Here is a 100,307-nt window from a genome sequence, read left to right on the forward strand (position 1 = left end):
CCCTCGGCGACACATCCACCCTCGCCGACCCCTCCGTCGTCGACACCCTCATCGAAAACCGCGCGAACAAGGGGTGAGGGACATGGACGGACAAACCATCACCACCGCGCCCGTGCTCATCCTTCTCGGCCCTCCGGGCGCCGGCAAGGGCACCCAGGCACGCATGCTCGAAGACCGCTTCGGCTTTGTCCAGCTGTCGACCGGAGACCTGCTGCGCGCCGCCGTCGCCAACGGCACCGCGGCGGGCAGGGAGGCCAAGGCCGTCATGGAGGCCGGCGGGCTGGTCAGCGACGACATCGTCATCGCCATCCTGCGCGACCGCCTGGCCGAGCCCGACACGGCGCGCGGCGTCATTCTCGACGGTTTCCCGCGCACCACGGTGCAGGCGCAGGCGCTGGATGCGCTGCTGGCCGAGACCGGCCAGCAGATCGACGCGGCCATCAGCCTCGACGTCGACGACGCGGCAATGGTGACGCGGATTTCCGGCCGCTTCACCTGCGGCGGCTGCGGCGAGGGCTATCACGACAGCTTCAAGCAGCCCGCCGAGGCCGGCGTCTGCGACAAATGCGGCGGCACGGAGATGAAGCGCCGGGCCGACGACACTGCCGAGACGGTGGCCTCCCGTCTGGACGCGTATCACGCCCAGACCGCCCCGCTCATCGACTACTACGAGAAGAAAGGCGCGCTCGCCCGCATCGACGCGATGGGCGCCATCGACGACATCGCCGCCGGGCTCGGCGCGATCGTGACCAAGGCGACGGCCTGAACCGTCAACCGCCCCCCGCATGGGGGGCGGCGCGTTTTTCAAGGAGAGGAGGGAGCCGCCATGGCGGACCATACAACGAACGCGGCACATGCCGCGGACAAGTCGGGCGAGGCCTACTGGAAGGCCAACATCCGGCTCATTCTCATCAGTCTTGTCATCTGGGCCCTGTGCTCGTTCGGATTCGGCATCCTGCTGCGCCCGGCCATTTCGGGCATCGCCGTCGGCGGCACCGATCTCGGGTTCTGGTTCGCCCAGCAGGGCAGCATCCTGGTCTTCCTGGCGCTGATCTTCTTCTACGCCTGGCGGATGAACCGGCTCGACAAAGAATTCGGCGTGGACGAGGAGTAAGACGCCATGGATCAGTTTACCATCAACCTGCTGTTCGTGGGCGCGTCCTTCGCGCTCTACATCGGCATCGCGATCTGGGCCCGCGCCGGTTCCACGTCGGAATTCTACGCCGCAGGCCGCGGCGTCCACCCGGTCACCAACGGCATGGCGACCGCCGCGGACTGGATGTCCGCTGCGTCCTTCCTGTCGATGGCGGGCCTCATCGCCTTCACCGGCTATGACAACTCGGCCTATCTCATGGGCTGGACCGGCGGCTACGTGCTGCTGGCGCTGCTGCTCGCGCCCTACCTGCGCAAGTTCGGCAAATACACCGTGTCCGAGTTCATCGGCGACCGCTTTTATTCGCCGACCGCGCGCCTCGTGGCGGTGATCTGCCTCATCATCGCGTCGACCACCTACGTGATCGGCCAGATGACCGGCGTCGGCGTGGCCTTCGGACGCTTCCTCGAAGTCGATGCCACCACCGGCCTGCTGATCGGTGCCGTCATCGTCTTTGCCTATGCCGTGTTCGGCGGCATGAAGGGCGTCACCTACACCCAGGTCGCGCAATACGTCGTGCTGATCCTGGCCTACACCATTCCGGCGATCTTCATCTCGCTGCAACTGACCGGCAACCCGATCCCCGGGCTGGGTCTGTTCGGCACCGACACCGCTTCGGGCGAGCCGCTTCTGGCCAAGCTCGACCAGATCGTGCGCGAACTGGGCTTCGGCGAATACACCGCCCATAACGGCGATACGCTGAACATGGTGCTGTTCACCCTGTCGCTGATGATCGGGACGGCCGGTCTGCCGCACGTCATCATGCGGTTCTTCACCGTCCCCAAGGTGGCCGATGCACGCTGGTCCGCCGGTTGGGCGCTGGTCTTCATCGCGCTGCTCTACCTCACGGCCCCTGCCGTGGGTGCCATGGCGCGCCTCAACATCACCCAGCAGTTCTGGCCGGAAGGCACCTCGGGCCAGGCAGTGTCGCTGGAGCAGATCGAAAGCGATCCCGCCTACGACTGGATGGCGACCTGGCAGCAGACCGGCCTTCTGGGCTGGGAGGACAAGAACGGCGACGGCCGCATCCAGTACTACAACGAAAAGTCCCCGGCGATGCAGGAAAAGGCCGCCGCGGAAGGCTGGACCGGCAACGAGCTGACCAACTTCAACAACGACATCCTGGTTCTCGCCAACCCGGAAATCGCCAACCTGCCCGGTTGGGTCATCGGCCTGGTGGCCGCCGGCGGTCTGGCCGCCGCGCTCTCCACCGCCGCCGGTCTGCTGCTGGCCATTTCCTCGGCCGTCAGCCATGACCTCATCAAGGGTCAGATCAACCCCGGCATCTCGGAAAAGGGCGAACTGCTCTCGGCACGGATCGCCATGGCGGTCGCCATCGCCGTCGCGACCTGGCTCGGCCTCAATCCCCCGGGATTTGCCGCGCAGACCGTGGCGCTGGCCTTCGGACTGGCCGCGGCCTCGATCTTCCCGGTCCTGATGATGGGCATCTTCACCAAGGTGAACAACAAGGGCGCCGTGGCGGGCATGATCTCGGGTCTGGTGGTGACGCTGGTCTACATCTTCCTGCACAAGGGCTGGATGTTCATTCCCGACACCAACTCCTTCACCGATGCCGACCCGCTGCTCGGAACGGTCAAGTCGACCTCCTTCGGGGCGGTCGGGGCGCTGGTCAACTTCGTGGTGGCCTTCACCGTCTCCGCGATGACCAAACCGATCCCGCGCGAGATCTCGGAGCTGGTCGAAAGCGTCCGCGTGCCCCGCGGCGCGAGTGCGGCGCAGGACCACTGAAACTTCGGGGCGGGCCATCCTCCCGGCCCGCCCCGCCCCCCCGATCCCGCCTCCGCACGTGCCGGGGCGGGATTTTCTTCGAGACACATGCCGGAGTCCGAGATGCCGACAGCGCCTGAAGATCTCCGCCGCTTTCTCACCTCCATGCACCCCTACGACGCGCTCGACGACGAGGCGCTGGACACGCTGGTTCCGCAGTTCGTCGTGCGCACCCTTCCCGCGGGCGCGGCGGTCTACGACATCGGCGCCCCGCTCGAAGGTCTGCATGTCGTGCAATCCGGACAGGTCGAGATCCGCGACGGCAACGGTGTCGTCGTCTCCCTGCTCGGTCCCCGCAACAGCTTCGGCGAACGCGGCCTGACGCGCGACGGTCTCGCGGCCACTTCCGCGCGCACGCTGGAAGAGACCGTCCTCCTCCTGCTGCCCGTCTATGCCTTCGACGCGCTGGTGCGCGATCACGCGGCGGCCGCGCGGTTCTTCGACCGCTCCCGAGCCGCCCGCCCGCAGCGGTCCGACCTGGCACGATCGCGGGTCGAAACCCTGATGACGACCCGCCTGCTGACCCTGAGCGCCGATGCAACCGTGCAGGAGGCCGCGCAGGTCATGGCCGCGCACCGCGTCTCCTCGGTCTGCATCACGGAGGGCGCGGCGCTAAAGGGCATCCTCACCCTGCGCGACGTGTCGGGCAAGGTGGTGGCCGACGGCCTGCCCTACGACACGCCGGTGTCGCGGGTGATGACGGCCGACCCGCTGTCCCTGCCGCCGTCGGCGATCGGATCGGATGTGCTGCACATGATGATGGAGCGCCACATCGGCCACGTTCCCGTCACCGAGGGCGGCAGGCTGGTCGGCATGGTCACGCAGACCGACCTCACCCGCTTCCAGGCCGTGAGCAGCGCGGGGCTCGTCGCGGAAATCGCCGGGGCGGCCACGCCGGCAGAGATGGCCCGCGTCACCGAGCGGATCCCGCAGCTTCTGGTCCAGCTCGTCGCGGGCGGCAACCGGCACGAGGTGGTGACCCGGCTCATCACCGATGTTGCCGACACCGTCACCCGCCGCCTGCTCGCGCTGGCCGAGGCCAGGTTCGGCCCCGCCCCGGTGCCGTGGCTCTGGCTGGCCTGCGGGTCCCAGGGACGGCAGGAACAGACCGGCGTGTCCGATCAGGACAACTGCCTGTTCATCGACAATGCCGCCACCGACGACGACCTCGCCTATTTCGCGCGGCTGGCGAAATACGTCTGTGACGGGCTCGACGAGGCGGGCTATTTCCACTGCCCCGGCGACATGATGGCGACCAATCCGCGCTGGTGCCAGCGCGTCGGCACCTGGCGTCAGTACTTTGCCCGCTGGATCACCCGCCCCGATCCCGAGGCGCAGATGCTCGCCTCGGTGATGTTCGACCTGCGTCCCATCGGCGGCACGGTCTCCCTGTTCGCGGACCTCCAGGCCGAGACGCTCGAGGCCGCCTCGAGGAATTCCATCTTCGTGTCCCACATGATCGCCAATTCGCTCAAGCACACGCCGCCGCTCGGGCTGCTGCGCGGTTTCGCGACGATCCGCACCGGCGAGCACAAGAACAGCCTCGATCTCAAGCACAACGGCGTGGTGCCGGTGGTGGATCTCGCGCGCATTCACGCCTTGCAGGGGCGGTTGCCCGCCGTCAACACGCGCGCGCGCCTCGATGCGGCCATCGCCGCGGGCAGCCTCTCCGGGCGCGGCGGTCAGGATCTGATCGACGCCTACGACCTGATCGCGGAAATCCGGCTCGAGCATCAGGCAAGGCTGGTCAAACGCGGCGACAAGCCCGACAATTATCTTGCCCCGGCCGATCTTTCGGACTTTGAACGAAGTCATCTGCGGGATGCCTTCGTGGTGATCAAGTCGATGCAATCGGCGATGGGCCACGGGCGCGGCATGCCGGGCTGACAGCAACCTTGGGAGGGGGGCACATGTTCTGGGAACTGATCGCGGTCATCGTCGCGGGGGTGGCGGGCGCGGGTGTCGTCATGCTGCTGGCCCGCGCAACCGGCGGGCGGGTGCCGAAATGGCTGATCCCCGTGGGGGCGGGGGCGGCGATGCTGGCGACGTCGATCTCCAACGAATACAGCTGGTACGACGCGACCAGCGGCAACCTGCCCGAAGGCGTGCTGGTGGCCGAAACCCACGAAAGCCGCGCACTGTGGCGGCCCTGGACCTACCTCGTGCCCATGGTGGACCGCTTCGTCGCCGCGGACCTGCCGAGCATGCAGCCCAATGCCGATACCGAGGGCCTCTGGCTGGTGCAGCTCCATTTCTTCCAGCGCTGGCATCCGACCCGGACCGTGCAGGTCATGGTCGATTGCCCCGGCGCGCGCCGCGCCGCGCCGTCCGGTGGTGACGGAGGAGAGCCGCGCTGGATCGACGTCACGGCGGAGGATTCCATCCTTGTCGCGGTCTGCGGGGGCGGTGCATGACACGGCTCGGGCTGCGTCCGAGGATCTTCCTGTTCTTCGCGCTGCTTGCCTGCGGCGGACCGGCCGCGACCTGGCTGGCGCTCTGGGCGGGCTACCGGCGCGCGCTCGACTCCGGCCTCGCGAACGGTTTCGTCCTCGCCGGGATCATCGCGAGCTTTGCCCTGGTGGCCCTTGCCGCCGGGATCTGGCTGCTGTTCGACGAGAACCTCGCGAAGCCGATCGAGGGCCTCGCGTCGGAGCTGCGCGTGCGCGCCCATACCGGGGCGGATCGCGGGGTCGACACCCACGGGGCGCGCTACCTCGGCGACCTGGCCGAGGCCGCCGGTGCGGTGTCGGCGCTGCTCGGCGACAGCACCATGGCCACGGCGCAGCGGGTCGCCGCCGAGACCGAGCGGCTGGCGGCGGATCGCGCCCGGCTGACCGCGCTGCTCACCGAGATTCCGGTGGCGATGATCCTGGTGGGTTCGCGCGGGCAGATCGTCCTCTACGACGGGCAGGCCGCCGAGATCCTGGCGCGGTTGCACCACCCCCGCCTCAACGCCCCGATCGGCGACTATTTCAGCGCCGCGAGCCTCGATCCGGCGGTGGCCAGGATGCACCGTACCGGGCGCGAGGTCGCCTTCACCGCCGATGGCATCGACGGCGCCCGGCGCCATGCCGCGCGGATCCGGCCGATGGACGGCGGCGGCTACCTGATGACCATCGACGCGGGCGAGATTTCCCTGTCGCCCGAGGCCGAGCGCCCGCTGATCTACGATTTCGACCTGCTGCGGAGCGCGCCTCCCGCCTCGGTCGCGGAAACGCCGCTGTCCGAGCTGACCTTCTGCGTCTTCGACACGGAAACCACCGGCCTCCTGCCGCACAAGGACGAGATCGTGCAGATCGGCGCGGTCCGCGTGGTCAACGGTCGCATCGTACCGGGCGAAGTCCTGGACCAACTGGTCGATCCGGGCATCCCTATTCCGCCCGCCTCCACCCGCGTTCACAAGGTTTCGGACCGCATGGTGCGCGGACAGCCCGACATCGCCGAGGCCGGGCGCCGCTTTCACCGCTTCGCCTCGGGCTCGGTCATCGTGGCGCACAATGCGCCCTTCGACATGGCCTTCCTGCGGCGGCAGTCTGCCCGGATGGGCGTGCGCTGGGATCATCCGATCCTCGACACGGTCCTTCTCTCCGCGGTGCTCTTCGGGGCCGGGCGGACCCATACGCTTGATGCGCTCTGCGCGCGGCTCGATGTCACGATACCGCCGGCCCTGCGCCATACCGCACGCGGCGATGCGCAGGCGACGGCCGAGGTGCTGGTCCGTATGCTGCCCATGCTGCAGGCGCGGGGAATGGTCTGCCTCGGTCAGGTTCTCGACGAGACGCGAAAGCACGGCCGCCTTCTGGAAGACCTGAACTGAGATCGTCGAGCGCCGCCTGAAGGGCGTCGCGCGACAGCCGTGCCAGCGGCAGCGCGGACAGGGCCGTCATCCGCGCCTCGAGCGCGCGACAGGCCCCGTGCAGGGCCGCGGCACGGGGAATCACCCGCGTGTCCCCCGGGGGCGCTTCGGGCATCGGCCAGTAGATGCAGACCGGCAGGGGATCGGCAAAGACCGGCAGCGCCTCTGCCGCCGAGGGCGAGAGGGCGATGACCACCTCGGCCCCCGCATGTGCCGAGGTCCCCTCCGGCACCAATGACACCGTGTCGTGATCGCGCGCGCGCAGCATCTCCATCACGAGCGGATCGGCCGTGGATGCCGGGCGCAGCCCCGCCGACGCCACCATGAAACGCCCGCGCGCGACCCGTCGCCCCACCGCCTCGGCCAGAAGCGACAGCCCCGCGTTGTCATCGTCGAGGAACAGCAGGCGCGGCTTGCCGACCGCCCCGCCGGGAATCCCCCCTGCCCGCCCGAGCGCGAGGTCGCGCAGCAGCGCGTCCGCCGCAGATTCGAGCGCGCCGGGAATCGCCGTATACAGCCGGGCAGGCCCGTCCCGACGCAGGGCCAGCAACCCCGCCGAGGTCAGGGCCGACAGATGCGCCGACAGGGTCGACGGCGCCACCTGCAACGCCTCTGCAAGCTCGCCGGCGCCCAGCGGGCGCGGCAGGTTCCGCATCAGCAGACGAAGCACCCCCGCCCGAAGCGGGTGGCCGAGTAGGGAGAGAGAGGGCAGCCCGGGCGCGTCCATACCGCTCCAATAGCGCAGGCTCCGCCAAGACAGGGTTAACGCCAGCCACGGGCGAAAAATCTTTTCCGAAAGATTTTGCGGCCCCGCCGTTGTACGCCCGTCCCGCCGTCGCGCCGCCGTCAGCGGCCCGCCTGGATGGATTCGAGATACTCCAGCAGCGCCACCAGCTTCCGCGGTGTCGGGGTCATCCGACCGTCACCGGTGTCGAGCGGGACAAGATCGCCCTCCAGAAGCTCGCCGAATTCGGGCATTCCCGGTCCCGCCGAGTCCGACCGCGCGTAGCCGTCGATGGTCGACAGGATCTCGGCCCGCGGAAAGCGGTTGCCGTGCCGGACCGAGATCAGCGTGAGGTTCTTCGGCGCTGTCTCCAAGGAGCGCGCCAGCGGCCCGTTGCCCTCGGCAGTCGCGCCGTGACATTCCGCGCAATAGGACAGGAACAGCGCCCGCCCGTCGCGCTGCCCCGGCATCTCCGCCGGCATGCACCCCGACAGGGCCATGGCCGCAAGCCCCCATCCCGCGATCATCCGTTTCCGCATTCCGCCCGCTCCCGTCGTTCATCTGCCCCGCCTGCCGCGCCTGACGCGCCTCCGGGCGATGGGGGGCTCCGCATCACCTGCGGCAGGATCGCCCGGCCGCGCCCTCTCCGCCTTGATCCGGATCAAAGGGGGGATGACATCGCCCGGCGCCGCGGCCATTGTCTGCCCGACGCCACGGAGAGACCGACATGCCCGCACAAGCCCTGATCATGCTCGCCGCCGGTTTCGGGATCCCGATACTCGCCGCCCTGAACGCGCGCCTCGGGGCCTGGATCGGCTCCCCGGCAGCGGCGGCAGCCATCCTGTTCTGCGTCGCGCTCGGCGCCTCGGTGCTCGTGCTCTTCGCGCTCGACCCGCGCCCCGTCGCGCGCGCGGTGACGGCGCCGAAACACCTGTTCCTCGGCGGGCTCTTCGTCGCCTTCTACGTGCTGTCGATCACCTATGTCGCACCGAGCTTCGGCATCGGAAACGCGGTGTTCTTCGTGCTGCTCGGACAACTCGGCAGCGCCGCGCTGATCGACCATTTCGGCCTGTTCGGCGCGCGCGTGAACCCGTTCTCGCTGACCCGCGCGGGAGGCATCGGCCTCATGGCGCTCGGCGTCTGGGTCACCCAGCGCGCCTGACCCTCAGAGCGGCACCAGGCCGCCGTCCCGCATCTCCACCCGGCGGTCCATGCGCGCGGCCAGGTCCAGGTTGTGCGTGGCGATCAGCGCCGAAAGCCCGGTCTCCCGCACCAGCGCCATGAGCGCCCCGAACACCGTGTCCGAGGTGGCGGGATCGAGGTTCCCCGTCGGCTCGTCCGCCAGCAGCAGCTTCGGCCGGTTCGCCATGGCACGGCAGAAGGCGACCCGCTGCTGCTCGCCCCCCGAGAGGGCCGCGGGACGATGCGACGCGCGGTCCCCGAGACCGACGCTCTCCAGCAGGCCCTGTGCCCGCGCGGTGGCTTCGGCCCGCGCCGCGCCGTCGGCGCGTTGCGGAAGCGAGACGTTCTCGATCGCGGTGAATTCGGGCAGCAGATGGTGGAACTGGTAGACGAAGCCGACCTCCTGCCGCCGGATGATGGTGCGGCGCCGGTCCGACTGCCGGCTCATCACCTCGCCCGCGATCGCCACCTCGCCCGCGTCCGGCGTGTCGAGAAGCCCGGCGATGTGCAGCAGCGTCGACTTCCCCGCACCCGAGGGCGCCACCAGCGCCACGACCTCGCCGCGTGCCACCTCCAGATCGGCGCCGCGCAGCACGACCACCTCGTTCGGCTTGCCGGGGTTGTAGGCCTTGCGGATGCCCGACAGGCGCAGGACCGGTTCATTCATAGCGCAGCGCCTCCACGGGGTTCATCCGGGCCGCCCGGCGCGCCGGGAAGATGGTGATGACAAAGGACAGCCCCAGCGACAGCGCCATGGCGCTCAGCACGTCGCCCGCCTGCAGCTTGGCGGGCAGCGCGTAGATGCCGCGCACCGCCGGGTCCCAGACCCCGCCCCCCGAAACGTAATTCACCAGGGAAAAGATCGGGTCGATGTAGATGGCAAAGAGGCAGCCGAGGATCACCCCCATCAGCGTCCCCAGCACGCCGGTGAAGGCACCGCAGATGAAGAAGACGCGCAGCACCGCGCCCTCGGTCAGCCCCATGGTGCGCAGGATGCCGATGTCGCGGCCCTTGTTCTTGACCAGCATGATGAGCCCCGAGACGATGTTCATCGTCGCGATCAGCACCAGGACCGAGAGGATCACGAACATCACGTTGTCCTCGACCTCCAGCGCCCGCAGGAAGGCGCCCGAGGAATCCTGCCAGGTCCAGACCAGCGCGCCTTCTCCGGCTGCCTGCTGGATGGGCACGGCCAGCGCCTCGATCGCCTCGGGATCCTCCACCATCACCTCGAGCTCGTCCGCCTGTCCCTCGCGGTTGAAATAAAGCTGCGCCTCGTCGAAAGGCATGTAGATGCGGGTCCGGTCGATGTCGTAGCGCCCGGCGGTAAAGATCCAGACGACCTCGTAGACCTTCACCCGGGGCGAGACCCCGAAGGCGGTCCTGACCCCGTCGGGCGAGATCAGCTTCACCTCGTCGCCCTCCCCGACGCCCAGTTCGCGTGCCACGCCCGACCCGATGGCGATGCCTTCGCCGAACCGTGCGAGGTCGCCCCGCCCGGTCTCGGGGTCGACGATGCGCGGAATGCCGGCCAGGTCCTCGGGCGCGATGCCGAAGACCTCGATCCCGGCATTGCGCCCGTTGGCGGTGCCCATGACCTGGCCCTTGACCAGCGGCGCCGCGCGCACGACGCCCGGAACCGCGGCCACCCGCGCGGCGCGGTCGCGGAAATCCTCGAAGGTGCGCACGACCCGGCCGAACTCGTCCTCGCGCGAGGCGGCATAGACCGTCGCATGGGCGTTCGATCCCAGGATGGTGTCCACGAACTCTGCCCGGAACCCGGAACGCACCGCCAGTGTGGCGATCAGGGCAAAGACGGCAAGGGTGATGCCGACCAGGCTGATCCAGGTCATCACGCTCACGCCGCCCTCGGCCCGCCGCGCGCGCAGGTAGCGCCAGGCGATGGTCCATTCGAAACCGGCAAAGGGGGTCGGGGTGCTGGCCATTCTCCGGGCGCCTTCCTGCATCTGCTCGCGCGGGACCCTGACCGCTGCGCCCGGCGGGGTCAAGCGCCGCCGCCACGGCAGCCCCGGCGCGAGCGTCTTTCTTCTGGCCGCAAATATCCCGGGGAGTCCCGAAGGGACGGGGCAGCGCCCCCGCGAGGCCGACACGCAGCGCGGCTTGACCGGAGGACCGCCCCCGGCGTAAGGGGCGGACATGACCGGACCCCGCTACCCCCGCCTGATCGAAAGCCTTCCCGCCACCGTGCCCTTCGTCGGCCCGGAAGTGCAGGAGCGCGCCATGGGGCATGCCTTCCGCGCCCGGCTCGGCGCGAACGAGAACGTCTTCGGCCCCTCCCCGAAGGTGCTCGAAGCGATGGCGGCGCAGGGTCAGGAAATCTGGAAATACGCCGATCCGAGCCACCACGACCTGAAGGCCGCGCTTTGCGCAGAACTTGGCTGCACCGCCGACAACATCGTCTTCGGCGAGGGGATCGACGGCTGCCTCGGCTATCTCGTCCGCCTGCTCGTCGCGCCGGGCGATGCGGTGGTGACCTCGGACGGGGCCTATCCGACCTTCAACTACCACGTCGCGGGCTTCGGCGGGACGCTGCACAAGGTGTCCTATCGCGACGACCGCGAGGACCTGCCCGCGCTTCTGGCCAGGGCGGCCGAGGTCGATGCAAAGATCGTCTACCTCGCCAACCCCGACAACCCGATGGGCACCTGGCATGACGGCGCCTCGATCGAGGCGGCGCTGAACGACATTCCCGACGGCACGGTCCTCGCCCTGGACGAGGCCTATGCCGAATTCGCACCCGAAAGCGCCGTGCCCCGGATCGACCCGGAAGATCCCCGCGTCATCCGCTTCCGCACCTTTTCCAAGGCCTACGGCATGGCCGGCGCGCGCGTCGGGCTCGCCCTCGGGGCGACGCCGCTGATCCGCGCCTTCGACAAGATCCGCAATCACTTCGCCATGAACCGCCCCGGTCAGGCGGGCGCGCTGGCCGCGCTCGGGGACCGGGACTGGCTGGCCCATGTGCGCAGCGAAGTCGACAGCGCGCGCCTCCGCATCGCCGCCATCGCGCGGGCGAACGGCCTCGACCCGATCCCTTCGGCAACCAATTTCGTCGCGGTGGACTGCGGCGGCGACGGCGCCCTCGCCCGCGCGGTGCTGCAGGCCCTCGCGGCGCGCGGCGTCTTCGTGAGGATGCCCTTCGTCGCCCCTCAGGACCGCTGCATCCGCATCAGCGCGGGCACGCCCTCCGATCTCGACATCCTCGAACAGGAGCTTCCGGCGGCCCTTCAAGAGGCGCGCGCCGCGCTCTGACGCCGGTCGGGGCGCGGTTCGGCACAGTTCTGCGGAACCACAACGAAATCGAAAGGGTTTCCATCGCAGTGTCGACCACGGCCTGCACCGGGACGGTCCCGGTCAAGGCCCGGTCAAGGATGGAGCCCCGGATGGAGCAGAGAAGCCGCACTCACGCGCCGGATCACACCACGGCAAATCTCGTGCTGATCTTCGTCAACATGATCTGGATATTCCTCGTGGTCTGGGGGGCGTTCGGATTGGGCGCCGTGGCGATCCTCGGCGCCTTCCTCAATCACCTCATCACTCGGCTGGAATTCCGCCTGCGGCAGCACGGTTGAGCAGCACCGGCGTACCGCCGCCGATGATCTCTGCCGCCGCCGCGACCCCGCCCCGCCCGTGCGGCACGTCGAGCGCCTGAAGCCCCGCCTCGACCACGCCCAGCAGGCCGAGGATCATGTGCGCATTGACGTGCCCCATGTGCCCGAAGCGGAAAAAGCCGGTGCCCGAGGGATCGTCGGGTTCCGACATGCCGAGCCCGATGCCCAGCGTCACCCCGGCGGAATTGGCCGTCCATTCCCGCAGCCGCGCCCCGTGCGGCGCGCCGAGCCGCAGCGCCGTCACCGCATGACTGCGGACGGCGGGATCGGCGATGTTCAGCGTCAGCGGTCCGGCCGAGCCCCAGACATCCGCCGCCGCCCAGATCGCGCGGGCAAGGCGGGCATGACGCGACCAGATGGCGTCGAGCCCTTCCTCCCGGATCAAGTCGAGCGCGGCGCGCAGACCGTAGAGGTGATGGGTCGGCGCGGTTCCGCCGAAGAACTGGTAGAAGAATTCCGGCTCGGAGCGCGGCACCCAGTCCCAGTAGCGGCTGACCCGTTTCATCTCGGCCCGCCGCGCCGCCGCGCGGTCGTTGAAAAAAACGAAGCCCAGCCCCGGCGGAACCATCAGCCCCTTCTGCGAACCGGTGACCATCACGTCGACGCCCCAGGCGTCCATGCGGAATTCCTCGCATCCGAGCGAGGCGACGCAATCGGCCATCAGCAGCGCCGGGTGCCCGGTCTCGTCCATCGCCCTGCGCAGCGCGGCGAGGTCGTTGCGCAGCGAGGTGGCGGTATCGACATGGGTCGCCAGGACCGCCTTGATCCGCCGGTCCGTATCGGCCCGCAGAGCCTCGGCCACGCGGTCCGGGTCGAGCGGTGTCTTCAGGCCGAAGTCGATGATCTGCGTCTCGACACCGAGCCCGTTCGCCATGTCGGCCCAGCCGAAGCCGAACCGCCCGGTGGCCGGCACCAGCACGGTGTCACCCTCGCCCACCACATTGGCCAGGGCCGCTTCCCAGGCGCCGTGGCCGTTGCAGATGTAGATCGCCACGCGGCCCTCGGTCTGCGCCACGTACTTCAGGTCCGGCACCATGCCGCGCACCATGTCGACCAGCGCCCCCTCGTAGATATTGGGCGAGGAGCGGTGCATCGCGCGCAGCACCTCCTCGGGCATGACTGAGGGACCGGGAATGGCCAGGTAGGGGCGGCCTTGGGCAAGCGACATGTCGGGAACTCCGGGATCACCCCTTGAAATGGCAGGGGCAACCCCAACCTAACCGCCATGGCGACGAGGTCAACGCCCCGCCGCCGCTTGCCAACGGGGCCCCTGCCCCGTAGACACCGCCCGAGGGCGCGGAATGGACGGAATGCTCAGCACACTCTGGGAACGGATCGAGAAGGCCGAAAGGCGCATCCGCCGCTCGTTCGGCAAGGATATCTCGACTCCGGGCGCGCGGGCGCTGTCGCAGGTCCATTACAACCTGTTCGACCATGCCTGGCTGCGGACCTTCTGGACCAATTTCTGGCAGATCGCGCCGGGGGTCTGGCGGTCGAACCACCCGACCCACCGCCGGTTCGAAAAATACGCCGCCATGGGCATCCGCACCGTCATCACCCTGCGCGGCGAGGAAAAGTATTCGCACTACCTGTTCGAGAAGGAAAGCTGCGAGACCCTCGGCCTGACGCTGGAACACGCCAAGCTCTGGGCCCGCATGGCGCCCGGACGCGAACGCATCCTGCATCTGATCGACACCATGCGCGCCGCCGAAAGGCCGATGATGTTCCATTGCAAGTCCGGCGCCGACCGCGCGGGCTTTGCCGCGGCCGTCTACCTCATGGTGTTCGAGGGCGTCCCCGTCGAACGGGCCCGCAAGCAGCTCGGCCTCAAGTACATCCACCTGGAATTCACCAAGACCGGCATCCAGGGCTACATCCTCGACACCTATGCCGCGCGCAACCGCCGCGCGCCCATCGGGTTCGAGGACTGGATCCGCACCGAATACGACGACAAGGCGCTGCAGGCCGGGTTCGACGCCCGCCGCCCGCCGGAAGATCTGGCATGAGCGAACCCGCCTATACCTCGCGCGGTCTGATAACCTGGCTCTGGTGGACCTACCTCTGGCCCTATCGCGGGCGGCTGGTCCTCGCCGTGTTCTTCATGATGATCGAAGGGTCGATGTTCGGCTTTCTCAGCTACATGATGAAGCCGATGTTCGACCGGGTCTTCGTCGGCGGCGACGGCTCGGCGCTGATCTGGGTCGGGCTGGCGATCTTCGGGATCTTCATGATCCGCGCCGTGTCATCGGTGGTGCAGAAGGTGCTCCTGACCCAGGTGTCGCAGCTGAGCGTGGGCGACATCCGCACCGACATGCTGGCGCACCTCGTGACGCTCGACGGCAGCTATCACCAGGTCAACGGTCCGGGCTACCTCATGCAGCGGGTCGAAGGCGACGTGGAAAGCGTCAACAAGGTCTGGCGCATCATCATCACCGGCGCCGGGCGCGACGTCATCGCGCTGGTGTCGCTTTTCGCCGTCGCGCTGTCGACCGACTGGCAATGGACGCTGGTCGCGCTGATCGGCGCGCCGCTTCTGGTGGCCCCGTCGATCTTCGTGCAGCGCTACGTGCGCGGCAACGCCCGCAAGGCGCGCGACATCGCGGCGCATCTGTCGACCCGGCTCAACGAGGTGTTCCACGGCATCGTGCCGGTCAAGCTGAACCGCCTCGAGGACTACCAGACCGACCGCTACCGCAAGCTGACCCGCCGCCGCGTCAGGACCGAGGTCCGCTCCTCCATGGGGCAGGCCGGGATTCCGGCGCTGATCGACATCATGTCCGGGCTCGGCTTTCTCGGGGTGCTGTTCTACGGCGGGGGCGAGATCCTGACCGGCGAAAAGACCGTGGGCGAGTTCATGGCCTTCTTCACCGCGCTGGGGCTGGCCTTCGAACCGCTGCGCCGCCTCGGGGCGGTCAGCGGGACCTGGCAGATCGCCGCCGCCTCGCTCGAGAGGATCAAGGAAATCCTCGATCACCAGCCGGATCTGCGCGACCCGCCCGATCCCGTCGCCGCGCCGCAGGGCACGCCGCGGATCGTGCTGGAGGACGTGAAACTCGACTACGGCGAAGCCCCGGTGCTGCGCGGCGTGAGCTTCGTCGCCGAAGCGGGCAGGACCACGGCCCTCGTCGGGGCGTCCGGGGCCGGCAAGTCGACGATCTTCAACGTGCTCACGCGGCTGGTCGATCCCGCCTCGGGCAGCGTGACCATCGGCGGCGTGCCCGTCACCGGCATGCGGCTCGGCGATCTGCGGGGCATGTTCTCGGTCGTCAGCCAGGAGGCGCTGCTGTTCGACGAGACCCTGCGCGAGAACATCCTGCTCGGACGCACCGACGTCTCGGACGCGCAGCTCGCCGAGGTGCTGGAGGCCGCGCATGTGGCCGATTTCCTGCCCCGCCTCGAGAACGGGCTCGACAGCCGAGTCGGGCCACGCGGATCGAACCTGTCAGGCGGGCAGCGCCAGCGGGTCGCCATCGCCCGCGCCATCCTGCGCGACACCCCGGTCCTGCTGCTGGACGAGGCGACCTCGGCGCTCGACGTCGCCTCCGAGGCGGTGGTGCAGCAGGCGCTCGACCGGCTGGCCGAGGGGCGCACCACGCTGGTCATCGCGCATCGCCTCTCGACCGTGCGCAACGCCGACAAGATCGTGGTGATGGACCAGGGCCGCGTTGCCGAAGAGGGCACGCACGAAGAGCTGATGGCCCGCAACGGCGCCTATGCCGCGCTGCACACGCTGCAATTCTCCAAGGGCTGAGGGCATCGCCGGACCCGCGGTCGGGCGCCCCCCCTGTCCCTCGCCCGCTGCACGGCCTATATCTGCCCCGAACGCGAAGGGAGATTCCCATGACCGAAGACCGCAGGGTTCTGCGAGTGAGCGGCCCGGACACGCTGCACTTTCTGCAGGGGCTGGTCACCAACGACGTCACCCGCCTGTCGCAAGGCATCCTCTATTCCGCGCTGCTGACCGCACAGGGCAAATACCGCGCCGATTTCTTCCTTGTCCCCGATGGCGAGGATGTGCTGATCGACGTCGCGGCGCCGCTGGCCGACGATCTGCTGCGGGCGCTGACCATGTACAAGCTCCGCTCCAAGGTCGATGTCGCCGACTCGGGTCGCACCGTCTCGCGCGGGCCGGGCAAGGCGGAGCCGGGCGCATTCGACGATCCGCGCGATCCGCGCATGGGCTGGCGCGCCTATGACGGCCGCCCCTCGACAGAGGCCGACTGGGAGGCGCTGCGCGTCGCCGCCTGCGTGCCGGAAAGCGGCGTCGAACTCGGCCCCGAGAGCTATATCCTGGAGATGGGGTTCGAGCGTCTGAACGGCGTCGATTTCCGCAAGGGCTGCTATGTCGGGCAGGAAGTCACCGCGCGGATGAAGCACAAGACCGAGCTGCGCAAGGGCCTCGCCTCGGTCGAGGTGGACGGTGCGGCGCCGGTCGGCACCGACATCCTCGCCGGAGACAAGGTCGCCGGCACCCTGTTCACGCAGTCCGGCGGACAGGCGCTGGCCTACCTGCGCTTCGACCGCGCCGACGGGGACATGCGGGCGGGCGAGGCGACCCTGCGCTACATCCCGTGACGCCCGAGACCGTCTCGAAGGCGATCGGGGCGCCGGTCCGCGGGCTGACGCGCCTGCAGGGCGGCGACCTGTCCGAGGTCTTTCGCGTCGACATGGCCGATGGCCGGAGGATGGCGCTGAAGCACGGGGCCCACGTGGCGACCGAGGCGCGCATGCTGAATGCCATGACATTGGCAGGCGCCCCGGTGCCCGAGGTGCTCCACCAGACCGGGCGGATGCTGTTCCTCGAATGGCTCGACGAGGCGCCCGCCTCGGACGCGGGGTGGCGCGCGCTCGGCGAGGGGTTGCGCCTGCTGCATGACACGACCGGCCCGGACTACGGCTGGCCCGAGGCCCATGCCTTCGGGCCGCTCCCCCTGCGCAACGACCCGGCCGACCGCTGGCCCGAATTCTGGGCCGGGGCGCGGCTGCGCCCCTTCGTGCCGTTGTTGTCCGGTGCCCTGCCCTCGCGGATCGAGGCGCTGGCCGCCGCCCTGCCGGAGCGTCTGCCGACGCATCCCGCCCCTGCCCTCCTGCACGGCGATCTCTGGAGCGGCAACGCCCTGTTCGGTGCGCTGCGGACCTGGATGATCGACCCCGCCTGCTACCACGGCGATGCCGAGGTCGACCTTGCCATGCTGGAACTCTTCACCGCGCCCCCCGCCGCCTTCCGGCAAGGCTACGGCGCCACCGCCCCCGACCGCATCTCGCGGCGGGCGATCTACCAGCTGTTTCCCGCGCTGGTGCATCTGCATCTCTTCGGCGGCGGCTACGCCGGGCTGGTCGACCGGCTGCTGACCGAGACCGGGCACTGACGCCCGGCTCAGAACCGGCGCACGGCCATGACCACCGCCGGATCTGCCCCCGCCCCGCGCATCAGTGCCTCGGAAGCCGCGTTGAAGACGTGCCAGGTGACGACCCACTCGCGCGCGCCCTCGGCCCGCGCCATGGTCTCGAACCGCGCCACCAGCCGCCGGGCGATGCCGCGCCTGCGCCAGGTCGGGGCGACAAAGACATGTTCCAGCACGCCGAGGCTGCGCCGGTGTTCGAGCGCGGAGGCCGGGACATCCCGCATCCGCCACAGCAGGTAGCCACGCAGCACCCCGCCAGCGCGGTATCCCAGCACGCGGGCGCCCCGCTCCAGCTCGGCCCCGAGATGGGCACGCAGCGCCTCGTCTCCGGCCTCTGCGTGGAACCGGGTCGGGACATGCGCCGCATGCAACGCATTCAGCCCGCGCAGCAGCGGGGCGAGTTGCGGCAGGTCCCGGGATGTGCAGGTGTCGATCATGAAAAAGGCCTCCTGGCATGTGCCGGAGGCCTTTTCGATCCAATGATGTCGCACCCCCGGTTGGTTACGGGGTATGTGCGCGCGGGCCCCGAGGTCAGGCGCGCTCGGAATATTCCATGGTCTCGGTGTTGACGATGATATCCTCGTCCTGCCCGACGAAGGGCGGCACCATGACCTTGATACCATTGTCGAGAACGGCGGGCTTGAAGCTGTTCGCGGCGGTCTGGCCTTTGACGACCGGCTCGGTCTCGACGATCTTGCAGGTGACCTTTTGCGGCAGCGTGGCGTTCAGCGCCTCGCTCTCGTGGAATTCCACGACGATGGTCATGCCGTCCTGAAGGAAGGGGCGGCGCTCGCCGAAGAGGTCGGCGGGCAGTTCGACCTGGTCGTAGGTCTCGGTGTCCATGAAGGTCAGCATGCCGTCGGTCTCGAACAGGAACTGCATGTCCTTCTGTTCCAGGCGGACGCGCTCGACCTTGTCGGCGGAGCGGAAGCGTTCGTTGAGCTTCGAGCCGTTGCGAAGGTTCTTGAGTTCGACCTGCGCAAAGGCGCCGCCCTTGCCGGGCTTCACATGGTCGACTTTCACGGCGGCCCACAGGCCACCATTGTGTTCCAGAACGGCGCCGGGGCGGATCTCGTTCCCGTTGATCTTGGGCATTTGGCAAAACCTTGGCATAAGGTTGACTGAATTCTGGCGCCCCCTATATCTCGCGTAGCCGCCCCGCGCAAGACAACGGATGTCGTGCTGCTCGTGCAGCAAGCTATGCTTACAATGCAACTTAGCTATGCGTGAATGAGGTATCCGAATCGGATGGAATAGTCCATAACGCCCCTCACGCCGAGAAAGACAAGAGCAAAAAACAAAGGTCGAAACATGAAAGATTTCGTGGACAGCACAGCCTTCAATGCCGAACAAGGCAACCGCGCGCGCAAGCTCTTTGCCGCCGTGGTTCTGGCTGCGCTCGACGACGCCATCGCCGACGACAAGAAATACGGCAATGGTCCTGAGCAGATCGCCCGGTGGGCGCGTTCGCGTGACGGTCGCGAGGTGCTTTCCTGCGCCGGCATCGACCCGAATGAACGTGTCGTCTCCGGTCTGATGGAGTTCGTCTCCAAAGGCGTGCGTACCTCTGTCGCGCTGTCGCGTGAAGAGAGCGAGCGCCGCAATGCTGCGGCAGCCGATCAGGCCGAAGCCGCCTGATCCAGATACCCTGACATCGCTGCCAAGACTCGCGAAGGCGCGCTCCCTGCTCGGAGCGCGCCTTCGGGTTTTACGGGATGAACTTGCACGGCAATCGAGACAAAGGCCGCGGGCCTACTCGAATTCCTGGCTCATCAGGATGCGGTGAATCTCGCGACGGACCAGCTTGCGGACGTTGCGGGTGATGCGTTCGCCCAGCGCGCCCTGAAGCTCCTGACGGACGATTTCCGCAACGAGGTCGCGCAGCATGTCCTCGTCGATGAGGGGCGATTCCTCGGCAAGGGTGGCGATGGCATCCGCCTCGTCCTCGTATTCATCCGCATGGTGCATCGCGGGGCGCGGTATCCGGCGCGGGACCGGCGCGGGCTCCTCGCGGGGGGCAGGCTTTGCGGGGGACCGGACAAATGCCGCAGGCTCCTCGTCCGCGTCTTCCACGGGGGCGTTGCGCGAAATGAGCGTCTCCAGCGCGGCGATCTTGCGTTCGAGCGCGGTGTCGCCGGACGGCGCGGGCTGTTCGACGGGTTCGGGCGCGGCGACGGCTTCGACCGGCGCCTCGAGGATATGGATCACACCCTCCTCGGGTTCCCCGGCCTCGTCGGCAACATCCTGATCTTGTTCGTCATCTCCGGAAACCTCGGCCTCCGGCACCGCCTGCTCCGCGACCTCGGCCTCTTCCGGATCGGTCGCGTCATCATCGTCACCGAATTCGGAGTCGAGAACGCGCGCCACCTCTTCGCCGATGAGACGGCTCAGCACCGTGTCGCCGGATGCCGAACTGCCCTCTTCCGCGGCTTCTGCGTCAGGCGCGTCTTCGGCGCTGGCGCTCTCCGGCACGGCCGGGGTGGCGAGGATCAGGGGCGCGGGCGTGCTGTCCTCGGCGGCCTCCAACTCGTCATCGACGGCATCCTCCGGCACCCGTTGCGCGGGTGTCAGCACCAGCCGCTCCGGCGCGGCGCGCTTGGGCGGCACGGCCTTCGGCCGGCTGTCTTCGGAAACGAGACGCCTGATGGATGACAGGACATCCTCGATTTCCACATTGGTCACGGGATCAGACATTTCAATACCACTCCGGCCTCGGCCGGAAGTGTAGCCCGAGGCGCGATTCCAGACAACAGACGCGGAAAATCCTACTTTTTTCCGAGGGCGCGGAGGACACGGTCCAGATCCTCGCCCTGTTTCGACAGCGTCGGCGCCGATTTGACCAGGTTGTAATATTCCTCGGGGTCATAGCGCGGCACGTTCAGCGCAAGTGCATCCGCCGTGAGCTGACCGACCGAGGACAACACGCCATAGGCCGCGATCATCTCGTCGACCTCTGCCGAGATCAGCGCCGCCTGCGCGTCCAGAAGCTCCTGTTCGGCGTCGAGCACGTCCAGCGTGGTCCGGGCGCCGAGCGTGGCCTCCTCGCGGATACCGTTGAAGGCGACGCGCGCCGCGCGGACCTGCTGGCCGCTGGCGTCGCGCGAGGCCTGGAACACGCGAAGCTGGGCAAAGGACGAGGCGACGCCCTGCTCGACAGCACGCACCAACTCGTGAAGCTGGGCCCTGCCCTCGTCGCGGTTGGCCATCGCCTGCCGCACCAGCGACGACAATTCGCCGCCGCGGTAGATCGGGCCGCCGGCCTCGATGCTGATGGTGCCGCCGCGTGAGCCGGCCCTGCTGCCGAAGTTTTCGGTGACACCGTAGGTCGACCGCAGCGACACCGTCGGCTTCATCGTCGCTTCTGTGATCTTGATCGCCAGTTCCAGCGCGGCGACCAGATGCTGCACGCGCAGGATATCGGGATGCTGGCGCACGGCCTGGGCCTTGGCCGCCTCGACGCTGGCGGGCAGTCGCGGCAGGCCGGAGGGATTGGTCAGCGCGCCGGGATAGGCGCCGATGGCGGCCTTGTATTCCTCGCGGTTGATGGCGAGCTGGCCTTCGGCCGCGGCAAGCGCGCTGCGCGACGCCGCCAGTCGCGCCTCGGCGGCGGCGACGTCGGTGCGGGTCACTTCGCCGACCTCGAAGCGGTCGCGCGCGGCTCTCAGTTCCTCGCCGATGACGCGTACGTTGTTCCGGCGCAGGGCAACGGTTTCCGTCGCGCGGCGCACCTCCATGAAGGCCTCGACCCCGCGCAGCAGCACCTCCTGCTCGACCGAGATCAGCTCGAAACGGGCCGCGAGGATCGATTCGCGGGCGGCGTCGAGCTTCAGCAGCCTGCTGCCGCCGGTGTAGAGATCCATCTGACCGAGGATGCCGATGGTGGCGCTGTTGGAGGCCTCGCCGCTCCAGTCCGAAGTCACCGGGTTGCGGGCTTCCCCGAAATTGCGCGTGACGTCGCCGGACCAGGAAAAGACCGGCCGCAGCGCCGCGACGGCCTGGGCGAGATCCTCGTCCGCCGCCCGCAGCACCGCCCGGTTCTGATCGAGAAGACCGCTCGTCCGGTAGGCACCGACCAGCGCCCCCGCCAATGTCTCGGCGCCCGCGGGCGCCACCGATACCGCAGCCAGGGTGGCGCCTGCCAGCAGTCCGATCACCTTTTTCCGCAGCATTGCCTGCTCCCTCAGCCGTTTGTTTCTTGACGCCGGTTCATGCCCTAGAGGGCAAAGGCGCGTTTCTTCCCGAAGCCCGCAAGCACCGGGGCCGTCGCATTGAAGGCAAAGCGCCAGGTCAGCGCCCCGTCGATCTTCCAGCCGATGCGCACCACGCCCAGTTCGCCCTCCATGAAGAGGCAGGCGATGCGTCCGCCGTCCTTGAGCTGATCCGCGATGGCGGAGGGCAGTTCCTCGATCCCGCCTTCGATGATGATGGCGTCGTAGGGGCCATGCTCGGCCGCGCCCTCGGCCAGCGGGCCGGTGTGCAGCACCACATTGTCCACATGCTCGGCAAGCAGCGATGCCGCATCGGCGGCGCGCGCCTCGTCATCCTCGACCGCGACGACGGCCTCGGCGATCCGGGCGATCACCGCCGAGGAATAGCCGAGCCCCGCGCCGATATCGAGCACGAGATCGTCATGATCTATGTTGATCGCATCGAGCATCTTGGCAAAGGTCCGCGCCTCGAGAAGGACGCGGCCATCCCCGAAACGGATGTTGCGGCCGACATAAGCCGCCTCTTTTTTCTCCGTCGGAACAAAGACTTCGCGCGGGATGCGCAACATGGCTTCGATAATGGGAAACTTGGTCACGTCAGACGGCCGCACCTGAGTGTCTACCATCATGCGGCGGCGGGTCGCGAAGTCGGTCATCCGCTAAACTCTTCCGTTCAGATTGTCCTGAAACGGTTGTGCCACACTTGCCGCGCCGGGGCAATGTCCAGCCGGGCACAAATGGAAATACCCGGCGCCGAGAGGCGTCCGGGGTCGTTCCCGAGGCATCGGGGGCCGGTGTCAGGAATCCTTGCGCATCGCCTGGCCGGCGGCCCGACCGGCAAGAAAGGCCTCGATCAGCGAACCGGTCGAGGGGGCGGCGGCGGTGCGCGCGGGCAGCCGCGGCCGCACCGGAAGGTAGAGGAAGAGCAGCCCCACCACCAGATAGGCCCCGCCGATCATGGCGGCCGAAAGTGCCGCGCCGAACGCCGGTTCGAGCCCGATCCAGGCGGCGATGGTGAAGAAGGCGGCGGCGACGATCAGACAGATCGCGCCAAGAACATTGCGCGCGGCCCTGGTGAGACCCGCGCGCAGACGTGCTTCGAAAACAGTGAACACTGTCGATTATCTCCGGGAGCCAAGGTATCCGATCAGGAACCCCACTCCGGCAGCAATCCCGATGGATTGCAAGGGGTTTGCGCGGATGCTGTCGCGCGCCCCGGCTTCGAGTTCGGAGACCTTCGCACCGGCCTGGCGCAGGGCGTCCTCACCGGCGTTGCGGGCTTCCTGCACCTTTTCCTCGGCGCGGTCGCGCACCTCGCGGCCCTTGCGGGTGCCGATGTCGCCGATCAGCTCGGCAAGGTGCGACACGTCCGAGCGCAGCGTCGCGATCTGTTCGGACAGCGCATCGACGTCGCGGGTTTCGGTCTTGGGGGAAATATCGGTCGGGATCTTGGACGCGGCTTGTGCCATGGTCGCTCTCCTGGGTTGAACTGCTTGTCGATAGCCGAACGCGGGGCGCGCGGAAAAGGTTCCTGACCCCGTCGCCATTTCGCCCCATCCGCGCCGTGACGCGGCTCAGACCGGGGGCAGGACCTTGCCGGGATTGAACAGGTCCTGCGGATCGACAGCGCGTTTCAGAAGCCGCATCAGCGCCAGCGCGGGATCGCCGAATTCCTCTCGCATGAACTTTGCCTTGCCGTAGCCGACGCCGTGCTCGCCGGTACAGGTTCCGTCCAGCGCGATCGCCCGGCGGGCAATCTTTTCCGACAGCGCCTCGGCCAGTGCCAGTTCCTCCGCGCTTGCCGGGTCGATGAGGTAGGCGGTGTGGAAATTGCCGTCGCCCACGTGGCCGATGGCGGCGGTCGGGAACGGGACACCGGCGGCAATCTCCTCGGCGAAGAGAATGCAGTCGGTCAGCGCCGAGATCGGCACGCAGACATCGGTGCCCCAGATCCTGGCCCCCGGCCGCTGCGCCATCAGGGCGTAGTGGAATTCGTGCCGGGCGTGCCAGAGCCGGGTGCGCTCTTCGGGCGAGTCGGCCCAGCGGAAATCGGCGCCGCCGTTGGCCGCCGCGAGATCCCCCGTCAGGTCCGCCTGTTCGCGCACCGCCGCGGCGGAGCCGGTGAATTCGAAGAACAGCGTCGGGCTTTCGGCATGGTCGAACCCGCCGAAGGCATTGACCGCCGCCAGCGCCGAAGTGTTCACGAATTCCATCCGCGCCACCGCGATGCCGCACTGGATCACCTCGGACGCCGTGGTGACGGCAGAGCGCACGTCGGGAAAGGCGCAGACCGCGGCGAGGGTCGCTTCGGGAATGCCCTGCAGGCGCAGCGTCACCTCGGTGATGATCCCGAGCGTGCCCTCCGAGCCGACGAACATCCGGGTGAGATCGTAGCCCGCGGCGGATTTGCGCGCGCGGCTGGCCGTCCTGACGATGCTGCCGTCGGGCAGGACCACGGTCAGCGACAGGACGTTTTCCCGCATCGTCCCGTAGCGCACCGCGCTCGTGCCCGAGGCGCGGGTTGCGGCCATCCCGCCGAGGGTGGCATCGGCCCCCGGATCGACGGGAAAGAACAACCCGGTGTCGCGCAGGTGGGTGTTGAGCTGCTTGCGCGTGACCCCCGCTTCGACCGTGCAATCCATGTCTTCGGCGCGGACCGAGCGGATGCGGTCCATCCGCGACAGGTCGATGCACAGCCCGCCCCGGATCGCCGCCGTGTGCCCTTCGAGCGAGGTGCCCGCACCGAAGGCCACCACCGCGACCCCTGCCCCGGCGGCCAGCCTGACCAGGGCCGAGACCTCGGCCGTGGTGTCGGCGAAGGCGATCACGTCGGGCGGCATCGAGGGGTGCCAGTTCTCGCCCCGCCCGTGCTGGTCGAGATCGGCCGGTTTCAGCGAAAGCCTGTCGCCCATGAGGGCGCGCAGGTCGTCGAGGAAGCCCGCGGGGAGCGGAAGTCTGGTCCGGGTCGGGAGCGCCATGAATCAATCCAGTCCGAAGAGACGGGGCAGGAACAGCACCGTCTCCGGCACGTAGGTGATGAGCAGCAGGACGGCGATGGCGGCGGCCATGAACGGCCACATCGCCCGCACGATCTTTTCCAGCGGAACCCCGGTGACGATGGAGCCGGTGAACAGCGCCGCACCGTAGGGCGGCGTGATGAGGCCGATCACCAGGTTGAACACCACGACCACGCCGAAATGGATCGGATCGACGCCCAGCTTCACCATGGCGGGCATCAGCATCGGCACGATGATGAAGATCGCCGGAAGCATGTCCATCACCATGCCCCAGAGCAGCAGGAAGATGTTGATGATGAGCAGGATGACATATCTGTTGTCGGTGACGCTGAACAGCAGGCCGGCCACCATGTCGGGCACCCGTTCGGTCGCCAGCACCCAGCTGAACACCGCCGAGGAGCCCGAGAGCAGCAGCACCACGCCGGCAAGCGCGCCGCTGCGGGCCAGCACCCGGCCCAGTTCGCCCCATTTCACGTTGCGCCCCTGCCGCGCGAGCACCAGCAGGAAACCGTAGCCCACCGCCGCCGCCGAGGCTTCGGTCGGGGTGAAGACGCCGGACAGGATGCCGCCGAGGATGATGAAGGGCATCGCCAGGAACGGCAGGGAGCCGAGCGTGACCCGTGCCATCTCGCGCAGGCCCAGCCGGCCCTCGCGCTGCGGAGCCATGCCCCGCGAGGTCAGGAAGACCACGACCGACATGGCGATCGCGACCAGCACGCCGGGCACCGCGCCGCCGATCAGCATGCCGCCGATCGAGGTGCCGGTGATCGCACCGACCAGCACCATCGGGATCGACGGCGGAATGATCGCGCCCTTGATCGAAGAGGACACCGCCAGCGCCGTACCGAAGGCGCGGGGAAAGCCGCCCTTTTCCATCATGCGCACCTGCATCCGCCCGAGTCCCGCGATCTCCGAGATTGCCGAGCCCGAGCAGCCCCCGAACAGCATGGAGGACACCACCGTCACGTAGCCGACCCCGCCCCGGAACCGTCCGACGACGGCATTGGAGAACGTCAGCATCTTTTCGGCGGTGCCGGAAACGACCATCAGGTCTCCCGCCAGCATGAAGAAGGGGATGGCGAGCAGGGTGAAACTGTCGATGCCGATGTAGAACTGCTGCACCACGAGGTAGAGAGGCTGCCCCTCGTAGAGGAAATACAGCACGGTCGACGTCAGCATCGCGAAGGACAGCGGCAGACCGATGATCATGCCGAAGGCGAAGACCGCCAGGAGAAGGGTGAGCGCGCTCATTCGATGGCCTCGATGTCATCGCCGTCAAAGGCATGGGGATTGATGTTGCGGCCCACCATTTGCAGCAGCGCCAGTCCGGCGCCGAGCGGGTAGCCGAGATAGACCCAGAAATACGAGACGCGCAGCGACGGCGTCTTCATGATCGCCTCTTCCAGCGCCAGGTCGAGCCCCTGGAAGAACAGCACGCAGAGCGTCCCGAGGACGACCGCGTCGATGACGAATTCGAGACCCCGCGCCGCGCGCTGCGGCAGCGCCTGCAGCAGCATGGTGAGCCGCGGATGCTGGTTGCGGCGCAGCGCGACGGCCGAGCCGATCAGCACGAGGTAGAACATCATCAGGCGGGCCATTTCCTCGCCCCAGAAGATCGGCGCGTTGAAGCCGTAGCGCGCGATGACCAGCGTCACCACGAGCACCGACATTGCCAGCAGGACGACGCCGGTCAGAAAGGCGGTGAGCCGCGAGACGGCCAGGTCCGCGCGGATGCAGACCTCGTGAAATCGGGACATTTCGTTTCCTCGGACAAGGGGGACGTGGGGCGGTGCCGCGCGACCCGCCGGGCCGCGCGGCGACCCTGTCAGTCGGCCTCGTCGAGATGGGCGAAGAAGCCGTCGACGAAGTCCTTGCCGTATTCGCCTTCGGCCCATTCCCGGACCGGGGCGACCGTGGCGTCGCGGAAGGCGTCGAGCTCTTCGCCGCTCGGGGCGTAGATCTCCATCCCCTCCTCGCGCAGTTGGTCCAGCGCCAGCACATCCTGCACCGCGCCGATCCCGGCATAGGCGAGCGAGGCTTCCTCGTGCGCCGCGACCACGGCGGCGCGCAGATCCTCGGGCAGCTCGGCGAACCAGTCCTCGTTCACGAAGATCCCGGCGACCGTCATCAGGTGGCCCGACAGGGTCAGGTTCTTCTGCACCTGCGAGAACTTCTGCTGCTGGATCGTGGCAAGCGGGTTTTCCTCGCCGTCGACCACCCCGGTCTGAAGGGCCGAGTAGAGTTCCATGAACGGGATCGGCGTGGGCGAGGCGCCGAGCGCGACCATCATCTTCTGGTGCGGTACGATCTCCTGCGTGCGCATCTTGAGACCGGCCATGTCGGCCGGGCTGCGGATCGCGGTCGAGGCGGTGGTGAAATTGCGGAAACCGTAGGGTTCGAAACCCAGGATGCGCACGCCGGTCGCCTCGGCGATCTCGTCCAGCATGCCCGAGATATAGGGCGTCTTCGGGTCCAGCACCTTCACCATCTCGGCGCGGGTGGTGAACAGGAACGGCAGGTCGAAGATGCCGAGCTGCGGATAATAGGCCGAGGCGAAGACCCCGGAGGAAAAGCTCGCCACGTCGATCGTGCCGCGCCGGATCTGCTGGGCCATCGACTTGGCATCGCCGAGCTGACCGTTGGGATAGATCTCGACCTCCATGCGGCCGCCGGTCAGGCGCTCCAGCGTCGACTTGAACACATAGGCATGGGCGGCCGCCGCGTTGGTCGCGGGGGAATCGACATCCGCGAAACTGTACTTGAGCGTGTAGTCCTGCGCGGCAACGGCCCCGGCGAACAGGCCGGCCGCGGCCAGCACCGCCCCGGCGGTGAGATGTTTGAACATGGTAGTCCTCCCTGTGAAATGGTCGCCGGAATGGCGGGTCGAATGGGGTCGGGCGATGTCTGGCGGCCCGCTTCCTCCGGCGGGCGGCAGACCTCAGCCGGGCGTGGCCGCAAGCGCGGTCATCCAGATCGCGACGGCGGCGGCCCCGCCGTCCGGAGCGCCGACGGCGCGCGCGCCGAGATAGCTGGCCCGGCCGAGCTTCGGCGTCATCTGCGCCGTGGCCTCCGCCCCGGCCGTGGCCGCGGTCGCGGCGGCGGCAAGCGCCTCGGCGGGTGTCGCGCCGGTGTCGCGGGCCTGCTGCCAGGCGTCGAGCGCGGGCACGAGCGCGTCGACCATGGTGCGGTCGTCGGGCTTTGCCCCGCCGATGTCGCCCACCGCGCGGACCCCGGCGGCAAAGGCGCGATCCCAGGCTTCGGGCGCGGGTGCGGCGGAACCGTCGAGTTCATGCGCGGCCCGCAGCAGGGCCGTGGCATAGAACGGACCCGAGCTACCGGCGATGGCGCGGCGCAGGCTGTCGCCCATCTGCGTCATCAGCGTTGCGGGGTCGTTGTATGCGGCCTCCGGCAGGGCGCGCAGCGCCTCGGCGGCGCGGAACATGCTGGCCCCGAGGTCGCCGTCCCCGGCCCGGCTGTCGAGATCGGTGAGATGCGGCTCGGCCTCGGCAAGCGCCCTCGCGACCCGCTCGGTGCCTGCGCGCAGGGCGTCGGTCAGCGGCCCCGCCGCGACGGTCGGGACGGTGTCCGGCCTTGCGGGCAGGTGCACGACCCGTGCCCCGCCGATCCGCGCGGAGCACGGCCAGGCCCGGACCGCGCACGGCGCTTCGAGCAGCGCGCGCCGTTCGGGGTCGAGCGGCAGCAGGCTGATCGAACAGCCCGGCATTTCGAGCGCCGTCATGAAATTGCCGACCCAGATCAGATCGACCTCCGCCCCGCGCGCCTTCAGCGCCGCCAGCGCATCGCCCGCGACGATGGAGAGTTCCAGCGGCGGCGTCGCCCCGAGCCCGTTCACCATCAGCCCGAGCGGCCCCCGCAACCGGTCGCCCAGCTCGGCCTCGAGCGTGTCGAGGATGCGCGCGACGATCTCGGCCGAAGGCGCCATCGGGCCCCGCTCAACGCCCTTCTCGCCATGAATTCCGAGACCGAATTCCACCTCGTCGGCGCCGAGTTCGAACCCCGGTTCCCCGGCGGTCGGGACGATGCAGGCACCAAGGCCGACCCCCATGGTGACCACGGCCTCGGCCGCCTCGCGGGCGACGCGCGCGACCTCTGCCAGCGGACGGCCCTCGGCCGCCGCCGCACCGGCGAGCTTGTGAACCAGCACCGTACCCGCCAGTCCGCGCCGCCGGTCGCGGGCGACCATGTCGCGCAGCGCCGCGTCATCGGCGACAAAGACGATTTCGCAGGGGATGCCCTCGGCCCGCGCCAGTTCCGCCGCGAGCGAAAAGTTCAGGCGGTCGCCGGTGTAGTTCTTGACGATCAGCAACGCCCCGGCGGGACCGGCGCTGGCCTCGATCGCGGCGCGCACCGCATCGACGCTGGGCGAGGTGAAGACATCGCCTGCGACGGCCGCGCTCAGCATTCCGGGGCCGACATAGCCCGCGTGGGCCGGTTCGTGCCCGCTGCCCCCGCCCGAGATCAGCGCGACGGGGCGCTCTGCCGCAGAGGCGGGAATGTCGCTGCGCAGGACGACGGCCTCGCCCTCCAGCAGGGCAAGCGACGGATCCGCCGCGACCATGGCCGTCAGGAGCTCGCGGACCACGATCCGCGGGTTGTTGATCAGTTTCTTCAAGGCTTCCTCCACTCTCTTATTCCGAATATCGGATCAAGAGGTAATTTTGTTGATCTTGTTTCACATAAAATTACTAAGCGTCAACAGATTTCCCGACATCGCTCAAATTTCTCTGCCGAAGAGGTTCGGCAGCGATTGATCTGTATTGTGGAAAATGGGAGGTAGGGTGAGACAGAAGACGGGTGACCAATGACCGATCACGTGCCGAGTGCGGTAGAAGACGAGGATTTCGGCGACGCGGGCGCGAAGTCGTTTTACAAGATGGCCCGCGTGCTGGACTGCTTCAGCCGCACCAACGGCAGCCTCTCGCTGACCCAGCTTGTCGAAGGCACCGGCCTGCCCCGCACGACGATTCACCGGATCGTCGCATCGCTGCGCGAAATCGGCATGATCGACCAGGACGGGCGGCGCGGCGATTATCGGCTCGGCCTGCGCATGTTCTACTACGGCAGCGTCGTGCTCGCCAATCTGGACCTCAACCGGCATGCCCACCCGCATGTGGTCTCTCTCCACCAGGTTACCGGAGAAATCGTTCACCTTCATATGTTTGACGGCAGCCAGATGGTCTGCATCGAGCGCGAGGAGATGGGCGACGCCCGCAACACCACCCTCACCACGATAGAGGCGGCGCCGATCCACTGCACCAGCGTCGGCAAGGCGTTCCTCGCCTTTCAGGACGAACGGCTGGTGCGCAAGATCGTCGAGGAGGAAGGCCTGGAGGCGAGGACCGTGAACACGCTCGCCAGCTTCGACGCCCTGTCCGAGAACCTCGCGCTGATCCGCGAGCGCGGCTACGCCACCGACGAGGAAGAGAACGAGATCGGCATACAATGCGTCGGCGCGCCGCTCAGGGATTCGCGCGGGCGGGTCTTTGCCTCGATCAGCGTATCCGGCCCCACGGCGAGGATGCCGCTGGCGCGGCTGTCGGGCCTGTCCCATGCGGTGATCCAGACCGCCAACGCCATTTCCACGGAACTCGGCTGGGACCCTTCCAAAAAACGGCGCTAGGCTTTCACGAAGCCTCCATTTTCCGAATACCGGATTGACGGACGCATGATGTCTTCGTAAACCCACATAGGGGAGGAGACTGACATGCACGATCTGATGACGGCCGCTTTCGGCGCGGCTTTGCTCGGGGGATGCCCCGGATGAAGATCCACGACGCCCTGCTCGGCCTGATCTTCGTAGCGCTCGGCGCGACGGTGATCGCCTTTTCCTATTCCTTTCCGACACCGCGGCACCTGTCCTACGGACCGGGGCTGTTCCCGCGCCTGACCGGCGGCGGGCTGGCGCTGAGCGGTGCGGCGCTGATCCTGATGAGCCTGCGGCACCGCGCGGCGCTGGTCGAATGGCCGGCCTGGCTGTCGGACAGGCGGCTGACGCGCAACGTCCTGCTGATACCCGGCGCCTGCCTGTTCTACTTCCTCGTCGCAGACACGCTGGGCTTCCAGATCACCGCCACGCTGCTGCTGCTCGCGCTGCTTCTGTCGGGCGGCGTGGCGCCGCTGCGGGCGCTGCTGGTCTCGGCCGCGGTGATCGCGGTCACCACGCTGCTTTTCGTTTCCATCCTGCATGTGCCGCTGCCCTGGGGTGTGCTGGCGCCGATCTCGGGGCTGTTCATATGGTGATCGTCGACGTCTTCTCGCAGCTTGCGGACCCGGTCCTACTGCTGACCATCTTCATCGCGGCCTTTTACGGGCTGGTGATCGGCGCGATCCCCGGCCTGACCGCGCTGATGGCAACGGCGCTGCTGGTGCCCTTCGTCATCTTCATGGACCCGATCCCCGCCGTTGCCGCGATCGTCACCGCCTCGGCCATGGCGATCTTTGCCGGGGACATTCCCGGCGCCCTGCTGCGGATGCCCGGCACCCCGGCCTCGGCCGCCTATACCGACGACGCGCACGGGCTCGTGCTCAAGGGTCAGGCGGCGGTGTCACTCGGGGCGGGGGTCATCGCCTCGGCCTTCGGCGGCCTGTTCAGCGCGACGGTTCTGACGCTGGCGGCGCCCTCTCTCGCCAAGATCGCGCTGACCTTCAGTTCGGTGGAATACTTCTGGCTCGGCCTGATGGGGTTGAGCTGCGCAACCCTCGTGTCCAGCGAGTCGCTCCTCAAGGGGCTGCTGTCGCTGTTCCTCGGCCTGACCCTGGCCACCGTCGGCATGGACCCGGTCAGCGGCATTCCCCGATTCACCTTCGATTCCGTCAACCTGCTGAGCGGATTCGGCCTGATCCCGGTGCTGATCGGCTTCTTCGCCATGGGCGAACTGATGCGCAATGCCGGTGTTCCGGTCGAGGAACGCCCCAAGCTGCCGCCGGTCGGCCCGATGTTCGGGCCCAGCCTGCGCGGCCTTGCCACGCACAAGGCGGGCGCGGTGCGCGGCGGGCTGATCGGGACGGTGGTCGGCGCCCTGCCCGGCGCGGGATCGGACATCGCGGCCTGGATCTCCTACGCGATTTCCCGGCGCGGCACGCGGCGCGGTCGGGCACAAAGCGACGACGGCGCGGTCGAACGCATCACCGCCGCCAGCGCCGCCAACAACGCCAGCCTCGGCGGCGCCTACATCCCGGCGACGGTCTTCGGCATTCCCGGCGACGCGATCACCGCCATCGTCATTTCGGTGATGTTCATCAAGGGCATCAACCCCGGCCCGACGCTGTTCCTGAACCAGCCCGAGATGATCTACACCATCTTTGCGATCTTCTTCCTGGCCAACCTGCTGATGATCCCGCTGGGCATTGCCATGGTCCGCGCCTTCGGGGCCGTGTTGCGGCTGCCCCCGGTCTATATCTCTCCGGTCATCCTGCTGTTCTGCATCCTCGGGGCGTTCTCGGTCGAAAACACGATGTTCGCGGTCGGGCTGATCGTCGCCTTCGGGGTGCTGGGCTACATGCTGGAGGCCAACGGCATTCCGCTTGCTCCCGCCATCCTAGGGCTGATCCTCGGGCCGCTGATCGAGCAGAACTTCATGACCACCATGCTCAAGAGCCGCGGCGATCTCGGGATCTTCTTCGACCGCGAGATCGGCTCCTGGCTCGGCTATGCGACGATCGTGATCTGGGTGCTCGTCCTGGGCGCGCGACTGGTCACCTCGCTGCGGAGTCCGTCAGAAGTCGATGTTAATTCCGAAATATGGAATAACGACAAAAATCAGAGCACAAATACCATTTTATGATTGACGGCGCGTCGGTTTCGCTCAATTCTCCCATTCGGGATGAGATGCGGGGAAACCCATCTCAATTCCCGAATCAGGAATATCCGGGAGGAGAAAGACGATGAAAATGATCCGCTACAGTGGGGCGACGGCGCTTGCCCTGATCCTGGCCGGCTCCATGGCGACGGCAGCCCAGACCGATGCCTGGCCGACCAAGCCCACCACCCTCATCGTGATCGCCGGTGCCGGCGGCGGCAGCGACTACACCATGCGCCTGCTGGCGCGCGAACTCGAGGCGAATTCGGACCAGCCGATCAGCGTCGTGAACCAGGCACAGGGCGCGGGCGTGGTGGGCATGACCACCTACGTGAACGCCGCGCCGGACGGCACGACCGTCGGTCAGATGTCGCCCTTTGCCCAGTACCGGATGCTGGGACAGGCGGACTTCACCTCCGACAGCTTCACGCCCATCGCGATGATCAACATGGACCCGGCGAGCGTCTCCGTGGCCGCGGATTCCGAGTTGGGTTCGATCAACGACATCATCGCCGCGCTCAAGGAAGATCCCTCCAGCCTCAGCATCTCCTGCGGCGGCGGCTGCAATGCCAGCTGGGACATTCCCTTCGTGTCGCTGATGCTCGACGAGGGCATCGACGTGGCCAGGCTGAACCTGATCCCCGCCCAGGGCTCGGCGGCCGGTCTGCAGGAGCTGACCTCGGGCGGCATGGACATCGTGCTCTGCTCGCTGCCCGAAACCGACGCGCTGCGCGATGCGGGGCTGGTGAAGAACGTCGCCGTGTTCTCGGGCGAGCGGCTGGAGCGTTACCCCGAAGTGCCGACCGTGGAAGAGGAAACCGGCAAATCCGCGACCGGCGGCACCTGGCGCGGCATCGCGGGCGCGGCGGGCATGGACTCCGAACTCGTCGGCCAGATCGAGGCGTCCATCAAGGCGGCCTATGACAGCGACGGCTTTCAGACCGGCATGAAGGAACGCGGCTTCGGCACGGTCTGGATGGATGCCGAAGAGCTTGGCGCCTTCATGCGGGAGCATGAGGCACAGACCGAACGCGTCATCGACGCGCTCAACCCCTGATCCGGGGCGGGCGCCCGCAGCGGCGCCCGCGATCCGGACCACGATTCAAGACGACCGTTCAACAAGAAGGAAACGGCATGAAACACGACCTGAAAGGGATCATTCCCCCGCTGGTGACCCCGTTCACCGCGGACGAGACCATCGACGAAGCGGCGCTTCGCGCCAATGTGCGCTTCATGATGCGCAAGGGCGTCCACGGGATCTGCCTCGGCGGTTCGACCGGCGAAGGCCACACCCTGTCCACCGAAGAGCTGGCGCGCTCGATCGAGATCGCCTGCGAAGAGGTCGACGGCTCCATTCCCGTGGTGGCCGGCATCATCGCGAACTCCACCCGCAAGGCCATCGAGATGGCGACGGCGGTGTCGAAGTTCGACGTCGCGGCGCTTCAGGTGACGCCGGTGCATTACGTGTTCAAGCCCGATGACGATGCCACCTATGCGCATTTCAAGCGGATGACCGAAGCGGTCGACCTGCCCGTACTGATCTACAACGTCGTGCCGTGGAACTACCTGTCGCCCAAGCTGCTCGTGCGGCTGATGGAAGGGCTGCCGGGCATCATCGGCGTGAAACAGTCGGCGGGCGACCTCAAGCTGATGGCGGATCTGATGATCTCCATCCCCGAAGGCAAGCTGGTCTTCACCGCCGTCGACGCCCTGCTCTACGCTTCCTTCGCCATGGGCGCGCATGGCACCATCGCGGCCAACCCGGCGGCCGTCCCCGGTGTCTGCGTGACGCTCTGGAACGCCGTGCAGGCGGGCGATCACGCCAAGGCGCAGGAAATCCACCGTGCGCTGCTGCGGTTCTGGAACACGATCTTCGCCGACAACCTTCCGGCGAACGTGAAATACGTGCTGTCCAAGCAGGGCGTGCCCTCGGGTCTGCCCCGCATGCCCATGCCGGTCACCAGCGCCGAGCAGGCCGCCCGGATCGACGTGGAACTGGCCGCGGTTCTCAAGTACGACGAGACCGAAGCGACCCCGATGCAGAAAGCGGGCTGAGGCCCGACGCGGCGGCGCCAAGGGTGCCGCCGCACCCGCCCGGGGAGACGGGCGGACCAGAAGCGGGCGGTGCGCCGTCCGCGATGATCTCAGGGAGGAGATACCATGCTGAAATACATTGCTGCGGCGGTGTTCGCGGTCGCGGCCGGATCGGTCGCCGCGGAAGCCACCTTCGATCGCCCGTTGACCATCGTCGTGCCGGCCGGCGCGGGTGGCGGCGGCGACACCACCACACGGCTTCTGGCGCGGGAACTCGAAGGCGCGCTGGGACAGCCGATCACCATCGTGAACCAGGGTCAGGGCGGCGGCGTCGTCGGGTTGACCACCATGAAGAACGCCGCGCCGGACGGGCTGACCGTCGGCCTGCTGTTTCCCTATGCCGGCTACAAGATGACCGGACAGGCGGATTTCGAGGGCTCGGATTTCTCGCCCATCGCGGTGTTCAACGGCGACAGCTCGGCGCTTCTGGTCGGCGCCTCCTCGCCCTTCGAGGATCTGAAATCCGCGCTCGACGCGATCAAGGCCGACCCGGCCGCCTTTACCGTCCATTGCAGCGGCGGTTGCGGCAGCGTCTGGGACGTGCCGGTCGCGGGGATGATGCTCGACTACGGCATCGACGTCGCCAGCGTGGTCTGGGTGCCCGGCCAGGGCGCGGCCAGCGGCCTGACCGAACTCGCCTCGGGCGGGGTCGATTTCCAGACCGCCTCGCTGCCCGAAGCCTCGGCGCTGATTTCCGCCGGGGCTGTGCGCCCCCTCGCCGTGCTGAGCCCGGACCCCGTGCCCGGCTTCGAGGATGTTCCGCTCGCCGGAGACGTGATCGGCGCGCCGCTCGACGGTGGCACCTGGCGGGCGCTCGGAGGACCGGCGGGCATGTCGCCGGAGCACGTCGCCGCCTGGGAGGCCGCCGCAAAGGAGGCCTATGAGTCCGAGCGGTTCCAGACCTCGATGAAAGAGGCGGGCTTTGGTCTGCGCTGGCTGGATTCGGCAGGTCTGACCGACCTCATGGCCCGTCACGAGGCCGACACGCAGCGCATCATGCAGGCGCTCGGCTACGCCAAGACCAACTGACCCCGGACGGGGCCCGCTCCCGCCCCGCACCGATGGTCTACGGGACCGGCCCTCCCTCGGGGCCGGTCTTCTTGCGTCTGCCGACCGGATTTCGGCTTGAGGCGGCGACCTGACGAGAGCACCCACTGCTGTCCATTGGCGGCTCTGCTTGAGGATCGCCCCCCGGAGGGTTGTCGATGAAACCGACGCGGGCCAGCGAAGCATGGGGCAACGGCCCATTGACCGAAAGCCCCCGGGCACGGGGTTCATCGTGCAGTGTCGCCTCCGGCGCGGCTTGGTAAATTCTTGATTGCAAAATCGGCGTGGCAGACCCACGCGAGAATGAAAACCGGGCAACCCGTCGTGGGCAATGAGGGGTCGTGCAGGAAACCGCCCCGGGAAATGCCGGGCACTCGTCATGCTCCGCCCTTCGGCGAAACCGTCGTCACCTTTGTCGGGAACCGGGCAGGATCTCTCGAATCCGGGGCCCGACGCGGCCGAGATTACGCCGGTTCATCCGCCTGACAAGAGGGATTCCGACCCGCCCGCACGGGTGGCCGCGATGCCGGAACCGTCCCGCAGCCCCCGTACCGTCCGGTCATTCGAGGAAGTAGCGCGCGACGATCGGCTGATAGCCCGCACCCAGCGCGCAGGCCATCATGCCCAGTTGCCCGGCCTGGACGTCGGGCGGGTCGATGCCGCGGGTGTCGATCCCCTCCAGCGCCGCGCGCATCCGTTCGACCAGCCGCTCGCGGATCTCTGCGGGAAAGCTGCCGTCCACCACCACCGTCGGCAGGTCCAGCACCGCGACCATCGCCACGGCGGCCAGCGCCACGTGGCGCGCGGTCTTGTCGATCCAGGCATCGCGCAGATCGTCGAAGCCGCGCCAGTGCACGCTTTGCAGCAGCCGCTGGCCCGATCCGGGATAACGCGCGTCGACCTGCCGTTCGAGATCGTAGACCGACGCCAGTTCGAGCAGTTGCGCCGCCGTCCCGTCCCCGCGCGGCACCGGGATCGAGGCGATAGCCCCGGCATTGCCGCGCTGTCCGAGGTAGAGCCGGTTGCCCGTGACGATGCCGCCGCCGACAAAGGCGCCGATGTAGATGTAGGCGAAATCGCTGTGCCCCGCCGCAGCACCGAACAGGTGCTCTCCGTGACAGGCAAGCGAGCTGTCGTTGCCCAGGAACACCGGCAGTTCCGTCACCTTGCGGAAGGCCCGGTGCGGGGAAAAGCTGCGCCAGGCGTCCATTTCCTCGGCCGGGGCGCCGATGTTCTCCAGCCAGCTCCAGAGATCGAAGGGCATGCCGACGCCGATCCCCGCAAGCCGGCGGCGCTGTCCGGGGGTAAGGCCTTCGTGAAACTGTTCCAGCCCGGTTTCGAGGAAGCCGGTGATCTGGTCCGGCAACGGATAGGCATAGCGCAGCGAGACATGGCCGCGCACCTCGCCGGTGAGGTCGAGCAGCACGAGGTCCGAACTTCGCCGCCCGATCCGCAGCCCGACCGAGAACGCGCCGTTCGGGTCCAGCCGGATCGGCACCGAAGGCTTGCCGACCTTGCCCTTCACCGGGTTGCCGCGCAGCAGCAGCCCGTCCTTTTCCAGGTTGCGCGTGATGACCGAGGCGGATTGCGCCGAGAGCCCGGTCTGGCGGGCGATCTCGGCCGAGGGGGTCGGCCCGGCCAGCCGCAGCAGGTCGAGGATCGCACGTTCGTTCGCGCTGCGTCCCGCGACCGCCGCCGCGCCGCGCGGCACCACTCCCGAATCCATCACCGTCAACGTCATGGCGCAACTCCCCTGCCTCCATTACCCTCACAGCGCCTTTAATAAATCAAGTTTATTTATTTATTGACCCAATCGGAGAATCGGCTCAGACAAGGGGTGTCCGCAGAACGGCGGGCCGAAACATACCGGCGGCACGACGCCCCGGGCGCATGACTTTCTGGGAGGAGACGATCATGAAAAAGCTGATGGCCATTTCGGCACTCGCACTGGCAGCCGCATCCGGTGCCGCATCCGCGCAGGATGTGACCGCCTGCCTTATCACCAAGACCGACACCAACCCGTTCTTCGTCAAGATGCGCGAAGGCGCCTCCGCCAAGGCCGAAGAGCTCGGCATCAAGCTGATGACCTTCGCCGGCAAGTATGACGGCGACCACGAAACCCAGGCGCAGGCCATCGAATCCTGCATCGCCTCGGGCGCCAAGGGCATCCTTCTGACCGCCTCCGACACCTCGTCCATCGTGTCCTCGGTCAAGCAGGCGCAGGAGGCCGGTGCGCTGGTCATCGCGCTCGACACGCCGCTCGACCCGGCGGATGCGGCCGATGCGACCTTTGCCACCGACAATTTCAAGGCCGGCGTGCTGATCGGCGAATGGGCCAAGGGCAAGCTCGGCGATGCCGCGGCGGATGCCAAGATCGCCTTCCTGGATCTCAACGTCAGCCAGCCCACCGTCGGCGTTCTGCGCGACCAGGGCTTCATGCAGGGCTTCGGCATAGATATCGGCGACGCCTCGCGCTACGGCGACGAGACCGACGCCCGCATCGTCGGCCATGACGTCACCCAGGGCAACGAGGAAGGCGGCCGCACGGCCATGGAGAACCTTCTTGCCAAGGACCCGATGGTCAACGTGGTCTACACGATCAACGAACCCGCCGCCGCGGGCGCCTACGAGGCGCTGAAGTCGCTCGGCCGCGAAAAGGACGTGCTGATCGTCTCCGTCGACGGCGGCTGCCCCGGCGTGCAGAACGTCGCGGACGGCGTGATCGGCGCGACCTCGCAGCAGTACCCGCTGGACATGGCCGGTCTCGGGATCGAGGCCATCGCCCAGTTCGCCAAGGACGGCACCCGGCCCGTCGCCACCGAGGGCAAGGATTTCTACGACACCGGCGTGAAACTGGTCACCGACCAGCCCGTCGACGGCGTGGAGTCGATCTCGGTCGCCGAGGGCAAGGATCTCTGCTGGGGCTGAGCCCCCGCAAACGACGCAATCATGCTACCATGAGACGGGGCGGCCCCATGCCGCCCCGCATCCGAAGCCTTTCGGGAGGGGGCCCCGCGATGAGCCAGAGCGATTCCTTCGAAGATGTCGTGAAGGGCAAACGAGAAGACAAGTTTGCCGAATTCGAGGACAGCCGCAAAGGCCTCCTCCACAAGTTCCACCACGCGCTGCACGTCACGCCGGCCCTTGTGCCGCTGATCGTGCTGGTGATCTCGATCCTGGTGTTCGGCGCGCTGCTCGGGTCGAAATTCTTTTCGCCCTTCGCGCTGACGCTGATCCTTCAGCAGGTGCAGATCGTCGGCATCGTCGCGGCGGCGCAGTCGCTGATCATCCTCACGGCGGGCATCGACCTGTCGGTCGGGGCGATCACGGTGTTCTCGTCGGTGGTGATGGGTCAGATGGTGTTCCGCTACGGCGTGCCGCCCTTCATCGCGGTGATGGCCGGGCTGCTGTTCGGAACGCTCTGCGGCGCGCTGAACGGGCTGCTGGTCAGCCGGATGAAACTGCCGCCCTTCATCGTGACGCTGGGCACCTGGCAGGTGATCCTTGCCACCAACTACCTCTATTCCCGGAACGAGACGATCCGCGCGCAGGATATCGAGGCGCAGGCCCCCCTGCTCCAGTTCATGGGCAACAAGATCAACATCGGCGGGGCCGTGTTCACCTTCGGCGTGATCTTCATGATCCTGCTGGTGCTGGCGCTGGGATGGGTGCTGAAGAACACCGCCTGGGGCCGCCACGTCTATGCCGTGGGCGACGATCCCGAAGCGGCGCAACTGTCGGGCGTCAACGTCAAGGCGACGCTGATGTCGGTCTACATGCTGGGCGGGCTGATCTGCGCCTTCGCCGGCTGGGCGCTGATCGGGCGGCTCGGCTCGGTGTCGCCGACCTCGGCCTACGAGGCCAATATCGAAAGCATCACTGCCGTGGTGATCGGGGGCATCTCGCTCTTCGGCGGGAGGGGTTCGATCATCGGCTCGCTGTTCGGGGCACTCATCGTCGGGGTGTTCACGCTGGGGCTGCGCCTGCTCGGCGCGGATGCACAATGGACCTACTTCTTCATCGGTGTGCTGATCATCGCCGCCGTGGCTGTCGACCAGTGGATTAGAAAGGTGTCTGCCTGATGGAACCGATCCTGACCGGAAAGAACCTCGTGAAGCGCTACGGCCGGGTGACCGCGCTCGACCATTGCGACTTCGAACTCTACCCCGGAGAGATCCTCGCCGTGATCGGCGACAACGGGGCGGGCAAGTCGACCCTCATCAAGGCCCTGTCGGGCGCCGTCATCCCGGACGAGGGCGACGTCCACCTCGAAGGGCGCAAGGTCAACTTCTCCTCGCCCAACGATGCCCGCGGCGCCGGGATCGAGACGGTCTACCAGACGCTTGCCATGTCCCCCGCCCTGTCGATCACCGACAACATGTTCATGGGCCGCGAGATCCGCAAGACGGGGCCGATGGGGTCGATCTTCCGCCAGCTCGACCGCCGCGCGATGGAGGATTTCGCCCGCAAGAAGCTGGCCGAACTGGGGCTGATGACCATTCAGAACATCAACCAGACGGTCGAAACGCTGTCCGGCGGCCAGCGCCAGGGCGTCGCGGTGGCCCGCGCGGCGGCCTTCGGGTCCAAGGTCATCATCCTCGACGAACCGACCGCGGCGCTCGGCGTCAAGGAAAGCCGCAAGGTGCTGGAGCTGATCCAGGACGTGAAATCCCGCGGCATTCCGATCATCCTGATCTCGCACAACATGCCGCATGTCTTCGAACTGGCCGACCGCATCCACGTGCACCGGCTCGGCAAGCGCCTCTGCGTCATCAAGCCGGGCGACTACACCATGTCCGATGCGGTGGCCTTCATGACCGGCGCCAAGATGCCCGAGGCCGAAGCCGCCTGAACCAACGCGGCCCCCGCCCTAGGGCGCGGGGCCGCGAATGGCCTCGATGGTGGCGCGGACCATGGCCAGCGCCGCCTCCGGCGTTTCGACGAAGCGCTGCGCCACCAGGTCGCCATCCGCCGTCCCCGCCACGATCATCGACCCGCCGTCCGGCATCGCCGCCACGTCGAGCGCGTTGATCGTTTCGGAAAAGCCCGGCAGGTCGAGCAGCGGCTTGCCCCGCGCCACATCCCAGACAAAGACATGCTCGTCGAGCGACGCGGTGGCCAGGTGATCGCCCTCCGGCAGGAAGACGACATCGGTCAGGTTCGATCCGTGGCCGCGGAACTGGGGCACCTCCTCGGACGCAAAGGTCCAGTACCGCCCGGTCCAGTCGGCGGAGCCCGAGAACAGCGCCGTGCCGTCGGGCGAGAAATCGGCGGCGACGATGTTGCCCACGTGCTTGCGCATGATGCCGAGCGGCGCGCCGTCCCCCGCGACCGCGTAGCGGCGCAGGTTGCAATCGGTGCTGCCGATCGCCAGTTGCGTGCCGTCCGCCGACAGGGCGATCGACAACAGGCCCGGCGTGTTGTTGCATTGGGTGTCCCGCGTCCGCGGCACCTCGTTCACCGGGGCAAAGGGGATCAGCGCCACGTGCTCGCCCGGTCCGCTGCCGCAGACCTCGGCGTCGATCTCGCAGATAAGCACGGACATGGTGTCATCCGCGCCCAGCACGTTCACCGCGAGGCGGCTGCCGTCGGCCGAGACCGCGAGCTGGCGGCGGGTCAGCGGCTGCATCGCTGCCGCCCCCGTCAGCGGCAGGTCGCGGCGGGCCCACCCGCCCGCATCGGTGCGCGAAAAGATCATCAGCGCGGCATTGCTGCGCGCGGCGACGAAGAGGTCGCGGTTGCGCGGGGCGGCGAGGCCGGTCAGGAAGCCGAACGGCGCAACGATGTTGTCGGGCGGATAAAGCTGGCGCAGCGCCGCGCCCGGCTCCTTCAGCCAGACCGCGTCGCGGTTGCTGGCGACGATCCAGGCCGCTTCCGGCCCCACCGCGACCGAGGCGAGGTCGCGGCTGCTCACCGCAGCGGGGAGCCGGTCGCTGAGCGCGAGGTCGGCGGCGCGGGTGACGAAGGGCGTCCAGAGCCGCGCGGTGTGGTCGATTGAGGCGGTCAGCAGCGTCTGCCCCTCCGGGCCGAACCGCACGCTGCGCAGGGTGCGTCCGTGCCCGCGCAGCACCCGGCGGGGGCGCCAGCCCTCGGTGTCGTAGACATGGGTAGAGCCGTCCCAGATCGCCACGGCAAGGAACGCCCCGTCCGGGCTGAAGCTGGCATCCCACACGTCGTAGTCGTGCCACAGCATCGCCGGCGACAGGTCGAGCCGCAACTCTCCGTCCGCCCCCGCCGGGTCGACATCCCACAGACGGATGCGGTCGTCGTTGCCACCCGACACAAGCGTGCGGCCGTCGGGCGAAAAGCGTACGGTCTTGACCTCTTCGTCATGGCCGTCCGGATCGCAGCGCACGTCGTCCCCGGTCAGGCCGAACAGGCAGACGGTGCCGTTCTCGAGCCCGATGGCCACGCGCCGACCGTCCGGTGCGACGTCGACCGACCAGACGCTGAATTCGCGCCCCTCGTTGGCGACCTGCGTCACGAACTGCAGCGGCACCCCGGATTGCCGCGCCACGAGGTTGCGCGCCGACAGGATGCGGTCGTTCTGCCAGTCCCCCGCCGGGGACATGCGCCAGATATGCACGTGGTTCGACAGCGTCCCGGCGACCAGCACCGTGCCGTCCGCCGAAAACGACAGCCGCGAAACCGTGTCCCGCCCCCAGGGCTCCGGCCCCGGAAAGAGCGAGACGAACTCCGGCAGGCCCGCGCCGTCCGGCCCCAGCCCCGAGATCAGCAGGACCTCTCCGCGCTGGCTGCCGACCGCGATGGTGCCGTCCGGCGCCACGTCCATGCTGCGCCCCTTGCCCCCCAGGGTGTAGTCGCCGTGCACCAGCGCGTCGCTCAGCGGGATCACCCGCTCGGGCGTTTCGATGTCGTCGCGCCCCCAGATCGTGAGGGTCATCGCCTCGTTCAGAGTGACGATGCGGTCGCCCGAGGGCAGGTAGGCGGCGCTGAAGATCTGCTGATCGGCCCCCGTGCCGTGGTAGTAGCGGCGGTATTCGTAGACGAAGCCGATGGATTTCATCGCCTTGTCGTAGGCCAGCATCCGGCCGTCCTCATCCAGTTCGGCATTCAGCGCGCGTTCCAGCGCATCTGCCGCCGTCACCGCGATTTCCAGCGGTTCCTGCGCGCGGCCGCTGGGATTGACCGCGATGATGCCCTGCAGGACGCTGGCGCGGGCCAGTTCGCTGGCGGCCTTTTCCTCGGCCTCGAGCCGTTCCGCCTCGGTCTTGAGGAGGGAGGCCTCGGCCTCGGCGGCGCGCTTGTCCGAGCGGGCGGCAAGGACCATGGCAGTGATGTTGATCGCCGCAAAGGCCAGCACCAGCGCCAGCCCCGCCGCGATCATCAGGCGTTCGTACTTGGCAAAGCTGCGCGAGGCGCGAAAGAACCCCTCGACCCGGTGAAAGATCTGCGCCGCCGGCAATCTCCCCCGCGGGCCCGGCCACTCCATCCCGTCGAGAAACCGCGCCGCCCAGGCCGCGTTCGGCCTGCGCCGCGACCACCAGCCGGAATAGCGCCGCAGCGCCTGCCCGCCCAGAAGCCCCCGCCCCAGCAGCCGGTCGAGCCACCCCCCGCGCGAGGTTTCCTCGCGCTCGCGCGCGAGACGGGCGAGAAAGCGGATGTTCTCGGCCGAGGTCGTCTCGTCCGGGAGCCAGTTCTGCTGCAACGGCCGCCACAGGCGCAGCACGCATTCGTGGGTCACGTCCACCACGTCATCGGCATCGACGCCGTCGTGATCCCCGGCGATGCGCAGGTAGCTTTCCGACCCGTCCCGAAAGCGCGACACGACCCTGAGCAGGCTTTCCAACGGGCAGGCCAGCGTTTCGGCCGCAGCCCCGAGCCGGATCGGCCGGCGGATGTCCCGTCCGCGGCTGTCGATGGTTGTCAGAGCGCAGAACAGGCCGCGCGCGATGTCCTGGTCGCGCGGATCGAGACCGGCATAGATGGTTTCCAGCCGGTGCGAGAGCGAGGTCCGCAGCGCCCGGTGGCTTTCGGATTTCGCGTGACCGGGGAAATCCTCGATCCCGAAGACTTCGTAGAAATCCGGCAGGCGGATGGTGATGGGACCCTCGGGCTGCTTGCGGCGGGCATCTAGGTAAAGCAGCCGGAGCGCGTGCTGCATCAGCGGCAGCTTGTCCAGCTGTTCTTCCAGCCCGTTCAGCATCCAGACCGAAAGCTGCGGGTCGATGGTCCCGCCGAACAGGGTGATCGGCCCCTCGATCGCTTCCTGCATCTGGAAGCGGTCCAGCGTCGGGGTCAGGAACTGGCTGTGGTTGATGGCATTGGTCAGCCCGGCGTAGCGTGCGCATTTCTCCAGCTCGTCGGTGCGGATGGTGATGACCACGTAGATGTCGCCCCGAACCGCCGCCGTCTTGAGCAGCACGTCGACAAAGCGCGAGGCGGCATAGGGGTCGTCCTGCCCGTAGCGGAAGATCTCCTCGAACTGGTCGACGAGGATGACGATGGGGCGCCCCTCGACCGCCGTCACCCGCTCCACCGCCGGGGTGAGATCGCTGCCGCGCGCCTCGATGTGGTTCAGGAACAGGCCGTGCAGCTCGGTGATCTGGGCGAGCTGTTCCTCGTCCGGATCGGGCGAGCCGCGCCCGCTTTCGCCCAGCACGATGGCCTTGCCCAGCGCCGCGCAGAGCCGGTCCAGCGGGTCGGTTTCGGGGTAGAGGTCGCAAAAGATCCAGTCCGAGCCGCGCCCCTTGAGGAACCCGGCCTCGAGCGCGTTGAACAGCCCCGTGCGCGCCAGCGAGGATTTCCCGCAGCCCGAGGGGCCGGTGACGCAGAGGAACCGCTCCTCGGCCAGCTTGTCGAGCATGCTCGACACATGGTCGTCGCGTCCGAAGAAGATGTCGAACTCCGCCCGCAGAAACGAGCGCAGCCCCGGATAGGGCGTCTGGCTGAAGACGAATTCTCCGCTCGAGTCGCTCACGGGCGGGACTCTTCCGCCGCGACCATGCGCAGGGACTCGAGGAAGGCGGTCATCGACACCGGATCGACATCGTCATCGACCCGGATCACGTGGATGTCGGGGCCGCTCGGACAGGGCACGCCGCCGGCGGGAGAGGCGTCGCCGAAGGCGATCTCCATGCGCTGCTTCTGCTCGTCCCAGACGGTCCGGCGCAACCGGCGGAAATAGCGGAACCGCGCCTTGGCGCGTTTCTGCCCCTCGGGGCGCGCGCCGTAGACCAGCACGATGGCATCGTTGTCCTGTACCGCCTCGTGCAGCGTTTCCATTTCGGTCTCGTAGTGGATGCAGTCGACATAGACGTGCTTTTCCAGCGCATCCTTGATGCGGTCGCGCAGGTCGGCATCGACCTCGGCCGCGTCGATGGAAACCAGCGGCACGTCGCCGCCCGCGAAATTGCGCACCCGGCTGCGCCGGTCGCTGGCGTCGCGCAGGCTCTGGCGGTCCTTGACGAGGCGCAGGGTGTAGGTTTCGAAATCCTCGAAGCTGGTGCGGTGGGTCACGACACGCCCGAGGAAGGCGGCGTATTCCTCGCCGCATTCGGCCATGTCGAAATCCGCCGCGACCCAGGTCGAAACCTCGATCCCCGCATCGACGGCGATGTCATGCTGGGCGATGACCACGGGTCGGTCGCCCAGCGCCTCGGAGCGGCGGCCGGGAAAGGCGCCGAGCACCTGCACGAAGACATCGCCCAGCGCGATGCACCTTTTCGCGGCTTCGGGGTCGCGGTCGGCCTCCGTCCGGTCGAGGCGCAGCACCTTGACCCCGGCGGCCACGTAGGCCCTTTCGAGCCGGTCGGCCACGGCCTTCACGTCGCTGGTGGGCGCGGCCATGACGACGTTGACCGGCGCATCCGGCGCGCTGCCCGCCGGCTCGGGGCGCCCGGCCGCCTGCGCTTCGCGGCCGCGCGCGGCCTCGATCTCGCGGCGGGCATGGTAGAGCGCATCGACGATGCGCCGCTCCGCCTCGAGATATTCCGACATGAATTCCGAGTACTTCACATTGGGCAGCGGGTCGCCGTAGCGCCGCGACAGCCCGTCATGGGTGCCCCAGACCATCACCCGCAGATCCCCCGAGAGCCGGTCGCGCAGGGCGTCGTACTCGGGGTAGTCGGCGGTGGTCCAGGCTTCTTCCAGTTCCACCAGGATGACCCGCTTGCCCTTTTCCAGCAGGCGCTGCAGTTCGAAGCGGCAGTTCTCGGACCGGCAGTAGCCGCGCGACAGGAACACCAATCCGACATCCGCCGCGTCGATGGCGGCCGAGACCGTCGCGTCGATGTCGTCGCCCGCGGTCAGCGTGCCTTCGGCATCGCGCAGGATGCGGAACGGGCTGCGTCCGTCGTGGATGCCGAGATCATGCTTGATGTCGCTCATCAGCACGCCGAGGCGGCTCATGTCGACGATGGAGCGCGGACGGGTATCGGCGTGAGAATAACTCACGAAGACCGAGATCTTGTCCTGGGACTTGTCGGGCATGCCCCGCCTCCAAACGCGCACCGGAAGAATCGGGCTAATAGACTTGTCGTAAAACCACTTGGGGTTGCAGCGTAACGAATGGTTCCCGGTCGATCAACCATGCTGCTCCCACGGGCCCTCCATGCGAAAGGGCGCACCGAAGTGCGCCCTTTGCCCCGTCTTCTGCTCGAATACGGTTCCTCAGTCTGCGGTGGAGCCCTCTTCGTCCCGGCGGGCGTGCATCCGCGCGCGGACGACCTTGCCGAGGAAGATCGGCAGGATGAACCCGATGATCGCGATCGCCCAGAGGGTGAGCGACAGCGGGCTGTCGACCAGCGTCCACCAGTCTCCGTTGTCGATGGTGACGGCGCGGCGCAGGTTGTTCTCCATCGTGTTGCCGAGCAGCGTTCCGAGGATCACCGGCACCAGCGGCACGTCGAGTTTCCGAAGCACCCAGCCGCCGACGCCGAAGGCGATCATCACCAGCAGGTCGAAGCTCGACCCCGAGATGCCGTAGATGCCCACGAAGCTGACCATCGCCACCACCGGCATGAGGATGCGCGGCGGCACCATCAGCACGCGGGTGAAGATGCCGACCATCGGGATGTTCATGGCCAGCAGCATGAAGTTGGCGATGAACAGCGCCGCGATCAGGCCCCAGACCACATCGGGGTTGTTCTGGAACAGCAGCGGCCCCGGGGTGATGTTGAGGCTCAGCAGCACGGCCAGCAGCACGGCGGTCGTGCCCGATCCCGGCACGCCCAGCGCCAGCATCGGCACCAGCGCACCACCGGCGGCGGCGTTGTTGCCGGCCTCGGGGGCGGCCACGCCGCGCGGATCGCCGGTGCCGAAGGTGCCGTGCTTGTCGACCAGCTTCTTCTCCATCGAATAGGACAGGAAGGAGCCGAGCGACGCCCCTGCCCCCGGCAGAACCCCGGCGACAAAGCCCAGCACGGAGGACCGCAGCATGGTCGGCGTGCATTGCTTCAGCATCGACATCGGCGGGCTCAGGCGGCCGACCTCGATCTTCTTGCCCTCGGCATCCGCCGAACCGTGGCGGTGTTCGAGAAAGATGAACACTTCGGACAGGGCGAACAGGCCGACGATGGCGACGAGGAAGTCGAGGCCGTCGTAGAGATGCACCTCGCCGAAGGTCAGACGCGGCACGCCGGTCTGGGTGTCGACGCCGATCATGGCAAGGCCGAGGCCCAGCATCGCGGCAAAGGCGGACTTGGCCTGGTTGGTCGAGCTGACGCCGCCCAGCGTGGCGAAGGCCAGCGCGAAGAGGGCGAAATATTCCGCCGGTCCGAACAGCAGCGCCAGTTTCACGAGCTGCGGCGCGAGGAAGATCAACCCCCAGGTGGCAAAGAACGCCCCGACGAAGGACGCGATGCCCGAGAGCGACAGCGCCTCGCCGGCAAGGCCCTTCTGCGCCATGGGATAGCCGTCGAGGCAGGTCATCATGGCCGGTTCGTCACCGGGAATGTTGAGCAGGATCGAACTGATCCGTCCGCCGTACATCGCGCCGTAGTAGACCGAGGTCAGCAGGATCAGCGAGGCCGTCGGCCCCAGGCCCAGCGTGAAGGCGAGCGGGATCAGGATGGCGACGCCGTTCGACGGGCCGAGGCCCGGAAGCGCGCCCATGATGGTGCCGAGAAAGCAGCCAAGAAGCGCGAGGGCGATGTTCTGCCAGGTCAGCGCGATGGCGAACCCGTCCGCGAGAGAGGAAAGCGTGTCCATGGGGTCTCCTCAGAAGCCGAAGGGGCCGCGGGCGAGCGACAGCCCCAGCGCCAGGTGGAAGATCACGTAGATGCCGACCGAGGTCAGCACCCCGACGAGCAGCGATTGCAGCGGCTTGGTGCCCAGCCGCCAGGTCAGGTAGGCCGAGGCGACGGCGGTCGCGGTGACGAAGCCGGCTTCGGGCAGGAATTGCGCATAGAGGATCATCACCACCACGGCGGCGGCGATCTCGGCCAGGCGGGCGAGCGACGGCCAGACCGGCTCGGGATCGGGTTTCAGCGCGATGATGGCCGACGAGATCCCCAGGATGGTCGCGATGATCAGCGGAAAGGCCTTGGGACCGACCGCGTCGGAGAGGAAGCTCTCCTCGATCTGCAAGGTTGCCCAGGCGTAGAAAAGAGCAAGAAAAAGGCCGACGGCCCCGAAGATGCGGTCGCTCATGGAACTCCCCCCAAAACGATCCGGCGGCGAGGGCTGAAAAATGCCCCCGCCGCGCGGTTCCGTGAGTGATTACTTGATGATCCCGATCTCGCGCGAGATCGACTGGATCTGTGCCACCGAGTCGGCGACGAACTGCTGGAAATCTGCACCCTGCAGGTCGAGCGGGGCAAGACCGTTGGTCTCCATGATGGCTTTCCACTCGTCCGATGCGTAGAGATCGCCGATCTTGGACACCCAGCCCTCATAGGCCGCGTCCGACATGTTGCCGGGCGCATAGAAGCCGCGCCAGTTGGCGCCGATGGCATCCACGCCCTGCTCGCGGGCGGTCGGGAAGTCGGCGAATTCGCCGTCCAGACGCTCGGGCGAGAGAACCGCGATCACCTTGATGTCGCCCGATTCGACAAAGCCCTTGGCTTCGGAGAGATCGCCCGTGAAGGCCTGGACCGATCCGGCCAGAAGCTGGGTCACGGCCTCGCCGCCGCCGTCGAAGGCGATGTACTTGACCTTGCGCACGTCCTCGACGCCATAGGCGTTGGCCGCGATCAGGACCTTGAGGTGATCCCAGCCGCCCACCGCGGAGCCGCCGGCGACGGAAATCGAGGTCGGGTCGTTCTTGATCATGTCGAGCAGCGCGGGAAGGGTGTCGATCTCGCTGTCGGCGGCCACGGCGATCACGCCGTAGTCGGCCCCGATGGAGGCGACCCAGCGCACCTGGTCCATGGTGTTGCCGGGGAAGGCGCCCTGCGCCAGCCGGGTCGCGGTGGCCGAGGAGGCCGCGACGATGAGATCGTCGTCATCGGCTCGCTTGTTCACGACTTCCGCATAGGCCACGCCACCGCCGCCACCGGCGAGGTTGACGACCTGCATGGTCTTGGAGATCAGGCCTTCGTCCTGAAGGGTCTTGCCGACCTGGCGGCAGGTGAAGTCCCAGCCGCCGCCGGGGTTGGCGGGAGCGATGCATTCGGGGTTCTCGGGCATGAAGCCGTGGCTTTCGGCCATCGCGCCGGTTGCTGCAACGCTGAGTCCCGCCACGGCCAGTGCCGTGCGCATGAATTGAAGTGCCATCTTGTCTCCTCCGGTTGGTCTTTGCCGGGTCCGGGTGGCATCCGGTCCGGCTCGTGGGCGCGGTTATAGGGCTTGAACCTGTCACCAACCTGTCAGACCCTGCGGCCCTGCGAGAGGGGACCGGATGCGCGTATTGCTGGTGGAGGATGCCGAGGATCTGGCCGAGGCCACGCAGGGCCGGCTGGCCCGCGCCGGGATCGCCTGCGACCTGGCGATGACCCTGGCCGAGGCGCGCGCCTGCATCGACGTGCAGAAGTACGACGCGCTGGTGCTCGACATCAACCTGCCCGACGGATCCGGCACCGCGCTGCTGCGCGAGCTGCGCAATGCCGGCCGCCGCGAGCCGGTGCTGATGCTGACGGCGCAGTTCTCGGTCGATGACAAGCTGTCGGCGTTTTCGCTCGGGGCCGACGACTACCTCGTGAAACCCTTCGACCACCGCGAGCTCGAAGCGCGGCTGCACGCCATGTCCCGCCGCCGCGCGGGCGACGGCGGCGGCGAGGTGAGCATCGGCGCACTGGTCTACAATCCCATCGGGGCGACGGCCGTGGTGAACGGCGACAAGATCGACCTCACCCGCCGGGAATTCGCCCTGCTCGGAATGCTGATCCGCCAGAAGGGCCAGGTCCTGAGCAAGGAACGCCTGCTCGAAGGGCTCTATTCCTTCGATGACGCGGTCGTCGGGGTGAACGCCATCGAGCTTTACGTTGCCCGCCTGCGCAAGAAGCTGGCCGGGTCGGGCGTGGTGATCCGCACGCTGCGCGGCCTCGGCTACGCGCTGGACGAGGGCGATGGCTGACCGCCCCTTCGCCACGCTGTCGCTGACCGCGCGCATGGCGGCGGGACTGGTGGCGCTGCTGCTGGTCGCGGGGCTGGTGCTGGCGCTGGCCTCCTTCGCCTATGGCCGCGCGGCGGCGCAGGATGCCTTCGACCGGCTGCTGATCGGCGCGGCGAACGACATCGCCGCCTCGGTCTCGGTCATCGACGGCGCGCCGGTGGTGGATCTGCCGCTCTCGGCCTTCGAACTGCTCGCGCTCGCCCCCGAGGACCGGATCGCCTACCAGGTGCGCGGGGTGGACGGCGCGATCCTGACCGGCCATGCCGACCTGCCCGCCGCGCCGCGCCCGGCCCGCGGGGCCGACGACACGCTGTTCTTCGACGCGGATTTCACCGCCGAGCCGGCCCGCTTCATCCGCGTCACCCGCCGCTTTGCCGAACGCAGCCTCTCCGGCACGGTCGAGATCGTGGTCGGCCAGACCCTGCGCGCCCGCCGCGAGCTGGCCTATGACATCACCCGTCGCGCGCTGGTGGCGCTGGCCGGCGGCGGTGTCGCCCTGCTGGCGCTGACGGTGCTTGTGGTACGCTCGGCGCTGCGCCCGCTCGACCGGCTGGCCGAGGCGCTGGCGGCGCGCGATCCGCAGGACCTGACGCCCATCGCCACCGGCGCCCCGCGCGAGCTGGCGGTGATGGTCTCGGCGATGAACGGCTTCATGGACCGGCTGGAACGGCAGTTCGGGGCGATGCGGGGGCTGATCTCGGACACCGCGCACCAGTTGCGCACGCCGGTCGCGGCGCTGCGCGCGCAGGCCGATCTGGCCGCCAGCGAGCCCGACCCGGAACGGCGCGACCGGCTGGTCGCGCGCATCCACCGCCGCTCGGTCAGCCTCGGGAGGCTGCTCGACCAGATGCTGAGCCGGGCGCTGGTGGTGCACCGGCTGGATTCGGCCCGGCGCGAACGGCTGGACCTGCGCGACGTCACGCTCGACATCGTGGAAAGCGGAGATCACCAGCTGCTTGCCCCCGGCGTCGAGATACGGCTGGACATCGGCGACGAGCCGGTGATGGTGCGCGCCGATGCGCTGTCGCTCGGCGAGGCGGCGAAGAACCTGCTCGGCAACGCCCTGCTGCACGGGCGCGGTCCCGTCAGCGTCGGCGCCGAGATCCGCGATGACGGTGCCCGTCTCTTCGTGCAGGACGCGGGCCCCGGCCCCGCGCCAGAGCTGCGCGCCCGCCTCGGCGACCGCTTCGTGCACAGCGCGGCGGCCAGCGGCCAGAGCTCGGGCCTCGGGCTGTCCATCGCGCGGTCCGTTGCCGAGGCCTATGGCGGGCATCTGCGGATGGAAGACCGCCCGGACGGCTTCCGCATCTCCATCGTGCTCGACGCCGACCCGGGAGAGACGCCGTGACCCGCCTGCGCGCCCTGCTCTGCCTCCTCCTGACCTGTGCCGCCCTGCCCGGCGCCGCGCAGGAGGCGGTGCGCCGCTTCGGTCCCGAGGATGCGCCGACCCTGCTGGTCCTTCGCACCACCACGGACATCGCCAGCTTTGCCCCGACGGTCGAGGCCTTCCTCGCCACCCGACCGGACATCGCGCTGCGCTATGAACAATGGGGCTCCAACGACCTCTACGCCCTCACCGCCGCCGACTGCGCGGCGGATCGCCCCGGCGCCGACGTCGTCATCAGCTCGGGGGTGCATCAGATGGTGGACCTCGTGAACGACCACTGCGCCGCGCCGCGCATCTCGCCCGAGACCACCGCCCTGCCCGACCTCCTGCGCTGGCGCGACGAGATCTGGGGCATCTCGCGCGAACCGGCGGTCATGGTCTACAACCGCCGCCTCGTCCCCCCCGGCGACGTGCCGCGCACCCGGTTCGACCTGCTCGACCTGCTGCGCAACCGCGAAGACATCTACGGCGGCAAGGTCGCGACCTACGACATCGAGGAATCCGGCCTCGGGTTTCTGTTCGCCTTCATGGACAGCCAGGAGGCTTCGACCTTCGGCGCGCTGATGGAGGCCTTTGCCCGCTCCGGCGCGGTGGCGACCTGCTGCTCTGCCGAGATCATCGACGGCGTGGCGCGGGGCGACTACCTGATCGCCTACAACGTGCTCGGCTCCTACGCGCAGCAACAGGCCGACCGCAATTCCGACCTCGGCATCGCCGCGCCGGAGGATTACACGCTGGTGCTGTCGCGCGCCGCGATCCTGCCGGGGCGCGCGCCCTCGGCGGCGGCGGGCGCCTTTCTCGATTTCATCCTGTCGCCGCAGGGCCAGCTGGCGATGACCGCCAGTCATCTGAACATCTCGGCCTCGGCCCTGACGCGCAATGCCGAGACCGGCAGCGAGGACAGCCGAAGCCGCCTCATCCCGCTGAAACCGCCGCTGCTGGTCGCCATGGACCGGATGAAGGCCGCCCGCTTCGTGGCGCGCTGGCGCGATGCCTTCGGCAACTGAGGGCGCGCGCGCGTCGGCACTGGTCAACCCCCTGCGCTGCCTGTAATCCTCCTGCCTCGATGATACCGCCCGATCCCATACGTCCGCGCAAGCTTTCCGAAGATGTGCAGGACCGCCTGCTGGCCCTGATCCGTGACGACGGGCTCAAGCCCGGCGACACCTTGCCGTCGGAACGCGAGCTGATGGCGCAATACGGCGTCGGGCGCCCCGCCATCCGCGAGGCGATGCAGTCGCTCCAGCAGGCCGGCATCGTCGAGATCCGCCACGGCGGCCGCCCCCGCATCGCGGCGCCCTCGCTCGAACTGCTGATGGGGCAGACGGCGCTGGCGATGCAGCACCTGCTGACCCATTCCACCGCCACGCTGGCGCATCTCAAGGAGGCCCGCGCCACGCTGGAGGCCGAGCTGGCCCGCCTTGCCGCCGAACGGCGCACCGAGGACGACATCGTCGCGCTGCGCGCCATCCTCGACCGGCAGGCCGCCAGCCGCGACAACTCCGGCGCGTTTCTCGAACAGGACGGGCTGTTCCACAAGCGCATCGCCGCCATCTCGCGCAACCCGCTGTTCGAAACGGTCGGGCACGGGCTGTTCCAGTGGCTCAGCGTGTTCCACAAGGAATTCGTGCGCAGTCCCGGCCTCGAAGCGCTGACGCTGGCCGAGCACGAGGCGATCCTCGCGGCGATCGCCGGCGGTGACGGCCCCAGAGCCGCGCAGGCGATGCGCGATCACCTCGAACGCGCCAACACGCTCTACCACCAGGACCACCTGTCGCCCCCCCCTGCCGGCTGATCGCCGGCCCGCCGGTCGCGGGGGCCGCTCGACCCCGCCAACACGCGGAATTATCACGTCATTTTCGACCCTGCCATAGGCGCGCGCGACGGAGGTGATACCGCTTGCCATGCGCCGGGGCCAGGGTCCTGCGGCCAACCAAACAGGGGCCCGGGGCGCGGCAAGGCGCCGTGGACAACATGGGAATGCCTGAAAACCGGGCAGCCGCACTCAACCTTTGCGTGAAAATTCCATGAAAAGGTTAGGGGATTTTCGCAACCCGGGTCAGACTGGAGGCCACTTTTCCAACGGACCGAACCGGGAGGCTGCCATGGGCGCTGCACTGAGAGACGAAAGCGGAAAGCTGTCGCTGACCACGAAAATCATGTTGGGCATGGGGGGCGGGCTGGTGCTCGGCGTGATCCTAAACCTGATGCAGATCGAGTTCGTCAACACCCATGTCGTCGGCGGTTTCTTCGGCATGGTCGGACGGATGTTCGTGAACGCCCTGCAGATGCTGGTGGTGCCGCTGGTGTTCTTTTCCCTGATCTGCGGCGTTGCCGGAATCGGCGACATCCGCATCCTCGGCCGTGTCGGCGGCAAGAGCTTCGGCCTCTACCTCGCGACCACGGCCACCGCCATCGCCGTCGCCATCCTGATCGCGCTGCTGGTCGGGCCGGGTCAGGGCTTTGTCATGGACGGGGTCGACACCACGGGCGTCACCGGCAAGGAGGCGCCCTCGGTCTGGGACACCTTCGCCGCCATCGTGCCGCGCAACCCGGTCGCCGCCTTCTCGGGCGGCGAGATGCTGCAGATCATCTTCTACACCATCATCCTCGGCGTCGCGGCGCTGATGCTGGGCGAACGCTCCAAGCCCTTCGTGGAAGCCTGCGAGTTCATGAACGAACTGATGATGAAGGTCGTGCAGATCGTCATGGCCTTTGCCCCCATCGGGGTGTTCTGCCTGATCACCAAGACCTTCACCGAACAGGGGATCGGACTGTTCCTGCCGGTGATGACCTATGTCCTCGTCCTGGTCGGAGCGCTGTTCCTGCACCTCTTCGTGACGCTGATGATCTTTCTCAAGGTCTTTTCCGGCCTCGACCCCTTCGTGTTCATGAAGAAGATCCGCCCGGCGCAGATCTTTGCCTTCTCGACCGCCTCGTCGAACGCCACCATCCCCGTCACGCTGCGCTGCGTGACCGAACGGATGGGCGTGAGCAACGCGGTCGGCTCGTTCACCGTGCCCTTCGGCGCGACGATCAACATGGACGGCACGGCGATCATGCAGGGCGTGGCGACGGTGTTCCTCGCCAATGTCTACGGCATCGACCTCGGCATCGGCGGCTATGTCACGGTGATCGCCATGGCGGTGCTGGCCTCCATCGGGACGGCGGGCGTGCCGGGGGTCGGCCTCGTCATGCTGACCATGGTGCTGAACCAGGTCGGCCTGCCGATCGAGGGCATCGCGCTGATCCTCGGCGTCGACCGCCTGATGGACATGATCCGCACCGCCGTGAACATCACAGGCGACGCCGTGGTGACCACCATCGTCGCCAGGACCGAAGGCCAGATGGACATGGACACCTTTGCCGATCCGACCGCCGGAGAACTGATCGGGGACAACCTCGGCATCGACGAAAAGGCCGAAGGCGTGCTGGCCGGCGCAGCCCACGCCCGTCCGGCGGAATAACCGCCGCCGACGGACACCCGCGACGGGGCCCGGAGCACATGCTCCGGGCCCCTTTCGTTCGGCCAAGGCGCTCAGGGTTTGCGGAAAAGCCGCGTGAGTTCGAACAGCGAATCCAGCCGCTCGAACCGCTCGCGCGCATCGGGCCAGCGGTTCTCCTGCGCGGCGGCGATCAGCGCCTCCAGCAGCGATAGCGTGGCGATGTTGCTGTCCCAGGCCGAGGGGATCTCGACCCAGCAATTGAAGGTGATCTCGGCCACGCCGGCGACGGGGCTGGCCCACTGGTCGGTGATGAGGATCACCCGCACGCCGCGCTCCGCGGCGATGTCGGCCAGCCGCAGCAGGTTGTCCTCGTAGCGCCGCACGTCGAAGATCAGCAGCGTGTCGCCCGGCTTCATGTCGAGCACGTAATGCGGCCACGTCGCGGAGGAGGAGGTGAGGTGCGTCACCCCCTCGCGGATCGCCTGGAAATGGGTGAAGGCATATTCGGCCAGCGACCGGGTGATGCGCCCGCCCACCACGAACAGGCGCGATTCGCCCGCCAGAAGCCGGGCAGCGGCATCGAACTGGCCGGTGTCGACATTGGCAAAGGTCTGCCGGAGATTCTGCGTCACCGACTCGGCAAAGCGGTTGAGCAGATGCGATTCCGGCGCTTCGGACGCCCAGACCTCGCGCCGGGCCGTGGGGCCCGAGACCTTGGCCTGCAATTCCTGCAGCAGCGCCTGGTGGAATTGCGGATAGCCCTTGAACCCCAGCTTCTGCACCATGCGCGCCACCACCGGCGCCGAAACCCCCGCCCCCGCCGCCGCCACGGTGATCGAGGCGAGGCCCGCCCCCGGGTAATCCTCGACCAGGGCATTGGCGAACTTGCGTTCCGACAGCGTAAGCTGCGGGTAATGCTCGCGGATAAGCTGGCGCACGGTCGCGGTGGCGGAGGATCTGGAATCTGTCACGGGTCTGGGGGACCTCCCGGCTGCTTTTTTGGGCAGTCTCCCGCCCGATCCCCGACATTCGGTCTTCACGTCGCGGGATGTTGGAAAAATATTGACGCAAAATTTTGCGCGTGGAAAGGTTTTTCCAGAATGCGGGGGAACGGTGTGCAGGACACGAGCCGACAGGCCTATGAAGTGATCAATGCCGGGGGGCGCGGCCCCGCGGTCATCGTCTGCGAACATGCCTCGGCCCATATCCCCGAGCGTTATGCCGGGCTCGGGCTCGACGACGGGGCGCGGCAGAGCCATGCCGCCTGGGACCCCGGAGCCGAGGCGCTGGCCCGCCTGCTCTCCGAAGCGCTGGATGCGCCGCTGATCGCGGGTCGGGTGTCGCGGCTGGTCTATGACTGCAACCGTCCGCCGGACGCGCCGAGCGCCATGCCCGCGCAAAGCGAGACGGTGATGATTCCCGGCAATGCCGATCTGGACGAAGCCGCGCGCGAGACCCGCATCCGCGAGGTCTACGAACCCTTTTCGGAAGCGCTGACATCCCTGATCGCCGCCCGCCGGGAGTCGGGGGACGAGATCGCCCTCGTCACCGTGCACAGTTTCACGCCGACCTGGTTCGGCGTCCCCCGCGCGGTCGAGATCGGCATCGTGCATGACGAGGACCGCCGCCTCTCCGATGCCATGCTGATCGAGGCGCATCGCTTTCCGCATCGCCGCATCGCGCGCAACCTGCCCTACGGCCCTGCCGAGGGCGTGACCCACACCCTGCAACGGCACGGAGTGGCGGAGGGGCTGTTCAACGTGATGATCGAAGTGCGCAACGATCTTCTGACAACCCCGGATGACATCGAGGCCATCGCCGAAGAGCTGATGGGCCTGCTCGGCCCCGCGCTGAGCCATGTCGGGCTTTGGGAGGGATCGGATGCCTAGGACCGTCGTCGCCTATGTCCACGGGATCGACGCGATGAACCGCTTCATCGGCCGCGTCGCCATGTACGGGATCTTTGCACTGATCGGCGTTCTGCTGTGGTCGTCGGTTTCCAAGACCTTCTTCACGCCGACGCTCTGGACGCTCGAAACCGCGCAATTCGTGATGGTGGCCTATTACGTGCTGGGCGGACCCTATTCGATCCAGCTCGGTTCGAACGTGCGGATGGACCTGTTCTACAGCGAATGGTCCCCGAAGAAGAAGGCGGCGGTGGATGCCTTCACCATCTTCTTCCTGATCTTCTACCTCTGCGTCCTGTTCTACGGCGCGGTCAGTTCGACCGCCTATTCGCTGGGATACTTCGGGACCGAGCCGTTTTCCTTCTTCGGGCAGCTGTTCCTGGCCTTCGTCACCGGCGGCCCGAGCGGCGCGACCGAGGTCATGGGCCACCTTGAAACCAGCCCGAGCGCCTGGAGACCCCATGTCTGGCCGGTCAAGGTGATCCTCTGTTTCGGGGTCACGCTGATGCTGCTGCAATGCACCGCCGAATTCTGCCGCGATATCGCGCGGCTTCGTGGAGAGGAGCTCTGATGTCGCAGGACATGATCGCAATCGTCATGTTCTCCGGCATGATGGGGCTGCTGCTGACGGGCCAGCGCGTCTTCGGCGCCATCGGCTTTGTCGCGGTGCTGGCGGCGCTGTTTCTCTGGGGCGACCGGGGCGGGTTCGACCTGGGTTTCTCGGCGGCGATGAAGCTGATGAAATGGTATCCGCTGCTGACCCTGCCGATGTTCATCTTCATGGGCTACGTGCTGTCCGAAAGCCGCATCGCGGACGATCTCTACAAGATGTTCCACGTCTGGACCGGCGGCCTGCCCGGCGGGCTGGCGGTGGGCACCATCGGCCTGATGGTGCTGATTTCCGCCATGAACGGCCTCTCCGTCGCCGGCATGGCCATCGGCGCGACCATCGCCCTGCCCGAACTGCTGAAGCGGGGATACGACAAACGCATGGTCACGGGGGTGATCCAGGCGGGCTCCAGTCTGGGAATCCTCGTGCCGCCCTCGGTCGTGCTGGTGCTCTACGCGATGATCGCGCGCCAGCCGGTCGGACAGCTCTGGCTTGCCGGGGTGGTGCCGGGGCTGCTGATGGCCGCGGCCTTCATCGTCTACATCGTCATCCGCTGCCGCCTCAATCCCGACCTCGGCCCCGTCCTGCCCAAGGCGGACCGCGACATTCCCATGGCCGAAAAGCTCAAGCTGCTGAGCGCGGGCCTGCTGCCGCTGGGCATCTTCTTCGTGATGATGGTCCCCTTCGTGAACGGCTGGACCTCGCTGGTGGAAAGCTCGGCGATCGGGGCGATGGCGGCCTTTCTCGCCGCCGTGGTCAAGGGGCGCATGACCCGCGAGGTGTTCGAGAACTCGGTCCGCAACACGCTGGGCGTCTCCTGCATGTTCATGTGGATCATCCTCGCCGCCCTCGCCTTCGGCGCGGTGTTCGACGGGCTCGGCGCGGTCAACGCCATCGAGGCGCTGTTCACCGAGAAACTCGGCCTCGGGCCCTGGGCGATCCTGATCCTGATGCAGCTCAGCTTCATCCTCATGGGCACCTTTCTCGACGATACCGCGATGCTGGTGATCGTGGCGCCGCTCTACGTGCCGCTGGTCGGGCACCTGGGCTTCGACCTGGTGTGGTACGGCGTGCTCTACACCATCACCTGCCAGATCGCGTACATGACCCCGCCCTTCGGCTACAATCTCTTCCTGATGCGCGCCATGGCGCCGCCCCAGATCGGGATGCGCGACATCTACACCTCCATCGTGCCCTTCGTGCTGGTCATGGCGGTGGTGCTGGCGATCATCATGATCTTCCCCGGCATCGCGCTCTGGTTGCCGAACACGATCTACGGAAACTGAGACGACAAGACCCCCGCACAAGGGGGCGGACGACCCCGAAACCCAAGAACAGGAGAGACAGAAGATGACCCTTTCACGACGCAAGATCCTGGCCGGGGCGGCGCTTGCCGGACCCGCCGCGCTCGCGGCGCCCGGCATCGCCCGCGCGCAGGAACCGATCAAGTGGCGCTTCCAGACCTATGCCGGCGCGGCACTGGGCGAACATGTGACCAAGCCCATCGTCGACGCCATCAACGCCGCCGCGCAGGGCGAGCTCGAGATCGAGCTCTACTACGCCGACCAGATCGTCCCCACGGGCGAGCTGTTCCAGGCGCTCCAGCGCGGCACCATCGACGCCGTGCACTCGGACGACGATTCCATGGCCTCGCCCACGCCGCTGCGCCAGTTCGGCGGTTACTTTCCCTTCGCCACCAAGCACATCCTCGACGTGCCGGTGCTGTTCGAACAATACGGCCTCGCCGAGATCTGGAAGACGGAATACGAAAAGGTCGGCGTGACCTGGCTGTCCTCCGCCGGTCAGGACCCGTGCAACTTCAACACCAAGAAGGAAATCACCACCCTCGCCGATCTCGACGGGCTGAAGCTCTACACCTTCCCCACCGCCGGGCGCTTCCTCGCGCAGTTCGGCGTGGTGCCGGTGAACATCCCCTACGAGGATGCAGAGGTTGCCGTGCAGACCGGCGAGCTTGACGGCATGGCCTGGTCGGGCATCACCGAAGACTACACGGTGGGCTGGGCCAACGTCACCGACTACTTCCTGACCAACAACATCTCGGGCGCCTGGATCGGGTCGATCTTCGTCAACCAGCAGCGTTGGGCCGATCTGCCCGAGCACCTCAAGGCCATCGTCATGGCGGCGATCAAATCCGCCGACACCTACCGCAACCAGTGGTACTGGGGCGGCGAGGCCAAGCTGCGCGCCACCGGCGACAAGCTGGAACTGCGCTCGGTTCCGCCGGCCGAATGGGCCGAGGTCGAAAACGCCGCCAAGGCATTCTGGAAGGAGATCGCGCAGGAAGGCGAAGTGCACGCCAAGATCGTGTCGATCTTCGAAGAGTACAACGGCGTCATCAACCAGGCAGGACCGCCCTACACCTTCTGATCGCGCCATGCGATGACAGACCCGGCCCCCGCGCACCCCGCGCGGGGGCTGCCCCGTTGCCGGATTCCGCCCGAGACTGCCTGAAAGGACCCCAGACATGGCCGCCCTCACCCTCGATGACCTGAAAGCCAAGGCCGCAAGCGGCGAGATCGACACCGTGCTGGCCTGCGCGGTGGATATGCAGGGCCGTTTGATGGGCAAGCGCTTTCACGTTTCCAACTTTCTCGAGAGCGGATGGGAGGAAACCCACTGCTGCAATTATCTTCTTGCAACAGATCTCGAAATGCAGACGCCCGACGGCTATGCCACGACGAGCTGGGAAAAGGGCTATGGCGATTACGTCATGAAACCCGATCTCGCCACCATCCGCCTGGTGCCCTGGCTCGACGGCACGGCGATGGTGCTCTGCGATCACCTCGATCACCACGACCACCGGCCGGTGCCGCAATCGCCGCGCCAGATCCTCAAGGCGCAGATCGCCCGGGCCGAGGCCATGGGCTTTACCCCGATGATGGCGACCGAGCTCGAGTTCTTCCTCTTCGCCCGCAGCTTCGACGAGATCCGCGCCGGCGGCTATCGCGATCTCGAAACGCTGGTGAAGTACAACCAGGATTACTCGATCCAGTTCACCAGCCGCGACGAATACATCATGCGCCCGATCCGCAACGCGCTGTTCGCCATGGGCATCCCGGTCGAAAACACCAAGGGCGAAGCCGAGGTCGGCCAGCAGGAACTGAACATCCGCTACGGCGACGCGCTGATGGCCGCCGACCAGCACACCATCGCCAAACACGCGGTAAAGGAAATCGCCGAACAGAAGGGCCATGCCGCGACCTTCCTGTCGAAGTGGCGTGCCGACCGGGTGGGGAGCGCGGCGCATATCCACCAGTCGCTGTTCTCGGACAAGGGCAACGTGTTCCACGACGCCGAGGGTGCCCATTGCATGTCGAAAACCATGGGCCATTATGTTGCTGGGCTGCTGAAATACGCGCCCGACTGCATGCTTCTGATGGCGCCCTATATCAACAGCTACAAGCGTTTCGTGCCCGGCACCTTTGCCCCGACAAAATCGGCCTGGTCCGTCGACAACCGCACCGCCGCCTTCCGCCTCGTCGGCGAGAACACCAAGGGCGTGCGGATCGAATGCCGCATCCCCGGTTCGGACATGAACCCCTATCTCGCCTGCGCGGGACAGCTTGCGGCTGGCCTTGCCGGGATCGCGGAGGAACTGCCGCTTCCCCCCGCCGTGACCGGCGACCTCTACGCCCGCGACGGCATCCCCGAGGTGCCCTACACCCTCGCCGCCGCCACGCAGGTGTTCCGCAACTCGGCCATGCTGCGCGCCGCGCTCGGTGACGAGGTGGTCGACCACTACACCCGTGCCGCCGAGGTCGAACAGGAAGATTTCGACCGCGCCGTCACCGATTACGAAATCCAGCGCGGGTTCGAACGCGCCTGATCCCCGAGGACACCATGACCACCCTTCAATGCCTCTCGCCGATCGACGGATCGGTCTTTGCCACCCGCGAAACCCTGCCGCTGGACCAGGCCCGCGCCGCCGTCGCGGCCACCCGCGCCGCGCAGGCCGACTGGGCCGCGCGCCCGCTTCAGGAGCGTATCGACCTCGTGCTGGCCGGTGTCGCCGCCGTCGGTGACATGAATGACGAGATCGTGCCCGAACTCGCCCGCATGATGGGCCGCCCCACCCGCTACGGCGGCGAATTCGGCGGCTTCCGCGAACGCTCCGAATACATGGCCGGGATCGCCGCCGAAACGCTGGCGGATATCGAGGTGGCGGACGACGCGCAGTTTCGACGCTTCATCCGTCGCGTGCCGCATGGCGTGGTCTTTGTCGTCGCGCCCTGGAACTACCCCTACATGACGGCGATCAACACCATCGCCCCGGCCCTGATGGCGGGCAACACGGTGGTGCTGAAACACGCCACGCAGACCCTGCTGGTGGGCGAACGCATGGCGCGGGCCTTCCACGCGGCGGGCGTGCCCGAAGACGTGTTCCGCAATGTCTTTCTCGATCACGACACCACCTCGGCGCTGATCGCCGAGGGCGCGTTCGATTTCGTCAACTTCACCGGCTCCGTCGGCGGTGGCCGCGCGATGGAGCAGGCGGCGGCGGGCACCTTCACCGGGCTCGGCCTCGAACTCGGCGGCAAGGATCCGGGCTACGTGATGGAGGATGCGGATGTCGATGCGGCCGTCGCGACGCTGATGGACGCGGCGATGTTCAACTCCGGCCAGTGCTGCTGCGGGATCGAACGGATCTACGTCCATGAAAGCCTCTTCGACACCTTCGTCGAGAAATCCGTGGCGCTGGTAAGGGGCTATGTCCTCGGCAGCCCGCTGGACCCCGAAACCACCATCGGACCGATGGCCAACGTCCGCTTTGCCGACACCGTGCGCGCCCAGATCGCCGAGGCCGTCGACGCCGGGGCCGTGACCCACATCGACCCCATGCCCGCCGATGACGGCGCGGCCTATCTCACCCCGCAGATCCTGACGAACGTCAGCCACGACATGCGCGTGATGCGCGAGGAAAGCTTCGGCCCCGTGGTCGGCATCATGCCGGTCAGCGGCGATGACGAGGCGCTGGCCCTGATGAACGACAGCCCCTACGGGCTGACCGCCTCGCTCTGGACGCAGGACGCGGACCGCGCGGCGGCGCTGGGAGACAGGCTCGACTTCGGCACCATCTTCCTGAACCGCGCCGATTACCTCGACCCGGCGCTGTGCTGGACCGGTTGCAAGGAAACCGGGCGCGGCGGCGCGCTGTCGGTCATCGGCTTCCACAATCTCACCCGCCCGAAATCCTTTCATCTGAAGAAGGTGACGAAATGAGCCTCACCGCCAACTGGTCCTACCCCACCACCATCAAGTTCGGCGCGGGCCGCATCGCGGAACTGCCTGCCGCCTGCGCGCAGGCCGGGATCAAAAGGCCGCTTCTGGTCACCGACCGGGGCCTTGCCACCCTGCCGATCACCGCGCAGGCGCTGGACATCCTCAAGGCCGCCGGGCTCGAGGCCGATCTGTTCGCCGATGTCGACACCAACCCGAACGAGCGCAACCTCGGGCTCGGCGTGATGGCCTACAATCAGGGGCGTCACGACGGGGTCGTGGCCTTCGGCGGCGGCTCGGGCCTCGATCTGGGCAAGTGCATCGCCTTCATGGCGGGGCAGAAGCGCCCGGTCTGGGATTTCGAGGATGTCGGCGACTGGTGGACCCGCGCCGACGCCTCCGTGATTGCCCCCGTCGTGGCCGTGCCGACCACCGCAGGGACGGGCTCCGAAGTGGGCCGCGCCGGGGTGCTGACCAATTCCGAAACCCATGAGAAGAAGATCATCTTCCACCCCCGGATGCTGCCCGCCGTGGTGATCTGCGATCCGGAACTGACCGTGGGAATGCCGAAGGCGATCACCGCGGGCACCGGTCTCGATGCCTTTGCCCATTGTGTCGAGGCCTTTTCCTCGCCCTTCTATCACCCGATGAGCCAGGGCATCGCTCTGGAAGGCATGCGGCTGGTGATCGACTACCTGCCCCGCGCCTATGCCGACGGCACCGATATCGAGGCCCGCGCCCAGATGATGAGCGCGGCGGCGATGGGCGCGACGGCCTTCCAGAAGGGCCTCGGCGCGATCCATGCCATGTCGCATCCCGTCGGCGCCCATTTCGGCACGCATCACGGCACCACCAACGCCGTCTGCATGCCCGCCGTGCTGGCCTTCAACGCCCCCGCGATCAAGGACCGCTTCGACCGCGCGGCGGGCTACCTGGGGATCGACGGCGGCTTTGACGGCTTCCGCGCCTTCGTGGACCGCTTCAACGACAGCCTCGGCGTGCCGGTGGGGCTCAAGGCGCTCGGCGTGACCGAGGAAGCGATTCCCGAGTTGGTCAAGGGCGCCATCAAGGACCCGTCCTGCGGCGGCAACCCCATCGCGCTGACCGAGGAGAACCTCGAAGGCCTGTTCAGGGCGGCGCTGTAGGCGTCCGGCGCCGGGCGCAAGCCGCGCGATGGCCGGTCCGCGGGTTGGCGATCCGACACTCGGGCTGCGCGCTTTATGCCGGCCATATCCGGGCGACCTCGAAGCTCCGGGCAGGTGTCACCAGATCGCCAGCCCGGGGGGCGGGCCGGCGATCGCGCGGCGGCCTTCGGCCTTGATTCCGCGCGGGGCAGGCCGGTTCAGACCTTGCCGCGCGAGATCGCTCCGGCGAACCCGGCGACGAACTCCGCCAGCTTCTCCCGCGTCCGCGCGTCGGTCAGCGCGCCGTTGTCGTCAAAGACCTCGCGGGCGCGCGACACCATGAGCCGCCCCTCGAACCAGGGCGACATGCCCAGCGTCCGCAGGACCGGCAGCCAATTGGTCTGCGCCTGCGTGGTTCCGAACGGCCCCGGAGACGCGCCGATCAGCGCCACCGGCTTGCCCTTGAACAGCGCCGCCGCCGGGCCGGAACTCATCCAGTCGATGGCGTTCTTGAACACGCCCGGCATGCTGTTGTTGTATTCGGGCGTGACCAGCAGCAGGCCGTCCGCCGCTTCAAGCCCGTCGCGCAAGGCCGCCACCGCCTCGGGAATTCCCGCGCGCTCCACGTCCGCATCGTAGAGCGGGACGCCGTGAATGGTGCGGGCGTCGATCTCCACCCCCTCCGGTGCCAGCACGGCGGCGGCGTTGAGGAGGGATGTGTTGAAGGATTCCCGGCGCAGGCTGCCGGAAATACCCAGAATGCGTGTCATGCGGGTCTCCCGTTCGGTTTGCCCCATCATGACGCGATCGGGGGCGTCGGCAAGGGGTATCCCCCGCCGACGCCCGCCGCTTCAGCCCTGCTGGTTGCAGATATCCTCGACCGACTGCTTCACCGCATCGAGCGAAAAGATCTGGTCCAGCCAGTCATCCTTGAAGATCACCGACTTGGCCTTGTCGATGGCCAGCAGCGCGCCGTCCGAGAACTTGCCCTCCGGGAAGATTCCGAAGGCAATCGCCAGCTCGATCTTGAGATGGCCCAGCACGAAATCATGCGCGGCGGCTTCGGGCACGCCCATGGAGACCGCCCGGTCGGTTGCCTCGCGCAGCGCCAGCGATAGGGTCGCCGCCACGGTCTCGGACAGGGCGGGCTCCAGCACCGCGATGTTCTCCAGCGTGCAGCGGTGCGAGCGGATGACCGGCTGGTAGATCAGCTTGGCCACTTCCTCGCAGAGCGCGTAATGCTCCTCCGGGCCCTGGATCAGCGCGCAGACGATGCCCTGCGGCGCGGCGATCCCGCCGAAATAGTCGGCCTGCGCCTCCTTGGTGTCCTGCACTTCGAGGATGTGCGGATGGCAGGGGTGGGTGCAGAAATAGGTGACGTCGTCGCGCTCGGGCATCTCGCCCGCATAGGGGGCCGCCGCGTCCAGAACGATGACCGCCGCGCCGGGCTTCAGCTTGTCGATGAACCCGTGCGCGATCTTGCCGATCAGCCGGTCCGGGACCGCCATCAGCACCACGTCGGCCTCGGCCAGAGCGTTGTCGGCGGGCACGGCATCCACGCCGACCTCGTCCTTCAGGCGCTTGCGGCCCTCTTCGGACACCTCGACGTGATCCACCTCGAACCGTGATCCGGCGAGGTTCTTCGACAGGCGGACGCCCATTTTCCCGCCCGCGCCCAGCAATGCCACCTTGGTCATGATCTTCTCCCTTTCATGCGGCACCACCGCCGCGTTTGATCCATCCGAAATAATCCGCGCTGCCCATCTGGCCGCCCTTCAGCGCCAATTGCAGCCCGTCGAAAGCCTTGTCCTCGGAATGCGCCTGAAGGAGCGCCGCTCCGGGGATCGTGGGGGCCAGCGCCGTGAAGGCATAAAGCCCGAGTTGCCGCGAGGCGTGGCCGGAGGTGTCCCCCCCGGAGATCACCGCCCTGCGGATGCCCGTCTCGCGCAGCAGCCGGGCGAGCACCCGGCCCAGCGCCGCGCCGATCCGCGCGTTGGCTTCGTCCGGGACGACGCCGGCCGCCTGGACCGCCGCGCGCAGCCGCTCCACCGCCGGATCGTCCGGCCCCCGCGCCGTGTGGATCAGCGGGTCGCGCCCCTGCCCCAGAGCGGCCAGCGCCGCCGCGATCGCCGCGTCTTCGGCCCTGCCGTCCCCGCAGGCCACGGCGGCGGCATCGAGGTCGATGGGCGCAAAGCCGTTCGCCTCGGCCCAGTCGATCTGGCTGGCCGTGGTGGGCGATACGGAGCCCGAGACCGCCAGCATCCGCCGCACCGGGCCGACGCCCTCGGTCAGGTCCTCGGCCTCCAGCAATCCCGCCGCGCGCCAATGCGCGATCAGCGCGTATTCGACCCCCTGCGAACCGATGGCAAAGATGCGCTCGTCGCCGTTCCAGATCAGGCCGCCGTTGATCTCCATGTGCCGCGCGGTCATCGCGTCCAGCGTGACGATCCCGGCCCCCTCCCCGATCAGCGCGGCAAGCGCCGCCTGCGGGTCGCCCTCCAGCGCCTCGATATCGAGACAGGCGGTCCGCCGGTCCGTCTGCCTTGCCAGGTGCCGGGCGAGATCGGCCTCGTCCATCGGGGTCACCGGGTGGCGTGCCATCACCGGATGCCGGTCCAGCCGGAAGGTGCCCTGCGGCGCCCCGGCAAACAGATTGCCGAAAGCCTGGTAGCGCCGCATGTTCGGCGCGGCGACGAGGCAGGGAATCCAGTTGCCGCCGATCATCGGCGCGCCGATCTCCGCCGCCTTGCCGATGGAGCCCACATGCGGGGCGGAATCGAAGGTCGAGCAGACCTTGTAATGCACCACCTTCGCGCCGGTGCCGACAAGCCACTCGAAGGGCGCGGGCAGATGCTCCTCCATCCACTCCGGCCCGTGCGAGCGGGCGGTTGTGGCGATGCCGATGCCGCGCGCCTCGGGGAAATGCGCAAGCTGGCCGGGGGTCGGCACGTCGAGGAACAGCACCGCCGGAACACCGGCAAAGGCGAGCGCCTCCATCACCGCGGCGGAGCCGGTGAAATCGTCCCCCAGCCAGGCGACCAGCGGGCCGTCGGGCAAGGTCATTTCGCGTAGGCCCGAAGTGCCGCGCCAAGCGCCGGGTGATCCGCCGCATAGGTCTGCGCCGGGATGCCCGCGATGGCCGCGTCCCAGGCGTCGCGCAGCGACTGCACGCCCGCCGCGGGGCCGTCCGGATGCGCCATGATCCCGCCCCCGGCGGCGTAGATGCAATCGGCGCGGCCGAGTTGGCGATAGGTTTCGGGCGGCTGAACCGCGGACTGGCCCGAAGAAAACACCGGCATCGGGATGCAGGGCTTGTCGGCGAACATCGGTTCCAGCAGCGATCTGGCCGAGCGCATGACGCTTTCGTCAGACTCCGAGAACTTGTTGCCCAGTCCGTTCACATGCATGTGGTCGGCCCCGGCGAGGCGCCAGAATTTCGACCAGGCCGGGTAATCCCAGCCCAGCATCGCGGCGCGCGACAGGTAGCCCCAGCCGTTGCGATGGGCATGGATCGGCAATTCGGAATGCCGCGAAAGGCCGAGGAACCCGGACAGACCCACGGAGTTCAGCGAGACCATGACGCAGGTCCCCCCGAGATCGCGCACCAGATCGTGACGGCGGCGCATCTCGTCGACCTCTCCGGTCAGGTTGAAGGCGTACATCACCTTCTTGCCGGTCCGGTTGGCATGTTCGTCGAGGACCTTCATCACCGCGCGGGCGCGGTCGTCGAAGGGACAGTTGGGCCCGTTCGCCTGCAACTCGTCATCCTTGATGAAATCGATCCCAGCCGCCGCCAGATCCGCCGCAACGGCGGCCGTCTGGTCCGCGTCGAAGCCGATGGAGGGCTTGACGATGGTGCCGATGATCGGGCCCTCGGCCACCCCCGCCATGTCGCGGGTCCCGGAAATACCGAACTTCGGCCCCGGGTAGGCGGCGGAAAACGCCTGCGGCAGGCGGATGTCCTGCAGGCGCAGCCCCGCGACCTGCTTCAGTTCGAAGAGGTTGCCCGCCACCGTCGCCATCAGGTTCGGAAGATCCGGCCCGGTATTGCCCAGCGGCCAGGACAGGGTGATGCGGGCCTGCGTGCAGCGCGTGCCCGGCGCGTGGCGTCCGGGGAGCGAGGGCGTGTCGACCTCGCCGAGGGTTTCGACCCGCTCGACCCGCGCAGCGGAGCGTTCGCGCAATTCCGGCGTTTCGCCCGGAACGGCCACGAAGGTGCCCGAGGATTGCTCCCCCGCCATCGCCTCGGCCGTCGCTTCCGGCGCGCCCGGCGTTTCGAGCAGATAATCGGCCTCGATACGGTCTGACATGTCCCCCCCCCACGAATCTGGTAAACTCATCATACCAGTTGATAGACGAGAACGCCGCCCATGGCCAGCCCCAATCTCCGGCACGGGCGAGGCGTGGCCGAAAGCCGCCGGATCAGATCCCGCGCACCCCGCCGAGCGCAAAGTCGGTGACCAGCCGCGCATAGGTTTCGCGCGCGCCCGCGCCCGCGTTCGGCTTCCACATGGCGTACCAGTTCAGCATCCCGAAGACCGACATGGTCACCGCCCGCAGCTTGGCCCGGTCGGTGCCGAGTGATTCGGGCGCGAGGTCGCGCAGGACGGCCGACACCTGGTCCACCACCTCGCGCTGCAACTGGCGCAGGGCCTTCTGTTCCTCGGCCCCGATCAGGGCGAGGCCGGTCAGCAGGATCTTGTGCTCGTCCTCTCCGCCCTGCTGGGCCAGCAGGATCTCCCTCAGGATCAGGTGCAGCCGTTCCTCCGGTTCGAGACCGGCCAGCGGCACCGCCGCGACGCGGTCGCGCAGGGCGGTGAGATGGCCCTGCAACAGGTCGAGCAGCAGCGCATCCTTGCTGTCGTAATAATGGTAGATGTTGGCCTTGGAGACGCCGCATTCCTGCGCGACATGGTTCATCGAGGCGCGGTCATAGCCCTGCTCGGCAAAGACCCGCGCCGCCGTGCGCAGGATGTGTTGCCGCTTTTCGCCGTGATCCCGTGCGATGGTCCTGACCATGTGCCCGCCCTTCCTGTCCGCCCTTGTCTCTCAAAAGCGTGAAGCTCCGGTGAAAATCAAGACAGATCCGACCGGCCGGTCGGCACTTGTGGACATCGGGCCTCAGCCCGACAGGCCCGAGCGCAGGGCATGGCTGCGCGCCATGATCGCCGTCTCCCGGAGCGCGGCGGCGGCAAGACGGCGGATCCTTTCGGGCCGGGGGTGGGAGCCGGCGGCATCGGCCATGCGGGTCCAGACCACGGACAACAGCGCCTGCCGGGCGATCTGCACCAGATCGTGGGCAAGGTCCGCGGCATCCGCCCGCGCCGCGACGGAGCTGCGCGCCGCCTCCCAGACCGCGCGGGGCGCGACGATCCCCGCGCCCGGCTCCGCGGCGAGAAAGGCCGAAAAGGCCGCGCCGGGGGCACCGCCGAGCAGGCGCGTCGCAAGCGCGCGTTCGTGGATGCCGTTGGTCCCCTCGTAGATCGCCGTGACCCGCACGTCCCGACAGGTCTGCTCCAGCCGGTATTCCCTGAGATACCCGTAGCCGCCCAGCACCTGCATCCCGAGGCCCGCGGCCTCGATCCCGGCTTCGGTGCAATGGACCTTGGCTAGCGGGGTGAGGAAATCGACCAGCGCGGCGGCCTCTCCGCGCTCCATCGTCACGAAGGCAAGATGCGCGATCCCGCGCGCGCCCATCGCCAGCGCGTCGGCGCAGTCGATCATGCGGCGCACGTCGCCATGAGTGTCGAGCGACGCCTCCGCCCCGTCCGGGCCGCGCCCCTGCCGGCGCTCCGCCGCGTAGCGCCGCGCCACGTCGGCGGCGCGCGCGGCATGGGCGACCCCCTGCAGCGCCACGTCGAGCCGGGCGTGGTTCATCATGGTGAACATCGCCCGCAACCCGTCACCCTCGGGGCCGATCAGCTCGGCCGGGGCGCCGGAAAAGCGCATCTGGCAGGTGGGCGAGGCATGAAGGCCCATCTTGTCCTCGATCCGGGGGACGGCGATGCCCTCGCGCCCGGTGCAGGCAAAGAGCGACAGCCCCTTCACACCCGCATCCGAGGTGCGGGCAAGGACGAGATGCAGGATGCCCTCGCTCAGGTCCTGATCGCCGCCGGAGATGAAGATCTTTTCCCCCTCGATGCGCCAGCCGTCACCCTCCCTCACCGCGCGCGTGCGGATCCGCGACAGGTCCGATCCGGCCTCCGGCTCGGTCAGGCACATGGTCGACAGCCAGGCCCCCGAAACCAGCGGCGGGATCAGACGGGCCTGCTGCTCGGCGCTGCCGAAGGCCAGCAGGGTCCGCACCGCGCCGGGCACCAGCCCGGTGATCATCTGCAGCGACTGGTTCGCGCCCGAGAAGATCTCGGAGGTGAGGGCGCCGACCAGCGGCCCCGCGCCCTGCCCGCCGAGGGCTTCGGGCGCGGTCAGCCCCTGCCAGCCCTGACCGGCGAGCGCCCGGTACACCGTGGCGAAGCCGTCGGGCATGCGCACCCGTCCGTCGACCAGACGCGCGCCCTGACGGTCGCCCGGCGCGTCGAGCGGCGCGATCTCGCCCTCGGCGAAGCTGGCGAAATGGCGGGCAATCTCGGTGGCGAGGCTGCCGTCCCAGCCCGGAAGCCCCCCGGGCCGGCCGACCGCCTCCAGGCAGAACAGCATGTCGTCGAGCGGGGCGGCAAAGGGGGTCATCGTCTCAGGCCAGCCCGAGCAGCCGCGCGGCGTTGTTCTTGAGGATGTCCTGGCGCAGTTCGTCCTTGATGGCGATGCCCTCGAAATCCGACAGCCAGCGCTCCGGGGTGATCATCGGCCAGTCGGAGCCGAAGAGCACCTTCTTGCGCAGGATCGAGTTGCAGTAGCGCACGAGGATTTCGGGGAAATACTTCGGCGACCATCCCGAGAGGTCGATGTAGACGTTGGGCTTGTGCTGCGCGACGGCCAGCGCCTCCTCCTGCCAGGGAAAGGAGGGATGGGCGAGGATGATCTTCATCTCGGGAAAGTCGACGGCCACGTCGTCCATGTACATCGGGTTGGAATACTTCAGCCGCATGCCGTTCCCGCCGGGCATGCCCGAACCGACGCCGGTCTGGCCGGTGTGGAACAGCGCGATGCCCCCCTCTTCGGCGATGGCCTCGTAGAGCGGATAGGCCATGCGGTCGTTGGGGTAGAAGCCCTGCATGGTGGGGTGGAACTTGAACCCCTTGATGCCGAAGTCGCGGATCAGGCGGCGGGCCTCGCGGACGCCCATCTTGCCCTTCCAGGGGTCGATGGAGGCGAAGGGGATCAGGACATCGTCATTCTCGGCGGCAAGTTGCGCCACCTCCTCGTTGCGGTAGCGGCGGTAGCCGGTCTCGCGTTCGCTGTCGACGGGGAAGATCACGGCGGCGATGTTCTGTTCGCGGTAGTGGGCGGCGGTTTCCGGGATGGTGGGGGGATGGCTCCACGGGGCGCGGAAATACTTTGCCATGGTGCTTTGCAGATCGTCGTAGCCGTCGTCGGGATGGCAGCCGCAGGGCTCTTCGGCATGGGTGTGGATGTCGATGGCGCGGACTTTGGAGAGATCGACCATGTTCGGTCCTTTCGGGGTCTGGCAGGTGGCACCCTCGGGGCGGGCGCGTATCTTTGTCGAGAATGCGTGGTCCGGGCGGCGGGCTCAGACCCGGATCACGCAGGGGTCGCCCTCGCCATGCAACCGGGCGAGCAGGTCGGCGCGGCGGTCGAGCACCCGGCGCACGTTGAGATTTCCCTTCGCGGTCATCTCCCCGTCCGGCATCGAGGGCGGCGCGGCGCAGAGGATCGCGCGCTCCACGCGGGTGGAACTGCCCGACGCGGCACGCGCGCGCTCGGCCAGGCGGCGGCGGAGCTCCTCGACGAGGCGCGGGCAGGACAATGCACCGCCGTCCTCCTCAGCCGAATACCCCGCGCGTTCGAGCGCGCCGCGGTCGGGAAAGATCATCACGCCGATCCCATCGCGGTCGGCGCCGGTGACGACCAGGTCCGCGGCGAGCGGCGCGAGACAGGCCAGCATGTCCATCCGCAACTGCCCGGCCCGGACCCAGGTGCCGGTGAGCAGCTTGAAATCCTCCGAGATCCGCCCGTCGAACCGCAACCCGCGCGACGGGTCCGCCGGATCGACGAACACCATCGCGTCTCCGGTGACGAGGTAGCCCTCTGCGTCGAATGCGGCGGCGGTGCGTTCCGGGTCGTTCAGGTAGCCGGGCATGACGTTGGGTCCGCGCACCCGCACCTCGCAGCGCCCGTCGGCATCGGGGATCAGCTTGGCCGTCACCCCCGGCACCGGCACGCCGACCACGCCGGAGCGGTCGGTCGGCTCCTGCTGGAGGATGCAGGCCGGGGCGGTTTCGGTCAGCCCCCAGGACGAGGTCATCAGCGGCACTTCGCCCTTGACCTCCATCGCCATCGCCTCGAACCCCTGCCAGATCTCCTGCGGCAGCGAGGCGCCGGCGTAGAACACCAGGTCCAGTTCCTCGAAGAACCGCCGGCGCAGCGCGGCATCCTCGCGCAGCGCGGCGTGCAGCATGGCGAACCCGACCGGCACGTTGAAACACAACGTCCCCGTGACCATCCCGAGGTTTTCCAGCGTGCGCGAGAACAGCCCCTTCACCGGCTTTCCGTCGTCGATGTAGAGCGAGCCGCCGTTCGCGAGCATCATGTTGAAATTGTGCGATCCGCCGAAGACGTGGTTCCAGGGAAGCCAGTCGACGAGGCGCGGCGGCCGTACCGTCAGGAACGGCAGCGTCGCGGCGAGCTGGGCCTGGTTCACGCACATCATCCGCTGCGTGGTCAGCACCCCCTTCGGCTCCGAGGTCGAGCCGGAGGTCATCAGAATCTTGCCCACGGTATCTGGTCCGACGAGGGCGCGGGCGGCCTCGACATCGGCCGCGCCGTCCCCCTTCAGCAGATCCGCAAAGGCGGTAAGGTCGCTGCGTCCGCCGGTGCGGCTGGCAACGATCTCGATCCCCGCCATCGCGGGCAGGGCCAGCGCCTCGGCATAGAGTTCCGCATCGACGGTGTAGACCATCGCGGGGCGGATGAGTTCGACCGCATGGACCAGCCGGTTGTGGGCGCCGTGGATCAGGGCATATTGCTCGGCCACGGGCACGATCGGCACACCGACGTATTGCGCGGCCAGCGCCAGAAGACCGTGATCGACGCCGTTGCCGCTGATCACCATGATCGGCGTCTGCGCCCCCATCCCGCGCGACAGCAGCGCCGACGCGATGGCGCGCACCTGCTCCAGCACCGCGGCATAGCTTTCCTCGCGCCAGCCGGCGCCGTGGCGTTCGGCGAGAAAGACCCTCTCCGGTGCCTCGGCCGCCCAGCGGTGCAGCCAGTCGCCCGTGCGATCGGCCACCGGCCCCAGCCCGTGCGCCGACCGCAAGAGGATGGTCCCGTCGGCGCGATCCTCGCGGATCACCTCGTGCGGCAGGTACTGCGTCGTGCGTTTCATTCGTCCCCTCCCCGGCGATTGCCGATGATCCGCGCCAGGGCCGCGACCAGAACGGCCTGCGTCCCGTCCTCCACCCCCGCGAGCATCCTGACTTCATGCGCCTTCACGGCCTCCAGCGCCTCGGCGCAGAGCGTTTCCCCGGCCGGCGTGGTGTTCAGCGCATAGGTGCGCCGGTCGGTCGGCACCCGCTCTCGGGTGATGAGGTCGCGGTTCTCGAGCTCGTCCACGATCACCACGAGGTTCGGACGCTCGACATCCATCGCGGCCGCCAGCCGGGATTGGGACAGCCCGGCGTTGTCCCGGATCAGGACCAGCGCGGTGAAGGTGATCATCCGCAACTCGAACGGCTTCAGGGTCTCGGACAGATCCCCCTGGATGGCGTTCGATGCCCGCCGCAACCGGTAGCCCACGAGCCCGGCCAGCGTGTCGTCGGCGATGTGATGAGGCTGGATGTCGTCGGTCATGGCCGGCACCTTCGTGTTGTCAGCGGAAGCGCGGCGCGCGTTTTTCGAGAAAGGCGGCAAGCCCCTCGACCGCGTCCGGGCTGGTCTGGGTCAGCGCGGCGCAGAGGCTCTCGGTGAACAGGCCGTCGGCCTTGGACATGTCCTCGATCCGTGCCAGCGCCTGGATCATGATGTAGTTCGACAGCGGCGCGTTGCGGGCGATCTTGCCCGCCAGGTCCAGCGCCATGGACAGCGCCTCGCCCTCGCCCGCCGCGTAGTGGGTCAGGCCCAGCGCCAGCCCCTCTTCCGCGGAGTACTTGCGCCCGGTCAGCATCATCTCGATCATGCGGTCTGCCCCGAGGATGCGCCCCACCCGGACCGAGGCGCCGCCGCCGACGAAGATCCCCCGCCGCCCCTCCGGCAGTTGGAAGATGGTCGAGGGTTCGGCGATGCGCACATGCGTCGCGCAGGCAAGTTCCAGCCCGCCCCCGATCACCGCGCCGTACATGGCCGACACCACCGGCAGCCCGCCGAACTGGATGCGGTCCATCACCTGGTGCCAGCCGCGCGAGTGGCGCATCGTGCCCTCGGCGTCCCGCGCCTTGTGTTCCGACAGGTCGAGGCCCGAACAGTAGTGCCCCGCCGTCCCGGTCAGCACGGCGACCTTCACCCCCTCGGGCGGAGCCGAGAAGAAGGCGTCGATCTCGTCGAGCAACTGGTCGCACATGGCATTGCGCTTGTCCGGACGGGTCATGGCGAGGATCGCGATGTCGTCATGGCGGTCGATCCGGAGCATGTCGGAGTCGGTCATGGTTATATCCCATATCTATTCAGTCGTGCCCCGGTCCCGCCCGGGCGGCTGCGGCCCTAGTAGAGCAGGAACAGCGTGATCGGCGGGAACAGGACGAGGAGGATGACGCGGACGATGTCCGACGAGACGAACCACATGACCGCCTTGTAGGTCTCGGTCATGGGGGTTTCGCGGTCCATCGCGTTGATGATGAACAGGTTCATGCCCACCGGCGGCGTGATGAGGCCGACCTCGACCACGATCAGCACGAGGATGCCGAACCAGATGGCGACGTATTCGGTCTCGATCCGGTCGGCCATGGCGCCGGTGACACGGATGCCGAGCGCCTGCATCTGGTCGCGGCCGAGTTCGGCCCCCCCGGCGATGGCCTGTCTTATGCCTTCGAGCATTTCGGCCCCCATGCCCTCCGGCACCCCGAGGGCAAGGACGGCCTGCGCGGCATCGGCCTGCATGGCGGCAAGGTTGACCATGCCGAAATCCATCACCGAGATCACCGGGTAGAAGATCGGGATCGTGAGCAGGATCATCGACAGGCTGTCCATGAGGCAGCCGAAGATCAGGTAGAAGACCAGGATCAGCGCCAGCACCGTCCAGGGGCTGTAGCCCTGCCCGACGACCCAGGACGACAGCTCCTGCGGCACCTGGGTGAGCGCGAGGAAGGAATTGTAGAGCCCGGCCCCCAGCACGATGAAGAAGATCATCGCGGTCGACAGGGCGGTCGCGACGATGCTTTCCTTGAACACCGCCCAGCTCATGTTGCCCGACAGCAGCGCCAGCAGCCCGGTGCCCGCCGCGCCGACCGCGGCGCCCTCGGTCGGGGTGAACCAGCCGAGGTAGATGCCCCCGACCACCAGTCCGAAGACCAGCAGCACCGGCCAGACATTGACGAGGGCCTGAAGCCGTTCCGCATAGGGCACCGGCTCGCGGGTGCCCGCCGCCGCCGGGTTCCGGCGCACGTAGAGCGAAATGGTGACGATGTAGCCCACGGCGGCGAGGATGCCGGGGATGAAGGCGGCGAGGAACAGTTTGGCGATGTTCTGTTCGGTCAGGATGGCGTAGATCACCAGGATCACCGACGGCGGGATCAGGATGCCCAGCGTCCCCCCGGCGGCCAGGGTGGCGGTGGAGAAGCCCCCCGAGTAGCCGTAGCGGCGCAGTTCCGGCAGCGCGACGCGCGACATCGTGGCGGCCGTCGCCAGCGAGCTTCCGCAGATCGCGCCGAACCCCGCGCAGGCGCCGACCGCCGCCATGGCGACCCCGCCCTTGCGATGCCCCAGCCAGCTTTCCGCCGCCTTGAACAGCGCTGCCGACATGCCCGAGAGCGTGGCGAACTGCCCCATCAGCAGGAACATCGGGATGATGCTCAGGGAATAGCTGCCGAAGGTCGTGTAGGTTTCCGATTTCAGCTTGGCGAGAAAGATGTCCGGCGTTCCCGTCACCGCCCAGAGCCCGCCGATCCCCGCGAGGAACATGGCAAGGCCGATCGGCGCCCGCAGGAAGATCATCACCAGCAGGACCGGGAAGGACCAGAATCCGAGTTCGAGCGGGCTCAATGGTTCGCTCCTTCCGATCCGGGCAGCCAGGCGCGCCCGGTCAGGGGCTCCATCACCCGCCCGACGGCGCAGTAGACCGACACCAGCGCCGCGACGAGAGCGGCGACCGAAGACAGCCCATAGGCCCACCAGACGGGGAATTGCAGAAGAAAGGTCGTCTGGCCGCGCGATTGCATGGTCAGCGCGCCGTCGATCAGGCGCCAGGCGATGACGATCACCACCACGGCCAGCACCACCTCCCAGAAGGCGATGAGCCAGGCGTTCGCGCGCGCCGGCAGCAGGCTGGTGAAGACGTCGACCGTGGCGTGGGCGGCCAGAAGCTGGCAGATCGGCAGGAAGGCGAAGATGGCAAAGGCGATCCCGGCCTCGACGATCTCGTAATCGCCCCTGACCGGACCGAACCCCGTCAGCGCGGCCGCGACGCCGGGCGCAAACCCGGACACGAGGTCGCTGTGACCGAGCGTGTTCATGCCCCGCCCCAGCACGCTGACGCAGGTCAGCACGACAAGCGCGGTCAGTACGACACCGCCGAGCAGCGCCATCAGGCGTGCAGTTCTCGTGACGAGGGAAAGCATATCTTCCTCGGCCCCTTGCGTCCTGGTGCGGAAATCGGGCCGGGACTGTCCCGGCCCGACCGGCAATCACATGGCGGAATGCTTTTCGATCAGGGCCTTGGCCTTGTCGATCAGCGCCTGGCCGTCGATGTCCTTGGCGGCCATCTCCTCGATCCAGCTGTCGACCGTCGGGGCGGCGGCGGCCTGCCATTCGGCGGCCTGCTCCTCGGTCAGCTCGATGATGTTGTTGCCGAGGTCGACCGCGATCTCGCGCGGGCCCGCATCGTCGCGCTGCATCTGCGCACCGGCGAATTCCGAGAAGGCCGCGCCGGAGTTGCGGTCGATGATCTCCTTCAGGTCGTCGGGCAGGCTGTCCCACTTGTCCTTGTTCATCGCAAAGACGAAGGTGGCGGCATAAAGCGCCGGGCCGGGGAATTCGGTGTGGTTGTGCACCAGTTCCGCGACCTTGAGTGCGCCCGTCACTTCCCACGGGATCACCGTGGCATCGACCACGCCCTTGGACAGCGCCTCGGGGATGCCGGGGACCGGCAGGCCGATGGGCGTGGCGCCGAGCGTCTCGAACATCTTGTTGGTGACGCGGGTCGGGGCGCGCAGCTTGACGCCGTTCAGATCCGCGACGGTCTCGATCGGCTCCTTGGAATGGATGACGCCCGGACCGTGCACCCAGGTGCCGAGCACCTTCACGTCCTTGAAATCGTCGTCGAACATGATCTCCTGCGCCAGTTCGTAATAGGCGGCGGACATCGCGCCCGCATCGGTCATCATGAAGGGAAGCTCGAAGACCTCGGTATGCGGGAAGCGGCCCGGCGTGTAGCCCGGCAGGGTCCAGACGATGTCCGCGACGCCGTCGATCACCTGGTCGATCAGCTCGGGCGGGGTGCCGCCGAGCTGCATCGCCGGGTAGTGCTGGATCTCGATCCGACCGTCGGATTCTTCCATGATCTTCTCGGCCCAGGGCATCAGGATGTTCTTGGGCACGTTGGCCTGCGCGGGCAGGAACTGGTGCATGCGAAGGGTCACCTCGGCCGCCTGGGCCGCGCCCGTCGCCAGCAGGGTCGCGAGGGCGGTTCCCCCCAGAGCCTTCATCAGTGTACGTTTGCTGATCATGTCATCCTCCCGTTGATCAGTATGCCGCCCCGGTCGTGTCATTGCCGGAACTGTGCGGAACAGTGGTCTTCGAATTCCCCCAACGGGTCAATCTTTACGATGATCCCGCGCCCCGTCCCACCACCCCGCGCGATGGCAAGGGCAGTCCTGCGGGGCAAAATGTCCGAAAACGCCACCCTCCTCCATGCCGCCCGGCGCGCGCCTCTCCCGTGGCGCGGAACCGGATCGGATATATAGTTACACGATATAACTGTTTTTGTCCATCACTTGTTCGTGCGCGGCACGCGCCCGAACCGGGCGGATCAGAGACGCGGCCCGATGGTGGTGGCGAGCGTGCCCAGACCCTCGATCGTGACCTCGCAGAGATCGCCCGGCACCAGTGCGCCGACCCCGGCCGGAGTGCCGGTCATGATGAGATCCCCGGGCGCAAGCGCCACGCTTCCCGACAGGATCGAGATCACCTCGGGGATCGACCAGATCAGCTCGTTCAGGTTGCCGTCCTGCCGGAGCGTGCCGTTGACAGCGAGACGGATCGCCCCCTCCGAGAGGTGCCCGACCCCGGCCACCGGATGCACCGCGCCGATCACGGCGGAGCGGTCGAACCCCTTGGCCCAGTCCCAGGGGCGCCCCATGTCCTTGGCCACGGCCTGAAGATCGCGGCGGGTCAGATCGTTGCCGACGGCATAGCCCCAGACGTGGGACAGGGCCTCGGCCTCCGGGATGTCGCGGCCGCCGGTGCCGATGGCGACGACCAGCTCGGCCTCGTAGTGCAGGTTCTCGGTCAGCGGCGGGTAGGCGATGATCTCGCCGTCGCCGGCCACCGCATCGGCGGGCTTGGTGAAGAAGAACGGCGGTTCGCGGTCCGGGTCCTTGCCCATCTCGCGGGCATGGGCGGCATAGTTGCGCCCGACGCAGAAGATGCGGCGCACGGGGAAGCGGTCGTCGCTGCCTGCCACGGGGATGGACGGGGTTTCCATCGGGGGAAATACGAATGCCATGTGCTGTCCTTTCCGGCGGATCGGGCCCGGTCTCGACCGGGCCAGTTGCGGAATCAGTACCGGATTTCCGCAGGATTGCACCAGCGCGGCGCCGCTTTTCTCAGAATCTCGGGTCGTCGAGCTCCGGCTCGAACCGGCGCGGCAGAAGCGCCGCCTGGAACCACGTCAGGTAGGAATAGATCGAGAAGACCGGCAGCCCGGTCGCGCGGCGCAGATCGCGGGCATAGGGCACCATGTTGGTGCACTCCAGCACGATCGCCCCGAGGTCCGGCGCCTCGGCCCTCAGCGCCTCGGCGGCGTCCAGAACGTCCCGGCGCGCGCGGGCAAAGTCGATCTCGGGCGAATCGTGCAGGATCTTGTCCGCGAATTCACCTTTCGGATCGGTTCCGACCACGGGCGTATCCGGGTCCATCCCCGCCGCCGCGAAATGCACCGGGCCCAGCGTCGCGGCCGACACCGTCACCACCCCGACCCTCCGGCCCGGCGGCAGCATGCGCTGCACGAAGGGCACCTGCATCAGCGAGGAACTGGCCACCGGCACGCCCAGCGCCGCCGACAGCCGGTCTTGGAACGGCACGAGGAAGCCGCAGTTCGTCGCCACCCCGTCGCAGCCGGAATCCACCAGTTCCCGCCCGGCGGCGAGAAAGGCATCGGCCAGCGGCTCGGGATCGCCGAGCACGACCTTCTCGGGCGTCGCGGCCTTCGCGATGCGGAACTGCACCGGAAAGGGCCAGGTCAGCGCATTGCCGATGTCGCCGTGAATTCGCGGAAAGCGCGTCTCGAGCATCACGATGCCCAGGGTCGCGCCGTAGATCGTCTTGCCGCCGTATTCCGTCATCGCACCTGCCCGTCGACTCGGCAGATCGCCCTGCCCGGCTGCGCTCAGCTGGACATGGCATTGCGTCACGCGCAAGCCTGTGCAAGCGTCGGCCCATCACGTTAGCATACGAATGAGGGCGACATGAGCAACCATCTGAGCGGCGCGGATGCGATGGTGCGGATGCTTCAGGCCCACGGGGTCACGCATGTCTTCGGCCTGTGCGGCGACACCTCCCTTCCGATGTACGACAGCCTGCTGAAGCTCGACCACGGGATCACCCACGTGCTGACCCGCGACGAACGCTCGGCCACCTACATGGCCGATGCCTATGCCCGGGTTTCCGGCCGCCCCGGCGTCTGCGAGGGGCCGTCGGGCGGCGGCGCGACCTACATCCTGCCGGGGATCATCGAGGCGAACGAAAGCTCCTATGCGCTGCTGGCGATCACCTCGGACATTTCCGTCGGCTCCTACGGCAAGTACCCCCTGACCGAGGTCGATCAGGAAGCGATCATGCGCCCGCTGACCAAGTGGAACACCGTCATCAAGCGCGCCGACCACATCCCCCGCATGGTGCGCGCCGCCTTTCGCGCCATGACCACGGGCCGCCCCGGTGCCGCCCACCTCGGGCTGCCCTACGACATCCAGTATGACGAGGTTGAGGAGTCCGAAATCTGGGCCGACCCCGGCCACCAGACCTTTCCCGCCTATCCGACCGGCCCCGAACAGTCGCAGGTCGAAGCGGCGGTCGAGGCGATCCTTTCGGCCGACAAGCCGCTGATCGTCTGCGGCGGCGGCGTGGTGATCGCCGGCGCGATGGAGGCGCTGGACCATCTCGCGCGCCGCCTCGACATTCCGGTGGCGACCTCGATCTCGGGACAGGGCGCGCTGGCCGAGACCCACCCCAACTGCCTCGGGGTCGTCGGCTCGAACGGCGGCACGGACGAGACCTGGGAGGCGATGGAGGAAGCCGACCTGGTGATCTTCATGGGCTGCCGCGCCGGATCGACCACCACCGCCCGCTGGGAGGCGCCCAAGCCCGGAGCCCGCATCGTGCATTTCGATGTGGAACCGCAGGTGATCGGCGCCAACTACCCGACCGAGGTGGCCGTCACGGGCGACCTGAAACTGTCGCTCGACGCGGTGAACAAGGTGCTGGATCAGCATCGCGGGGAATTGCCCGGCTTCGACGGTGCCGAGGCGGTGGCCGAGCGCAAGGCCCGCAAGTTCGCCGCCTTCCGGGCGCTGGCCGAAAGCACCGAAGTGCCGATGCGCCCCGAGCGCCTGATCGCCACCCTGCAACGGGTGCTGCCCGAAGAAGCGGTGATCCTCTCCGATCCCGGCACCTCCTGCCCCTACCTGTCCGCCTATTACGAACTGCCCCGGCCCGGCCGCCAGTTCATCACCAACCGCGCCCACGGGGCGTTGGGCTATGCCCTGCCCGCCTCGCTCGGCGCGTGGTACGGGCGGCCCTGGGCCAAGGTGGTGGCGCTGATGGGGGACGGCTCGTTCGGCTTTTCCTGCGGAGAACTCGAAACCGTCTGCCGCGCCGGGGCCGATATCACCTTCATCGTCCTGTCCAACGCCACCTTCGGCTGGATCAAGGCCAGCCAGAAGGCCGACAAGGGCGCGCGCTATTACAACGTCGATTTCCGCCGCACCGACCACGCCGCCATCGCCGCCGCCTTCGGGCTGAAAAGCTGGCGGGTCGAGGACCCGGACGAGCTCGAGGCGGTGCTGCGCGAGGCGGTCGAACACGATGGCCCGACGCTGATCGACGTGGTGGTGCAACCGCTGGAAGAGGCCGCCGCCCCGGTGCGCCGCTGGATGGGCTGACCGCCCGACCCCGCCGCCCTGTCTTCCCCCGCTCCCGTTCCCGACCGGCTGACCGCATGACCGACCTCACCCAGACCATAACCGGCTTCGACCTCTGGCACCTTGCCCTGCCGGTGACGGCGCGGCGCGATCACGGGATCGGCTCGGTCGAGGGCTCGGTCGAGATCATCGTCCTGCGCCTGACGGCCGAGGACGGCACGCAGGGCTGGGGCGAGGCCAGCCCATGGGTGGTCTTCACCGGCTCGCCCGAGGCCAGCTTCGCGGCGCTCGACCGCTATTTCCGCCCGCTGGTCCTGGGGAAGGCGGTCGCCGATCGTGCCGCGATCATGGCCACCGCGCAAAAGGCCGTCGCCCATTGCACCGAGGCAAAGGCGGCGCTGGAAACCGCGCTGCTCGACCTCGAGGCGCGGCTCGCCGGGGTGCCGGTCTGGGCGTTGCTCGGCGGGCGCTGCCGCGACCGCATCCCGCTGTCCTGCTCCATCGCCGACCCGGATTTCGACAAGGATCTGCGCCTGCTCGACCGGCTGAGCGCCGACGGCGTGGGCATCGTCAAGCTCAAGACCGGGTTCAAGGGCCATGCCTTCGACCTCATGCGGCTGGAACGCATCCGCCGCGATCATCCGGCCATGCGCATCCGCGTGGACTACAACCAGGGCCTCTCTCCCGAGGCCGCGCCGATGGCCGTGCGCGAGGTGGCGGGCTTTGCCCCCGACTTCATCGAACAGCCCGTCGCCGCGCACCATCGGGAGGTGATGAAACGCCTGCGCGATCTGACCGATGTGCCGCTGCTGGCGGATGAAAGCGTCTTCGGCCCCGAGGACATGGCACGCGCCATCCGCGAGGGGCTGGCCGACGGCGTGTCGGTCAAGATCATGAAGGCGGGCGGGCCGACGCGCGCGCAGACCGTCGCCCGCATGGCCGGGGCGGCAGGCCTTGCGGCCTACGGCGGGGACATGTTCGAAAGCGGGCTCGCCCATCTTGCCGGAACCCACATGATCGCCGCGACGCCCGAGATCACGCTGGGCTGCGAGTTCTACCAGGCGGGCTATTTCCTTGCCGAGGACATTCTCGAAACGCCCTTCGCCGTCGAAAACGGCGCGGTGGTGGTGCCGGACGGGCCGGGACTGGGCGCACGCCCGGCGACGGACCGTCTCGAAAGATACGCCGTGAGGCGGGTGGTGGCATGAGCCGACCGGAACAGGGGACGGGACGATGAGCAGAACGGTGGCGGTGATCGGCGCGGGGATCGTGGGCGTATCCACCGCCATCTGGCTGCAACGCGCGGGCCACGAGGTCGTGCTGATCGACCGCAAGGGCCCGGCCGAGGGCGCAAGCCACGGCAATGCCGGGGTCCTCGCCTCGTGCTCGGTGGTGCCGGTGCCGGGTCCGGGGCTGTGGACCAAGGCGCCGCGGATGCTGCTCGATCCCGACCAGCCGCTGTTCATGAAGTGGGGCTATTTCCCGAGGGTCCTGCCCTGGCTGCTGAAATACATGCGCCACGCCAATGCCGAGGCAGTGCGCACCCGCGCCCGCGCCGCCGCGCCGATCATCGGCGACAGCCTGGCCGATCACCAGGCCCTGTCGGCCGGAACCGGGGCCGAACGCTGGGTGGTGCCGGGGGATTACGTCTTTGCCTACCGCGACCGCGCCGCCTACGAGGCCGACGCCTTCGGCTACTCGGTCCGGCGCGAACACGGCTTCGTCTGCGAGGAACTCGAAGGCGCGGCCCTGCGTGCCTACGAACCCGCGCTCGGCGAACAGGTCGGCCTTGCCGCGCGGTTCGGCAACCACGGCCGCATCACCGATCCCGGCGCCTACGTGAAGGCGCTGGCCGCCCATGCCGTCGCGAACGGCGCCCGCCTCGTCATCGCCGAGGTCGACGACCTCGTCCGCGGCAACGGCGCGGTGACGGGCGTGCGCGCCGGGGGCGAGACGATCCCCTGCGACGCCGCCGTCCTCACCACCGGCGCCTATTCCGGCCCGCTGGCGAAAAAGCTGGGCCTGACCGTGCCACTGGAAACCGAACGCGGCTACCACCTCGAACTCTGGGAACCATCGGCCATGCCCCGCAACCCGATCATGATCGCGGCGGGAAAATTCGTGGCCACCCCGATGGAGGGGCGCCTGCGCCTTGCCGGGATCGTCGAACTCGGCGGGCTCGAGGCGCCGCCCTCGCGCGCGCCCTTCGCGCTGCTCGAACGCAGCATCCGCGCGGCCATGCCGGGCCTGACCTGGAAACACCGGGTCGAGTGGATGGGCCACCGCCCCGCCGTGGCCGATTCCCTGCCGCTCATCGGCGAAGTGCCGGGTCTGAAAGGCGCCTTTGCCGGTTTCGGTCACGATCATGTCGGTCTGACGGGCGGACCGAAGACCGGACGGATCCTTTCTCAGCTCATATCGGGCCAATCCCCCAACATCGACCTTGCGCCCTATGCCCCTTCGCGCTTTCAATGAGATCACAGGCAAAGAAAAACATTTGCACACCAATAACTCAGGGAGAACGACCATGACGATGAAGATCCTTCTCGGCGCCACCGCGCTCTGCGCGGCGGCCGGCGCAGCCAGCGCGGAGAAATGGGACATGCCGATGGCCTATGCGGCCTCCAACTTCCACTCCGAAGTCGGCACCGCCTTCGGCGCCTGCGTGACCGAGGGCACCGGCGGCGAGCTCGAGATCGTGACCCACCCCTCGGGGTCGCTGTTCGGCGGGGCCGAGATCAAGCGCGCGGTGATGACCGGGCAGGCCAACATCGGCGAACGCCTCCTGTCGGCCCACGAGAACGAGAACCCGCTCTACGGCGTGGATTCCATTCCCTTCCTCGTGTCCTCCTTCGACGAGCACGAAAAACTCTGGTCCATCGCCGAACCCTACGTGGAAAAGGCGCTGGAAGGCGACAACCTGCACTACCTCTACTCGGTGCCGTGGCCGCCGCAGGGGCTCTACATGAACAAGACGCTCGACGACATCGAGGGCATGAAGGGCGTGAAGTTCCGCTCCTACTCGGCCGCGACCGCCAAGATGGCGGAACTGACCGGCGCGCTGCCGGTACAGGTCGAAGCTGCCGAACTCAGCCAGGCGCTGGCGACCGGCGTGGCGGAATCCTTCATCTCGTCCGGGGCGACCGGCTACGACCGCAAGGTCTGGGAGCATCTGAGCAACTTCTACGAGGTCGACGCATGGCTGCCGCGCAACGCGGTGTTCGTGAACCTCGACGCCTGGAACGGCCTTTCGGACGAGGCCAAGGCGGTGATGGAGGAATGCGCCGCGACCGCCGCCGCCGACGGCCTGGAGAAGTCCAAGGCCTACACCCAGTTCACCCTCGACGGGCTGAAGGAGAACGGCATGACGGTCGAGCGGGCCTCGGATCACCTGATGGACCAGCTCAAGGCCATGGGCGAGACCATGACCGAGGAATGGCTGGCCAAGGCCGGGGATGACGGCAAGGCCATCGTCGACGCCTACAAGGGTCAGTGACCCGGCGCGGGAGGCGGACCTGCGCCGCCTCCCCACCCCGCCCGTCCGCCGGACAGGGCGCACAGGACGGCCGTAGAGCGACCGCTCGCTCCGGCACGGGACCTGGCCGGGGCACCGGACCAGCTCAGGACATGGGGAACGGACAATGGCAGCGGCTCGCGCGCTACGGCGCACACTCGACACGGCGTATCTGATCGGGGGGATCATCGCGTCGGTCTTCCTGGTCTCCATCCTCGCATTGATCGTGCTCCAGATGCTGGCGCGCTGGACGGGGCAGGTGTTCCCCGGCGCGACCGATTACGCGGGCTACTGCATGGCCGGGGCCTCGTTCTTCGCCTTTGCCTACGCGCTGAACCACGGCGCGCATATCCGGGTGTCGCTGCTGCTCTCGGCGATGGGGCGGTTCCGCTGGTGGGGCGAGGTCTGGTGCTTCGGCATCGGCACGCTGATCTCCACCTGGTTCGCCTGGTACGCCGTCAAGGGCACGCATATCTCGTGGCGCTGGAAGGAGCTGTCCCAGGGGCTCGACGCCACGCCGATGTGGATTCCGCAACTGTCCATGTCGGCAGGCACGATCCTGCTGGCGGTCGCCTTCTGGGACCACTTCCTGCGGCTGCTTCTGACCGGTGCGCACGGCATCACCACCGACCTCGTCGACCAGAGCCAGGGAGAGTGAGATGGAGCAACTGATCCCGATCGGCATCTTCCTCTTCGTCCTGTTCCTGCTCTTGGGGTCCGGCGTCTGGGTCGGCCTCGCGCTGATGGGCGTCGCCTACGTGGGCATGGACCTGTTCACCACCCGCCCGGCGGGCGATGCGATGATCACAAAGGTCTGGTCCTCGTCGTCGAGCTGGACGCTGACCGCCCTGCCCCTGTTCATCTGGATGGGCGAGATTCTCTACCGAACCCGCTTGTCCGAAGACATGTTCCGCGGCCTGTCGCCCTGGATGGCCCGCCTGCCGGGCGGCCTCGTGCATACCAACATCGTCGGCTGCACGGTCTTCGCGGCGGTGTCGGGATCCTCGGCGGCCACGCTGACCACGGTCGGCAAGATGTCGATCCCCGAACTCCGCAAGCGCGGCTACCCCGAACACATGGTGATCGGCACCCTCGCCGGGGCCGCGACGCTGGGCCTGATGATCCCGCCGTCTCTGACCCTCATCGTCTACGGCGTGACCATCAACGAATCCGTCACCAAGCTGTTCATGGCCGGGGTCTTTCCCGGCCTCGTGCTGGCGCTGATGTTCATGGGCTACGTGGCGGTGATGTCCTTCGTGTCGAAGGATTTCAACCCGACGCCCGAACCGCACATGAGCTTCCTCGAAAAGGTCCGCAACTCGCGGTTCCTGATCCCGGTGATCTGCCTCATCCTCGTGGTGATCGGGTCGATGTACATGGGCTATGCCACCGCGACCGAGGCCGCGGCCTTCGGCGTCATCGGCTCGATGGTGCTCGCGGCGGCACAGGGCTCGCTGAGCTGGAGCACCTTCTCGGAAAGCCTGATGGGCGCGGTGCGCACCTCGGCGATGATCGCGCTGATCCTCGCGGGGGCGTCGTTCCTGTCGCTGTCGATGGGCTTTACCGGCATTCCGCGCGGCCTGGCCGACCTGATCGCGAGCTGGGAGCTGACGCGCTTCCAGCTCATCATGGCGCTGCTGGTCTTCTACATCGTTCTGGGCTGCTTTCTCGACGGGATCAGCTCGGTCGTGCTGACGATGGCGGTGGTCGAACCGATGATCCGTGCCCAGGGTATCGATATCATCTGGTTCGGCATCTTCATCGTGGTGGTGGTCGAGATGGCGCAGATCACGCCGCCGATCGGGTTCAACCTGTTCGTGTTGCAGGGCATGACCAACCATGAGATGACCTTCATCGCGCGGGCCGCGATTCCGATGTTCCTCATCATGGTGGTCATGGTCTTCGTGCTGATCTTCTTCCCGGAACTGGCAACCTGGCTGCCCGACAACATCCGGCAACGACCCGGCGGCTGACCCATGCACGACGCACTTGCCCATTTCGCGGCCCACCCCTGGCTGGCCGCCATCGCTCTTGTCGTGGTCTTTGCCGGGGCGGTCGTGCAATTCTCGCTCGGGATGGGGTTCGGGCTGACCGTCGCGCCGGTCCTGGCGGTGATCGACCCGGTGCTGGTGCCGGTCCCGACCCTGCTGATGAGCCTCGCCGTCTCCGCGCTCGGCGCCTTCCGCGAACGCGGCGCCATCGTCTGGCCCGAAGCCCTGACGGCGGCGGGCGGACGGCTGACCGGCGCGCTGATCGCGGCGGTGATCCTCGGCGGGCTTGTCGCCTCGCGCGACGGGTTCAGCTTGGTCTTCGGCAGCCTGATCCTCGTGGCTGTGGTGCTGTCGGTGGCGGGGCTGAAGCTCGCCTTCACGCGGACCAACATCTACGGCATGGGCGTGGTGTCGGGGATCATGGCGACGATCACCTCGGTCGGAGCGCCGCCGCTCGCCATCGTCTACCAGGGCCAGCCGGCCCGTCAGGCGCGCCCGACGCTGGCGGCGACCTTCACCTTCGGCACGATCTTTTCGGTCTCCGGCCTGATCCTGAGCGGCTGGGCCGGGTGGAGCGACGTCTGGTTCGCGCTGCTGCTCGCCCCCGGCACGGTCGCCGGCTACTACGCCGCGCGCGCCCTCGGCCCGGCGATGGATGCGCGGTATCGGGCCTTCCTGCTGGCGATCAGCGGCATGGCGGGGGTGGTGCTGGTCCTTCGGGGCCTGACGTGATCCTGCTGGAGTTCTGTGCCCGCCATGCCCGCTGGCTGCTGGTCGCCGGGCTGGTGGCGGGCGTTGTCCTGCCGCAGGCCGCCGACCGGATGCGCGGCACCCTGCCGGGGCTGGTCGCGCTGCTGCTGTTCCTTGCCGCGCTGCGGATCGGGCCGCGGCTGGCGCTCGGCGCGGTCGCGGATCTGCGCGCGACGGCGCTGGTGGTCGCGCTGTGGCAGGTCGTCCTGCCGCTCGGCCTGCTCGGCGGCTTCGCCCTGTTGGGAGCGCTCGGGAGCCCGGCGGCGCTGGCGCTCGGGCTGATGCTGGCGGCGCCGCCGCTGGCGGGCAGCCCCAACCTCACCATGCTGGTGGGCGGAGACCCCGCTCCGACGCTGCGGCTGCTGGTGCTGGGCACGGCGCTGCTGCCGCTGACCGCGCTGCCGGTGTTCCACATGCTCCCGGCGCTGGGCGATCCGGCGGTGGTGACGGCCTCGGTCCTGCGGCTGCTGGTGACCATCGCGCTGGCGACGGCGGCGGCCTTCGCCCTGCGCCTGAGCCTGCTGAAGGCCCCGGGCCAGACGGCAATGCGGCGCATCGACGGATGTTCGGCGCTGGTCATGACGGTGATGGTGCTGGGCCTGATGTCCGAGGTCGGGCCGGCCCTGACGCAGGACCCGGCGCGGCTGGCGGTCTGGCTGGCGCTGGCCTGCGCCGCCAATCTCGGGCCGCAACTGGCGGTCGCCCTGAGCCTGCGCCGCGCGCCGGACCGCAGCGCCCTGCCGGCGCTGGCGATCACCTCGGGCAACCGCAACATCGCGCTGTTCCTCGTGGCGCTCCCGCCCGAGATCACCGCCCCGCTGCTGCTGTTCATCGGCTGCTACCAGGTGCCGATGTACCTGACGCCGCTGCTGATGACGCCGCTCTACCGGGCGCTACGCTGAACCGGGGCCCCGATCCTTAGACGATACGTCTTGCCCCCGCCCCGGCGGCCAGGCGGGAAGAAAGCCGTCCTTCTCGGCGGCGATGAAGGCCAGCACCGTGCGCCCCGCCCCTGACAGCACCGTGTCGGATCGGTGCAACAGGAACCAGTGCCGCAGGATCGGCAGGCCCGGCAGGTCGAGCGCGACCAGCCGCCCGCTCCGCAACTCCTCGACCACGGTGTGATACGAGATCAGCGCGATCCCCAGCCCCGCGATCACCGCCTGCTTGATGGTCTCGTTCGTGCCCATTTCGGTCCGCTCGTAGGTCTTGCCCTCGCCCAGCCGGTCGAGAAACCGCGTCGCTAGGATGCGCGTGCCCGAGCCCTGCTCGCGCATGAGGATGGTTTCGGCCAGCACCTCGTCCGCCGTAAGATCGCCCCGGCCCGCCAGCGGGTGATCCGGCCCGGCGATCAGGACGTGGGGATGATCGCCGATCGACAGCGCCTCGAGCGGCGGCTCGCGCGGCGGCCGCCCCATGATCGCCAGGTCGAAGGCGCCGTCCTGCACCCCGGCGATGATCCGGTCGCGATTGCCGATCTGCAGCAGGATCTCGATCTCGGGATAGGCGCGGCGCAGGCGGGCCACGATTCCCGGCGCGAAATACTTGCCCGTCGAGACCACGCCCAGCACCACCGTCCCCGCCATGCCCTTCTGCAGCGAGTCGATTCGCCGCAGCGCCAGCCGGAACCCGGCATCCGCCCGCAGATGCGCGTCGAGCAGAGCCCGCCCCTCGGCCGTCACGCGGAATTTTCCCGACCCCGCCCGCGACAGCATGGCGCATCCGAAAGTCTCGTCCAGCGCCTTGAGCTGGCTGTGAACCGCCGGCGCCGAGAGGCCCAGCTCCTCCGATGCGCGGGCAATTGATCCAGTTCTTTCAACGGCTTCCAGCGCGCGAAGCTGTTTGAAGGTGAGCGAGGCCAATCTGCGCATTCAATTTCTCCGACTCCTGGATCAGATTTATTAAATTTTCTAAACGCCGGGGATCGTCAAGATCAAGCAACAGTCACCGTCGAGGAAAGGGAGGCCTTGATGACCGACATCAATCCGTATTCCGCAGATGCGCCGATCCCGGCACGCCTGCGCCCCGCCATGGAAGCCCTGGGACGGGTCGCCCGCGACCTGGCAGGGCGCATCGCCTGCGGCCCGCTCGACGGCCAGTTGCATGCCCATGTGGGCGACAATTCCGACGGCGACCGGCAGAAGGCGCTCGACGTCATCGCGGACGAAGCCTTTGCCGCCGAGCTGAAGGGGACCGGCATCCGCTGGTATGCCTCCGAGGAGCAGGACAGCGTCGTCGAACTCGACCCCGCCGGCACCCTGGCGCTGGCCATCGACCCGCTGGACGGCTCGTCCAACATCGAGACCAACGTCTCCATCGGCACGATCTTTTCCCTCCGCGAACCGCGGGACACGGGCGATGCGACCTTCCTGCGCCCGGGGCACGAGCAGATCGCGGCGGGCTACGTGATCTACGGGCCGCAGACCATGATGATGGTGACCTTCGGCGACGGCGTTCAGGATTACATCCTCGATCCCCGGACCCGCCGCTTCACGCTGCTGAACAGCCGTCCGACGATCTCCGGGGACAGCACGGAATTCGCCATCAACGCCTCCAACTACCGGCACTGGACCACGCCGGTCCGCGGCTACATCGACGATTGCCTCAAGGGCGCCGACGGCCCCAAGGCGCGCAATTTCAACATGCGCTGGATCGCGTCGCTGGTCGCCGAGACCCATCGCATCCTGATGCGCGGCGGGCTGTTCCTCTACCCCTCCGACGCCCGGCCGGGCTATGAATACGGCCGGCTGCGCATGGTCTACGAATGTGCCCCCATCGCCATGCTGATCGAGCAGGCCGGCGGCCGCGCCACCGACGGCACCACCCGCATTCTCGACCGGACCCCCGAGGGCCTGCACGCCCGCACGCCCTTCGTCTTCGGCTCGGCCCTCAAGGTCGACCGGGTCGCGGCCTATCACGACCTGCCGTCGCAGGAAGTCTCCGCCCTCTTCGGCACCCGCGGCCTGTTCCGCGTCTGAGCCATCCCGGAAAGTACCATGAGCAAGAAGCATCCCATCATCTCCGTCACCGGCTCGTCCGGTGCGGGCACAACGACGGTCAAGACGACCTTCGACCAGATCTTCCGCCGCGAGGGGATCCGGGCCGTCAGCATCGAGGGCGACGCCTTTCACCGCTTCAACCGTGCCGACATGAAGGCCGAGCTCGAGGCGCGCAAATCCGCCGGAGACGAGACGTTCTCGCATTTCTCCTACGACGCCAACGAATTGGGAGAGCTGGAAAGCATCTTCCGCACCTATGGCGAAACCGGCCGTGGCCGGACCCGTCACTACATCCACGACGACAAGGAGGCCGAGCGTCACGGCACGCCGCCGGGCCATTTCACCGACTGGACACCGTTCGAGGACGACAGCGACCTGCTGTTCTACGAGGGGCTGCACGGCGCGGTGGTCAACGAGGAGGTGAACCTGGCCTCCCGCGCCGATCTCAAGATCGGGGTGGTGCCGGTCATCAACCTCGAATGGATCCAGAAGATCCACCGCGACAAGGCCTCGCGCGGCTACACCACCGAGGCCGTGACAGACACGATCCTGCGCCGGATGCACGCCTACGTGCACTGCATCTGCCCGCAATTCGTGGAGACGGACGTGAATTTCCAGCGCGTGCCCGTGGTCGACACCTCGGACCCGTTCATCGCCCGCTGGATCCCCACCGCGGATGAAAGCCTCGTGGTGATCCGGTTCAAGAGCCCGCGGGGGATCGATTTCCCCTATCTCACCTCGATGATCCAGAACTCCTGGATGAGCCGCGCCAATTCCATCGTGATCCCGGGCGGCAAGATGGACCTCGCCATGCAGCTGATCTTCACGCCGATGGTCCAACGCCTCGTCCACGAATCCAAGCGCGCCTGAGGGAGGATGCGATGACCATTCAGACCCCCGTCACCCGGACCACCGAAGACCTCATGGCCAACGCCATCCGCGCCCTTGCCATGGATGCGGTGCAAAAGGCCAACTCCGGTCATCCCGGCGCGCCGATGGGCATGGCCGACGTGGCGACCGTGCTGTTCAACCGCTTCGTTTCGGTCGACCCGAAGGACGACAGGTGGCCCGACCGCGACCGCTTCGTGATGAGCGCGGGGCACGGTTCCATGCTGGTCTATGCGATCAACCACCTGCTCGGCTACGACGACATGCCGATGAGCCAGCTTCAGGCCTTTCGCCAGCTCGGCGCCCGCACGGCGGGGCACCCGGAATACGGCCATGCCAAGGGGATCGAGACCACGACCGGCCCGCTTGGTCAGGGCATCAGCACCGCCGTCGGCATGGCGCTGGCCGAACGCATGCTGAACGCCCGCTTCGGGTCCGACCTGATGGACCATTACACCTATGTCATCGCCGGCGACGGCTGCCTGATGGAGGGGATTTCCCATGAGGCCATGGACCTTGCGGGCCATCTGAAACTCGGCCGGATGATCGTGCTCTGGGATGACAACGGCATCACCATCGACGGCGGCACCGAGCTTTCGACCTCGACCGACCAGAAGGCCCGCTTCGCCGCCTCCGGCTGGCATGTGCAGGCGGTTGACGGCCATGACAAGGAGGCGATCGCGCAGGCCATCGAGGCGGCGCGCGCCGATCCCCGCCCCTCGATGATCGCCTGCAGGACGGTGATCGGCTACGGCGCGCCCAACAAGCAGGGCTCGCACGACGTGCACGGCGCGCCGCTGGGCGAGGACGAGATCGCCGCGACCCGCGAGGCGCTGAACTGGCCGCATCCGCCGTTCCACATCCCCCCCGAGGTCACCGAGGCATGGCGCGCCATCGCCCGCCGGGGGGCCGAGGACCGCGAGGCCTGGGCGCGGCGCCTGTCGCAAAGCCCGCTGGCGGACCGCTTCCGCGCCGCCTTCGGCCCCGTCGACACCAAGGCGCTTGATGCCGCGATCTGCGCCTACAAGCATCGCCTGTCGCAGGATGCGCCCAAAGTCGCCACCCGCAAGGCGAGTGAAATGGCGCTGGAGGTGGTGAACGGCACCCTGCCCGACATGGTCGGCGGCTCTGCCGACCTGACCGGGTCGAACCTGACCCGGACCAAGGGGCAGACCCCGGTCGGACCCGGCGACTACGCGGGCAATTACATCCACTACGGCATCCGCGAACACGGCATGGCCGCCGCGATGAACGGCATCGCCCTGCACGGCGGCCTGCGCCCCTATGGCGGCACCTTCCTCGCCTTTGCCGACTATGCGCGCGGCGCGATGCGGCTCTCGGCGCTGATGGGGGTGCCCGTCGCCTACGTGATGACCCACGACAGCATCGGCCTCGGCGAAGACGGTCCCACCCACCAGCCGGTGGAAACCATCGCCTCGCTTCGCGCCATGCCCGACATGCTGGTGTTCCGCCCGGCCGATGCGGTGGAAACCGCCGAAGCCTGGCAGATTGCCATGGAGCAGACCCGCACGCCCTCTGTCCTCGCCCTCTCCCGGCAGACCCTCCCGACCGTGCGGCGGCGTCACACCGACGCCAACTGCTCCGCCCGTGGCGCCTATGTGCTGCGCGACGCGCCCCGACGCGACGTGACGCTCATCGCCACGGGCTCCGAAATCGAGATTGCGCTGGCCGCATGCGACACGCTCACGGCAGAGGGCATCGCCGCCGCCGTGGTCTCGGCCCCCTGCTTCGAACTCTTCGCACAGCAGGACGCGGCCTATCGCACCGCCACCCTGGGCGCGGCCCCGCGCATCGGGATAGAGGCCGCGATCCGCATGGGCTGGGATCTGTTCCTGCGCCCCGAAGACGGCTTCATCGGCATGACCGGGTTCGGGGCCTCCGCCCCGGCGGCCGACCTCTACCGCCATTTCGGCATCACGGCAGAGGCGGTCGCCGGCCTCGCCAAACGACTGATATAAAAGAAAGAGGGACACGGATGACTGTCAAGGTTGCCATAAACGGCTTCGGCCGTATCGGGAGAAATGTGCTTCGCGCCATCGCGGAGTCGGGGCGCAACGACATCGAGGTCGTGGCCATCAACGACCTCGGCCCGGTCGAGACGAATGCCCATCTGCTGCGCTACGACTCGGTGCACGGGCGCTTTCCCGGCACCGTCACGGTGAAGGGCGCGACCATCGACCTCGGGCGCGGGCCGATCGAGGTGACGGCACTGCGCAATCCCGCCGAACTGCCCTGGGACGGCGTCGACATCGCGATGGAATGCACCGGCATCTTCACCGACCGCGCCAAGGCCGCGACGCATCTGGAGAACGGATCGAAGCGCGTCCTCGTCTCCGCCCCCGCGACGGGTGCCGACAAGACGGTGGTGTTCGGCGTGAACCACCGCGATCTGCGGGCCGAGCATGTGGTCGTCTCCAACGCCTCCTGCACCACCAATTGCCTGTCGCCCGTCGCCAAGGCGCTGAACGACGCCATCGGCATCGAAAAGGGCTTCATGACCACGATCCACAGCTACACCGGCGACCAGCCGACGCTGGACACCATGCACGGCGACCTCTACCGCGCCCGCGCCGCGGCGCTGTCGATGATCCCGACCTCGACCGGCGCGGCCAAGGCCGTGGGGCTGGTGCTGCCGGAACTCGACGGCAAGCTCGACGGCGTGGCGATCCGGGTGCCGACGCCCAATGTCTCGGTCGTCGACCTGACCTTCGAGGCCTCCCGCGACACCACCGTCGACGAGGTCAACGCCGCCATCCGCGCCGCCGCCGACGGGCCGCTGAACGGGGTGCTGGGATATACGGACGAGCCCAACGTCTCGACCGATTTCAACCACGACCCGCACTCCTCGATCTTCCACATGGACCAGACCCGGGCCATGGGCGGGCGGATGGTGCGTATCCTGAGCTGGTACGACAACGAATGGGGCTTTTCGAACCGCATGGCCGACACCGCCGTCGCGATGGGGAGGTTGATCTGATGGTCACTCCGATCACCTCCATCGACGTGAAGGGCAAACGCCTGCTGGTGCGCGCGGATCTGAACGTGCCCGTGGACAAGGGCCGCGTGACCGATGCAACCCGGATCGACCGTTTCGCGCGCGGCATGAAACCCCTGCTGGAACAGGGCGCGCGTCTCGTGATCCTCACCCACTACGGGCGCCCTAGGCCGAACGAACTGGACCCCGGGTTTTCCGTCGACAAGCTGCGCCCCGCCCTGTCCGACGCGCTCGGCGTGCCGGTCCGCTTCTCGGACACCTGCGCCACCAATGCCGCCGTGATCCTGTCCGAAAGCCTGCACGACGGCCAGGCACTGCTGTGCGAGAACCTGCGGTACAACCCCGGCGAGGCGGCGAACGATCCGGCCTTTGCCGCCGCGCTGGCGCTGCTCGGCGATGTCTACGTCAACGATGCCTTTTCCTGCGCCCACCGCGCCCATGCCTCGACCGAAGCCATCGCGCGGCTGCTGCCCGCCTATGCCGGCCCCCTCCTGATCGAGGAGATGGAGGCGCTGACCAACGCGCTTGAGCGGCCCGAGAAGCCGGCGGTCGCCATCGTCGGCGGGGCCAAGGTCTCGTCCAAGATCGCGGTGCTGAAGAACCTCGTCGGCAAGCTCGACGCGGTGATCGTCGGCGGCGGCATGGCCAACACCTTTCTCTTTGCCCGCGGCTGCCCGATGGGCAAGTCGCTGCACGAGGCGGACCAGGTCGGGACCGTGCGCGAGATCGAGGCGCTGGCGGCGAAATCGGGCTGCGAGATCCTGCTGCCCACCGACATCGTCTGCGCCACCGCCTTTGCCGAGGATGCACCCGCCGTCACCGTCCCCGCCGACCAGTGTCCGGACGGCACGATGATCCTCGACGCGGGCCCCGAAAGTATCGCTGCCTTCAACGCAAGGCTCAACCACGCCCATACGATCCTGTGGAACGGCCCCCTTGGTGCCTTCGAGATCAAGCCCTTCGATCAGGCCACCATGCAGGTCGCCCGCAGGGCGGCATCCCTCAGCCACGAGGGCCGCGCCGTCACCGTCGCGGGCGGAGGCGACACCGTCGCGGCGCTGAACGCTGCCGGGGTCACGGGCGACTTCACCTATGTCTCCACCGCCGGTGGGGCATTCCTGGAATGGCTGGAAGGCAAGACGCTGCCCGGCATCGCGGCCCTCATGCCGCCCAAACAAGCCGCCTGACGGGAGGATATCATGGCGCTCATCACACTCAGGCAACTGCTGGACCACGCCGCAGAACAGACCTACGGCGTCCCGGCCTTCAACATCAACAACATGGAGCAGGGTCTGGCGATCATGCGCGCGGCGCAGGCCTGCGACGCGCCGGTGATCCTGCAGGCCTCGCGCGGGGCGCGCAGCTATGCGGGTGACGTGATGCTGCGGCACATGGTCGAGGCGCTGGCCGAGATGTTCCCGCGCAACCCCATCGTGCTGCATCAGGACCACGGCAACAACGACGCCACCTGCCTCTCGGCGATCCGTCACGGCTTTACCTCGGTGATGATGGACGGCTCGCTGGAGGAGGACATGAAGACCCCCGCCTCCTACGACTACAACGTCGAGATCACCGCCCGCGTGACCCGCGCCGCCCATGCGGTCGGGGCAAGCGTGGAGGGCGAACTGGGCGTACTCGGCTCGCTGGAGACCGGCGAGGCGGCAGCCGAGGACGGCTCGGGCGCCGAGGGCAAGCTGGACCATTCGCAGCTTCTCACCGACCCCGACCAGTCGGTCGACTTCGTGATGCGGACCAAGTGCGACGCGCTCGCCATCGCCTGCGGCACCTCGCACGGGGCCTACAAGTTCACCCGCGAGCCCGACGGCGAGATCCTGTCGATGGAGACCATCGCCGCGATCCACGAAAAGCTGCCGAACACGCACCTCGTCATGCACGGCTCCTCTTCGGTGCCGCAGCACCTTCAGAACCTCATCAACCAGAGCGGCGGCCACATGCCCCAGACCTGGGGCGTGCCGGTCGAGGAGATCGAAAAGGGCATCCGCATGGGCGTCCGCAAGGTCAACATCGACACCGACTGCCGCATGGCGATGACCGGCCAGTTCCGCAGGATCGCGATGGAGGAGCCGGCGGAATTCGACCCGCGCAAGTTCATGATCCCGGCGATGAAGGAGCTGGAAGCGCTCTGCCGCGACCGTTTCGAACGCTTCGGCACCGCCGGACAGGCCGGAAAGATCACCCCCGTCAGCCTTGACGACATGGCCCGCCGCTACGCCAGCGGCGCGCTCGACCCCCGGATTGCGGCCGCCCGCGCCGCCTGACCCCTCAGAGGAGGAGAAGACCCATGAACGACATGTCCACCGTCACCGACGCCAAGAAGCGCTATTCCGCAGGCGTGATGAAATATGCCCAGATGGGCTACTGGGAACCGGATTACACGCCCAAGGACACCGACGTGATCGCGCTGTTCCGGATCACCCCGCAGGACGGAGTCGACCCGGTCGAAGCCGCCGCCGCCGTGGCGGGCGAAAGCTCCACCGCCACCTGGACCGTGGTCTGGACCGACCGTCTGACCGCCTGCGACAAGTACCGCGCCAAGGCCTATCGCGTCGACAAGGTGCCGAACTCCGACAGCGAATACTTCGCCTACATCGCCTATGACCTCGATCTGTTCGAGCCGGGCTCCATCGCCAACCTCACCGCCTCGATCATCGGCAACGTCTTCGGCTTCAAGCCGCTGAAGGCCCTGCGGCTCGAGGACATGCGCCTGCCAGTGGCCTATGTGAAGACCTTCCAGGGCCCCGCCACCGGCATCGTGGTGGAGCGCGAGCGCCTGAACGCCTACGGCCGCCCGCTGCTGGGCGCGACCGTCAAGCCGAAGCTCGGGCTCTCGGGCCGCAACTACGGCCGCGTGGTCTACGAGGCGCTGAAGGGCGGGCTCGACTTCACCAAGGATGACGAGAACATCAACTCGCAGCCCTTCATGCACTGGCGCGACCGCTTCCTCTACTGCATGGAAGCCGTCAATCGCGCCTCGGCCGCCACGGGCGAGGTGAAGGGCACTTATCTGAACGTCACCGCCGGTACGATGGAAGAGATGTACGCCCGCGCGGAATTTGCCAAGTCGCTCGGCTCGGTCATCATCATGATCGACCTCGTGATCGGCTACACCGCGATCCAGTCCATGGCGAAATGGGCGCGCGACAACGACATGATCCTGCACCTGCACCGCGCGGGGCACTCGACCTACACCCGCCAGCGCAGCCACGGCGTCAGCTTCCGCGTCATCGCAAAGTGGATGCGCCTCGCCGGGGTCGACCACCTGCACGCGGGCACCGTCGTCGGCAAGCTCGAAGGCGATCCGGCCACCACCAAGGGCTACTACGACATCTTCCGCGAGGAACGGAACCCGATGGCGCTGGAGAACGGCATCTTCTTCGACCAGGACTGGGCCTCGCTCAACAAGATGATGCCGGTGGCGAGCGGAGGCATCCACGCCGGACAGATGCACCAGCTTCTCACCTATCTGGGCGAGGACGTGGTGCTCCAGTTCGGCGGCGGCACCATCGGCCACCCGCACGGGATCGAGGCGGGCGCAACCGCCAACCGCGTGGCGCTGGAGGCGATGGTCTTCGCCCGCAACGCCGGGCGCGACATCTGGAACGAGGGCCCGGACATCCTGCGCGACGCGGCCCGCACCTGCACCCCCCTCAAACAGGCGCTCGACGTCTGGAAGGACGTGAGCTTCAACTACGCCTCCACCGACGCCCCCGATTTCGCGCCGACCCCCGAAGTCTCCATGTGATCCGGCTGCGGCGGGCCCGGCCCGCCGCCCGCAACCCCCAATCCACGAAAGGAAAATCCCATGCGCCTGCGTCAGGGCCAGTTCAGCTTCCTCCCCGACCTCACCGATTCCGACATCCACGCCCAGGCCCAGTATGCCATCGACAACGGCTGGGCGGTCTCGGTCGAGTATTCCGACGACCCGCACCCCCGCAACACCTACTGGGAGATGTGGAGCCACCCGATGTTCGACAATCCGGACGCCGCCGCGGTGGTCTTCGAGGTCAACGAATGCCGCAAGGAACACGGCGGCAAGTACATCCGCGTCATCGCCTTCGACAGCACAGCCGGGTGGGAATCCATCCGCATGAGCTTCATCGTCAACCGCCCGGCCGACGAACCCGGCTTCCGCGTCGTCCGCCAGGAAGGCGAGGGCCGCAGCGTCCGCTACACCATCGAAAGCTACGCGATGCGCGAGCCCGAAGGCCGCCGCTACGCCTGATCCCTTCGCGGCGCCCCCGGTCCTCCACCGGGGCCCGCGACCAGGGGCGCCCATCCCCTCGGGCGCCCCGCCCTGCCCACGATGCCGCTCACGGAGCACCCAGATGACCGACACACCGTTACCGCAGACCGAGCGCACGACCTCCGTCGATCTCGCCGCCTCCTACGAGGACAGCGGCGTGCGCGAGGTGCTGGCCGAACTCGACGAGACCATGATCGGCCTCGCGCCGGTGAAATCCCGCATCCGCGAGACCGCCGCCCTGCTGCTGGTCGACAAGGCCCGCCGCGCCATGGGCCTCGCCACCGGCACGCCGACCCTGCACATGAGCTTCACCGGCAACCCCGGCACCGGCAAGACCACGGTGGCGCTCAAGATGGCAAGCCTGCTGCACCGCCTCGGCTATGTCCGCAAGGGCCATCTGGTAACGGTCACCCGCGACGACCTCGTCGGCCAGTACATCGGCCACACCGCCCCCAAGACCAAGGAAGTGCTGAAGAAGGCGATGGGCGGCGTGCTCTTCATCGACGAGGCCTATTACCTCTACCGCCCCGAGAACGAACGCGACTACGGCCAGGAGGCGATCGAGATCCTGCTGCAGGTGATGGAGAACAACCGCGACGACCTCGTGGTGATCCTCGCCGGCTACGCCGACCGCATGGACCGCTTCTTCGAAAGCAACCCCGGCTTCCGCTCGCGCATCGCACATCACGTCGAGTTTCCCGACTACAGCGACGACGAACTGCTGCGGATCTCCGACATCATGCTGGGCGAACAGAGCTACATCTTCGACGACGCCGCCCGCGCCGCCATGGCCGACTACATCGCCGCCCGCCGCACCCAGCCGCATTTCGCCAATGCCCGCTCGATCCGCAACGCCCTCGACCGCGCCCGGCTGCGCCAGGCCAACCGCCTCTTCAACGAGGCGAAGGGCCCGCTCGGCGCGAAGGAACTCTCGACCATCCGTGAGACCGACCTGCGCGCCTCCCGTGTCTTCCGCGGCGGGCTGGACGTCGAGCGCCGGATGCGGCAGGCCGCCGAATAACCCCTTCTTCTGGCTCGAAATATCCCGGGGGGATCGCCGCAGGCGATGGGGGCAGCGCCCCCTCCCCGCTCACCACAGGGAACCACGCCCATGACCATCGACCGCTCCGTCAAGATCGCCCCCTCCATC

General features: G+C 67.9%; 91 protein-coding genes and 1 pseudogene. 52 read left to right on the plus strand and 40 right to left on the minus strand.

Features of this window, described 5'->3' with window-relative positions; all coding sequences use genetic code 11:
- Nucleotides 1–82 precede the first annotated feature (82 nt).
- The 6 genes from ACN0RJ_RS19665 to ACN0RJ_RS19690 all read left to right on the plus strand — a co-directional run bounded on the left by ACN0RJ_RS19665 (nt 83) and on the right by ACN0RJ_RS19690 (nt 6,758).
- Nucleotides 83–766 (plus strand): adenylate kinase, encoded by a 684-nt coding sequence (locus ACN0RJ_RS19665; protein ID WP_417725390.1) that lies wholly within the window; start codon nt 83–85, stop codon nt 764–766.
- A 60-nt stretch (nt 767–826) separates the two neighbouring features.
- Nucleotides 827–1,114 carry a DUF4212 domain-containing protein gene (locus ACN0RJ_RS19670; RefSeq protein ID WP_417722065.1) on the plus strand — a complete coding sequence of 96 codons (288 nt, stop codon included), beginning with the start codon at nt 827–829 and terminating at the stop codon, nt 1,112–1,114.
- A 6-nt stretch (nt 1,115–1,120) separates the two neighbouring features.
- Complete coding sequence (locus ACN0RJ_RS19675) at nt 1,121–2,902, plus strand: sodium:solute symporter family protein (RefSeq protein ID WP_417722066.1); 1,782 nt, start codon at nt 1,121–1,123, stop codon at nt 2,900–2,902.
- Between the two features lie 102 nt (nt 2,903–3,004).
- Complete coding sequence (locus ACN0RJ_RS19680; protein WP_417725391.1) at nt 3,005–4,828, plus strand: DUF294 nucleotidyltransferase-like domain-containing protein; 1,824 nt, start codon at nt 3,005–3,007, stop codon at nt 4,826–4,828.
- 23 nt (nt 4,829–4,851) lie between these two features.
- Nucleotides 4,852–5,355, plus strand: coding sequence for a hypothetical protein (locus ACN0RJ_RS19685; RefSeq protein WP_417725392.1), 504 nt, complete (start codon nt 4,852–4,854; stop codon nt 5,353–5,355).
- Nucleotides 5,352–6,758, plus strand: coding sequence for an exonuclease domain-containing protein (locus ACN0RJ_RS19690; RefSeq protein WP_417722069.1), 1,407 nt, complete (start codon nt 5,352–5,354; stop codon nt 6,756–6,758). Before ACN0RJ_RS19685 ends, ACN0RJ_RS19690 begins: the two co-directional genes overlap by 4 nt.
- Before the next feature lie 589 nt (nt 6,759–7,347).
- Here ACN0RJ_RS19690 and ACN0RJ_RS19695 read toward each other — a convergent pair.
- Together ACN0RJ_RS19695 and ACN0RJ_RS19700 are read right to left on the minus strand one after the other, a co-directional pair.
- Nucleotides 7,348–7,524: pseudogene (locus ACN0RJ_RS19695) on the minus strand (ArsR/SmtB family transcription factor); the annotation flags it as partial.
- A 119-nt stretch (nt 7,525–7,643) separates the two neighbouring features.
- Entirely contained in the window at nt 7,644–8,060 is a 417-nt protein-coding gene (locus tag ACN0RJ_RS19700; RefSeq protein ID WP_417725393.1) for a c-type cytochrome, read from the minus strand.
- Nucleotides 8,061–8,248: 188 nt separating this feature from the next.
- Between ACN0RJ_RS19700 and ACN0RJ_RS19705 the strand changes: the two genes are divergently transcribed.
- Complete coding sequence (locus ACN0RJ_RS19705; protein ID WP_417722071.1) at nt 8,249–8,683, plus strand: DMT family transporter; 435 nt, start codon at nt 8,249–8,251, stop codon at nt 8,681–8,683.
- A 3-nt stretch (nt 8,684–8,686) separates the two neighbouring features.
- Here the strand turns inward: ACN0RJ_RS19705 and ACN0RJ_RS19710 are convergent, their stop codons facing one another.
- Together ACN0RJ_RS19710 and ACN0RJ_RS19715 are read right to left on the minus strand one after the other, a co-directional pair.
- Nucleotides 8,687–9,370 carry an ABC transporter ATP-binding protein gene (locus ACN0RJ_RS19710; protein WP_417725394.1) on the minus strand — a complete coding sequence of 228 codons (684 nt, stop codon included), beginning with the start codon at nt 9,368–9,370 and terminating at the stop codon, nt 8,687–8,689.
- Nucleotides 9,363–10,649 (minus strand): lipoprotein-releasing ABC transporter permease subunit, encoded by a 1,287-nt coding sequence (locus tag ACN0RJ_RS19715; protein WP_417722073.1) that lies wholly within the window; start codon nt 10,647–10,649, stop codon nt 9,363–9,365. The genes ACN0RJ_RS19710 and ACN0RJ_RS19715 overlap by 8 nt, the downstream gene beginning before the upstream one ends.
- A gap of 211 nt (nt 10,650–10,860) precedes the next feature.
- On the opposite strand from ACN0RJ_RS19715, the gene ACN0RJ_RS19720 reads away from it, so the two are divergent.
- Both ACN0RJ_RS19720 and ACN0RJ_RS19725 read left to right on the plus strand, forming a co-directional pair.
- Nucleotides 10,861–11,973: a pyridoxal phosphate-dependent aminotransferase gene (locus ACN0RJ_RS19720; protein WP_417725395.1), complete on the plus strand. Its 1,113-nt coding sequence runs from the start codon at nt 10,861–10,863 to the stop codon at nt 11,971–11,973.
- A gap of 131 nt (nt 11,974–12,104) precedes the next feature.
- Complete coding sequence (locus ACN0RJ_RS19725) at nt 12,105–12,293, plus strand: histidinol phosphate aminotransferase (RefSeq protein WP_417722075.1); 189 nt, start codon at nt 12,105–12,107, stop codon at nt 12,291–12,293.
- Here ACN0RJ_RS19725 and ACN0RJ_RS19730 read toward each other — a convergent pair.
- Complete coding sequence (locus tag ACN0RJ_RS19730; RefSeq protein WP_417725396.1) at nt 12,256–13,500, minus strand: pyridoxal-phosphate-dependent aminotransferase family protein; 1,245 nt, start codon at nt 13,498–13,500, stop codon at nt 12,256–12,258. The two genes, ACN0RJ_RS19725 and ACN0RJ_RS19730, sit on opposite strands and share 38 nt — an antisense overlap.
- A gap of 142 nt (nt 13,501–13,642) precedes the next feature.
- Between ACN0RJ_RS19730 and ACN0RJ_RS19735 the strand changes: the two genes are divergently transcribed.
- The 4 genes from ACN0RJ_RS19735 to ACN0RJ_RS19750 all read left to right on the plus strand — a co-directional run bounded on the left by ACN0RJ_RS19735 (nt 13,643) and on the right by ACN0RJ_RS19750 (nt 17,701).
- Nucleotides 13,643–14,338, plus strand: a complete 696-nt coding sequence (locus tag ACN0RJ_RS19735; RefSeq protein WP_417722077.1) for a fused DSP-PTPase phosphatase/NAD kinase-like protein — start codon at nt 13,643–13,645, stop codon at nt 14,336–14,338.
- On the plus strand, nt 14,335–16,083 hold the full coding sequence (locus ACN0RJ_RS19740) for an ABC transporter ATP-binding protein (protein WP_417725397.1): 1,749 nt from the start codon (nt 14,335–14,337) through the stop codon (nt 16,081–16,083). The genes ACN0RJ_RS19735 and ACN0RJ_RS19740 overlap by 4 nt, the downstream gene beginning before the upstream one ends.
- An 89-nt stretch (nt 16,084–16,172) precedes the next feature.
- Nucleotides 16,173–16,907 carry a YgfZ/GcvT domain-containing protein gene (locus tag ACN0RJ_RS19745; RefSeq protein ID WP_417725398.1) on the plus strand — a complete coding sequence of 245 codons (735 nt, stop codon included), beginning with the start codon at nt 16,173–16,175 and terminating at the stop codon, nt 16,905–16,907.
- Nucleotides 16,904–17,701: a fructosamine kinase family protein gene (locus ACN0RJ_RS19750; RefSeq protein ID WP_417725399.1), complete on the plus strand. Its 798-nt coding sequence runs from the start codon at nt 16,904–16,906 to the stop codon at nt 17,699–17,701. Before ACN0RJ_RS19745 ends, ACN0RJ_RS19750 begins: the two co-directional genes overlap by 4 nt.
- An 8-nt stretch (nt 17,702–17,709) precedes the next feature.
- Here ACN0RJ_RS19750 and ACN0RJ_RS19755 read toward each other — a convergent pair whose 3' ends face one another.
- Together ACN0RJ_RS19755 and efp are read right to left on the minus strand one after the other, a co-directional pair.
- The gene (locus tag ACN0RJ_RS19755; protein ID WP_417725400.1) at nt 17,710–18,174 is read right to left on the minus strand and encodes a GNAT family N-acetyltransferase; all 465 of its coding nucleotides are present in this window, start codon (nt 18,172–18,174) and stop codon (nt 17,710–17,712) included.
- A 94-nt stretch (nt 18,175–18,268) separates the two neighbouring features.
- Nucleotides 18,269–18,832: an elongation factor P gene (gene efp, locus ACN0RJ_RS19760; protein WP_417722082.1), complete on the minus strand. Its 564-nt coding sequence runs from the start codon at nt 18,830–18,832 to the stop codon at nt 18,269–18,271.
- A 216-nt stretch (nt 18,833–19,048) separates the two neighbouring features.
- Here efp and ACN0RJ_RS19765 point away from each other — a divergent pair, with 216 nt between their 5' ends.
- Nucleotides 19,049–19,375 (plus strand): DUF6280 family protein, encoded by a 327-nt coding sequence (locus ACN0RJ_RS19765; protein ID WP_417722083.1) that lies wholly within the window; start codon nt 19,049–19,051, stop codon nt 19,373–19,375.
- Between the two features lie 114 nt (nt 19,376–19,489).
- On the opposite strand, the gene ACN0RJ_RS19770 is transcribed toward ACN0RJ_RS19765, so the two are convergent.
- The 10 genes from ACN0RJ_RS19770 to ACN0RJ_RS19815 all read right to left on the minus strand — a co-directional run bounded on the left by ACN0RJ_RS19770 (nt 19,490) and on the right by ACN0RJ_RS19815 (nt 29,595).
- Nucleotides 19,490–20,431: a hypothetical protein gene (locus ACN0RJ_RS19770; protein WP_417725401.1), complete on the minus strand. Its 942-nt coding sequence runs from the start codon at nt 20,429–20,431 to the stop codon at nt 19,490–19,492.
- Nucleotides 20,432–20,502: 71 nt separating this feature from the next.
- Nucleotides 20,503–21,906, minus strand: a complete 1,404-nt coding sequence (locus tag ACN0RJ_RS19775) for a TolC family outer membrane protein (protein ID WP_417725402.1) — start codon at nt 21,904–21,906, stop codon at nt 20,503–20,505.
- A gap of 44 nt (nt 21,907–21,950) precedes the next feature.
- Nucleotides 21,951–22,601 (minus strand): protein-L-isoaspartate O-methyltransferase family protein, encoded by a 651-nt coding sequence (locus ACN0RJ_RS19780; RefSeq protein ID WP_417722086.1) that lies wholly within the window; start codon nt 22,599–22,601, stop codon nt 21,951–21,953.
- A 141-nt stretch (nt 22,602–22,742) separates the two neighbouring features.
- The gene (locus ACN0RJ_RS19785; protein ID WP_417725403.1) at nt 22,743–23,060 is read right to left on the minus strand and encodes a hypothetical protein; all 318 of its coding nucleotides are present in this window, start codon (nt 23,058–23,060) and stop codon (nt 22,743–22,745) included.
- Between the two features lie 6 nt (nt 23,061–23,066).
- Nucleotides 23,067–23,414, minus strand: coding sequence for a DUF883 family protein (locus tag ACN0RJ_RS19790; RefSeq protein ID WP_417722088.1), 348 nt, complete (start codon nt 23,412–23,414; stop codon nt 23,067–23,069).
- Between the two features lie 105 nt (nt 23,415–23,519).
- Nucleotides 23,520–24,923 (minus strand): FAD-linked oxidase C-terminal domain-containing protein, encoded by a 1,404-nt coding sequence (locus ACN0RJ_RS19795; protein ID WP_417725404.1) that lies wholly within the window; start codon nt 24,921–24,923, stop codon nt 23,520–23,522.
- A 3-nt stretch (nt 24,924–24,926) separates the two neighbouring features.
- On the minus strand, nt 24,927–26,213 hold the full coding sequence (locus ACN0RJ_RS19800) for a TRAP transporter large permease (protein WP_417725405.1): 1,287 nt from the start codon (nt 26,211–26,213) through the stop codon (nt 24,927–24,929).
- Nucleotides 26,210–26,719 carry a TRAP transporter small permease gene (locus ACN0RJ_RS19805; protein WP_417725406.1) on the minus strand — a complete coding sequence of 170 codons (510 nt, stop codon included), beginning with the start codon at nt 26,717–26,719 and terminating at the stop codon, nt 26,210–26,212. The genes ACN0RJ_RS19800 and ACN0RJ_RS19805 overlap by 4 nt, the downstream gene beginning before the upstream one ends.
- A 68-nt stretch (nt 26,720–26,787) precedes the next feature.
- Nucleotides 26,788–27,807 (minus strand): TRAP transporter substrate-binding protein, encoded by a 1,020-nt coding sequence (locus ACN0RJ_RS19810; protein ID WP_417725407.1) that lies wholly within the window; start codon nt 27,805–27,807, stop codon nt 26,788–26,790.
- A 93-nt stretch (nt 27,808–27,900) separates the two neighbouring features.
- On the minus strand, nt 27,901–29,595 hold the full coding sequence (locus ACN0RJ_RS19815) for a dihydroxyacetone kinase family protein (RefSeq protein ID WP_417725408.1): 1,695 nt from the start codon (nt 29,593–29,595) through the stop codon (nt 27,901–27,903).
- Between the two features lie 189 nt (nt 29,596–29,784).
- Here ACN0RJ_RS19815 and ACN0RJ_RS19820 point away from each other — a divergent pair, with 189 nt between their 5' ends.
- The 6 genes from ACN0RJ_RS19820 to ACN0RJ_RS19845 all read left to right on the plus strand — a co-directional run bounded on the left by ACN0RJ_RS19820 (nt 29,785) and on the right by ACN0RJ_RS19845 (nt 35,905).
- Nucleotides 29,785–30,603 carry an IclR family transcriptional regulator gene (locus tag ACN0RJ_RS19820; RefSeq protein ID WP_417722094.1) on the plus strand — a complete coding sequence of 273 codons (819 nt, stop codon included), beginning with the start codon at nt 29,785–29,787 and terminating at the stop codon, nt 30,601–30,603.
- A 140-nt stretch (nt 30,604–30,743) separates the two neighbouring features.
- A complete protein-coding gene (locus ACN0RJ_RS19825; RefSeq protein WP_417725409.1) occupies nt 30,744–31,223 on the plus strand; it encodes a tripartite tricarboxylate transporter TctB family protein in 480 nt (159 codons plus the stop codon).
- Entirely contained in the window at nt 31,217–32,767 is a 1,551-nt protein-coding gene (locus ACN0RJ_RS19830; protein WP_417725410.1) for a tripartite tricarboxylate transporter permease, read from the plus strand. Before ACN0RJ_RS19825 ends, ACN0RJ_RS19830 begins: the two co-directional genes overlap by 7 nt.
- A gap of 100 nt (nt 32,768–32,867) precedes the next feature.
- The gene (locus ACN0RJ_RS19835) at nt 32,868–33,839 is read left to right on the plus strand and encodes a Bug family tripartite tricarboxylate transporter substrate binding protein (protein WP_417725411.1); all 972 of its coding nucleotides are present in this window, start codon (nt 32,868–32,870) and stop codon (nt 33,837–33,839) included.
- A 77-nt stretch (nt 33,840–33,916) separates the two neighbouring features.
- Nucleotides 33,917–34,837 carry a dihydrodipicolinate synthase family protein gene (locus ACN0RJ_RS19840; RefSeq protein ID WP_417722098.1) on the plus strand — a complete coding sequence of 307 codons (921 nt, stop codon included), beginning with the start codon at nt 33,917–33,919 and terminating at the stop codon, nt 34,835–34,837.
- A 105-nt stretch (nt 34,838–34,942) separates the two neighbouring features.
- Nucleotides 34,943–35,905 (plus strand): tripartite tricarboxylate transporter substrate-binding protein, encoded by a 963-nt coding sequence (locus tag ACN0RJ_RS19845; RefSeq protein ID WP_417725412.1) that lies wholly within the window; start codon nt 34,943–34,945, stop codon nt 35,903–35,905.
- 577 nt (nt 35,906–36,482) lie between these two features.
- Here ACN0RJ_RS19845 and ACN0RJ_RS19850 read toward each other — a convergent pair.
- Nucleotides 36,483–37,664: an ROK family transcriptional regulator gene (locus ACN0RJ_RS19850; protein WP_417722100.1), complete on the minus strand. Its 1,182-nt coding sequence runs from the start codon at nt 37,662–37,664 to the stop codon at nt 36,483–36,485.
- Between the two features lie 173 nt (nt 37,665–37,837).
- On the opposite strand from ACN0RJ_RS19850, the gene ACN0RJ_RS19855 reads away from it, so the two are divergent.
- The 3 genes from ACN0RJ_RS19855 (at nt 37,838) to ACN0RJ_RS19865 (ending at nt 40,775) form a co-directional block, all read left to right on the plus strand.
- Nucleotides 37,838–38,851: a sugar ABC transporter substrate-binding protein gene (locus ACN0RJ_RS19855; protein WP_417722101.1), complete on the plus strand. Its 1,014-nt coding sequence runs from the start codon at nt 37,838–37,840 to the stop codon at nt 38,849–38,851.
- 89 nt (nt 38,852–38,940) lie between these two features.
- Nucleotides 38,941–40,005: an ABC transporter permease gene (locus ACN0RJ_RS19860; RefSeq protein WP_417722102.1), complete on the plus strand. Its 1,065-nt coding sequence runs from the start codon at nt 38,941–38,943 to the stop codon at nt 40,003–40,005.
- On the plus strand, nt 40,005–40,775 hold the full coding sequence (locus ACN0RJ_RS19865) for an ATP-binding cassette domain-containing protein (protein WP_417722103.1): 771 nt from the start codon (nt 40,005–40,007) through the stop codon (nt 40,773–40,775). Before ACN0RJ_RS19860 ends, ACN0RJ_RS19865 begins: the two co-directional genes overlap by 1 nt.
- Nucleotides 40,776–40,793: 18 nt before the next feature.
- On the opposite strand, the gene ACN0RJ_RS19870 is transcribed toward ACN0RJ_RS19865, so the two are convergent.
- From ACN0RJ_RS19870 to ACN0RJ_RS19890, 5 genes are all read right to left on the minus strand, one after another.
- The gene (locus ACN0RJ_RS19870) at nt 40,794–44,864 is read right to left on the minus strand and encodes an NACHT and WD repeat domain-containing protein (protein ID WP_417725413.1); all 4,071 of its coding nucleotides are present in this window, start codon (nt 44,862–44,864) and stop codon (nt 40,794–40,796) included.
- Nucleotides 44,861–46,375 carry a toll/interleukin-1 receptor domain-containing protein gene (locus tag ACN0RJ_RS19875; RefSeq protein ID WP_417725414.1) on the minus strand — a complete coding sequence of 505 codons (1,515 nt, stop codon included), beginning with the start codon at nt 46,373–46,375 and terminating at the stop codon, nt 44,861–44,863. Before ACN0RJ_RS19875 ends, ACN0RJ_RS19870 begins: the two co-directional genes overlap by 4 nt.
- Nucleotides 46,376–46,555: 180 nt before the next feature.
- Entirely contained in the window at nt 46,556–48,094 is a 1,539-nt protein-coding gene (locus ACN0RJ_RS19880; RefSeq protein WP_417722106.1) for a tripartite tricarboxylate transporter permease, read from the minus strand.
- A gap of 9 nt (nt 48,095–48,103) precedes the next feature.
- Entirely contained in the window at nt 48,104–48,535 is a 432-nt protein-coding gene (locus ACN0RJ_RS19885; RefSeq protein WP_417722107.1) for a tripartite tricarboxylate transporter TctB family protein, read from the minus strand.
- A gap of 69 nt (nt 48,536–48,604) precedes the next feature.
- Nucleotides 48,605–49,600, minus strand: a complete 996-nt coding sequence (locus ACN0RJ_RS19890; protein WP_417722108.1) for a Bug family tripartite tricarboxylate transporter substrate binding protein — start codon at nt 49,598–49,600, stop codon at nt 48,605–48,607.
- 124 nt (nt 49,601–49,724) lie between these two features.
- Here ACN0RJ_RS19890 and ACN0RJ_RS19895 point away from each other — a divergent pair, with 124 nt between their 5' ends.
- From ACN0RJ_RS19895 to ACN0RJ_RS19915, 5 genes are all read left to right on the plus strand, one after another.
- Nucleotides 49,725–50,399, plus strand: a complete 675-nt coding sequence (locus ACN0RJ_RS19895; RefSeq protein ID WP_417725415.1) for a response regulator transcription factor — start codon at nt 49,725–49,727, stop codon at nt 50,397–50,399.
- A complete protein-coding gene (locus tag ACN0RJ_RS19900; RefSeq protein WP_417725416.1) occupies nt 50,392–51,786 on the plus strand; it encodes a sensor histidine kinase in 1,395 nt (464 codons plus the stop codon). Before ACN0RJ_RS19895 ends, ACN0RJ_RS19900 begins: the two co-directional genes overlap by 8 nt.
- Nucleotides 51,783–52,832, plus strand: coding sequence for an ABC transporter substrate-binding protein (locus ACN0RJ_RS19905; RefSeq protein WP_417722111.1), 1,050 nt, complete (start codon nt 51,783–51,785; stop codon nt 52,830–52,832). The genes ACN0RJ_RS19900 and ACN0RJ_RS19905 overlap by 4 nt, the downstream gene beginning before the upstream one ends.
- 59 nt (nt 52,833–52,891) lie before the next feature.
- A complete protein-coding gene (gene nanR, locus ACN0RJ_RS19910; protein ID WP_417725417.1) occupies nt 52,892–53,620 on the plus strand; it encodes a transcriptional regulator NanR in 729 nt (242 codons plus the stop codon).
- A gap of 310 nt (nt 53,621–53,930) precedes the next feature.
- Nucleotides 53,931–55,292, plus strand: a complete 1,362-nt coding sequence (locus tag ACN0RJ_RS19915; protein ID WP_417725418.1) for a dicarboxylate/amino acid:cation symporter — start codon at nt 53,931–53,933, stop codon at nt 55,290–55,292.
- 71 nt (nt 55,293–55,363) lie between these two features.
- On the opposite strand, the gene ACN0RJ_RS19920 is transcribed toward ACN0RJ_RS19915, so the two are convergent.
- Nucleotides 55,364–56,242, minus strand: coding sequence for a MurR/RpiR family transcriptional regulator (locus ACN0RJ_RS19920; protein WP_417725419.1), 879 nt, complete (start codon nt 56,240–56,242; stop codon nt 55,364–55,366).
- 129 nt (nt 56,243–56,371) lie between these two features.
- On the opposite strand from ACN0RJ_RS19920, the gene ACN0RJ_RS19925 reads away from it, so the two are divergent.
- From ACN0RJ_RS19925 to ACN0RJ_RS19955, 7 genes are all read left to right on the plus strand, one after another.
- Nucleotides 56,372–57,160, plus strand: a complete 789-nt coding sequence (locus ACN0RJ_RS19925; RefSeq protein ID WP_417725420.1) for an N-formylglutamate amidohydrolase — start codon at nt 56,372–56,374, stop codon at nt 57,158–57,160.
- Nucleotides 57,153–57,749: a TRAP transporter small permease subunit gene (locus ACN0RJ_RS19930; RefSeq protein ID WP_417725421.1), complete on the plus strand. Its 597-nt coding sequence runs from the start codon at nt 57,153–57,155 to the stop codon at nt 57,747–57,749. Before ACN0RJ_RS19925 ends, ACN0RJ_RS19930 begins: the two co-directional genes overlap by 8 nt.
- Nucleotides 57,749–59,074: a TRAP transporter large permease gene (locus tag ACN0RJ_RS19935; RefSeq protein ID WP_417722117.1), complete on the plus strand. Its 1,326-nt coding sequence runs from the start codon at nt 57,749–57,751 to the stop codon at nt 59,072–59,074. Before ACN0RJ_RS19930 ends, ACN0RJ_RS19935 begins: the two co-directional genes overlap by 1 nt.
- Nucleotides 59,075–59,138: 64 nt before the next feature.
- Nucleotides 59,139–60,176, plus strand: coding sequence for a TRAP transporter substrate-binding protein (locus tag ACN0RJ_RS19940; protein ID WP_417722118.1), 1,038 nt, complete (start codon nt 59,139–59,141; stop codon nt 60,174–60,176).
- Nucleotides 60,177–60,273: 97 nt separating this feature from the next.
- Nucleotides 60,274–61,635, plus strand: a complete 1,362-nt coding sequence (locus ACN0RJ_RS19945) for a glutamine synthetase family protein (protein ID WP_417725422.1) — start codon at nt 60,274–60,276, stop codon at nt 61,633–61,635.
- A gap of 14 nt (nt 61,636–61,649) precedes the next feature.
- Nucleotides 61,650–63,029, plus strand: coding sequence for an aldehyde dehydrogenase family protein (locus tag ACN0RJ_RS19950; protein ID WP_417725423.1), 1,380 nt, complete (start codon nt 61,650–61,652; stop codon nt 63,027–63,029).
- Nucleotides 63,026–64,171 carry an iron-containing alcohol dehydrogenase gene (locus tag ACN0RJ_RS19955; RefSeq protein ID WP_417725424.1) on the plus strand — a complete coding sequence of 382 codons (1,146 nt, stop codon included), beginning with the start codon at nt 63,026–63,028 and terminating at the stop codon, nt 64,169–64,171. The genes ACN0RJ_RS19950 and ACN0RJ_RS19955 overlap by 4 nt, the downstream gene beginning before the upstream one ends.
- A gap of 197 nt (nt 64,172–64,368) precedes the next feature.
- Here ACN0RJ_RS19955 and ACN0RJ_RS19960 read toward each other — a convergent pair whose 3' ends face one another.
- From ACN0RJ_RS19960 to ACN0RJ_RS20030, 15 genes are all read right to left on the minus strand, one after another.
- On the minus strand, nt 64,369–64,920 hold the full coding sequence (locus ACN0RJ_RS19960) for an NADPH-dependent FMN reductase (protein ID WP_417725425.1): 552 nt from the start codon (nt 64,918–64,920) through the stop codon (nt 64,369–64,371).
- 81 nt (nt 64,921–65,001) lie between these two features.
- The gene (locus ACN0RJ_RS19965) at nt 65,002–65,847 is read right to left on the minus strand and encodes a phosphogluconate dehydrogenase C-terminal domain-containing protein (protein ID WP_417725426.1); all 846 of its coding nucleotides are present in this window, start codon (nt 65,845–65,847) and stop codon (nt 65,002–65,004) included.
- 13 nt (nt 65,848–65,860) lie between these two features.
- Nucleotides 65,861–67,213, minus strand: coding sequence for a four-carbon acid sugar kinase family protein (locus ACN0RJ_RS19970; RefSeq protein WP_417725427.1), 1,353 nt, complete (start codon nt 67,211–67,213; stop codon nt 65,861–65,863).
- Entirely contained in the window at nt 67,210–68,460 is a 1,251-nt protein-coding gene (locus ACN0RJ_RS19975) for a ribulose-bisphosphate carboxylase large subunit family protein (RefSeq protein ID WP_417725428.1), read from the minus strand. The genes ACN0RJ_RS19970 and ACN0RJ_RS19975 overlap by 4 nt, the downstream gene beginning before the upstream one ends.
- 112 nt (nt 68,461–68,572) lie before the next feature.
- Nucleotides 68,573–69,169, minus strand: a complete 597-nt coding sequence (locus ACN0RJ_RS19980; RefSeq protein WP_417725429.1) for a TetR/AcrR family transcriptional regulator — start codon at nt 69,167–69,169, stop codon at nt 68,573–68,575.
- 102 nt (nt 69,170–69,271) lie between these two features.
- Nucleotides 69,272–70,837 carry an acyl-CoA dehydrogenase family protein gene (locus tag ACN0RJ_RS19985; RefSeq protein WP_417725430.1) on the minus strand — a complete coding sequence of 522 codons (1,566 nt, stop codon included), beginning with the start codon at nt 70,835–70,837 and terminating at the stop codon, nt 69,272–69,274.
- A 4-nt stretch (nt 70,838–70,841) separates the two neighbouring features.
- Entirely contained in the window at nt 70,842–71,714 is an 873-nt protein-coding gene (locus ACN0RJ_RS19990) for an amidohydrolase family protein (RefSeq protein WP_417725431.1), read from the minus strand.
- Between the two features lie 84 nt (nt 71,715–71,798).
- On the minus strand, nt 71,799–73,616 hold the full coding sequence (locus tag ACN0RJ_RS19995) for a feruloyl-CoA synthase (RefSeq protein ID WP_417725432.1): 1,818 nt from the start codon (nt 73,614–73,616) through the stop codon (nt 71,799–71,801).
- Nucleotides 73,613–74,080, minus strand: coding sequence for a MarR family winged helix-turn-helix transcriptional regulator (locus ACN0RJ_RS20000; RefSeq protein ID WP_417722130.1), 468 nt, complete (start codon nt 74,078–74,080; stop codon nt 73,613–73,615). The genes ACN0RJ_RS19995 and ACN0RJ_RS20000 overlap by 4 nt, the downstream gene beginning before the upstream one ends.
- A 19-nt stretch (nt 74,081–74,099) precedes the next feature.
- Entirely contained in the window at nt 74,100–74,870 is a 771-nt protein-coding gene (locus ACN0RJ_RS20005) for a crotonase/enoyl-CoA hydratase family protein (RefSeq protein ID WP_417725433.1), read from the minus strand.
- A 56-nt stretch (nt 74,871–74,926) separates the two neighbouring features.
- Nucleotides 74,927–76,423 carry a TRAP transporter large permease gene (locus ACN0RJ_RS20010; protein WP_417722132.1) on the minus strand — a complete coding sequence of 499 codons (1,497 nt, stop codon included), beginning with the start codon at nt 76,421–76,423 and terminating at the stop codon, nt 74,927–74,929.
- Nucleotides 76,420–76,998, minus strand: coding sequence for a TRAP transporter small permease (locus tag ACN0RJ_RS20015; protein ID WP_417725434.1), 579 nt, complete (start codon nt 76,996–76,998; stop codon nt 76,420–76,422). The genes ACN0RJ_RS20010 and ACN0RJ_RS20015 overlap by 4 nt, the downstream gene beginning before the upstream one ends.
- A 66-nt stretch (nt 76,999–77,064) precedes the next feature.
- Nucleotides 77,065–78,105: a TRAP transporter substrate-binding protein gene (locus ACN0RJ_RS20020; RefSeq protein ID WP_417722134.1), complete on the minus strand. Its 1,041-nt coding sequence runs from the start codon at nt 78,103–78,105 to the stop codon at nt 77,065–77,067.
- Between the two features lie 302 nt (nt 78,106–78,407).
- On the minus strand, nt 78,408–79,103 hold the full coding sequence (locus tag ACN0RJ_RS20025) for a fumarylacetoacetate hydrolase family protein (RefSeq protein WP_417725435.1): 696 nt from the start codon (nt 79,101–79,103) through the stop codon (nt 78,408–78,410).
- A 100-nt stretch (nt 79,104–79,203) separates the two neighbouring features.
- Nucleotides 79,204–79,941: an aspartate/glutamate racemase family protein gene (locus ACN0RJ_RS20030; protein ID WP_417725450.1), complete on the minus strand. Its 738-nt coding sequence runs from the start codon at nt 79,939–79,941 to the stop codon at nt 79,204–79,206.
- Between the two features lie 123 nt (nt 79,942–80,064).
- Here ACN0RJ_RS20030 and ACN0RJ_RS20035 point away from each other — a divergent pair, with 123 nt between their 5' ends.
- The 8 genes from ACN0RJ_RS20035 to ACN0RJ_RS20070 all read left to right on the plus strand — a co-directional run bounded on the left by ACN0RJ_RS20035 (nt 80,065) and on the right by ACN0RJ_RS20070 (nt 88,892).
- Nucleotides 80,065–81,756: a thiamine pyrophosphate-binding protein gene (locus tag ACN0RJ_RS20035; protein WP_417722137.1), complete on the plus strand. Its 1,692-nt coding sequence runs from the start codon at nt 80,065–80,067 to the stop codon at nt 81,754–81,756.
- A gap of 56 nt (nt 81,757–81,812) precedes the next feature.
- Complete coding sequence (locus ACN0RJ_RS20040; protein WP_417725436.1) at nt 81,813–82,943, plus strand: enolase C-terminal domain-like protein; 1,131 nt, start codon at nt 81,813–81,815, stop codon at nt 82,941–82,943.
- Nucleotides 82,944–82,968: 25 nt separating this feature from the next.
- Nucleotides 82,969–84,210: an NAD(P)/FAD-dependent oxidoreductase gene (locus ACN0RJ_RS20045; RefSeq protein ID WP_417725437.1), complete on the plus strand. Its 1,242-nt coding sequence runs from the start codon at nt 82,969–82,971 to the stop codon at nt 84,208–84,210.
- 52 nt (nt 84,211–84,262) lie between these two features.
- The gene (locus ACN0RJ_RS20050; RefSeq protein WP_417722140.1) at nt 84,263–85,231 is read left to right on the plus strand and encodes a TRAP transporter substrate-binding protein; all 969 of its coding nucleotides are present in this window, start codon (nt 84,263–84,265) and stop codon (nt 85,229–85,231) included.
- 145 nt (nt 85,232–85,376) lie between these two features.
- Nucleotides 85,377–85,907, plus strand: a complete 531-nt coding sequence (locus tag ACN0RJ_RS20055) for a TRAP transporter small permease (protein WP_417725438.1) — start codon at nt 85,377–85,379, stop codon at nt 85,905–85,907.
- A gap of 1 nt (nt 85,908) precedes the next feature.
- Nucleotides 85,909–87,222 carry a TRAP transporter large permease gene (locus tag ACN0RJ_RS20060; protein WP_417722142.1) on the plus strand — a complete coding sequence of 438 codons (1,314 nt, stop codon included), beginning with the start codon at nt 85,909–85,911 and terminating at the stop codon, nt 87,220–87,222.
- A 3-nt stretch (nt 87,223–87,225) separates the two neighbouring features.
- Complete coding sequence (locus tag ACN0RJ_RS20065; RefSeq protein WP_417725439.1) at nt 87,226–87,972, plus strand: sulfite exporter TauE/SafE family protein; 747 nt, start codon at nt 87,226–87,228, stop codon at nt 87,970–87,972.
- Nucleotides 87,969–88,892: a hypothetical protein gene (locus ACN0RJ_RS20070; protein ID WP_417725440.1), complete on the plus strand. Its 924-nt coding sequence runs from the start codon at nt 87,969–87,971 to the stop codon at nt 88,890–88,892. The genes ACN0RJ_RS20065 and ACN0RJ_RS20070 overlap by 4 nt, the downstream gene beginning before the upstream one ends.
- Here the strand turns inward: ACN0RJ_RS20070 and ACN0RJ_RS20075 are convergent.
- Complete coding sequence (locus tag ACN0RJ_RS20075) at nt 88,884–89,861, minus strand: LysR family transcriptional regulator (protein WP_417725441.1); 978 nt, start codon at nt 89,859–89,861, stop codon at nt 88,884–88,886. The two genes, ACN0RJ_RS20070 and ACN0RJ_RS20075, sit on opposite strands and share 9 nt — an antisense overlap.
- A gap of 99 nt (nt 89,862–89,960) precedes the next feature.
- On the opposite strand from ACN0RJ_RS20075, the gene ACN0RJ_RS20080 reads away from it, so the two are divergent.
- The 9 genes from ACN0RJ_RS20080 to cbbX all read left to right on the plus strand — a co-directional run bounded on the left by ACN0RJ_RS20080 (nt 89,961) and on the right by cbbX (nt 100,178).
- Nucleotides 89,961–90,968 (plus strand): class 1 fructose-bisphosphatase, encoded by a 1,008-nt coding sequence (locus tag ACN0RJ_RS20080; RefSeq protein ID WP_417725442.1) that lies wholly within the window; start codon nt 89,961–89,963, stop codon nt 90,966–90,968.
- 18 nt (nt 90,969–90,986) lie between these two features.
- On the plus strand, nt 90,987–91,859 hold the full coding sequence (locus ACN0RJ_RS20085) for a phosphoribulokinase (protein ID WP_417725443.1): 873 nt from the start codon (nt 90,987–90,989) through the stop codon (nt 91,857–91,859).
- Nucleotides 91,860–91,870: 11 nt separating this feature from the next.
- Complete coding sequence (gene tkt, locus ACN0RJ_RS20090; protein WP_417725444.1) at nt 91,871–93,856, plus strand: transketolase; 1,986 nt, start codon at nt 91,871–91,873, stop codon at nt 93,854–93,856.
- A gap of 17 nt (nt 93,857–93,873) precedes the next feature.
- Nucleotides 93,874–94,875 (plus strand): type I glyceraldehyde-3-phosphate dehydrogenase, encoded by a 1,002-nt coding sequence (gap, locus tag ACN0RJ_RS20095; RefSeq protein ID WP_417725445.1) that lies wholly within the window; start codon nt 93,874–93,876, stop codon nt 94,873–94,875.
- Complete coding sequence (locus ACN0RJ_RS20100) at nt 94,875–96,080, plus strand: phosphoglycerate kinase (RefSeq protein WP_417725446.1); 1,206 nt, start codon at nt 94,875–94,877, stop codon at nt 96,078–96,080. Before gap ends, ACN0RJ_RS20100 begins: the two co-directional genes overlap by 1 nt.
- Before the next feature lie 12 nt (nt 96,081–96,092).
- Nucleotides 96,093–97,172 carry a class II fructose-bisphosphate aldolase gene (gene fba / locus ACN0RJ_RS20105; RefSeq protein ID WP_417725447.1) on the plus strand — a complete coding sequence of 360 codons (1,080 nt, stop codon included), beginning with the start codon at nt 96,093–96,095 and terminating at the stop codon, nt 97,170–97,172.
- 23 nt (nt 97,173–97,195) lie between these two features.
- A complete protein-coding gene (locus ACN0RJ_RS20110) occupies nt 97,196–98,656 on the plus strand; it encodes a form I ribulose bisphosphate carboxylase large subunit (RefSeq protein WP_417722152.1) in 1,461 nt (486 codons plus the stop codon).
- Nucleotides 98,657–98,716: 60 nt separating this feature from the next.
- Nucleotides 98,717–99,136 carry a ribulose bisphosphate carboxylase small subunit gene (locus tag ACN0RJ_RS20115; RefSeq protein ID WP_417725448.1) on the plus strand — a complete coding sequence of 140 codons (420 nt, stop codon included), beginning with the start codon at nt 98,717–98,719 and terminating at the stop codon, nt 99,134–99,136.
- Between the two features lie 103 nt (nt 99,137–99,239).
- The gene (cbbX, locus tag ACN0RJ_RS20120) at nt 99,240–100,178 is read left to right on the plus strand and encodes a CbbX protein (protein WP_417725449.1); all 939 of its coding nucleotides are present in this window, start codon (nt 99,240–99,242) and stop codon (nt 100,176–100,178) included.
- Nucleotides 100,179–100,307: the final 129 nt, after the last annotated feature.

The organism is Salipiger sp., assembly GCF_048261495.1.
Lineage (GTDB): Bacteria > Pseudomonadota > Alphaproteobacteria > Rhodobacterales > Rhodobacteraceae > Salipiger.

What these genes read in the sequence shown, in the direction of transcription:
- ACN0RJ_RS19665 (WP_417725390.1), top strand. Translation starts at nt 83, where the DNA reads ATGGACGGACAAACCATCACCACCGCGCCCGTGCTCATCCTTCTCGGC.
- ACN0RJ_RS19670 (WP_417722065.1), top strand. Translation starts at nt 827, where the DNA reads ATGGCGGACCATACAACGAACGCGGCACATGCCGCGGACAAGTCGGGC.
- ACN0RJ_RS19675 (WP_417722066.1), top strand. Translation starts at nt 1,121, where the DNA reads ATGGATCAGTTTACCATCAACCTGCTGTTCGTGGGCGCGTCCTTCGCG.
- ACN0RJ_RS19680 (WP_417725391.1), top strand. Translation starts at nt 3,005, where the DNA reads ATGCCGACAGCGCCTGAAGATCTCCGCCGCTTTCTCACCTCCATGCAC.
- ACN0RJ_RS19685 (WP_417725392.1), top strand. Translation starts at nt 4,852, where the DNA reads ATGTTCTGGGAACTGATCGCGGTCATCGTCGCGGGGGTGGCGGGCGCG.
- ACN0RJ_RS19690 (WP_417722069.1), top strand. Translation starts at nt 5,352, where the DNA reads ATGACACGGCTCGGGCTGCGTCCGAGGATCTTCCTGTTCTTCGCGCTG.
- ACN0RJ_RS19700 (WP_417725393.1), bottom strand. Translation starts at nt 8,060, where the DNA reads ATGCGGAAACGGATGATCGCGGGATGGGGGCTTGCGGCCATGGCCCTG.
- ACN0RJ_RS19705 (WP_417722071.1), top strand. Translation starts at nt 8,249, where the DNA reads ATGCCCGCACAAGCCCTGATCATGCTCGCCGCCGGTTTCGGGATCCCG.
- ACN0RJ_RS19710 (WP_417725394.1), bottom strand. Translation starts at nt 9,370, where the DNA reads ATGAATGAACCGGTCCTGCGCCTGTCGGGCATCCGCAAGGCCTACAAC.
- ACN0RJ_RS19715 (WP_417722073.1), bottom strand. Translation starts at nt 10,649, where the DNA reads ATGGCCAGCACCCCGACCCCCTTTGCCGGTTTCGAATGGACCATCGCC.
- ACN0RJ_RS19720 (WP_417725395.1), top strand. Translation starts at nt 10,861, where the DNA reads ATGACCGGACCCCGCTACCCCCGCCTGATCGAAAGCCTTCCCGCCACC.
- ACN0RJ_RS19725 (WP_417722075.1), top strand. Translation starts at nt 12,105, where the DNA reads ATGGAGCAGAGAAGCCGCACTCACGCGCCGGATCACACCACGGCAAAT.
- ACN0RJ_RS19730 (WP_417725396.1), bottom strand. Translation starts at nt 13,500, where the DNA reads ATGTCGCTTGCCCAAGGCCGCCCCTACCTGGCCATTCCCGGTCCCTCA.
- ACN0RJ_RS19735 (WP_417722077.1), top strand. Translation starts at nt 13,643, where the DNA reads ATGCTCAGCACACTCTGGGAACGGATCGAGAAGGCCGAAAGGCGCATC.
- ACN0RJ_RS19740 (WP_417725397.1), top strand. Translation starts at nt 14,335, where the DNA reads ATGAGCGAACCCGCCTATACCTCGCGCGGTCTGATAACCTGGCTCTGG.
- ACN0RJ_RS19745 (WP_417725398.1), top strand. Translation starts at nt 16,173, where the DNA reads ATGACCGAAGACCGCAGGGTTCTGCGAGTGAGCGGCCCGGACACGCTG.
- ACN0RJ_RS19755 (WP_417725400.1), bottom strand. Translation starts at nt 18,174, where the DNA reads ATGATCGACACCTGCACATCCCGGGACCTGCCGCAACTCGCCCCGCTG.
- efp (WP_417722082.1), bottom strand. Translation starts at nt 18,832, where the DNA reads ATGCCCAAGATCAACGGGAACGAGATCCGCCCCGGCGCCGTTCTGGAA.
- ACN0RJ_RS19765 (WP_417722083.1), top strand. Translation starts at nt 19,049, where the DNA reads ATGAAAGATTTCGTGGACAGCACAGCCTTCAATGCCGAACAAGGCAAC.
- ACN0RJ_RS19770 (WP_417725401.1), bottom strand. Translation starts at nt 20,431, where the DNA reads ATGTCTGATCCCGTGACCAATGTGGAAATCGAGGATGTCCTGTCATCC.
- ACN0RJ_RS19775 (WP_417725402.1), bottom strand. Translation starts at nt 21,906, where the DNA reads ATGCTGCGGAAAAAGGTGATCGGACTGCTGGCAGGCGCCACCCTGGCT.
- ACN0RJ_RS19780 (WP_417722086.1), bottom strand. Translation starts at nt 22,601, where the DNA reads ATGACCGACTTCGCGACCCGCCGCCGCATGATGGTAGACACTCAGGTG.
- ACN0RJ_RS19790 (WP_417722088.1), bottom strand. Translation starts at nt 23,414, where the DNA reads ATGGCACAAGCCGCGTCCAAGATCCCGACCGATATTTCCCCCAAGACC.
- ACN0RJ_RS19795 (WP_417725404.1), bottom strand. Translation starts at nt 24,923, where the DNA reads ATGGCGCTCCCGACCCGGACCAGACTTCCGCTCCCCGCGGGCTTCCTC.
- ACN0RJ_RS19800 (WP_417725405.1), bottom strand. Translation starts at nt 26,213, where the DNA reads ATGAGCGCGCTCACCCTTCTCCTGGCGGTCTTCGCCTTCGGCATGATC.
- ACN0RJ_RS19805 (WP_417725406.1), bottom strand. Translation starts at nt 26,719, where the DNA reads ATGTCCCGATTTCACGAGGTCTGCATCCGCGCGGACCTGGCCGTCTCG.
- ACN0RJ_RS19810 (WP_417725407.1), bottom strand. Translation starts at nt 27,807, where the DNA reads ATGTTCAAACATCTCACCGCCGGGGCGGTGCTGGCCGCGGCCGGCCTG.
- ACN0RJ_RS19820 (WP_417722094.1), top strand. Translation starts at nt 29,785, where the DNA reads ATGACCGATCACGTGCCGAGTGCGGTAGAAGACGAGGATTTCGGCGAC.
- ACN0RJ_RS19825 (WP_417725409.1), top strand. Translation starts at nt 30,744, where the DNA reads ATGAAGATCCACGACGCCCTGCTCGGCCTGATCTTCGTAGCGCTCGGC.
- ACN0RJ_RS19830 (WP_417725410.1), top strand. Translation starts at nt 31,217, where the DNA reads ATGGTGATCGTCGACGTCTTCTCGCAGCTTGCGGACCCGGTCCTACTG.
- ACN0RJ_RS19835 (WP_417725411.1), top strand. Translation starts at nt 32,868, where the DNA reads ATGAAAATGATCCGCTACAGTGGGGCGACGGCGCTTGCCCTGATCCTG.
- ACN0RJ_RS19840 (WP_417722098.1), top strand. Translation starts at nt 33,917, where the DNA reads ATGAAACACGACCTGAAAGGGATCATTCCCCCGCTGGTGACCCCGTTC.
- ACN0RJ_RS19845 (WP_417725412.1), top strand. Translation starts at nt 34,943, where the DNA reads ATGCTGAAATACATTGCTGCGGCGGTGTTCGCGGTCGCGGCCGGATCG.
- ACN0RJ_RS19850 (WP_417722100.1), bottom strand. Translation starts at nt 37,664, where the DNA reads ATGACGTTGACGGTGATGGATTCGGGAGTGGTGCCGCGCGGCGCGGCG.
- ACN0RJ_RS19855 (WP_417722101.1), top strand. Translation starts at nt 37,838, where the DNA reads ATGAAAAAGCTGATGGCCATTTCGGCACTCGCACTGGCAGCCGCATCC.
- ACN0RJ_RS19860 (WP_417722102.1), top strand. Translation starts at nt 38,941, where the DNA reads ATGAGCCAGAGCGATTCCTTCGAAGATGTCGTGAAGGGCAAACGAGAA.
- ACN0RJ_RS19865 (WP_417722103.1), top strand. Translation starts at nt 40,005, where the DNA reads ATGGAACCGATCCTGACCGGAAAGAACCTCGTGAAGCGCTACGGCCGG.
- ACN0RJ_RS19875 (WP_417725414.1), bottom strand. Translation starts at nt 46,375, where the DNA reads ATGCCCGACAAGTCCCAGGACAAGATCTCGGTCTTCGTGAGTTATTCT.
- ACN0RJ_RS19880 (WP_417722106.1), bottom strand. Translation starts at nt 48,094, where the DNA reads ATGGACACGCTTTCCTCTCTCGCGGACGGGTTCGCCATCGCGCTGACC.
- ACN0RJ_RS19885 (WP_417722107.1), bottom strand. Translation starts at nt 48,535, where the DNA reads ATGAGCGACCGCATCTTCGGGGCCGTCGGCCTTTTTCTTGCTCTTTTC.
- ACN0RJ_RS19890 (WP_417722108.1), bottom strand. Translation starts at nt 49,600, where the DNA reads ATGGCACTTCAATTCATGCGCACGGCACTGGCCGTGGCGGGACTCAGC.
- ACN0RJ_RS19895 (WP_417725415.1), top strand. Translation starts at nt 49,725, where the DNA reads ATGCGCGTATTGCTGGTGGAGGATGCCGAGGATCTGGCCGAGGCCACG.
- ACN0RJ_RS19900 (WP_417725416.1), top strand. Translation starts at nt 50,392, where the DNA reads ATGGCTGACCGCCCCTTCGCCACGCTGTCGCTGACCGCGCGCATGGCG.
- nanR (WP_417725417.1), top strand. Translation starts at nt 52,892, where the DNA reads ATGATACCGCCCGATCCCATACGTCCGCGCAAGCTTTCCGAAGATGTG.
- ACN0RJ_RS19915 (WP_417725418.1), top strand. Translation starts at nt 53,931, where the DNA reads ATGGGCGCTGCACTGAGAGACGAAAGCGGAAAGCTGTCGCTGACCACG.
- ACN0RJ_RS19925 (WP_417725420.1), top strand. Translation starts at nt 56,372, where the DNA reads ATGCGGGGGAACGGTGTGCAGGACACGAGCCGACAGGCCTATGAAGTG.
- ACN0RJ_RS19930 (WP_417725421.1), top strand. Translation starts at nt 57,153, where the DNA reads ATGCCTAGGACCGTCGTCGCCTATGTCCACGGGATCGACGCGATGAAC.
- ACN0RJ_RS19935 (WP_417722117.1), top strand. Translation starts at nt 57,749, where the DNA reads ATGTCGCAGGACATGATCGCAATCGTCATGTTCTCCGGCATGATGGGG.
- ACN0RJ_RS19940 (WP_417722118.1), top strand. Translation starts at nt 59,139, where the DNA reads ATGACCCTTTCACGACGCAAGATCCTGGCCGGGGCGGCGCTTGCCGGA.
- ACN0RJ_RS19945 (WP_417725422.1), top strand. Translation starts at nt 60,274, where the DNA reads ATGGCCGCCCTCACCCTCGATGACCTGAAAGCCAAGGCCGCAAGCGGC.
- ACN0RJ_RS19950 (WP_417725423.1), top strand. Translation starts at nt 61,650, where the DNA reads ATGACCACCCTTCAATGCCTCTCGCCGATCGACGGATCGGTCTTTGCC.
- ACN0RJ_RS19955 (WP_417725424.1), top strand. Translation starts at nt 63,026, where the DNA reads ATGAGCCTCACCGCCAACTGGTCCTACCCCACCACCATCAAGTTCGGC.
- ACN0RJ_RS19960 (WP_417725425.1), bottom strand. Translation starts at nt 64,920, where the DNA reads ATGACACGCATTCTGGGTATTTCCGGCAGCCTGCGCCGGGAATCCTTC.
- ACN0RJ_RS19965 (WP_417725426.1), bottom strand. Translation starts at nt 65,847, where the DNA reads ATGACCAAGGTGGCATTGCTGGGCGCGGGCGGGAAAATGGGCGTCCGC.
- ACN0RJ_RS19970 (WP_417725427.1), bottom strand. Translation starts at nt 67,213, where the DNA reads ATGACCTTGCCCGACGGCCCGCTGGTCGCCTGGCTGGGGGACGATTTC.
- ACN0RJ_RS19975 (WP_417725428.1), bottom strand. Translation starts at nt 68,460, where the DNA reads ATGTCAGACCGTATCGAGGCCGATTATCTGCTCGAAACGCCGGGCGCG.
- ACN0RJ_RS19980 (WP_417725429.1), bottom strand. Translation starts at nt 69,169, where the DNA reads ATGGTCAGGACCATCGCACGGGATCACGGCGAAAAGCGGCAACACATC.
- ACN0RJ_RS19985 (WP_417725430.1), bottom strand. Translation starts at nt 70,837, where the DNA reads ATGACCCCCTTTGCCGCCCCGCTCGACGACATGCTGTTCTGCCTGGAG.
- ACN0RJ_RS19990 (WP_417725431.1), bottom strand. Translation starts at nt 71,714, where the DNA reads ATGGTCGATCTCTCCAAAGTCCGCGCCATCGACATCCACACCCATGCC.
- ACN0RJ_RS19995 (WP_417725432.1), bottom strand. Translation starts at nt 73,616, where the DNA reads ATGAAACGCACGACGCAGTACCTGCCGCACGAGGTGATCCGCGAGGAT.
- ACN0RJ_RS20000 (WP_417722130.1), bottom strand. Translation starts at nt 74,080, where the DNA reads ATGACCGACGACATCCAGCCTCATCACATCGCCGACGACACGCTGGCC.
- ACN0RJ_RS20005 (WP_417725433.1), bottom strand. Translation starts at nt 74,870, where the DNA reads ATGACCGACTCCGACATGCTCCGGATCGACCGCCATGACGACATCGCG.
- ACN0RJ_RS20015 (WP_417725434.1), bottom strand. Translation starts at nt 76,998, where the DNA reads ATGCTTTCCCTCGTCACGAGAACTGCACGCCTGATGGCGCTGCTCGGC.
- ACN0RJ_RS20020 (WP_417722134.1), bottom strand. Translation starts at nt 78,105, where the DNA reads ATGATCAGCAAACGTACACTGATGAAGGCTCTGGGGGGAACCGCCCTC.
- ACN0RJ_RS20025 (WP_417725435.1), bottom strand. Translation starts at nt 79,103, where the DNA reads ATGGCATTCGTATTTCCCCCGATGGAAACCCCGTCCATCCCCGTGGCA.
- ACN0RJ_RS20030 (WP_417725450.1), bottom strand. Translation starts at nt 79,941, where the DNA reads ATGACGGAATACGGCGGCAAGACGATCTACGGCGCGACCCTGGGCATC.
- ACN0RJ_RS20035 (WP_417722137.1), top strand. Translation starts at nt 80,065, where the DNA reads ATGAGCAACCATCTGAGCGGCGCGGATGCGATGGTGCGGATGCTTCAG.
- ACN0RJ_RS20040 (WP_417725436.1), top strand. Translation starts at nt 81,813, where the DNA reads ATGACCGACCTCACCCAGACCATAACCGGCTTCGACCTCTGGCACCTT.
- ACN0RJ_RS20045 (WP_417725437.1), top strand. Translation starts at nt 82,969, where the DNA reads ATGAGCAGAACGGTGGCGGTGATCGGCGCGGGGATCGTGGGCGTATCC.
- ACN0RJ_RS20050 (WP_417722140.1), top strand. Translation starts at nt 84,263, where the DNA reads ATGACGATGAAGATCCTTCTCGGCGCCACCGCGCTCTGCGCGGCGGCC.
- ACN0RJ_RS20055 (WP_417725438.1), top strand. Translation starts at nt 85,377, where the DNA reads ATGGCAGCGGCTCGCGCGCTACGGCGCACACTCGACACGGCGTATCTG.
- ACN0RJ_RS20060 (WP_417722142.1), top strand. Translation starts at nt 85,909, where the DNA reads ATGGAGCAACTGATCCCGATCGGCATCTTCCTCTTCGTCCTGTTCCTG.
- ACN0RJ_RS20065 (WP_417725439.1), top strand. Translation starts at nt 87,226, where the DNA reads ATGCACGACGCACTTGCCCATTTCGCGGCCCACCCCTGGCTGGCCGCC.
- ACN0RJ_RS20075 (WP_417725441.1), bottom strand. Translation starts at nt 89,861, where the DNA reads ATGCGCAGATTGGCCTCGCTCACCTTCAAACAGCTTCGCGCGCTGGAA.
- ACN0RJ_RS20080 (WP_417725442.1), top strand. Translation starts at nt 89,961, where the DNA reads ATGACCGACATCAATCCGTATTCCGCAGATGCGCCGATCCCGGCACGC.
- ACN0RJ_RS20085 (WP_417725443.1), top strand. Translation starts at nt 90,987, where the DNA reads ATGAGCAAGAAGCATCCCATCATCTCCGTCACCGGCTCGTCCGGTGCG.
- tkt (WP_417725444.1), top strand. Translation starts at nt 91,871, where the DNA reads ATGACCATTCAGACCCCCGTCACCCGGACCACCGAAGACCTCATGGCC.
- gap (WP_417725445.1), top strand. Translation starts at nt 93,874, where the DNA reads ATGACTGTCAAGGTTGCCATAAACGGCTTCGGCCGTATCGGGAGAAAT.
- ACN0RJ_RS20100 (WP_417725446.1), top strand. Translation starts at nt 94,875, where the DNA reads ATGGTCACTCCGATCACCTCCATCGACGTGAAGGGCAAACGCCTGCTG.
- fba (WP_417725447.1), top strand. Translation starts at nt 96,093, where the DNA reads ATGGCGCTCATCACACTCAGGCAACTGCTGGACCACGCCGCAGAACAG.
- ACN0RJ_RS20110 (WP_417722152.1), top strand. Translation starts at nt 97,196, where the DNA reads ATGAACGACATGTCCACCGTCACCGACGCCAAGAAGCGCTATTCCGCA.
- ACN0RJ_RS20115 (WP_417725448.1), top strand. Translation starts at nt 98,717, where the DNA reads ATGCGCCTGCGTCAGGGCCAGTTCAGCTTCCTCCCCGACCTCACCGAT.
- cbbX (WP_417725449.1), top strand. Translation starts at nt 99,240, where the DNA reads ATGACCGACACACCGTTACCGCAGACCGAGCGCACGACCTCCGTCGAT.